Source organism: Methylotenera mobilis 13, assembly GCF_000384255.1.
Taxonomy (GTDB): domain Bacteria; phylum Pseudomonadota; class Gammaproteobacteria; order Burkholderiales; family Methylophilaceae; genus Methylotenera; species Methylotenera mobilis_B.
Genome location: NZ_KB913035.1, coordinates 1,858,332 through 1,973,674 on the forward strand (window position 1 = coordinate 1,858,332; position 115,343 = coordinate 1,973,674).

General features: G+C 42.4%; 110 protein-coding genes, 1 other RNA gene and 2 pseudogenes (2 of these 113 cut by a window edge). 47 read left to right on the forward strand and 66 right to left on the reverse strand.

Translation table 11 applies throughout. The features are described 5' to 3' along the window. A protein-coding gene (locus tag A391_RS0108840; RefSeq protein ID WP_019898811.1) for a DUF4124 domain-containing protein crosses the window boundary here: on the reverse strand, positions 1-68 show its 5' end (the start). 475 nt of this gene lie to the left of the window's left edge; 68 of the gene's 543 nt are visible here — the first part of the coding sequence; its start codon is at positions 66-68; the stop codon falls past the left edge of the window. Positions 69-206: 138 nt separating this feature from the next. Here A391_RS0108840 and guaB point away from each other — a divergent pair, with 138 nt between their 5' ends. The 6 genes from guaB (at position 207) to A391_RS14450 (ending at position 6,391) form a co-directional block, all read left to right on the forward strand. Beyond that, positions 207-1,667, forward strand: coding sequence for an IMP dehydrogenase (gene guaB, locus A391_RS0108845; protein ID WP_019898812.1), 1,461 nt, complete (start codon positions 207-209; stop codon positions 1,665-1,667). Between the two features lie 90 nt (positions 1,668-1,757). Continuing rightward, the gene (guaA, locus tag A391_RS0108850; RefSeq protein ID WP_019898813.1) at positions 1,758-3,365 is read left to right on the forward strand and encodes a glutamine-hydrolyzing GMP synthase; all 1,608 of its coding nucleotides are present in this window, start codon (positions 1,758-1,760) and stop codon (positions 3,363-3,365) included. Positions 3,366-3,380: 15 nt separating this feature from the next. Then, positions 3,381-3,887 (forward strand): GreA/GreB family elongation factor, encoded by a 507-nt coding sequence (locus A391_RS0108855; protein WP_019898814.1) that lies wholly within the window; start codon positions 3,381-3,383, stop codon positions 3,885-3,887. After that, positions 3,884-4,486, forward strand: a complete 603-nt coding sequence (locus tag A391_RS0108860) for a nitroreductase family protein (RefSeq protein WP_019898815.1) — start codon at positions 3,884-3,886, stop codon at positions 4,484-4,486. Before A391_RS0108855 ends, A391_RS0108860 begins: the two co-directional genes overlap by 4 nt. Positions 4,487-4,591: 105 nt before the next feature. Further along, on the forward strand, positions 4,592-6,187 hold the full coding sequence (locus A391_RS0108865) for an ABC-F family ATPase (RefSeq protein WP_019898816.1): 1,596 nt from the start codon (positions 4,592-4,594) through the stop codon (positions 6,185-6,187). A 45-nt stretch (positions 6,188-6,232) separates the two neighbouring features. Then, on the forward strand, positions 6,233-6,391 hold the full coding sequence (locus A391_RS14450) for a hypothetical protein (RefSeq protein ID WP_157261342.1): 159 nt from the start codon (positions 6,233-6,235) through the stop codon (positions 6,389-6,391). Between the two features lie 200 nt (positions 6,392-6,591). Here the strand turns inward: A391_RS14450 and A391_RS0108870 are convergent, their stop codons facing one another. The 3 genes from A391_RS0108870 to A391_RS0108880 form a co-directional block, all read right to left on the reverse strand. Continuing rightward, positions 6,592-7,257: an HNH endonuclease gene (locus A391_RS0108870; protein WP_019898817.1), complete on the reverse strand. Its 666-nt coding sequence runs from the start codon at positions 7,255-7,257 to the stop codon at positions 6,592-6,594. A gap of 5 nt (positions 7,258-7,262) precedes the next feature. Then, positions 7,263-8,510: an AAA family ATPase gene (locus tag A391_RS0108875; protein WP_019898818.1), complete on the reverse strand. Its 1,248-nt coding sequence runs from the start codon at positions 8,508-8,510 to the stop codon at positions 7,263-7,265. Between the two features lie 252 nt (positions 8,511-8,762). Beyond that, on the reverse strand, positions 8,763-9,047 hold the full coding sequence (locus tag A391_RS0108880; protein WP_019898820.1) for a helix-turn-helix domain-containing protein: 285 nt from the start codon (positions 9,045-9,047) through the stop codon (positions 8,763-8,765). A gap of 96 nt (positions 9,048-9,143) precedes the next feature. Between A391_RS0108880 and A391_RS0108885 the strand changes: the two genes are divergently transcribed. From A391_RS0108885 to A391_RS13875, 7 genes are all read left to right on the forward strand, one after another. Further along, a complete protein-coding gene (locus A391_RS0108885) occupies positions 9,144-9,566 on the forward strand; it encodes a hypothetical protein (protein ID WP_019898822.1) in 423 nt (140 codons plus the stop codon). A 193-nt stretch (positions 9,567-9,759) separates the two neighbouring features. Further along, positions 9,760-10,080: a type I restriction-modification system subunit M N-terminal domain-containing protein gene (locus A391_RS14510; RefSeq protein ID WP_198291933.1), complete on the forward strand. Its 321-nt coding sequence runs from the start codon at positions 9,760-9,762 to the stop codon at positions 10,078-10,080. Further along, entirely contained in the window at positions 9,995-10,762 is a 768-nt protein-coding gene (locus tag A391_RS13865; RefSeq protein WP_198291934.1) for an N-6 DNA methylase, read from the forward strand. Before A391_RS14510 ends, A391_RS13865 begins: the two co-directional genes overlap by 86 nt. Before the next feature lie 50 nt (positions 10,763-10,812). Beyond that, positions 10,813-11,079, forward strand: coding sequence for a hypothetical protein (locus A391_RS0108895; RefSeq protein WP_019898824.1), 267 nt, complete (start codon positions 10,813-10,815; stop codon positions 11,077-11,079). A 331-nt stretch (positions 11,080-11,410) separates the two neighbouring features. Next, on the forward strand, positions 11,411-12,076 hold the full coding sequence (locus A391_RS13870) for a LexA family protein (RefSeq protein ID WP_019898826.1): 666 nt from the start codon (positions 11,411-11,413) through the stop codon (positions 12,074-12,076). A gap of 41 nt (positions 12,077-12,117) precedes the next feature. Beyond that, positions 12,118-12,276, forward strand: coding sequence for a hypothetical protein (locus A391_RS14740; RefSeq protein ID WP_336884729.1), 159 nt, complete (start codon positions 12,118-12,120; stop codon positions 12,274-12,276). Next, positions 12,254-13,273, forward strand: a complete 1,020-nt coding sequence (locus A391_RS13875; protein ID WP_232416167.1) for a Y-family DNA polymerase — start codon at positions 12,254-12,256, stop codon at positions 13,271-13,273. The genes A391_RS14740 and A391_RS13875 overlap by 23 nt, the downstream gene beginning before the upstream one ends. A gap of 550 nt (positions 13,274-13,823) precedes the next feature. On the opposite strand, the gene merA is transcribed toward A391_RS13875, so the two are convergent. The 3 genes from merA to merT are packed head-to-tail and all read right to left on the reverse strand — an operon-like array spanning position 13,824 to position 16,153. Beyond that, positions 13,824-15,476 (reverse strand): mercury(II) reductase, encoded by a 1,653-nt coding sequence (gene merA, locus A391_RS0108910; protein ID WP_036316742.1) that lies wholly within the window; start codon positions 15,474-15,476, stop codon positions 13,824-13,826. A 1-nt stretch (position 15,477) separates the two neighbouring features. Next, a complete protein-coding gene (merP, locus tag A391_RS0108915) occupies positions 15,478-15,786 on the reverse strand; it encodes a mercury resistance system periplasmic binding protein MerP (protein WP_019898828.1) in 309 nt (102 codons plus the stop codon). A gap of 10 nt (positions 15,787-15,796) precedes the next feature. After that, positions 15,797-16,153: a mercuric ion transporter MerT gene (gene merT / locus A391_RS0108920; protein ID WP_019898829.1), complete on the reverse strand. Its 357-nt coding sequence runs from the start codon at positions 16,151-16,153 to the stop codon at positions 15,797-15,799. A gap of 91 nt (positions 16,154-16,244) precedes the next feature. On the opposite strand from merT, the gene A391_RS0108925 reads away from it, so the two are divergent. Beyond that, positions 16,245-16,643, forward strand: a complete 399-nt coding sequence (locus A391_RS0108925) for a MerR family transcriptional regulator (protein ID WP_019898830.1) — start codon at positions 16,245-16,247, stop codon at positions 16,641-16,643. Positions 16,644-16,752: 109 nt separating this feature from the next. Here A391_RS0108925 and A391_RS0108930 read toward each other — a convergent pair whose 3' ends face one another. Continuing rightward, complete coding sequence (locus A391_RS0108930; protein WP_019898831.1) at positions 16,753-17,568, reverse strand: hypothetical protein; 816 nt, start codon at positions 17,566-17,568, stop codon at positions 16,753-16,755. Between the two features lie 92 nt (positions 17,569-17,660). Between A391_RS0108930 and A391_RS0108935 the strand changes: the two genes are divergently transcribed. The 4 genes from A391_RS0108935 to A391_RS13880 all read left to right on the forward strand — a co-directional run bounded on the left by A391_RS0108935 (position 17,661) and on the right by A391_RS13880 (position 21,416). Further along, positions 17,661-17,900 carry a hypothetical protein gene (locus A391_RS0108935; protein ID WP_029144095.1) on the forward strand — a complete coding sequence of 80 codons (240 nt, stop codon included), beginning with the start codon at positions 17,661-17,663 and terminating at the stop codon, positions 17,898-17,900. Positions 17,901-18,172: 272 nt separating this feature from the next. Beyond that, a complete protein-coding gene (gene istA, locus A391_RS0108940; RefSeq protein WP_019898833.1) occupies positions 18,173-19,729 on the forward strand; it encodes an IS21 family transposase in 1,557 nt (518 codons plus the stop codon). Continuing rightward, positions 19,726-20,469, forward strand: a complete 744-nt coding sequence (gene istB / locus A391_RS0108945) for an IS21-like element helper ATPase IstB (RefSeq protein WP_019898834.1) — start codon at positions 19,726-19,728, stop codon at positions 20,467-20,469. Before istA ends, istB begins: the two co-directional genes overlap by 4 nt. 533 nt (positions 20,470-21,002) lie before the next feature. Beyond that, the gene (locus tag A391_RS13880; RefSeq protein WP_019898838.1) at positions 21,003-21,416 is read left to right on the forward strand and encodes a DUF2703 domain-containing protein; all 414 of its coding nucleotides are present in this window, start codon (positions 21,003-21,005) and stop codon (positions 21,414-21,416) included. A 3-nt stretch (positions 21,417-21,419) separates the two neighbouring features. On the opposite strand, the gene A391_RS0108960 is transcribed toward A391_RS13880, so the two are convergent. The 3 genes from A391_RS0108960 to A391_RS0108970 all read right to left on the reverse strand — a co-directional run bounded on the left by A391_RS0108960 (position 21,420) and on the right by A391_RS0108970 (position 24,585). Next, the gene (locus A391_RS0108960; RefSeq protein ID WP_019898840.1) at positions 21,420-21,803 is read right to left on the reverse strand and encodes a DUF302 domain-containing protein; all 384 of its coding nucleotides are present in this window, start codon (positions 21,801-21,803) and stop codon (positions 21,420-21,422) included. Between the two features lie 118 nt (positions 21,804-21,921). Continuing rightward, entirely contained in the window at positions 21,922-22,404 is a 483-nt protein-coding gene (locus tag A391_RS0108965; RefSeq protein ID WP_019898842.1) for a hypothetical protein, read from the reverse strand. 45 nt (positions 22,405-22,449) lie between these two features. Next, positions 22,450-24,585 (reverse strand): heavy metal translocating P-type ATPase, encoded by a 2,136-nt coding sequence (locus A391_RS0108970; protein WP_232416168.1) that lies wholly within the window; start codon positions 24,583-24,585, stop codon positions 22,450-22,452. Between the two features lie 402 nt (positions 24,586-24,987). Between A391_RS0108970 and A391_RS14175 the strand changes: the two genes are divergently transcribed. The 9 genes from A391_RS14175 to A391_RS0109015 all read left to right on the forward strand — a co-directional run bounded on the left by A391_RS14175 (position 24,988) and on the right by A391_RS0109015 (position 36,031). Continuing rightward, a complete protein-coding gene (locus A391_RS14175) occupies positions 24,988-25,317 on the forward strand; it encodes a hypothetical protein (protein ID WP_019898845.1) in 330 nt (109 codons plus the stop codon). Between the two features lie 92 nt (positions 25,318-25,409). Continuing rightward, positions 25,410-26,675: a TolC family protein gene (locus A391_RS0108980; RefSeq protein ID WP_019898846.1), complete on the forward strand. Its 1,266-nt coding sequence runs from the start codon at positions 25,410-25,412 to the stop codon at positions 26,673-26,675. A gap of 12 nt (positions 26,676-26,687) precedes the next feature. Next, the gene (locus A391_RS0108985; RefSeq protein ID WP_019898847.1) at positions 26,688-28,286 is read left to right on the forward strand and encodes an efflux RND transporter periplasmic adaptor subunit; all 1,599 of its coding nucleotides are present in this window, start codon (positions 26,688-26,690) and stop codon (positions 28,284-28,286) included. 44 nt (positions 28,287-28,330) lie between these two features. Continuing rightward, positions 28,331-31,486: an efflux RND transporter permease subunit gene (locus tag A391_RS0108990; RefSeq protein WP_019898848.1), complete on the forward strand. Its 3,156-nt coding sequence runs from the start codon at positions 28,331-28,333 to the stop codon at positions 31,484-31,486. Beyond that, entirely contained in the window at positions 31,483-32,421 is a 939-nt protein-coding gene (locus A391_RS0108995) for a cation diffusion facilitator family transporter (RefSeq protein WP_019898849.1), read from the forward strand. The genes A391_RS0108990 and A391_RS0108995 overlap by 4 nt, the downstream gene beginning before the upstream one ends. A 31-nt stretch (positions 32,422-32,452) precedes the next feature. Then, complete coding sequence (locus tag A391_RS0109000) at positions 32,453-32,905, forward strand: MgtC/SapB family protein (RefSeq protein ID WP_019898850.1); 453 nt, start codon at positions 32,453-32,455, stop codon at positions 32,903-32,905. Next, positions 32,898-33,482 carry an SIS domain-containing protein gene (locus tag A391_RS0109005; protein ID WP_019898851.1) on the forward strand — a complete coding sequence of 195 codons (585 nt, stop codon included), beginning with the start codon at positions 32,898-32,900 and terminating at the stop codon, positions 33,480-33,482. The genes A391_RS0109000 and A391_RS0109005 overlap by 8 nt, the downstream gene beginning before the upstream one ends. A gap of 20 nt (positions 33,483-33,502) precedes the next feature. Continuing rightward, positions 33,503-35,113 carry a phosphoethanolamine transferase gene (locus A391_RS0109010; RefSeq protein WP_019898852.1) on the forward strand — a complete coding sequence of 537 codons (1,611 nt, stop codon included), beginning with the start codon at positions 33,503-33,505 and terminating at the stop codon, positions 35,111-35,113. A gap of 3 nt (positions 35,114-35,116) precedes the next feature. After that, entirely contained in the window at positions 35,117-36,031 is a 915-nt protein-coding gene (locus A391_RS0109015) for a hypothetical protein (RefSeq protein WP_019898853.1), read from the forward strand. Here the strand turns inward: A391_RS0109015 and A391_RS0109020 are convergent. Further along, positions 35,975-37,135 (reverse strand): IS30 family transposase, encoded by a 1,161-nt coding sequence (locus tag A391_RS0109020; protein WP_019898858.1) that lies wholly within the window; start codon positions 37,133-37,135, stop codon positions 35,975-35,977. The two genes, A391_RS0109015 and A391_RS0109020, sit on opposite strands and share 57 nt — an antisense overlap. 321 nt (positions 37,136-37,456) lie before the next feature. Next, positions 37,457-37,789: pseudogene (locus A391_RS13890) on the reverse strand (YnfA family protein). Between the two features lie 186 nt (positions 37,790-37,975). Between A391_RS13890 and A391_RS0109030 the strand changes: the two are divergent. Next, positions 37,976-39,406 (forward strand): IS1182 family transposase, encoded by a 1,431-nt coding sequence (locus A391_RS0109030; protein ID WP_019898860.1) that lies wholly within the window; start codon positions 37,976-37,978, stop codon positions 39,404-39,406. A gap of 320 nt (positions 39,407-39,726) precedes the next feature. After that, complete coding sequence (locus A391_RS0109035) at positions 39,727-39,990, forward strand: abortive infection family protein (RefSeq protein WP_232416201.1); 264 nt, start codon at positions 39,727-39,729, stop codon at positions 39,988-39,990. 137 nt (positions 39,991-40,127) lie between these two features. Here the strand turns inward: A391_RS0109035 and A391_RS0109040 are convergent, their stop codons facing one another. Genes A391_RS0109040 through A391_RS0109055 form a run of 4 tightly spaced genes read right to left on the reverse strand, consistent with a single transcriptional unit; the run spans position 40,128 to position 46,734 of the window. Continuing rightward, complete coding sequence (locus A391_RS0109040; protein WP_019898863.1) at positions 40,128-41,468, reverse strand: site-specific integrase; 1,341 nt, start codon at positions 41,466-41,468, stop codon at positions 40,128-40,130. Further along, on the reverse strand, positions 41,461-42,474 hold the full coding sequence (locus A391_RS0109045) for an AAA family ATPase (RefSeq protein WP_019898864.1): 1,014 nt from the start codon (positions 42,472-42,474) through the stop codon (positions 41,461-41,463). The genes A391_RS0109040 and A391_RS0109045 overlap by 8 nt, the downstream gene beginning before the upstream one ends. Continuing rightward, positions 42,458-44,533 carry a tyrosine-type recombinase/integrase gene (locus A391_RS0109050; protein ID WP_019898865.1) on the reverse strand — a complete coding sequence of 692 codons (2,076 nt, stop codon included), beginning with the start codon at positions 44,531-44,533 and terminating at the stop codon, positions 42,458-42,460. Before A391_RS0109050 ends, A391_RS0109045 begins: the two co-directional genes overlap by 17 nt. A 2-nt stretch (positions 44,534-44,535) precedes the next feature. Further along, the gene (locus A391_RS0109055; protein ID WP_019898866.1) at positions 44,536-46,734 is read right to left on the reverse strand and encodes a hypothetical protein; all 2,199 of its coding nucleotides are present in this window, start codon (positions 46,732-46,734) and stop codon (positions 44,536-44,538) included. A 98-nt stretch (positions 46,735-46,832) separates the two neighbouring features. Here A391_RS0109055 and recQ point away from each other — a divergent pair. Then, positions 46,833-48,557, forward strand: a pseudogene (recQ, locus tag A391_RS13895) (DNA helicase RecQ); the annotation flags it as partial. A gap of 129 nt (positions 48,558-48,686) precedes the next feature. Here recQ and A391_RS0109065 read toward each other — a convergent pair. The 3 genes from A391_RS0109065 to flgA all read right to left on the reverse strand — a co-directional run bounded on the left by A391_RS0109065 (position 48,687) and on the right by flgA (position 50,400). Beyond that, positions 48,687-49,160 (reverse strand): flagella synthesis protein FlgN, encoded by a 474-nt coding sequence (locus tag A391_RS0109065; protein WP_019898868.1) that lies wholly within the window; start codon positions 49,158-49,160, stop codon positions 48,687-48,689. Between the two features lie 9 nt (positions 49,161-49,169). Continuing rightward, positions 49,170-49,508: a flagellar biosynthesis anti-sigma factor FlgM gene (flgM, locus tag A391_RS0109070; protein ID WP_019898869.1), complete on the reverse strand. Its 339-nt coding sequence runs from the start codon at positions 49,506-49,508 to the stop codon at positions 49,170-49,172. Positions 49,509-49,665: 157 nt separating this feature from the next. Further along, complete coding sequence (flgA, locus tag A391_RS0109075; protein ID WP_019898870.1) at positions 49,666-50,400, reverse strand: flagellar basal body P-ring formation chaperone FlgA; 735 nt, start codon at positions 50,398-50,400, stop codon at positions 49,666-49,668. Between the two features lie 311 nt (positions 50,401-50,711). On the opposite strand from flgA, the gene flgB reads away from it, so the two are divergent. The 11 genes from flgB (at position 50,712) to flgL (ending at position 61,363) form a co-directional block, all read left to right on the forward strand. Beyond that, a complete protein-coding gene (flgB, locus tag A391_RS0109080; RefSeq protein ID WP_019898871.1) occupies positions 50,712-51,119 on the forward strand; it encodes a flagellar basal body rod protein FlgB in 408 nt (135 codons plus the stop codon). 63 nt (positions 51,120-51,182) lie between these two features. Then, positions 51,183-51,590, forward strand: coding sequence for a flagellar basal body rod protein FlgC (flgC, locus tag A391_RS0109085; protein WP_019898872.1), 408 nt, complete (start codon positions 51,183-51,185; stop codon positions 51,588-51,590). Between the two features lie 62 nt (positions 51,591-51,652). After that, positions 51,653-52,324 carry a flagellar hook assembly protein FlgD gene (locus A391_RS0109090; protein ID WP_019898873.1) on the forward strand — a complete coding sequence of 224 codons (672 nt, stop codon included), beginning with the start codon at positions 51,653-51,655 and terminating at the stop codon, positions 52,322-52,324. A 59-nt stretch (positions 52,325-52,383) separates the two neighbouring features. Beyond that, complete coding sequence (gene flgE / locus A391_RS0109095; RefSeq protein WP_019898875.1) at positions 52,384-53,646, forward strand: flagellar hook protein FlgE; 1,263 nt, start codon at positions 52,384-52,386, stop codon at positions 53,644-53,646. Positions 53,647-53,673: 27 nt separating this feature from the next. Beyond that, a complete protein-coding gene (gene flgF / locus A391_RS0109100) occupies positions 53,674-54,414 on the forward strand; it encodes a flagellar basal-body rod protein FlgF (RefSeq protein ID WP_019898877.1) in 741 nt (246 codons plus the stop codon). A gap of 93 nt (positions 54,415-54,507) precedes the next feature. Then, positions 54,508-55,290, forward strand: coding sequence for a flagellar basal-body rod protein FlgG (gene flgG, locus A391_RS0109105; protein WP_019898879.1), 783 nt, complete (start codon positions 54,508-54,510; stop codon positions 55,288-55,290). A gap of 117 nt (positions 55,291-55,407) precedes the next feature. Continuing rightward, on the forward strand, positions 55,408-56,190 hold the full coding sequence (locus tag A391_RS0109110; RefSeq protein ID WP_019898883.1) for a flagellar basal body L-ring protein FlgH: 783 nt from the start codon (positions 55,408-55,410) through the stop codon (positions 56,188-56,190). Then, on the forward strand, positions 56,184-57,371 hold the full coding sequence (locus tag A391_RS0109115; protein ID WP_019898884.1) for a flagellar basal body P-ring protein FlgI: 1,188 nt from the start codon (positions 56,184-56,186) through the stop codon (positions 57,369-57,371). Before A391_RS0109110 ends, A391_RS0109115 begins: the two co-directional genes overlap by 7 nt. 12 nt (positions 57,372-57,383) lie before the next feature. After that, positions 57,384-58,367, forward strand: a complete 984-nt coding sequence (flgJ, locus tag A391_RS0109120; protein WP_019898885.1) for a flagellar assembly peptidoglycan hydrolase FlgJ — start codon at positions 57,384-57,386, stop codon at positions 58,365-58,367. A gap of 85 nt (positions 58,368-58,452) precedes the next feature. After that, the gene (flgK, locus tag A391_RS0109125) at positions 58,453-60,429 is read left to right on the forward strand and encodes a flagellar hook-associated protein FlgK (protein WP_019898886.1); all 1,977 of its coding nucleotides are present in this window, start codon (positions 58,453-58,455) and stop codon (positions 60,427-60,429) included. A 22-nt stretch (positions 60,430-60,451) separates the two neighbouring features. Continuing rightward, positions 60,452-61,363, forward strand: coding sequence for a flagellar hook-associated protein FlgL (flgL, locus tag A391_RS0109130; protein WP_019898890.1), 912 nt, complete (start codon positions 60,452-60,454; stop codon positions 61,361-61,363). 130 nt (positions 61,364-61,493) lie between these two features. Here the strand turns inward: flgL and fliR are convergent, their stop codons facing one another. From fliR to fliF, 13 genes are all read right to left on the reverse strand, one after another. Next, positions 61,494-62,285, reverse strand: a complete 792-nt coding sequence (fliR, locus tag A391_RS0109135; protein ID WP_019898892.1) for a flagellar biosynthetic protein FliR — start codon at positions 62,283-62,285, stop codon at positions 61,494-61,496. Between the two features lie 29 nt (positions 62,286-62,314). Continuing rightward, the gene (fliQ, locus tag A391_RS0109140; RefSeq protein ID WP_019898894.1) at positions 62,315-62,584 is read right to left on the reverse strand and encodes a flagellar biosynthesis protein FliQ; all 270 of its coding nucleotides are present in this window, start codon (positions 62,582-62,584) and stop codon (positions 62,315-62,317) included. Between the two features lie 39 nt (positions 62,585-62,623). Further along, positions 62,624-63,379: a flagellar type III secretion system pore protein FliP gene (gene fliP, locus A391_RS0109145; protein WP_019898895.1), complete on the reverse strand. Its 756-nt coding sequence runs from the start codon at positions 63,377-63,379 to the stop codon at positions 62,624-62,626. Next, on the reverse strand, positions 63,372-63,836 hold the full coding sequence (gene fliO / locus A391_RS0109150) for a flagellar biosynthetic protein FliO (protein ID WP_019898896.1): 465 nt from the start codon (positions 63,834-63,836) through the stop codon (positions 63,372-63,374). The genes fliP and fliO overlap by 8 nt, the downstream gene beginning before the upstream one ends. A gap of 42 nt (positions 63,837-63,878) precedes the next feature. Beyond that, positions 63,879-64,352, reverse strand: a complete 474-nt coding sequence (gene fliN, locus A391_RS0109155; RefSeq protein ID WP_019898897.1) for a flagellar motor switch protein FliN — start codon at positions 64,350-64,352, stop codon at positions 63,879-63,881. After that, positions 64,342-65,346, reverse strand: coding sequence for a flagellar motor switch protein FliM (gene fliM, locus A391_RS0109160; protein WP_019898899.1), 1,005 nt, complete (start codon positions 65,344-65,346; stop codon positions 64,342-64,344). The genes fliN and fliM overlap by 11 nt, the downstream gene beginning before the upstream one ends. A gap of 18 nt (positions 65,347-65,364) precedes the next feature. Continuing rightward, positions 65,365-65,856 carry a flagellar basal body-associated protein FliL gene (gene fliL, locus A391_RS0109165; protein ID WP_019898901.1) on the reverse strand — a complete coding sequence of 164 codons (492 nt, stop codon included), beginning with the start codon at positions 65,854-65,856 and terminating at the stop codon, positions 65,365-65,367. A gap of 162 nt (positions 65,857-66,018) precedes the next feature. After that, the gene (locus A391_RS0109170; protein WP_019898902.1) at positions 66,019-67,323 is read right to left on the reverse strand and encodes a flagellar hook-length control protein FliK; all 1,305 of its coding nucleotides are present in this window, start codon (positions 67,321-67,323) and stop codon (positions 66,019-66,021) included. A 96-nt stretch (positions 67,324-67,419) separates the two neighbouring features. Further along, positions 67,420-67,866 (reverse strand): flagellar export protein FliJ, encoded by a 447-nt coding sequence (gene fliJ / locus A391_RS0109175; protein WP_019898903.1) that lies wholly within the window; start codon positions 67,864-67,866, stop codon positions 67,420-67,422. A gap of 42 nt (positions 67,867-67,908) precedes the next feature. Beyond that, on the reverse strand, positions 67,909-69,357 hold the full coding sequence (fliI, locus tag A391_RS0109180; protein WP_019898904.1) for a flagellar protein export ATPase FliI: 1,449 nt from the start codon (positions 69,355-69,357) through the stop codon (positions 67,909-67,911). After that, the gene (locus A391_RS0109185; protein WP_019898907.1) at positions 69,354-70,028 is read right to left on the reverse strand and encodes a FliH/SctL family protein; all 675 of its coding nucleotides are present in this window, start codon (positions 70,026-70,028) and stop codon (positions 69,354-69,356) included. Before A391_RS0109185 ends, fliI begins: the two co-directional genes overlap by 4 nt. Before the next feature lie 11 nt (positions 70,029-70,039). Next, positions 70,040-71,038: a flagellar motor switch protein FliG gene (gene fliG, locus A391_RS0109190; RefSeq protein WP_019898909.1), complete on the reverse strand. Its 999-nt coding sequence runs from the start codon at positions 71,036-71,038 to the stop codon at positions 70,040-70,042. Positions 71,039-71,043: 5 nt separating this feature from the next. Next, positions 71,044-72,684, reverse strand: coding sequence for a flagellar basal-body MS-ring/collar protein FliF (gene fliF / locus A391_RS0109195; protein ID WP_019898911.1), 1,641 nt, complete (start codon positions 72,682-72,684; stop codon positions 71,044-71,046). A 203-nt stretch (positions 72,685-72,887) separates the two neighbouring features. On the opposite strand from fliF, the gene fliE reads away from it, so the two are divergent. Continuing rightward, the gene (gene fliE, locus A391_RS0109200) at positions 72,888-73,244 is read left to right on the forward strand and encodes a flagellar hook-basal body complex protein FliE (RefSeq protein WP_019898913.1); all 357 of its coding nucleotides are present in this window, start codon (positions 72,888-72,890) and stop codon (positions 73,242-73,244) included. Here fliE and A391_RS0109205 read toward each other — a convergent pair. The 21 genes from A391_RS0109205 to A391_RS0109305 form a co-directional block, all read right to left on the reverse strand. Then, entirely contained in the window at positions 73,241-73,600 is a 360-nt protein-coding gene (locus tag A391_RS0109205; RefSeq protein ID WP_019898915.1) for an EscU/YscU/HrcU family type III secretion system export apparatus switch protein, read from the reverse strand. The two genes, fliE and A391_RS0109205, sit on opposite strands and share 4 nt — an antisense overlap. Then, positions 73,593-74,558 carry a flagellar hook-length control protein FliK gene (locus A391_RS0109210; RefSeq protein WP_019898916.1) on the reverse strand — a complete coding sequence of 322 codons (966 nt, stop codon included), beginning with the start codon at positions 74,556-74,558 and terminating at the stop codon, positions 73,593-73,595. The genes A391_RS0109205 and A391_RS0109210 overlap by 8 nt, the downstream gene beginning before the upstream one ends. Before the next feature lie 12 nt (positions 74,559-74,570). Continuing rightward, entirely contained in the window at positions 74,571-74,894 is a 324-nt protein-coding gene (locus A391_RS0109215; protein ID WP_019898918.1) for a flagellar protein FliT, read from the reverse strand. Positions 74,895-74,909: 15 nt separating this feature from the next. Then, positions 74,910-75,386, reverse strand: a complete 477-nt coding sequence (fliS, locus tag A391_RS0109220; RefSeq protein ID WP_019898919.1) for a flagellar export chaperone FliS — start codon at positions 75,384-75,386, stop codon at positions 74,910-74,912. A gap of 21 nt (positions 75,387-75,407) precedes the next feature. Continuing rightward, positions 75,408-77,093, reverse strand: a complete 1,686-nt coding sequence (gene fliD / locus A391_RS0109225; protein ID WP_019898920.1) for a flagellar filament capping protein FliD — start codon at positions 77,091-77,093, stop codon at positions 75,408-75,410. 148 nt (positions 77,094-77,241) lie between these two features. Then, positions 77,242-77,625, reverse strand: a complete 384-nt coding sequence (locus A391_RS0109230; protein ID WP_019898921.1) for a flagellar protein FlaG — start codon at positions 77,623-77,625, stop codon at positions 77,242-77,244. Between the two features lie 71 nt (positions 77,626-77,696). After that, a complete protein-coding gene (locus tag A391_RS0109235) occupies positions 77,697-78,494 on the reverse strand; it encodes a flagellin (protein ID WP_019898923.1) in 798 nt (265 codons plus the stop codon). Between the two features lie 346 nt (positions 78,495-78,840). Beyond that, a complete protein-coding gene (locus A391_RS0109240) occupies positions 78,841-80,931 on the reverse strand; it encodes a tetratricopeptide repeat protein (RefSeq protein WP_019898925.1) in 2,091 nt (696 codons plus the stop codon). Positions 80,932-80,971: 40 nt separating this feature from the next. After that, positions 80,972-82,000, reverse strand: a complete 1,029-nt coding sequence (locus tag A391_RS0109245; RefSeq protein WP_019898927.1) for a class I SAM-dependent methyltransferase — start codon at positions 81,998-82,000, stop codon at positions 80,972-80,974. A 69-nt stretch (positions 82,001-82,069) separates the two neighbouring features. Next, complete coding sequence (locus tag A391_RS0109250) at positions 82,070-83,167, reverse strand: DegT/DnrJ/EryC1/StrS family aminotransferase (protein WP_036317195.1); 1,098 nt, start codon at positions 83,165-83,167, stop codon at positions 82,070-82,072. 9 nt (positions 83,168-83,176) lie between these two features. Further along, positions 83,177-83,587: a sugar 3,4-ketoisomerase gene (locus A391_RS0109255; RefSeq protein ID WP_019898929.1), complete on the reverse strand. Its 411-nt coding sequence runs from the start codon at positions 83,585-83,587 to the stop codon at positions 83,177-83,179. A gap of 227 nt (positions 83,588-83,814) precedes the next feature. Then, the gene (locus A391_RS0109260) at positions 83,815-84,537 is read right to left on the reverse strand and encodes a phosphocholine cytidylyltransferase family protein (RefSeq protein WP_019898930.1); all 723 of its coding nucleotides are present in this window, start codon (positions 84,535-84,537) and stop codon (positions 83,815-83,817) included. Continuing rightward, the gene (locus A391_RS0109265) at positions 84,534-85,136 is read right to left on the reverse strand and encodes a gamma-glutamyl-gamma-aminobutyrate hydrolase family protein (RefSeq protein ID WP_019898931.1); all 603 of its coding nucleotides are present in this window, start codon (positions 85,134-85,136) and stop codon (positions 84,534-84,536) included. The genes A391_RS0109260 and A391_RS0109265 overlap by 4 nt, the downstream gene beginning before the upstream one ends. Then, positions 85,126-87,522, reverse strand: a complete 2,397-nt coding sequence (locus A391_RS0109270; protein WP_019898933.1) for a PEP/pyruvate-binding domain-containing protein — start codon at positions 87,520-87,522, stop codon at positions 85,126-85,128. The genes A391_RS0109265 and A391_RS0109270 overlap by 11 nt, the downstream gene beginning before the upstream one ends. Beyond that, positions 87,519-88,859, reverse strand: a complete 1,341-nt coding sequence (locus A391_RS14180) for a formyltransferase family protein (RefSeq protein ID WP_019898934.1) — start codon at positions 88,857-88,859, stop codon at positions 87,519-87,521. The genes A391_RS0109270 and A391_RS14180 overlap by 4 nt, the downstream gene beginning before the upstream one ends. Next, positions 88,856-89,374 (reverse strand): adenylyl-sulfate kinase, encoded by a 519-nt coding sequence (locus A391_RS0109280; protein WP_019898936.1) that lies wholly within the window; start codon positions 89,372-89,374, stop codon positions 88,856-88,858. The genes A391_RS14180 and A391_RS0109280 overlap by 4 nt, the downstream gene beginning before the upstream one ends. Then, the gene (locus tag A391_RS14185; RefSeq protein ID WP_019898938.1) at positions 89,374-92,010 is read right to left on the reverse strand and encodes a glycosyltransferase 61 family protein; all 2,637 of its coding nucleotides are present in this window, start codon (positions 92,008-92,010) and stop codon (positions 89,374-89,376) included. Before A391_RS14185 ends, A391_RS0109280 begins: the two co-directional genes overlap by 1 nt. A 6-nt stretch (positions 92,011-92,016) precedes the next feature. Continuing rightward, on the reverse strand, positions 92,017-92,475 hold the full coding sequence (locus tag A391_RS0109290; protein ID WP_019898939.1) for an N-acetyltransferase: 459 nt from the start codon (positions 92,473-92,475) through the stop codon (positions 92,017-92,019). A gap of 58 nt (positions 92,476-92,533) precedes the next feature. Further along, a complete protein-coding gene (locus tag A391_RS0109295; RefSeq protein WP_019898940.1) occupies positions 92,534-97,573 on the reverse strand; it encodes a tetratricopeptide repeat protein in 5,040 nt (1,679 codons plus the stop codon). Positions 97,574-97,772: 199 nt separating this feature from the next. Then, a complete protein-coding gene (locus tag A391_RS0109300) occupies positions 97,773-98,420 on the reverse strand; it encodes a response regulator (protein WP_029144104.1) in 648 nt (215 codons plus the stop codon). Between the two features lie 90 nt (positions 98,421-98,510). Next, positions 98,511-100,010 (reverse strand): sensor histidine kinase, encoded by a 1,500-nt coding sequence (locus A391_RS0109305; protein ID WP_019898943.1) that lies wholly within the window; start codon positions 100,008-100,010, stop codon positions 98,511-98,513. Positions 100,011-100,296: 286 nt separating this feature from the next. Here A391_RS0109305 and A391_RS0109310 point away from each other — a divergent pair, with 286 nt between their 5' ends. The 5 genes from A391_RS0109310 (at position 100,297) to recR (ending at position 104,313) form a co-directional block, all read left to right on the forward strand. Then, positions 100,297-101,361, forward strand: a complete 1,065-nt coding sequence (locus tag A391_RS0109310; RefSeq protein WP_019898944.1) for an HD domain-containing phosphohydrolase — start codon at positions 100,297-100,299, stop codon at positions 101,359-101,361. 110 nt (positions 101,362-101,471) lie between these two features. Then, an RNA gene (gene ffs / locus A391_RS14345) (signal recognition particle sRNA small type) lies at positions 101,472-101,568 on the forward strand. A gap of 90 nt (positions 101,569-101,658) precedes the next feature. Beyond that, a complete protein-coding gene (gene dnaX, locus A391_RS0109315; protein WP_019898945.1) occupies positions 101,659-103,359 on the forward strand; it encodes a DNA polymerase III subunit gamma/tau in 1,701 nt (566 codons plus the stop codon). Between the two features lie 19 nt (positions 103,360-103,378). Further along, positions 103,379-103,687 carry a YbaB/EbfC family nucleoid-associated protein gene (locus A391_RS0109320; RefSeq protein WP_019898946.1) on the forward strand — a complete coding sequence of 103 codons (309 nt, stop codon included), beginning with the start codon at positions 103,379-103,381 and terminating at the stop codon, positions 103,685-103,687. A 23-nt stretch (positions 103,688-103,710) separates the two neighbouring features. Beyond that, on the forward strand, positions 103,711-104,313 hold the full coding sequence (gene recR, locus A391_RS0109325; protein WP_019898947.1) for a recombination mediator RecR: 603 nt from the start codon (positions 103,711-103,713) through the stop codon (positions 104,311-104,313). A 31-nt stretch (positions 104,314-104,344) separates the two neighbouring features. On the opposite strand, the gene A391_RS0109330 is transcribed toward recR, so the two are convergent. From A391_RS0109330 to hflC, 12 genes are all read right to left on the reverse strand, one after another. Beyond that, positions 104,345-104,989 carry an HAD family hydrolase gene (locus tag A391_RS0109330; protein ID WP_019898948.1) on the reverse strand — a complete coding sequence of 215 codons (645 nt, stop codon included), beginning with the start codon at positions 104,987-104,989 and terminating at the stop codon, positions 104,345-104,347. Continuing rightward, a complete protein-coding gene (gene ubiG / locus A391_RS0109335) occupies positions 104,986-105,720 on the reverse strand; it encodes a bifunctional 2-polyprenyl-6-hydroxyphenol methylase/3-demethylubiquinol 3-O-methyltransferase UbiG (protein ID WP_019898949.1) in 735 nt (244 codons plus the stop codon). The genes A391_RS0109330 and ubiG overlap by 4 nt, the downstream gene beginning before the upstream one ends. Further along, the gene (locus A391_RS0109340; protein ID WP_019898950.1) at positions 105,687-107,039 is read right to left on the reverse strand and encodes a TRZ/ATZ family hydrolase; all 1,353 of its coding nucleotides are present in this window, start codon (positions 107,037-107,039) and stop codon (positions 105,687-105,689) included. Before A391_RS0109340 ends, ubiG begins: the two co-directional genes overlap by 34 nt. A gap of 60 nt (positions 107,040-107,099) precedes the next feature. After that, positions 107,100-108,191, reverse strand: coding sequence for an outer membrane beta-barrel protein (locus A391_RS0109345; RefSeq protein WP_019898951.1), 1,092 nt, complete (start codon positions 108,189-108,191; stop codon positions 107,100-107,102). 126 nt (positions 108,192-108,317) lie between these two features. Next, positions 108,318-109,004, reverse strand: a complete 687-nt coding sequence (locus A391_RS0109350; RefSeq protein WP_019898952.1) for a (5-formylfuran-3-yl)methyl phosphate synthase — start codon at positions 109,002-109,004, stop codon at positions 108,318-108,320. A gap of 65 nt (positions 109,005-109,069) precedes the next feature. Continuing rightward, positions 109,070-109,645, reverse strand: a complete 576-nt coding sequence (locus A391_RS0109355) for a DUF447 domain-containing protein (protein WP_019898954.1) — start codon at positions 109,643-109,645, stop codon at positions 109,070-109,072. 71 nt (positions 109,646-109,716) lie between these two features. Further along, entirely contained in the window at positions 109,717-111,129 is a 1,413-nt protein-coding gene (locus A391_RS0109360) for a DUF6513 domain-containing protein (protein ID WP_019898956.1), read from the reverse strand. A 1-nt stretch (position 111,130) separates the two neighbouring features. Beyond that, a complete protein-coding gene (locus A391_RS0109365; RefSeq protein WP_019898957.1) occupies positions 111,131-111,688 on the reverse strand; it encodes a flavoprotein in 558 nt (185 codons plus the stop codon). A gap of 177 nt (positions 111,689-111,865) precedes the next feature. Continuing rightward, the gene (locus A391_RS0109370) at positions 111,866-113,197 is read right to left on the reverse strand and encodes an adenylosuccinate synthase (RefSeq protein ID WP_019898958.1); all 1,332 of its coding nucleotides are present in this window, start codon (positions 113,195-113,197) and stop codon (positions 111,866-111,868) included. Between the two features lie 71 nt (positions 113,198-113,268). Beyond that, positions 113,269-114,432, reverse strand: coding sequence for an ATP phosphoribosyltransferase regulatory subunit (locus tag A391_RS0109375; protein WP_019898959.1), 1,164 nt, complete (start codon positions 114,430-114,432; stop codon positions 113,269-113,271). 9 nt (positions 114,433-114,441) lie between these two features. Further along, the gene (locus A391_RS0109380) at positions 114,442-114,627 is read right to left on the reverse strand and encodes a DUF2065 domain-containing protein (RefSeq protein ID WP_019898960.1); all 186 of its coding nucleotides are present in this window, start codon (positions 114,625-114,627) and stop codon (positions 114,442-114,444) included. 9 nt (positions 114,628-114,636) lie between these two features. Beyond that, positions 114,637-115,343, reverse strand: the 3' portion of a protein-coding gene (gene hflC, locus A391_RS0109385) for a protease modulator HflC (protein ID WP_019898961.1). The gene runs 166 nt beyond the window's last position; 707 of the gene's 873 nt are visible here — the last part of the coding sequence; its start codon lies off the right edge, out of view; its stop codon occupies positions 114,637-114,639.

Consider the following 115,343-nt stretch of genomic DNA (forward strand, 5'->3'; position numbering starts at 1 on the left):
ATCGCCAAACACAGCAACAACAAGCGAACTAACATACACACCCCTTTGTTTAATAGGTTTTTAGCCATATTATTGCTAATCTTGGTTACTAGCAAGTATCGAATTTAACGTTTGTTATCATTTTAAGTTTACAAATAAATGATTGACACTCTCGCTAAGTCGATTATAAATCTGTATAATTTCGTTTTGGGTACAAGGATTTACGCATGCGTTTATTGCAACAAGCTCTCACTTTTGATGATGTTTTACTAGTGCCGGCCTACTCTAATGTGCTGCCACGCGAAGTTTCACTCACCACACAATTATCTCGAAACATTCGATTAAACATCCCTCTTCTTTCTGCTGCGATGGATACTGTCACCGAAGCGCCGCTTGCAATTGCATTGGCTCAAGAAGGTGGCTTAGGCTTCATCCATAAGAATATGACTGCCATGAAACAGGCAGCGCACGTGGCACGTGTTAAACGCTTTGAATCAGGTGTCGTAAACGACCCGATTACCATTCAAAGCCACATGACTGTTCGTGACGTTTTAGAACTTACTCACACCCACAAGATTTCAGGCATTCCTGTCGTTGACAATGGCAAAATAGTTGGAATTGTTACTAACCGCGACCTTCGATTTGAAACTAATTTAGATCAGCCAATTAAAAACATCATGACTCCTAGAGATAGATTGGTCACGGTTAAAGAAGGGGCTGCCAAAGAGGATGTTATTCGTTTACTGCACCAATATCGCCTTGAGCGTGTTTTAGTGGTGGATGATTCAGATACGTTAAAAGGTTTGATCACAGTTAAAGATATACAAAAATCAACGGACCATCCACTAGCTTGCAAAGATGCTCACGGTAGATTGCGTGTCGGTGCAGCTGTTGGTGTAGGCGACGGCACTGAAGAACGCGTAGCGGCACTTGCCGAGGCTGGCGTTGACGTGATTGTTGTTGATACCGCGCACGGTCACTCACAAGGTGTATTAGACCGTGTTAAATGGGTTAAAAAACATTTCCCACAAATAGATGTAATCGGTGGCAACATTGCAACAGCTAGCGCAGCATTAGCTCTAGTTGATGCTGGCGCAGATGGCGTAAAAGTAGGTATTGGCCCTGGCTCAATTTGTACCACACGTATTGTTGCTGGTGTTGGCGTTCCACAAATCAGCGCAATCGCCAATGTTGAAGAAGCACTGCGTGGTACTGGTGTACCTTTCATCGCTGACGGTGGCATCAGATACTCTGGCGACATCTCAAAAGCGATTGCTGCTGGTGCTTACAGTGTAATGCTAGGCGGTATGTTTGCTGGTACTGAAGAGGCCCCTGGCGACATTGAATTGTTCCAAGGTCGTTCATACAAATCATATCGTGGCATGGGCTCTATTGGTGCGATGCAAAAAGGCTCTAGTGACCGCTACTTCCAAGACAATAATGGCAATGCTGACAAATTAGTACCTGAAGGCATTGAAGGTCGTGTGCCATACAAAGGTAGCGTACTTGCCGTGATTCATCAATTAATGGGTGGCTTACGTGCTTCAATGGGTTATGCCGGCTGCGCAACGATTGAAGAAATGCGTTCACGTGCTGAATTTGTGCAAATTACAAGTGCAGGTATGCGTGAATCGCACGTGCATGATGTACAAATTACAAAAGAAGCGCCTAACTACCGCGTTGACTAATTCAATTTAATATTAACTTTAACAACAGAGAACACAATGCCAGAGAGATTTCTTTGGCATTGTGTTCTCTGTGCATTTTGTGACTAAAAAATGACTCATTCCAAAATTCTAATCCTCGACTTTGGCTCTCAAGTTACTCAACTGATTGCTCGCCGCGTACGTGAAGCCCATGTATATTGTGAAATTCATCCATGTGACGTAACAGACGACTTCGTGCGTAGCTTTGGCGCAGATGGCATCATCCTTTCTGGTAGCCATGCGAGTGTGTACGAAGAAGAAACAGATAAAGCACCACAGGCTGTATTTGAACTTGGCGTGCCAGTCTTAGGCATTTGCTATGGTATGCAAACCATGGCACAACAACTTGGTGGAAAAGTTGAAGCTGGCCATAAACGAGAGTTCGGTTACGCTCAAGTACGTGCTCGTGGCCACTCTGCCCTATTCCGTGACATTCAAGACAACACGAATACTGAAGGACACGGCCTGATTGACGTATGGATGAGTCATGGCGATAAAGTAACAGCGCTACCGTCTGGCTTTAAAGTAATTGCAAGCAACGACACTACACCTATTGCCGCGATGGCCGATGAAGACCGCAAGTTTTATGCGGTGCAATTTCACCCAGAAGTGACGCACACTAAACAAGGCCAAGCCATGCTCAATCGCTTTGTGCTTGAGATATGCGGCGCAAAACCTGACTGGATAATGGGTGACTACATTGCAGAGGCCGTAGCTAAAATCAAAGCACAAGTAGGTGATGAAGAGGTCATTTTAGGTTTATCTGGTGGCGTGGACTCTAGTGTTGCTGCTGCATTGATTCATCGTGCAATTGGCGATCAACTTACTTGTGTATTCGTTGACCATGGTTTGCTTCGGCTAAATGAAGGCGACCTCGTCATGGATATGTTTGCAGGGCGCTTACATGTGAACGTAATACGCGTAGATGCAACAGACCAATTTATGGGACATTTAGCGGGTGTGAGCGATCCAGAAGCTAAGCGCAAAATTATTGGCCGTGAGTTTGTGGAGGTGTTTAAAGCCGAAGCTGCCAAACTAAAAGCGGGCACAGGCGGCCATAAAGGCGCAACCTTCCTAGCACAAGGCACGATTTACCCAGATGTAATTGAATCAGGCGGTGCTAAATCTAAAAAAGCCGTGACCATTAAAAGCCATCACAACGTAGGTGGACTACCTGAACAATTGGGTCTAAAACTACTTGAGCCGTTACGCGACCTATTTAAAGATGAAGTACGTGAACTTGGCGTTGCGCTTGGTTTACCTGCTGACATGGTATATCGCCATCCTTTCCCTGGACCAGGCTTAGGTGTGCGTATCTTAGGTGAGATCAAAAAAGACTTTGCAGATCTACTACGCCGTGCCGATGCTATTTTTATTGAAGAGCTACGTAATACTAAAGATGAAGCAACGGGAAAAACTTGGTATGAACTAACAAGTCAGGCATTTACTGTGTTTTTACCTGTCAAATCAGTAGGTGTAATGGGTGATGGCCGCACCTACGATTATGTAGTCGCTTTACGCGCAGTAGTGACTAGCGACTTTATGACAGCGCATTGGGCAGAGCTACCATATGCGTTGTTAGGCCGTGTATCTAACCGAATTATCAATGAGGTTCGTGGTATAAACCGTGTTGTATATGATGTTTCTGGTAAACCACCAGCAACGATTGAATGGGAATAACAGGAGGCAGTCATTATGAGCCGCGCATTCGTTAATGAAGAAAGATTTGAACAAGCTAATGGTAAAGAGCTTGTTGAGCGTCCAATTAGCGAACATCCTAATTACGTGACGCCTACTGGCGCACTTGAGCTGCAAACTTTAGAAGAATCTTTAATCGCGGAACTAAATCACTTAAAGCTAACAGCAGAGGATACTTTTGCAAAAGATAAAATAGCAGAAATCGAACGTGACTTACGTTATGTACGCGCACGTTTAGACTCTGCAATCTTAGTGGATCCTAGCAAACAAACCCATGAAACAGTATTGTTCGGTGCAACGATTCAAGTACAAGATGACAGTGGCGCTCAACATACATTTCATATCGTAGGCGAAGATGAAGCAGACGCAAGTATTAACAAAGTTAGCTGGGTCTCTCCTCTAGCAAAATCATTAATCGGCCAAAAAATCGGAGATACGGTCATTTGGCAACGCCCTGCGGGCAATATCAATTTAGAAATTTTGGACATTCACTACCAATCATGAAAGTAAGCCAAGCCATTATCGAACGACGCTCAATTAAAGCGTACGATCCACAACATAAAATGACTGAGGAAGAGATATCTCAACTCCTGTCTCTAGCAATGCTATCACCTACCGCATTCAATATTCAAAATTGGCGCTTTGTGGTTGTAACAGACCCTAACTTGCGCCACCAAATCCGCAGTGTTAGTTGGAATCAAGCACAGGTTGAAGAAGCCTCACTGCTAATTGTACTGACTGCAGATTTAAAAGCATGGGCTAAACAGCCTGAACGTTATTGGGCAAATGCAGCCAAGCCCGTGCAGGACATCTTAGTGCCTGCAATTGGTCAATATTACGATGGCAACGCTCAAATACAACGCGATGAAGCCATGCGCTCATGTGGCATGGCAGCCACCACCATCATGCTAGCTGCAAAAGAAATGGGCTACGATACCTGTCCAATGGACGGATTTGATTTTGATGCTGTAGCTCAATTGTTAAAGCTACCTGAAGACCATATCCCTGCGATGTTTGTTGTCGTTGGTAAAGCATTAAAAGAAGCAATGCCACGAGGTGGACAACTACCAATGGATGAAGTCGTTATTTATAATCAATTTTAAGCATTCGTTTATAGAAATATAGCCATCAGTAATAATGTCGGCTAACTTCACCATTTAAACTAGACAACACTTTTTGTATTTAATTTATTTTTAAGGTCTTAAATTTTGTTAATTTCTAACAATATCACGATGCAGTTTGGCGCAAAGCCACTATTTGAAAACATCTCAGTTAAATTTGGCGATGGTAATCGCTATGGCTTAATTGGTGCCAATGGTTGCGGCAAATCAACCTACATGAAAATTCTGGCAAAGGTCTTAGAACCGACATCTGGAAATATTTCGTTAGATAACAATGAACGCATGGCTTTCTTGCGTCAAGATCAGTTTGCTTACGAAGATCAGCGTGTGCTGGACGTAGTCATGATGGGTCATGACCAGATGTGGAAAGCAAATGTCGAGAAAAATGCCATCTACGCCAACTTAGAGGCCACTGAAGATGACTACATGCGTGCAGCCGAATTAGAGGCTGTGTTTGCTGAATACGATGGCTATACCGCAGAGGCACGCGCAGGTGAGCTACTGCTAGGTGTTGGAATCCCGATTGAACAACACAACGGCCCAATGAGCGCTGTTGCACCTGGCTGGAAATTACGTGTATTGCTCGTTCAAGCGTTGTTTGCCAACCCAGACATCCTACTTCTTGATGAACCAACCAACAACTTGGATATTAATACCATTCGGTGGTTAGAAGATGTGCTGAATAACCGTAGCTGTACCATGATTATTATTTCCCATGATCGACACTTTTTAAATCAAGTATGTACACATACTTGCGACATGGATTACGGGAAAATTGCTGTGTATCCAGGTAACTACGATGACTACATGGAAGCAAGCACTGCTGCACGTGCGCAACAAGCTAAAGACAACGCAAAAGCTAAACAACAAATTGCCGATTTACAAGATTTCGTGCGTCGGTTCTCTGCAAACGCCTCTAAAGCTAAACAAGCAACCAGTCGTGCCAAACAAATTGATAAAATCAAGATTGAAGAATTTAAACCATCTTCACGCCAATATCCATTTATCCGCTTTGAATATGACGAGCGCGAAAAACTACATCGCAATGCCGTTGAGTTGAAAAAACTCAGTCATGGCTTCGACCGCCCGCTGTTTAATGATGTCGATATGATGTTTGAAGCTGGTGAAAAAGTTGCCATTATTGGTGAAAACGGTATCGGTAAAACAACATTCTTACGTTGCTTAGCTGGAGATTTAGAACCAAAACATGGCGAAGTTAAATGGGCAGAGAAAGCAAAAATTGGCTATTTTGCACAAGACCATGAATACGAGTTTGAAGATGGTGATGAACTGTTCGAATGGATGAGCAAGTTTACCCAGCAAGGCGATGATGACCAAACCGTGCGTAGCATGCTTGGTCGCCTACTGTTCTCTGGTGACGACATCAAGAAATCAGTCAAAGTACTTTCAGGTGGTGAAAAAGGCCGCATGTTGTACGGCAAACTAATGCTCGGAAAAACCAATGTATTACTAATGGACGAGCCAACCAACCACATGGACATGGAATCTATTGAAGCGCTAAATACCGCACTTGATAAATACAAAGGCACCCTATTCTTTGTAAGCCATGACCGTGAGTTTGTGAGTTCAATTGCTACACGTATCATCGAAATTAAAGCAGATGGTATTGTAGACTTTACTGGTAACTATGAAGACTACCTATTAAGTCAGGGTGTTGAATAAGCAAGTAGCAAAAGCAAGCATCGCTCAATGACTGGCTCAGTTTAATTGTTAAACTCATCAGTTCGTCACATTACCGCACACGCCTGCCTACAGGATGTGTTCGGTTACACTACTTTTCGTGGTGAGCAACAAGAAATTGTTGAACATATGGTCGAGGGTGGAGATGCCCTTGTTCTGATGCCGACTGGTACTGGCTTTTATTAAGTTTAATATTCGGTTGATTATTTAATCCGAAGTTTTAATGAGATTGGATCAAGTTTTTTGTCAACCGAAATATTTAGACCAAAAAATCTATTTTAGTTGACATCAATTTTAATAAGCAATTCAGCAAACATCAATTTCTCACTGTAAATCGGTTACATGCTAACCACCTTATCAAATGCATCACTAATCTCAAATTAGCTTCAAGAAAAATCTTCTCCAAGTTGACTTTGCAATTGTAAAATTGCCGCCCTATTCATTGCTGCATACTCAGAAGTATTTGCTCCTTCATTTTCAAGAAGATCTTCATATATGGCTTTTCGAGTTGGTAATGGCAGAGTTTCATTCAGAATATTTTCAAAAATACTTAAAGTTTTTTCTAGCTTCTCCATGCGCCTTTCGCATAATTGGGCTCTATTTAATTTAAGTATTGATTTAGTATTTTGTCCATAATCTGCTGTAACTGCATGCATAATTGTCCCTACAAAATTTAGGTGTACTGCTGGCTCGATATTGTAAGGGTCAATAATGTACTGCATATTTGGATCATGATTAGATTTCAATTGATTACACACTTCACATGCTAGTGTTAAGTTATCCCAATCATATGTTTTTGTTGGGTCTAACGATTTAGGGTAAATATGTTCAACATCACCATGATGGATATGCAAGAGCTTGCTTTCGCAGTATGCACACTTTCCATTTGTTTCTTTGATTAAAGTATTTTTTATATCAGGATGTCTATATTTTGTTTTTTCAGAATCAGTTGGTTTGTCACCTGAATTGATTTTATCCACCAATGTCTTTGTCCAAGAACCAGCATTTGCGGTTAAAATTTCTGGTTTTTCAAGTTTCAATAATTTAATCATCTCGTCTACTCAATTATAGCTTTCAAGGCCTCAGGATAGTATTCGCCCAACCCCGCACCATTTAACTGTTCTCTTAATTCTTTTAACGTTTCTTTATTGATATCCTTATTATTAAAACTTTGAGTTATTCTATCCAACTCCTCCTCAGCCCACTCTGGGAGAGTCACTGGCACACCCAAAACTTCCCTTAATATTTCATTGGCCGTTGCCGCTTTATCATTGGTGTTAAGACATATAGAGGATATTCTACGATTTATTAGAACTTCAGTATCCTCTTCAGACTGTTCATACTGAAGTACATAAACAAGTGAATCCTTTACAGATGACACTACAAATGGACTATGGGTTGCCACGATAAATTGAGCTTTGGGGAACGCATTAGATAACCGTCTCAAAATACTCCTTTGCATTGATGGATGCAGGTGATTTTCAGGCTCATCTATTGTTACTATAAATTCTTCTTTATCATGCGAGTAGAGAAAGATTTGCCAAGCAACATCTATCAGTGACATAACTCCACCTGATGCTGCATCAATCATGAACTCCCCTGTCTCAGTAACTATAACGACATCAGGAATTCTGATGCTTATATCAAGAAATCCTACTGACGGGGGTAAAACTTTTGATAAGATTTCTTTAAAATCTAGGAAAAGTTTTTCTAACTTTGTATTCTTCTGTACATATTGATTGCCTGCACCAAACGTTGCCATTGATATTATGGCTTCTTTCATTCTATATAATGCAGAGAACTGAGAGTGATGTCCTTGGTATCTATTCATACTCTCACTAAAGTAAATGTTGTAAGCTTGTTCTGCCGTCATCGGATTCACCGGTATATTTTCAACTGCCCGATAATTTTGAACCTGCCTATGTGACTGAATGTGAACCCCCAGCAATTGCTGCTGATTTGATATTTGTACGTTATATACTGCACCATGACTTTCTGGAATAACCAAATTAGCTATCACCGAATTATCGTATTCTAGAGTTCCAGCAATATTTGTATTTTGTTCCTTTTGGGTTCTTCTTAAAAAATTAAGCATCCCAGTAAAAAACTTCTTTTCCCCAGTTGAAGATAGTCTTGGTGTTGATAACAAAGAATATGACCATCCAAAATGCTGAGATAGTATTTTTAAAATCGTGCTTTTCCCCGCACCATTTGCACCAGTAATAATTGTAATGCGCGGATGAAATTCCATTTCAATCTTATTAAATTGCCTCCAATCACTAAGCATTAATTTTTTAAATTTCATTACATATCCAAACTTTAGTGGTTTTATTAATCGTTATATTCCGAGACATAAATACTACACATCAGATATATTAACAAGCATGAAGTAGCTATGATTCATTTACGGCAAAGTTAATATAGTAAAAGCCACTCATTAAGAATAGTTTGTTTATTTGTGGGTACCTAGTGATTTAAACACTAGATCCTTTCACCAACGTTAACAAAAATATTTCGCACCTAAAAATGACATAGACAATATTTAGTGCGTAGCACGCTATAAACTCACAAGTTGATCCAATTCTTTGGCCACCAAACTTAGAAGAGCAACTGAATCTAGCTCATTTCTTTCAATCAAATACGCAAGCGTAATCAACGTAAGTGGATGTAATCGCATCACACTAGCCAAATCTTCAATTTTATCCAAAGTTGGATTCTTTAGGCCACGCTCCAGGGTGCTCACATAAGTACGGCTAGAAACATTTGAAAAATCCTCCTGCGTGAGGCGTTTTGAGGTCCTGGCTTGTTTTAACGCTGCTGCAAAAGCATCTTTAATATCCATATAAGGTCCTTAAAAATAGACCTCTATCTAGCCAAAACTAACACTATAGGACTACAATCTATAGTGTTCATTTTGTTAATACTTCAGGATAAAAATATGTTTCAGACCTACGAAAGCGCCAAATACCCCATTTTCTGGAAAGATGTTGATGAAAGTGTTTATAGCTACGCTGAATTAATGGTGAATTCCAGTTGGTTTTACGCTGATTGCAAACTGACTGATGGTGTTGATACAGTCACATCAACCTACCTATTATCAATGTCATCCCAGATAAAGGATTTAATTAATAACCCGGATATTAGTATTAGATCAATTTATCTTGTATCTCCTCCCTATCTTAACCGGACGGACTCTTGGAACATGAGTCCGCTTGCCAAAGTTAGCGTTGGGAAGGTAACGAATGAAGATTACGAAAGTAATATTGAAATTTATGAACTGGAAAGTGGTGAAATACTTTACTCATCCAGTGACATTGATAGCCATGAACAGATTGAAGATATCAATGTTGTTTATAGTTAAATTTAAAACATAAAACTTTTAATGCGCACAGAATGTAAAAAGCTGGGGATGAGTCTAAAATAAATTGCAAAAATCCCCAGCTCTTTTCCAAGCGTTACGCGCATTGGTTTAAATTTCCGCGTGGCGCCTTGATATTATTTGCAAAAATCCGCTTTACCTTATAATAGCTTCATAATCATTAGAAGAATAAGCTATGTCAGAAGAACAACGTCGTCAGCTCCAGCAGCAGCTCTGGAATATCGCCAATACCCTACGCGGCAAGATGAATGCCGATGAGTTCAGGGATTACATTCTAGGTTTCATCTTTTACAAATACCTCTCTGAGAAAATCCAGCGCTTCGGCGACTCAGTACTGGAAGCGGATGGATTAATGTTTGCTGTACTCAATGAAAACACACCTGAGGGTGCGGCACTGGTAGATGCAGTGCATGGCAGCAATCAGCGAAGTGGGATACTTTTTAAAGCCCTCCGAGTTATTCCATGCCGTTGCCATGAAAGGCAGCAATCAGCTTGATACTGGCAATGCTGGTGACAGCCATAACTTTATTCTGGGTGACCTGACCCGTATCCTTAAAAACATTGAACAAAGCACACTGGGTACTGACAGTGCGGATGATTTCAGCAACCTGTTTGAAGACCTGGATCTCACCTCATCCAAACTGGGTGCCACAGAAAAGGCTAAAAATGACCTCGTGGCGAAAGTGCTGGTATATCTGGACAAGATTGACTTCAATCTATCAGACTCAAACGCGGATGTGCTGGGCGATGCCTATGAATACCTGATTGGAGAGTTTGCCTCTGGTGCCGGTAAAAAAGCCGATGAGTTCTATACGCCGCAACCAGTTTCTAGCTTATTAGCCAAGTTGGTCACCAGTACCAACAAAAACCTCAAAAGCGTTTACGACCCCACATGCGGCAGCGGATCACTCTTGTTAAGGGTAAAGCGTGAAGCCAATCAGGTGGATAAGATCTACGGACAGGAACTCAATCGTACCACTTACAACCTGGCACGCATGAACATGATTTTGCATGACGTGCATTACGCAGACTTCGATATACGCCAGGAAGATACCCTGGAACATCCGCAGCATCGTGATTTACGCTTTGATGCAATTGTGGCGAATCCACCGTTCTCAGCACAGTGGAGCGCCAGCCAGCTGCACATGAGTGATGACCGCTTTAGCGTCTACCGTTAGACGAAGGAAAGACTGTAGGATTATGCAATAAAAATCCGGATCTTGGGTTAATGTATTTACCTGGAAAGGACGGCCAGCTTCCACCAAAAGTAACTAAAGTCGTTCCTTACGATAAACCTGAAACCACTGGTCTAGTAAGAGCCTTCGAGTTATATGGCGATGAAGCAGCAGATCTTTTGGATTATTTGCTTGAATACGGTGCTGTAGACTTTGCAGTCCGATCTGATTGTCCTGAAAGTTCTGATTATCGCCCAGGTTGGAGCACCTTTAATTTCCAAGCTCGCGGACTTGAACGAGCATTGAAGCGACTTAAATAAAAAAATATAAACATAACAATTCACTACGTACTTAAGAAAACATCAAATGAAATTGTTAATAGCCTCACTCCTAGCCATCAGCCCAACCATCGTATTTGCAGATCCGATCATGAACCATTTCCATAAGCCTGCCGATGAAAAACGGTCAGTTGATGTCCTCACATAACATCAGTATTTGCCTTGGTTAGAAGCCAAAAGCTCAGAAGCACCTTCATTCCTGAACCTTGCACCAGAAGGTTATTTATCTAGTGAACCTGCTCCTAAAATATTAATTAAATCTTTTATTTAAATATTCTTTATCTATCCATACAATTATTGTTACAATAAATGCATGGATGAAGACACCAAATTATTTCCCAAGCCTAAACGTAATATCAAAAAGGTATTGGGACGCCGAATCGGTACAGGTAAATTCAAAGAATCTACCTCTGTTCTTCGTGTACCAGATAGCCAAAAGCCCATCATTCTCAGCTTCTTGGATGCTTATGAAAAGAAGCTCAAATCCAATACTTATTTGGACGAAAGCTTTTACACCAAGCTAGAAGATTTCCATATTGTTTTTAATGATGAGCCACTCACGCTTCCAATAGGTGGTGCCAAGCTTGATGCGGGCTTCGGCAATATGATTGAAGACTGGATGGAAGGCGAGCTAGAGATTAAGGATTACTTAATGGATGACAAAGAAATGTCATTCTTTAAAATCATCGGTGGTTTATCTATGATACTTGCTGGGTTAGCACCCGGCACTGTCGCCGTAGTTGATCGATCTAAAAAAGCTCAACCTGGCGATATTGTGATGGCTGAATTAAACGGAAAGGAAACTGTTAAGTATTTGGGTAAAACAAAAGACGGTCACTACCAATTAATCCCACATTCAACAGAGGACTTCCCTACGGTCACCATTACTGAATTTGATGACTTCCGAGTGGTAGGGGTAATAAATACATGGTTCAATCGACGCAACAAAAAGAACAACCCGTTCGCCAAATTGCGTTAGTCGATCCCAAAAATTTACTGTGAATCCGACGCGTACATAACATTTTCTTAAGAGGAAAGCCGCTTGTAGTCCTTAGTAATAACGATGGCTGCCCAGTCTCACGTAGCGATGAAGCAAAAGCATTAGGTGTGGCCATGGCAGGCGCTTGGTTTAAGTACAAAGACCTTGCCAAGAAACATGGCAGTATTACGAAGATTTAGTCCTGATCAGGAAATCTACTCTATTGATGAATGTTTTTTGGATCTAACAGCGTTTAAACGCATCAACCTAACTGACTATGGCCATGACATCTGCAGAACAGTTTTAAAAGGACTAGGGCTTCCTGTACGCGTTGGAATAGGCTCTACAAAGACACTTGCAAAGCTTGCCAACCATTGCGCTAAGAAACGTCCTGAGTTTAATGGTGTTTGTAACTTCAACGCTATGTCTCCTGAAGAAGTTAATCTAGTTATGTCTGAAACGGAAATTGGCGATTTATGGGGTGTTGGTCGTCGTCTTGCACCTCAATTAATTGAATTAGGCATTTGTAACGTATTGGACTTGAAAAATGCTGATCCCAATCGGCTGAGGGAACAGTTTAGTGTTGTGATGGAAAAAGCCATACGTGAACTGAATGGCGTGATGTGCATTGAGATGGAAGAAGTTCCGCCACCCAAACAACAAATTATGAGCTCCAAAAGCTTTGGCCGGCCTATTACTGAATTGGTACAAATCTCAGAGGCAGTTACGGCTTATATGTGCCGTGCAGCTGAAAAACTACGTTCACAAAAATCCGCAGCTGGTAGCGTACATGTGTTCTTGCGAACTAGTGAATTTAAGCCAGACCAGCCGTATTACTCCAATGCCGTTACCATACCACTGCCAACTGCTACTGATGATTCAAGGCGCCTGGTGAATGTAGCTTTATGGGCATTAAAGAAGATTTATCGACCTGGTTTTAACTATTCCAAAGCTGGAGTTATGTTGGGAGAGATTGTACCGTTAGAAGGCGTGCAAACCGACCTATTCAGCCAAGCGCAGTCAAACCCAAAATCTGACAAATTGATGGCCGCTATGGATGCAATCAATAAAAAATGGGGAAGATCAGCAATCAAGGTGGCCAGTGAAGGTTTTGCGAAACCTTGGGCTATGCGGCAATCAAATAAGAGCCCCTGCTGGACTACTAAGTGGAAAGATTTGCCGGTGATTGAAGATTAAAGTATATATTTTTATAAATGGTAAGTAAGAGAATGAACAATATGAAAAGTGCAAAATATCTCTTCAAATGCACCTTATAATTTTTTATATCATATAAATAATGTTAAGACTGCGTATTCTTACCCAAAAGAGCCACTTATTACAGTCGCAAAAAAGCCACCTAAAATAGTCTGAAAAGACCATCGATAATTACATAAAGCAGGCGTCGACCAGTTTCATTAAATTGATCACCTAATTTCTAAATGAAGTGCTCGCCAAAGTCGACTTGGTTGCTCACACTGTTTTTTTAATGATGAATATTGTTAACTATTGCCAAATGCTCATACAACTCCTGCCTAAAGTATAAGTTCATTGAATTGTATGAATCATAAAATTGCATTTATATTGCATAGATGCGGCACAATTAGAAAAGGCCACAAACTTTACACGGCATTAACCAACTCTGAGGACCAGGTGTGGTAAGTAAGATTTATGGCCTATCTAAATTATAAAGTAAAGATTACATTGATTTTCCAATGTTACTTTCAGTATTAAATAACAAATATTTCAATTACCCTGCACAGCAAGACAACTGTTTAACATCCTTAAAGAAGGTCAAAGCACATAGCTTCAGTCCTTCCACCATCGTTAGGTATGGGAATAATTCTTGGCTTATGCCTTGTACAGTCATGCGATGACGGATTGCAAGCACCGCTGTTTGAATCATTTCACTTGCTTCTGCCGCTAATATCTGCACACCAACAATGCGGCCAGTTTCTTGTTCAGCGACGATTTTAATAAATCCCGTGGTTTCAAAGTTAGCCAGTGCACGTGGCACATTTTCTAGGCCTAATTTGCGGCTTTCAACCTGTAAACCCTGTGCTTGCGCCTGTTGTTCTGTCAGGCCTACAGTCGCCACCTGTGGGTCGGTAAAAATCACCGCAGGCATAGCCGCAAGATCTAATGTGGCTTCATTCCCTGTCATATTGCGCGCCGCTGTTTTCCCAGAGGCCGCGGCTACATAGACGTATTGCGGTAATGCGGTGCAGTCACCTGCGGCAAAGATATTCGGTAATGAAGAGCGCATCTGTGCATCGACAATGATTTCACCCTGTGAGGTCATATTCAATTCAATATTTTCTAAGCCAAGATCTCTCGTATTGGGTGTGCGCCCAGCTGCAACAAGCAGCTGATGGCCTCTTATCGTCTCGTCACCCACAGTCAAATGAAACAAATTGTCTTCATGCTTAACATGATTAACAATCGCGTGTGACATGACGACCATCCCTTCAGCAACTAGTGCTTGTTGCAAGCCGTCTGCAATGTCTGGGTCTTCTTTAGAGAGCAGAGTTGAACGGGCAAGCATGGTTACTTTAGCGCCTAGTCGTAAAAATGCCTGTGCAATCTCAACCGCCACTACGGATGCCCCCAACACAATCAGATGTTGAGGTATTTCTGTGGCGATAAGTGCCGTGGTAGACGTCCAGTAAGGCTTATCCGCTAAGCCAGCAATTGGAGGTAACGCTGGGCTACGCCCTGTGGCGATTAGAAAGCGATCTGCTGTCATTATTTGCTTAGCGCCGTCTTCTTTTGTAACAATGACAGTATTGGCGTCTTTGAAACGTGCACGTCCTTTGACCAGATTAATCTCGGGATTACTCTCAAGAATAGATTCATACTTCTCATGACGCAGTGCATCAACCCTTGCCTGTTGCTGTGTGACCAGTTTTTCACGGTCAATGCCAGGTGTGTGTGTTTCAATGCCAGAGAACGGATGATGTGCTTGTTGGTGCGCCATTTGTGCAGCACGAATCATGATTTTGGAGGGTACACAGCCTACATTGACGCAAGTACCCCCAATCGTGCCAGCTTCAATCATGGTGACTTGAGCGCCCAGATCTTTTGCTTCCAGTGCTGCTGCAAATGCGGCGGATCCACTACCGATGATGACGATATTGAGTGGCTTATTATGTGATTTTACTGTTACTGGTAAAGCTGGTGATTGCGTGTCATCCAATTGAGCACTATAGCCAGTAGCTTGGACGGTTTTGATCAATGTTTCAATATTAAGATCCGTTTCAGGTTTTACTGTTATTTGTGCTAATTTTTCAGCATAAGATACTGAGACTTTATCCACCCCTGCTACTTTTGTTAAAGCGGCTTCAAGGGTACCTGCACAGTGATCACAGGTCATTCCACTAATGTTGAGATTGATTGTATTCATATTAAGGCGTCTTTTTTAATGATGTGTTTTTTATTTTAGAGGGGTAACCAGCATTCGCTGTGGCATCGGTAAGCTTTTGCAAGGTAGTTTGGGTATCATCGAAGCGAACAACTGCTTGCTTATGTTTAAAGTCGGTTGTGACCTGTTGCACACCCTTCACTTTACTAAGCGCTTTCTTGACAGTGATAGGGCAGGAAGAACATGTCATGCCAGCAACCTCAAGCGTCACGTTCTGAATTGCCGCATATGCAAAGATTGAAGTGCTCAACGCGGTCACAAATGAGGTAGTTAAAATAATGGATTTCAACATGGACAATTTCCTATTCAAGTAAAGTAACAAAGTAAGGGTAAAGTAAAGCAATCAACACCAGCGCTGACACTACCAAGAACATTACTCGATAGTTTCTATTGGTCTGTGGTTTAGCACACAATGTATTCGGTACACATGCATTTGCAGGTTTAGCTGAGTAGATTTTGCGATAGGCCAAAGCCATGCAGATCAAAGCAATGCCGATGAAAATGGGTCTATAGGGTTCAAGCATCGTCAGATTCGATATCCAAGCGCCGCCAACACCTAAGCTGATTAAAATCAGCGGTCCTAAACAACAAGCGGAAGCTGCAATCGCGGCTATTGCACCGCCAATGAGCGTGGTATTCGCTAGTTTATCTTGTGCCATAAAATCTCCATCTATAGAGTTAAAAGCGTACTATAAAGGCTGTACTATAGTACGATGTCAATCTGTTTTAAAATTTATTCAAGGTGATGTGATGCAATCAAAACTAACCATCGGCAAAGTGGCCAAAGCGGCTTCTGTCAATATTGAAACGATCAGGTTTTATCAACGTAAAGGTTTGATAGCCGAGCCTGCTAAAGCCTTAGGTGGCTTTCGTTATTACTCAGAAAAGTGCATTGAGGAGATACACTTTATTAAACGCGCCCAGGCGATAGGGTTCACGCTTGAGGATATTAAAGAGTTATTAGCCATGGAAGCTTGTGATGCTTGCCAGCAAACGCATGATGCTTCATTGATAAAATTAAATATGGTGAATGCCAGAATCGCTGAACTTGAACGTATCCGCGAAACGCTTCGAGAACTGATTGGAAAATGCGAAAAAGAGAATTACGAAACAGCATGTCCAATCATTGATTCTCTGCACAAGCACTAAATAGTTAGCTACATTAATTGGCTGATCGTATATCAATATAACCATATACTTCAAGCGATGCACATTGAATATCGTAGACCCTTAGAGCAACAACAATATTGATCTTAGTTTATAGGAGATCAAGCGAGAACAACTGCTCTCCGGAAATGGAATTTATCAACTCGTTAGGAAGGATTGGCCAAGTCCCGATAGTTTCAATGTATCCGAAGCCATAAGGTGGTCGTTCCAACATGTCAAGCCTAAGGTGTTGAAGCGTATGAATTGCATCTGTGTAGTATGTTAGATGCAATTCCAGCGAGAAATAGTGGCTAAAAAAATGATCTAATTGCTTGTCAGCTATCGATTCGAGTATTTCTCGAAACCGCCAATTATGGGAGGGCTCAGTCTGCAAGTACAACAGCCAGACCAAAGCCATGGCCGACAGATTGTCCATTCTCCTCAATGACAGCATCAAACAGCGATCAAAGATTTGTTCCCGACCATATTTTTCGATCAACTTGGTAATTTCTACAACAGAGTCAGGATTAATTCTAACTAGGCCATAAGCTTGTAGAAGTTGATCTACACGCCTTTGAACAAGACTAGGTGTGGATGTTTGCTCCTGTAGAATAGCCCAAAATTCAGCTTGGTATAGTGCCTGTGTACCATGAAATAAAGGGAACTGATCAACGGCTGTAACCAGCGAATTCATATCGCGCCAGCGCGGATCTTGCCCTGCAGGTTTTCGGGCGACTTTGCGTATCCATTCAAACATTCTTGGCCTGTGGTCAATCGAACGAGAAGGCATGCCATTATCCGTCCAAGCAAACTCATAATCTAAAACATAATCTGACCAATTGCAGCGCCGTTTAATTTCTCGATACCAAGCCCACACTCTGGCTTTTTCTGCCCAATGTGTCCTTTGTCCTCCGCGCTTCTTTTTCATGGTGTCACTTGAATAGGGGTTCAGCACATCCTAGAACATTTATGTAAATGCAGTCAAGATTAGCCCTAATTAACTTAATTCAAGGTTCAGCTATGACCCACAACCCTCTGGCCGATTTGTCGAAGCAGCTAATATTAAGGTTTGGCCCGACTATGGGTGGTCAAGATCTCTATGCGGCACTAGGGTTCAAAACTTACGCTGCTTTTCACCGCAGTCAGCAGAGACAAGCATTAGGTGTACACGTTTTTAAATTGCCAGGACGAAGAGGTTGGTTTGCGTTAACCGTTGATATTGCAACATGGCTCATGAAGCAATCGAACATTCAAAGCTAAACAATGGGATTCGATGAAATGATGAAAGGAAAACACATGGGACCTTAGTTGCAATCGATTGCGAGATTCCACAAAGCGCAAAAGGCTTGGGTTATGTATGACCCAAGCCTTCTGACAAAACATCAAGATCGCACCCTTGAGATTTGAATTGTCTACTCTCCTGTATCGGCTGTCAAGGTCGACGTCTCGCTTTGTCCATTACCAGAATTTAACCATTCAATTATTTAGCCTGCCTTACTATGCTTGCAGGCGGTTTTTACAGGAGTTTATTCATGGCAATACCTATATTCAAACGTAGAGAAATCGTGCGTTTATTATGCGCGGGTGGAGATTTGTCTAACCGCCAGATCGCTAATTTGGTTGGCGTTGCATCGGGCTCTATCAATAAGATCGCATCACAGTTACCAACACTGGGTGTAACTTGGGAGCAACTTAAAGCATTTGGAGATGATGCATTTCTTGCAGCTTTTATCAAAAAGCCAGAACTTGCAGCATCCAATCGTTCGCATCCAGATTGCCTGCTTTGGCATAGAGAAATGGAGCGTGACAAAGATGTGACTCTACGTTTACTCTGGGAGGAGTGGCATATAGAGCATATAGATGGCGTTTCATACACACAAGCAACACGCATATATAAAAATTGGTTAAAGAAGCAGCGTGTAAGTATGCGCAAGATTCATCATCCTGGCGAAACCATATTTGTTGATTTTGCTGGGCGCAGGCTGCCAATCTATAACCGTGACGATAATAGTGTACGGTATGCCCAGGTATTCGTGGCGACATTGGGCGCATCAAGTTATTCATTTTGCATTGCTGTTTGGTCGCAGGCGATACCGGACTGGATATTCTGTAATGTCAAGATGCTAGAATATTTCGGTGGTGTTCCACGTATCATTACTCCAGACAATCTCAAGTCTGCAGTGTCGAAAGTCACTCGAAATGGTCCGCATATTAATCCAACTTATGCAGAGTTTGCAGAGTATTACGACACTGCCATCGTGCCAGCACGGGTACGCAAGCCAAATGACAAAGGTTTAGTTGAAGTAGCTGTGCTCATAATCCAACGCTGGATTCTTGCAGCATTGCGTCACCGCCAGTTCTATTCTCTGGAAGAAGCGAATGCGGAAATTCTGCATCTATTGGATATTTTTAATAGCAAAGAAATGAAAGCCTACAAGGCGTCACGCCGCCAACGTTATGAGATGCTGGATCAATTAGCTTTAAAACCCCTACCAGATCAGGCCTACGAATATGCCGCTTGGCGGCTCAAGGTGCGTGTTGGAGACAATTACCATGTACAGCATGAAGGGCACTATTACTCGCTGCCCTATGCTATAGCGCATGCATTCGTCGATATCCGTACAGGGCCTAAAACTATCGAGATAATACACAATGGTATGCGGGTAGCTACGCACATTTTATCCAATATTATAGGTGGATATACAACTAACCCAGCGCATCTGTCACCAAACCACTTGCAGTATGCCGAGGGCAGCCCCGATCAATTGTTGCAATGGGCAATGGCTGTCGGTGCGGCCACAGAAAAAGTATTCCAGCATCATTTGCTGGAGAATCGTCATTTAGCAAATGGGATCCGGGCTGCGTGTGCAATCCAGAAGCTGGGACGGCAATATGGAGCGCACCGGCTGGAAGAAGTCTGTGAGTACGCGGTGAGTATCCATTCTATGACTCATACCAGCATTCTTTCAATATTTCGTAGTAAGGCAGATAAACGACCTAGACCGGATGCAGAAGCCGAACCTTTGGTAAGTCACGCCAATGTGCGTGGCAGTAAATACTACAAACAAATAACTGGAGAAGAAGAATGATGATGCAACAAACCATCTCTAAACTGAGAGAGCTAAAACTCCTTGGCATGGCCGATGCTCTGCAGGCTAATGTTGGACAACCAGCATTTCGTGGCCTGTCATTTGAAGAGCAGTTTGGTATTCTGGTTGACAGTGAAGTGTCATCGCGTGATAGTCGCCGTCTCAACCGTCTGCTCAAAATGGCCAGACTACGCTACCCCTCAGCTTGTCTGGAGGATGTGGATTTCAGGCAGTCTCGTGGCCTGGAAAAACCGTTATTTGCTTTACTGGCGGTTTGCGACTGGGTGCGTCAACCAAAGCATATCGTTTTTACTGGGGCGACTGGAACAGGTAAGAGCTGGGTGGCCTGTGCACTTGGAGTTCAAGCATGTCGCCTTGGATTGTCTGTTATTTATAGATCTTCCAGCCAGATCGCTGAAGAAATCTCAACTGCAGCTGCAGATGGTTCGTTACCGCAATTAAAAGGTAGGCTGATCAAAGCTGCAGTACTAATTATTGATGATTTGGGACTGATGCCATTTGATTCTTTGGTGGCTAGAACCTTGCTGGATGTTGTCGATGAGCGTGATCGATTGCGTGTTGGTGCACTGGTTCTTACTAGCCAGTATCCCATTGATCACTGGCATGCATTTCTGGGGGATCCTACGATTGCCGATGCCATTCTGGATCGCATGGTGCATGCTGCTTATTATATCGATTTGAAGGGAGGCTCCTTACGTAAAGGTAGGTCAAAAGAATAATTAGGGTATGGTAGTGGTACCAAATCCATCTTGTTGCCACTACCAAAAAATTGTAATTAGGGGATTGCTCATGCAACTAGTGCGCATTTCATTGCAAACGCTGGACACTGCTATGCAATTCCCGAATATAGGCTTTGCAATTGCTGGTCAGAACGTCATGCAACTTCTGAGTAGTGTGGGATGCATTTAGGTGAGCAATGAAGATGAAATTTTGCGGGCGTTAGTAATTTAGAAATTTTAGGTCTTTTTATCTGATCAGGTTCGATACAGAGCATGCGTCGCTTAATTGACACATGACTGCTAAATCCGCAAAGCTGACTGTCAGCATCAACACGCACAGACAGCCATCAACCGCTTTGTCCGACAAATCGCACTGCTACTAGTCCTTGTCTTTACTGCAAACGTACAGTGCCAGCCCAAAGAGGAACTTGCGAAGTTGATGGTAAAGAAATGAAAATTACTATCGGGCAAGCAGGCAACTAAGCTTCATTTCACTTAATGTATATTTATCCTGATTTGAAAGGATCATTGCTATGAAATCATTACCGATAATTTGGCAGAGACTAGTGAGCTCGAAAGGAAGGACGTGCGATCGCTGCAACGCCACCAATCTGGAAATGCAGCAAGCCATCAGTAAACTCCAGGAGGCACTTCGCCCCTTGGGTATTGAGCCAACCCTTGAGACCAGAGAGATAGACGAAGAATCATTCAAAGCCAACCCCTCTGAATCCAACCGCATTTGGATCGCGGGCAGGCCCATGGAAGAATGGCTTGGTGCAAGGGTCGGCAGCAGTCGTTGTTGTTCTGTTTGTGGTGAATCAGAGTGTCGAACGATAGAGGTAGAGGGAACTGCGTTCGAGGCCATTCCCGAGAAGCTCTTTCTCAAAGCTGCCTTGGTCGCTTCTGCTGAGTTGTTAGATCCCACCCCTGATGCGCCGGCGCGTTAATGTTCATTTTGCCTCGTCAACCATTTGAATGGTGGTCGCTTCAACTTCCTTGGCGACTTGAACCAGCCCTGCATCTTGCGATAGCGCCGAAATCATATCCGCCGGTCTAATCAGACCGATCTTGGTCTTGCCTTTCTCGGTAAATACCGAGATACGGCAGGGCAGTGCCATATTCAGGCGCATGTCGGTAGATAACACTTTTGATGCCTGTACCGGGTTGCAAACCTCGAACACTTTGCATTCCTCCCCAAAGGCAATCCCCTTGCTACGCAGAGTGTTACCCAAGTCGTGAACATGCAGCACGCCGAAAGCGTGACGCTTCACTGCAGATTCAAGGTCTGTAGCCGCTTGTTCGAAGGTTTTATCTGTTTCAACGATGTAGTACATGAAAACTCCTATTGTCCAAGACTGTTTGGTTAAATGGTTTCAGCAGGCACACTAAATATCCGCAATTGCAAATCGATCGGGCATGTTTAGTGTGCCTCCCTGTGTGGCGCAGCCTTAATTATCTTGAGGGTTGTCCCCACATTTCATGCTGATGCTGCATCATATGATCCATCATCATCTGCTGCATGGGCATGTAATGATCCATCATGTACTGGCGCTGCTTCATTTGCTCGGGGGTGAGGTTGGAATAATAGTCGTCCATGTCGTCCCATCCCATCATCATGTCGTGTCCCATTCCCATACAGCCATCAGGTCCCCACATGCCTTCCATCATATGCATGTTGTTCTGCATGGTCGACCAGTGCTCCTTGAGCAGTTTCTGCCGCTTCTGCGGATCCTGGGTCTGATGAATTTTGTCCATCTCTTGCTGCATCTTCTTCATGTTTTCCTGAATCTGCTTCATTTGCTTGTCGAACTCAGCCACATTAGGTGCATTTTGCTGAATTTGCGCACCGTTTTGGGGTGTCGTTTTTTCAGCCATTGCCGGGGTAGCCGAAAAAATGGCTGTAACCAATAGTGCTATCAAAGCAGTCCGTTTCATTCTGAATCTCCTTTAATCGGTATAAAACAAAGGGGAATGACTTCCCTATCTCCGTAACAACCGGAGTCCGTTTGCTACAACCAACAAACTGGCACCCATGTCGGCGAATACAGCCATCCACATAGTCGTCATTCCTACGAAAGTAAGCATAAAAAATACCAGCTTGATGCCGAGTGCGAGTGCGATGTTCTGTTTCAGTATCGCAGCTGTATCCCGAGACAAGCGCACGAAAGCTGGAATCTTGCGCAGGTCGTCATCCATCAACGCCACATCGGCGGTCTCAATGGCGGTATCGGTACCAGCTGCCCCCATGGCAAAGCCTATGTCGGCGCGTGCCAAGGCAGGCGCATCGTTGATGCCGTCGCCTACCATGCCGATCTTCCCGCCGTTTCCGTCTTTCAGGAGTTGCTCAATGGTTGTGAGCTTGTTCTCCGGCAGCTGGTTCCCTCTCGCTTCATCAATGCCGACCTCGCTTGCAATGGCTTCGGCAGTGTGCGCGTTGTCGCCAGTCAGCATCAGGGTTTTTACCCCGAGAGAATGCAGTTCTGCAATGGCTTGACGACTGGTATCCCGCACCGTATCGGCAACCGCGAAAATACCGAGCACCCCAGTCTGATTCGCCAATAGCACAGCCGTTTTACCCTGGCGCTCCAACGGCATGAGCTTGGCCTCGATGTCTGCGGAACACAAGCCCAGATCTTCAATCAGTTGATGGTTGCCGAGTTGGTAAGTATGACCATCAATACTGCCCTTCACCCCACGTCCTAGAATGGCGGCAAAGTCATCAACATCAAGCAACACAATCCCAGACTCATTAGCTGCACGAGCAATGGCTAATGAAACCGGATGATCGGAGCGTCCCGCCAGACTTGCCGCCAGGGTGTGAATCTGAGTGACGTCATCACCAGTTAGTGCGATAAAGTCGGTCTGGGCAGGCTTCCCGTGGGTAATGGTGCCGGTCTTGTCGAGTGCGAGAGTCGTTAATTGATGACCTTCCTCAAGATAGACACCGCCTTTGATCAATATGCCTTTGCGCGCAGCCGCAGCCAGCCCGCTGACAATGGTGACCGGCGTTGAAATCACCAATGCACACGGGCAGGCGATGACGAGCAGCACCAAGGCCTTGTAGATCCAGTCGAGCCATGATCCCCCATTGAGCAAAGGCGGCAGGATAGCGACCAGCAGTGCGATGGCAAATATGGATGGCGTGTAGATTTTGGCAAACTGGTCGACAAAACGTTGAGTGGGGGCACGGCTACCCTGAGCCGATTCTACGGCATGGATGATGCGGGACAGTGTGGAATGGCTCGCTTCTGCTGTTACACGGTATTCGAATGAGCCGGTTTCGTTGATAGTGCCTGCGAAGACAGTATCCCCTTCAGCTTTGTCCACGGGTAGGCTTTCGCCGGTGATCGGTGCCTGATTTACCGCTGACCGACCACTGGTGACAACGCCATCCAACGCGATCCGCTCTCCAGGACGCAGGCGTACTACCGCCCCAAGTGGCACTTCCTTAGCGTGCATGTCTACCCAGCTGCCATCTTGCTGACGAACTGTCGCGGTTTCCGGGGCAAGTTCCATCAACCCGCGTATAGCGTTACGCGCACGGTCGAGGGACTTGGCTTCAATCAGTTCCGCCAGCGCAAAGAGAAACGTCACCATGGCCGCCTCTGGCCAGTGTCCGATAGCAACCGCGCCGGTTACCGCAATCGACATCAGGGCGTTTATGTTCAGATTGCCGTTTTTGAGCGCGACCCAGCCTTTCTTGTAGGTCGGCAGACCACCGGACAAAATCGCCAACAAAGCGAGCGCAATGATCGCCCACTCTTGCACGCCGGCAATCCAGCCCACGACTTCAGATAACGTAGCCGCGACCCCTGAAAATGCCAATGGCCACCAGTTGGTCTTGGAAACTGGTTCAATCTGTGGGGTTACAGCGGTTGCATTGCCCGATTCAATCTTCGCTTCGAAACCGATGGCTTGTAACGCCGTAACGATGTTATCCAAAACTTCCGGTGAGTGTGTAACGGTGAGGCGCCGCTGTATCAGATTGAAATCCAGCGCGGCTACACCGATCATCCCCGTCAGCTTGGCTCTGATGAGATTTTCTTCGGTCGGGCAATCCATGTCGTCAATACGAAAAACAGTCTTGCCTGCCCCATGATCAGGTCCGACCATCATTGAAGATGAGTCAGTCGCACAATCACACGTATTGGAATCGCAAACTTTCATATCAGTCTTATCATTTGTAGAGAAATATTTAAGCTACCCTGCAGCGGCTATAGAGTCAAGTGATTGTTATGATGGAGACCCAGACTTTCTGACAATGACATGAAAGTTGGGTAGTGAGCAAAACTAACGCGCGCAAAAATCGAGACAATTCGCAGCAGTAATTAATCGATGGTTACACAAAATTCAGAACCCCCTTGATATTGAACTGGAGCACCGAGCTTCTGCTGTTGGTATGGATAACTTTGTAACAGGTATTATCTACTTATACCACCCATTTTCCTTGAGTATTGATTATTGATATGTTAAATTTAACTTGTGAAGATATTATCTAAAATCCTTTTAATCTTATTCGTGTTGCAGTCTACATGGGCTGTTGCTGCTCAATATTGCCAGCACGAAGAAAGTCCGAAGGTTGAGCATATTGGTCACCATACGCATAAGCATACTTCTCAAAGTGCTGACAGTAATCATGTGACCGATCAAAAATCAAGCGACAGCTCTAAGTCAGGAGTTGATACTGATTGCCCTTTCTGTCACTTAAGCAGTATCAAATCAATGATTAGTAACTTGCCTGTGATTGATGCAGAAATCGAGTCTGTTGTAATAGTCGGTATTTATCGCAGCTATCCTGAAATTATTCCACTGAAGCCTGAACGACCCAACTGGAATCTTGCTGTTTAATTCAGCGAGATTTTGTCATCTTTAAATACTAGTTATTCTGTAGCAATTAACATTATCTCGCTGAATTCTGACCTTATTTTTAGGAGAATTCTATGCGTTTATGTTATTTGTTTTTATCATTTATTTTATTATCAATCCCGGTACTGGCGGCAAATGACGCTGCCCTACAACATGCCGAAAACCAAAATTTAACAGATCTTTCTCTTTCAGACTCACTTGATCTGGCATTGAAGGCAAATCCTGATATTGCCGTTGCCATACGCGAGCGAGAGGCTATAGATGGAGTAAAAGTACAAGCTGCCACTAGGCCCAATCCCTTTGTATCAACCTCTATTCAAGACACCCGAAGTGCTACACGGCAGATTTATCTTCAATTTAACCAAGAGATTGAGCTAGGAGATAAGCGTACAGCCAGGATGGAAGCTGCCGATGCTTTCTATAGCAAAGCAGATGCCGAGCTAGCCACTAAAAAAGCTGAAATTCACGCTAATGTGGTGTTGGCTTTTTATGAGTTACTGGTGGCACAAGAACGAGTGACACTTGCCAAGTCCTCAGTGGTAGTTGCCGAATCGGCACTTGATGCTGCTTCTAAGCGTGTCAAAGCTGGCAAAAGTTCACCCGTTGAGCAAACCAAATCAACTGTTGCTGCTGCATCCGCAAAAATTGAGCTGGTTCAAGCCATGACGCAATTAAACAATAGTCGCAAACGTTTAAGTGCTCTGTGGGGTGATAACGCACCTAGCTTCGAGCGTGCAACTGGTGAAGTTGCAACCATTCCTGAAATAAGCTCACTGAGTAACCTTCAATCATTAATAGATAGCGCTCCATCCGTCAAATTAGCCAAACTGGAAATTGATGCGCGAAAGGCAATGACTAGGATTGAGCGTAGCAGAGCCATCCCTAATATCACAATCAGTGCAGGGGTAGTGAATAACCAAGAGATTGGGCTTAATCAGGCCTTGTTTGGATTGTCCATTCCAATCCCAGTCTTTGATCGTAACCAAGGTAATGTTCAAGAGGCTGCCAGCCGCACATTTAAAGCTGAAGACGAACTGATTGCTGTAAAAAACAGAATTCAAACAAATCTGGCTACACAATATGAAAGACTAAATGCGGCCAGACAGGCAACTCTGTCGCTGCAAAGTGACATTCTACCCAATGCTCAAAGCGCGTTTGATGCTGCCAACAGAGGCTTTAGTTTGGGTAAGTTTAACTTTCTGGATGTGTTGGATGCTCAACGCACGCTATATCAAGCCAAATCTCAATATATCAACGCACTCTTGGAAGCACATCAATCGATTGCTGAAATAGAACGTACTCTTGGTGAAGTTGTAGAGCACCAAGCAACAAAGCCTTAAGGATAATTAATCATGAATTTTAATTTCGATAAAAGTAGCAAAAAAAACGGACAAGTGATCGCAATTATCTTGGTCATCATTATCAGTATTGTATTAGGTGCGTTGATACTAAAGACCGAAAAGCCCAAGGCTATGACCGAAGAACATGAAGAGCACTCTGAAGGCGAGGCGCAGGCAGAGCATGATGAAGGCATGCCTGAGGAGTCATCAGGCTTAGATAAGAAGGCCATGGAAGCGCACGAAAAGCAGCATACAGCACAAGTACCGGAAGTTTTAAAAGGGCCACATGGCGGAAAGCTTTTCGTAAAGGATGACTATGGCGTAGAGATTGCAATCTTTGAAGAAGATACACCGCCGGAATTCAGGATATATACCTACTTAAATGAAAAGCCTTTGGAACCAACTTTATCAAAAGTCAGTGTGGAACTGACGCGTCTAGGCAGAAACCCAGAAAAATTCAATTTTGTTAAAGAAAACGATTATTTAAAAAGTAATGCGACGGTGATGGAGCCACATTCGTTTGATGTACACCTCAATGCCGTTTACAACAACAAAAGTTATACGTTTGCTTACAAACAGGTTGAAGGCAGAATTTCAATGTCCGATAAGCAGCTAACATTAAACGCCGTTGAAGTGCTGACCGCAGGTCCTGCAAAAATAAAAAGTACATTGAAACTACAAGGTGAGATCAAGCTGAATGCTGACAAGAGTGTGCAGATTGTGTCTAGAGTCGGAGGCATAGTAGAAAAGGTCAGCGTGAATGCTGGCGATAACGTACGTAAAGGTCAAGTTTTAGCGACAGTATCCAGTCAAGCGATTGCAGACGTACGTAGTGATTTATTGGCTGCTCAAAAAAGAGTTGGCCTTGCGCGCACCACTTACGAACGTGAAAAACAACTTTGGGAAGAGAAAATCTCAGCGCAGCAAGATTACTTGCAGGCGCAGCATGATTTACAAGAAGCGGAAATTAACTTAAATCGTATTCAACAAAAGCTGGGCGCCTTAGGTGCTGGTGCTAGTGGATCTGGGCAAGCTCGCTATGACATCCGCTCGCCAATTGACGGCATGGTGACATTAAAAAAAGTCAGTCAAGGTCAAGTGATAAGCGAAATCGACAGTTTGTTTGAAGTATCTGACTTATCAACAGTTTGGGCGGAGATGACCATTTACGCCAAAGATATTAATACAGTGAAATCAGGTCAGCAAGTCACTGTTAAAGCGAGCGCTTTTGATGCGCATGCATTGGGCAGTATAGCTTACGTGAGTTCACTGGTTGGTGAGCAATCGCGGACTGCGATGGCGAGAGTGGTGCTCAATAATCCTGATAAAACTTGGTTGCCTGGTTTGCCCGTCAATATTGAACTCACTTCAAGTGAAGCGGATGTGCCATTGGCGGTATCAGTAGAAGGTATTCAATCGTTAAATGAAGAAACGGTTGTATTCGGTCGCTATGGCAACTATTTTGAGGCTAGACCTGTCACGCTGGGACGCAGAGATGAAAAATATGTGGAAGTGTTAGAGGGGCTAAATGCAGGGGAAAAATATGCAGCTGGGAACAGCTATTTGATTAAGGCTGACATTGGCAAAGCAGGAGCAAGTCATGAGCATTAATGCATTGATTTTGAAATCTGCTGATAAACCAAAGGAGCTATCAAATGTTTGAGAAGATTATTCGATTTGCAATTGAGCAACGATGGTTAACATTAACCATGGTGCTAGCTATTGCCTTATTAGGCATGTTCAGCTATCAAAAACTCCCAATTGATGCTGTGCCAGATATTACTAATATTCAGGTTCAAATCAACACCTCAGCGCCAGGCTATGCACCACTGGAGACTGAGCAACGGATCACATATCCGATTGAAACAGTCATGGCGGGCATCCCCAAGCTGGAGCAAACCAGATCCATTTCTCGCTATGGACTATCTCAGGTAACGGTTATTTTTGAGGAAGGGACGGATATTTTCTTTGCAAGGCAGTTGGTGAACGAGCGTATTCAGCAAGCTAAGGAAAAACTACCTGCAGGCATTCTTCCTGAGATGGGCCCTACCTCAACTGGTCTTGGTGAAATCTTCATGTGGACGGTTGAAGCGAAAGAAGGCGCACTTAAGCCCGACAAAACACCCTACACCCCAATGGATTTAAGAGAGGTGCAAGATTGGATTGTTAAGCCTCAGTTGCGAAATGTCTCAGGTGTGAATGAAATTAACACGATTGGTGGCAATGTTAAGCAATATCAGGTCGCACCATCCGCAGAAAAACTGACGGCGAGAGGGTTGTCTATTGATGATTTAGTCACTGCGCTAGAAAACAATAATGCCAATATGGGGGCTGGCTTTATCGAAAAATCAGGTGAGCAGTATTTGATTCGTGTGCCCGGCCAAGTGAAAGATATGGTCGACATCAGTAATATTGTGGTCAGTGCTAAAAATGGCGTACCTATCCGCGTTTCAGATGTAGCAGAAGTCATGATTGGGAGTGAGGCACGTAGCGGAGCTGCAACTGAAAACAGCCAAGAAGTCGTGCTGGGCACAGTTTTTATGCTGATGGGTGAAAATAGCCGTACCGTATCTGCTGCGGTTGAAAAGAAACTGGCAGAAATTAATAAATCATTGCCTCCTGGAATTGTTGCCAAAACGGTTTACGACAGAACTATCCTTATTGATAAGGCAATAAACACTGTTAAGAAAAACCTGCTTGAAGGCGCACTTTTAGTGATTGCCATCCTGTTTATTTTTCTAGGCAATATTCGCGCGGCCATTATCACGATGTTAGTCATTCCGCTATCCATGCTATTTACTTTCACTGGCATGGCCGCTGCAAAAGTAAGTGCGAACCTAATGAGTTTAGGCGCATTGGATTTCGGCATTATTATTGATGGTGCAGTTGTCATTGTAGAAAACTGCATGCGCAGGCTTGCCCATGCACAATCTGTGATAGGCCGACCACTGACACGTTCAGAACGCTTTTCAGAAGTATTTGAGGCGGCTAAAGAAGCAAGAAAGCCGCTAATCTACGGTCAACTTATTATCATGGTCGTTTATCTCCCCATTTTTGCTTTAACTGGGGTAGAGGGAAAAATGTTTCACCCAATGGCTTTAACCGTAGTGATAGCCTTGATAGGTGCCATGTTATTTTCTGTCACTTTTATTCCTGCTGCGGTTGCACTTTTTATCAATGGAAAAGTTGATGAAAAAGAGCAGTATTTAATTCGCTTAGCTAAGCGTGGATACCAGCCAATTTATAACAAAGTAATGGACAACGGTGCATTGGTGTTAACGCTTGCAATTGCTTCGGTGGTGCTTAGCGGCTTATTGACTACGCGCATGGGTAGCGAGTTTGTACCAAGTTTAAATGAGGGTGATATTGCCCTCCATGCTTTACGTATACCTGGAACCAGTCTGTCTCAAGCGATTGAGATGCAAAAAGAGCTTGAGCATACGGTTAAATCATTTCCACAAGTTGATAGGATTTTTGCCAAAATCGGTACAGCGGAAATTGCTTCTGACCCTATGCCACCCAATGTAGCCGATAACTACATTATGCTGAAACCAAAATCAGAATGGCCAGACCCCAACTTAAGCAAAAATGAGTTAACGGCGCAAATTCAAAAAGCCGTGAGTACAGTGCCCGGCAATAACTATGAGTTTACGCAACCTATTCAGATGCGTTTTAATGAGCTGATTTCAGGCGTGCGCAGTGATGTGGCGGTGAAAATCTTTGGCGATGACATGGAGATAATGAACAACAAAGCCAAAGAAATTTCTGAGGTATTATCAAAAATTCAAGGTGGTGAAGACATCAAAGTTGAGCAAACCACAGGGTTGCCAATTCTCACAGTCAATATCGATCGCCAAAAAATAGCAAGACTTGGCGTTAATGTGTCTCAAGTGCAAGACGCTATTTCCACCGCGATGAATGGTAAAGAAACAGGGACAGTTTTTCAGGGGGATCGCAGATTTGATATTGTTGTAAGACTGCCAGACACGTTGAGAACGGATATGGATAGCTTTAAGCGCTTACCCATCAAAATAGCCAACGATAGCGGTATGCCTGTTTACTTGCAGCTCGGTGAAGTTGCTTCCATTGATATTGCTCCCGGCCCCAATCAGTTTAGTCGTGAAAATGGCAAGCGTAACGTAGTTGTTACTGCTAACGTAAGAGACCGAGATATTGGCTCGTACGTTGCAGAGGCACAGCAACGTATCCAAGAAGAAATAAAAATACCCGCTGGCTATTGGATTAATTGGGGTGGCACTTTTGAGCAACTGCAATCAGCCAGTCAACGCTTAAAGATAGTGGTGCCCATCTCTCTTCTGCTTGTTTTCATATTGCTTTACATGATGTTCAACAATTTGAAAGATGGATTGATTGTTTTTACTGGGATTCCATTTGCCTTAACTGGCGGTATTCTCGCTTTATATTTACGTGACATACCGCTTTCAATATCGGCTGGGGTCGGATTTATTGCCCTATCTGGCGTTGCTGTTTTGAACGGCTTGGTTATGATTACTTTTATCAGAGGCTTAATTGCCGAAGGCAAACCACTGGATGTAGCAATTCAAGAGGGAAGTATGAATCGGTTACGCCCGATTTTAATCACTGCACTCGTCGCCTCTCTTGGCTTTTTGCCCATGGCTATTGCAACTGGAACAGGAGCAGAGGTTCAACGACCGCTCGCTACAGTGGTTATTGGCGGTATCCTGTCATCTACAATTCTGACATTACTGGTACTACCGTTGTTATATCGAATAGTTAATCAGTCTAAATCCAAATCCAGCACAACTAAAATAATCGGAGAAGGTTCATGAGTGCTGAACATAACCACGCATTACCGAGTACTCAAAATGAGAAAGTGTTATGGGCAGCCTTTGCATTAACCACAACATTTCTCATTGCCGAGGCTATGGCAGGGGTTTTATTGAACAGCCTTGCACTGTTATCAGATGCAGCGCATATGTTTACAGATTCGGCGGCGCTAGGCATTGCCCTGGCTGCCGTCAGAATTGCAAAAAACCCTGCAGATCAATACAGGACGTACGGCTATCACCGCTTTGAAATATTAGCGGCTACCTTTAATGCGTTGCTGCTTTTTGGTGTTGCAATTTACATTCTGCATGAGGCATGGCAACGTTTTCAAAGCCCTGTTGCAGTGCAATCAGTCGGCATGATGGCGGTTGCAAGCTTGGGTCTCGTTATCAACTTGATCAGTATCAGATTGCTCAGTGCTGGTAAGGACAGCAGCTTGAATCTTAAAGGAGCCTATCTAGAGGTGTGGAGTGATTTGGTAGGGTCTATCGGCGTTATTGTCGGTGGCATAGTCATCTATTTTACTGGTTGGGCTTGGGTGGACACCTTAGTTGCTGTTGGCATTGGCTTATGGGTCTTGCCGAGAACATGGATATTACTTAAAGAAAGTTTGAATCTACTTTTGGAAGGCGTTCCACTTGGTATTGATATAGAGGAAGTGGAAAAAGAAATATTAAGTCAAAAAGGTGTTGTGAGCTTACATGACTTGCATTTATGGGCAATTACAAGCGGTAAAAATAGCCTCACAGCGCATATTCTGATGGATGGAACAGTCGAATCGACTACGCTTATAAACGCTATTCAATCTAGCCTTTCTGATAAGTTTGCTATTACACACACCACATTGCAATGCGAAACTAAATTATGCGATCAGGCTGAAAAATGCGTATTCATTGATGGGTCAAATACACTTCAGCAGCATTCCCACAATCACTAACCTAACTAATGATTAATTTAAAGGATATGAGATGGACTGGAACGCAGAGTTTATTTTATCGGTTCGCATTATTTACGCCGCAATATTAGGCGGACTAATCGGATGGGAGCGAGAAAATCATAATCGCGATGCAGGTGTTCGCACCTATATGGCTGTAGCGGTTGGCGCATGTGCGTTTAGCATTATCTCTAATCATGTACCCGGAGAGACAACGCGCATAGCTTCACAAGTTGTCACAGGTATGGGCTTTATTGGTGCAGGTGTAATTTTACAGGTAAAAGGAAGAGTTCAAGGCTTAACTACTGCGGCAACATTATGGGCTACTGCTGCAGTTGGGATGGCAAGTGCATATGGCATGTATTTACTTTCTGGACTTACAGCCTTATTAATCCTTGGTACGCTAGGTTTACATCACATACCAGGCTGGGCTCGGCTTGTCAAAAAACATCATGTTCGTTCCGAGGAAAGGGAGTCCAATGAGTAATTTTATAGTGGATCATTTCAAAGATGTCGCCAAACTCATCACAGAGTCAGCAATTAGTTTACAGGTTCCTATTTCTGAGGCGATAGCACTTTTCACCCTTTCGTTAAAGCATGGAAATAAAATACTCGCCTGTGGTAATGGTGGTTCTGCTGCTGATGCTCAGCATTTCACATCAGAACTCATGGGAAGGTTTGAGAAAGAGCGCGGACCTTTACCTGCAGTGGCACTAAATACTGACACCTCACTATTGACTGCAGTAGCCAACGACTATCACTTTAAGCAGGTGTTTGCACGACAAGTTTATGGCCTCGGCCGTGCAGGTGATGTATTACTTGCTATTTCGACATCTGGCAATTCAAGCAATATTATTGCTGCCGTAGAAGCTGCCCATAAATTGGAAATTTCTGTTGTCATGCTTACTGGACGCGATGGTGGAATACTATCAAAAACCTTAAATCCGAATGATATTTTGATTAATGTTGCTCATTCACGTACTGCGTTTATTCAAGAAGTACATGCGATTGTCATTCATTGCTTGTGTGAGGGTGTTGACAATCATCTGATACAGCTCGATTAGTCTGAGTATTGATTGTCACTATGTTCTCCACTCCAAATATACGTCTAGTATTAATCGTCTCCGTATTCATCTTGGTTACTGGAAACTTCGCCCTATTTCATCGACTAACTGAAATATACCCATTTGTTGAAAAATGGCCTTTCGTAATAGCACTCATGGGATTTTTTTCTTTTTCGACCATGCTATTTTTAATCTGGACTTGTTTTGGCAAATTCAGTAAATGGGTTCTCACAACTTTTCTAGTCACTTCTGCATTTGCTGCCTATTATATGGATCAGTTTGGTGTAGTGATTGATCGAGACATGATCGCTAACATGATGGAAACCAATCCACAAGAATTTGCAGGGCTTGTTAGTATTAAGCTGGTTGTTCACGTACTATTAATCGGTATTATTCCATCAATGCTTGTTTTTAAATTTGCTCCAATGTCCACTAGTTTTGGCAGTGGGTTAAAAGTTAGACTACGTTTAACGGCACTTTTAATAGTGCTATGTATTCTCAGTATATCGCTCTTTACAGCAGACTTTGCCAGTTTTGTTCGAGAGCATAAAATCACTCGTATGTATGCTAACCCCTTAGGGTTTACCTACTCGCTAATCTCCTATGGTAAAACGCAATTTAAACGCCAACCTGTTTATGTTTTAAAGCATACGGCGGCGGATGCGAAGAAATTATTTCATATAGGTAATAAAAAATTAATCATTTTAGTTGTTGGAGAAACTGCAAGATCAGATCGATTCTCGCTTAATGGCTACAATAAGGAAACAACCCCAGAACTTAAGAAGCTGAATGTGGTAAGTTTTAAAAACGTCACATCCTGTGGTACTGCAACGAAGATTTCACTGCCATGTATGTTTTCTAATTTAGGGCGTTCCAATTACGATGAGAATCAAGCCTTTCAACAAGAAAATGCATTGGATGTACTTTCTGAATATGGGGTAAAAGTGCTATGGAGAGAGAACAACTCAGACTCTAAAGGAGTTGCTACAAGGATTCCTTACCAGTATTTTAAAAGTCCGACCTTGAATCCTGTTTGCGATGAGGAATGTAGAGATATTGGAATGTTAAGTGGACTAGATCAATATATTAAATCGCACGAAGGCAAAGACATTTTAATTGTGTTGCATCAGATGGGTAACCATGGCCCAGAATATTACAGACGTTACCCTGAAAATTTCAGGCGGTTTCAACCAATGTGTATGACAGGTGAGTTAGGCGATTGCACGAAACAGGAAGTCGATAATGCCTATGACAATGCTATTTTATATACAGATTATTTTTTGGCAAATGTCATCAAATTCCTTAAGCGGTATGATGAAACATATTCTACTGCCATGCTTTATGTTGCAGATCATGGGGAGTCGCTGGGGGAACGTGGCATTTACCTCCATGCAGCCCCTTATGTGATTGCGCCAAAAGTACAAACGCACATTCCTGTCATTATCTGGACTGGAAAATATTTTGATTATCAAATTGAAGACATTCAACCCTGGCAAGATTTTCCATTTAGTCATGATGATTTATTTTGCACGCTGCTTATCGCAAATGATATATATAGTAATAAAACGTGTGGTAGCAAAGAAACATGGTTTCTTAAGAATAAAAACTTGAAATTTAAAGATACGAAGTAATTTATGAAAAAATTCCACATCATTATTTTACTTTTAATGCTGACTGAGTATGTAAAAGCCAGTGAAGACAATACATTTTATGATCAGTTAAATGTTGGTGGGTTTTCTAGCGCTGCGATTACATTACATCGCGATGCAAAAGCCGAGGCTGCAATAAATGAACTAAATCTTTTATTATCATGGAATAATCATAGTAGGCTAAGTTTTTTTAGTGAATTGGAAATCGAGAGGCCTTTAGCGTGGAACGATAATGAGCGCTATAGTCGCAAGGAAAGTAAACTTGATTTAGAGCGGCTCTATTTTGATTACAACTTATCAGAGGTAGTAAATTTTAGATTTGGTCGTTTCCTTACCCCGAATAGCCGTTGGAATTTATTCCGAGCACCTCCATTAATGTGGACAAATTCAAGACCGTTAGCAACTAGTCGATTATTTCCTATCGCCACTAATGGAATTACGCTACATGGTGCCTTGCCATTTAAAAATGTTGAACTTGAATATAAGTTATTTACAGAGTTGTTAGAGGATCAACAGCAGGATAATAATGAATTACAATTTGAACATGTAAGAGGTGCTAGATTCAGTGTTAAAAGTGATTCAGATATTGGCATTTCTATACTGTCTTTTAGCGAACGAGATGCCTTTAATGGTCTTTCTGGCGCGAGTTATCGAATGTTAGGTTTAGATTTCGTTACCAATTTATATGAAACAGAAATAAGTGGAGAGGTTTTTCAGCGTTTTACTTCAAAAGGAAAAGAGGGAGGAAGCGGTGCTTATATCCAAACAGCTGTTCCTATTAAGGGTAATTGGTATTGGATTACAAGGCTAGAGTCGCTCAATCGTCCAAATGAAGGTGTGAGTTCAACCGGTCGATGCAACACACGTTTTGAATCTTTCTGCTGGGGTCTCGTAATTTAATGTTTTACGAGGTCTCTCATTTAGCTGTCTAGCCACTGCACTTAGTTTAGCTTGTGAGTGTACCGATAAGTCAGTGCCTTTTGGAAAGTACTGCCTTAACAAGCGGTTTGTATTTTCATTACTGCCACGCTGCCATGGGCTGTTTGGATCGCAAAAGTACACGTCAATATTCGTCTCCACTTTAAACCGACGATGATCTGCAAACTCCGTACCTCTATCCAGAGTTAATGATTTATATAACTCATTTGGGAGTTTCTTTGCTTGCTTGATTAAAGCAGATACAACGCTTTCCGATTTTCGGTCTTTGATTTTAGCTAACATTACAAATCGTGAGTGACGCTCAACCAATGTCACGATGTAGCTATTTTTAGACCCTGCTATCAAGTCGCCTTCCCAATGCCCTGGTATAGCTCGATCTTCAATGGTGGCTGGACGTTCACTAATCGAAACTGTATCTGTAATTTGTCCGAGTCCACTTCCTTTCAAACTCGAATGCTTGGATCGACGCATAATACGTCTTGTCCTAAGATATTGAATTAACTCCTTCTTCAATACGCCACGAGTCTGAACATACAAGCTACGATAGATGGTTTCATGTGACACTTGATTATGCTCTTCTGTAGGAAACTCTCTTTTCAACCAACCAGCAATTTGTTGCGGTGACCAGTTTGATTGTAGCTTACATGTGATGGTTTTTATTAAATCTTGATTGCCTGATAGTTTGCAAAGCTTTGGACGTTTAGCACGATCCCAGGCAGCTTGATCAGCTTGTGTTGCGCGATATTGCTGATAACCATCATTTCGCTTTATTTCACGGCTGATGGTAGATGGAGAGCGTCCAAGCCGATGGGCAATCGATCGAAACGATTCTTGACTTGCAACACCTCTGGAAATTTCTTCACGCTCTGATAGCGATAATGCTAGATGTGAACGTAATCTTTGTGGTGGTCTAATCCCACCTGTCACAGATAATATACCCGATATTGAAGAATGATTCCTGTCAAATAAACGTGCTATATCTTGTAATGAGTCACCCTTTTTCCACCGATCCCACATGATGGCCTTTTGCTCATCACTATAATAAATTCTTGGTCTCTGTTTCATTTTTCAACACCTCATTCTTTTGTATAAGAATAACGTGTTGCATCGACCGGTTGAACTCACAGGTTCATTTGGACGTTGGCTTATTGGTGCGACATGGCGAATAAAACCAACTCAGTTGTTAAAATTTGAATTCTCTGGTGGAAGTGGAGATCAGCCAGAAGCTCCCCGGGGGTTTAGTGCTTCTTATGCTTTGTTTTTTTGATGGTAGCAGAAATTCGATAGCGCAGTTATTTCACATGATTTATTTACGCAGTAGCTAGCCATGCCTTACAGATTTAAGTTGAATTAGACAGGACAAATGTTCATGATGAGTTGTTTTGGTTAAGTGCTTCGAGGGGCGAACATGATAATGCCCATCCCAAGTAAAGCCACACCAACTCCCAGAAAATCCCAGTTACTCGGTTTTATTCCATCTACCGCCCACAACCAGAATATTGCTACACAGATATAAACTCCACCGTATGCGGCATAGACTCTACCTGCCGCAGAAGGATGAAGGGTTAGTAACTAAGCAAATAGCGCTAATGAAATTGCTGCAGGAATTAATAAGAGTGGGCTTTTATTTTGAACAAGCCACAGATAAGGCAAATAGCAACCAACAATTTCTGCAATAGCGGTAATTATAAACAACGCAATAGTCTTTATCTCAAACATTCCAAGCCCCATGACCTTAACTTAGTAAAATTATAAACGACCTACTTGGTAATGAATAGGCTGAAAGTTCTATGTCTGCTTTGGGCCGAGGCTGTGTCAAAACGCCCATAAATTCAATCTGAAATAAACACATCGATGTAGATGTTGTATAATTTAACCATCTGATTACATTGTGTTTATTTAAACATGAAACGATTTATACAAGGTCAAGATAGAACACAAAGCACGCTTTTGCCAGAGCTACTGGATGAATACATAACCGAAGATAACCCAGTACGCGTCATTGATGTCTTTGTCGATCAATTAGCGTTATCAGAGTTAGGGTTTGAAGGCGTGCACCCTGCACAGACTGGACGACCGTCTTATCATCCTGCTGCTATGCTCAAACTCTATATCTACGGATACCTCAACCGCATTCAATCAAGTAGGCGCTTGGAAGCAGAAGCCAATCGCAATGTTGAACTCATGTGGTTGATTGCAAGACTCAATCCTGACTTCAAAACCATTGCCAGATTCAGAAATGAGAATGGCTCTGCTATACGCAAGGTTTGCAGCCAGTTTGTAGAATTGTGCCGTCGTTTGAATTTATTTGCTGATTCCATGGTGGCTATCGATGGCAGCAAGTTCAAAGCCGTCAACAGCTCTGATCACAACTACACACAAGCCAAGATTAAAAGTCGCATGCAAGCAGTGGAGAAGAACATTCAACAATACCTGGATGATTTAGAAGCCGCTGATATTATCTCCCCTAAGCAATCAACACCCCATCAAATAAGATTAGCTGAGCGTATTGCCATGTTCCAAGCGCAAATGAAAGTACTGGAAACAATCGAAGCTGAAGTGCAGTCAACGCCAGATAAGCAACTCTCACAAACCGACCCAGATGCACGCTCTATGCAACATCGTGGTGGTGGCATAGTGGGTTATAACGTACAAACCGCTGTTGATACGCAACATCATCTCATCGTTGCACACGAGGTCACGACAGTTGGGCATGATAGAACGCAGTTATCGAACATGGGTAAGCAGGCAAAGGATGTCTTGCAAAAAGAGACGCTGACGGTGGTCGCAGATAAAGGTTACTACAAGGGTGAGGAAGTGGTGGCTTGCGTAACCGAAGGCATCACCCCGATCATGCCCAAGTGTTTAACCTCAGGAAACAAAGCCAATGGCTTATTTGATAAGCGCCACTTTGTGTACGACCCTAAGAGTAATACCTATCAATGTCCAGCAGGTGAATTGCTGATAGAACGTTTCCGCTCACTTGAAAAAGGTAGGCCGCACATCACCTATTGGAGTTCAAGCTGTAAGAATTGCACATTGAAATCTAGTTGCACGACCAGCGATCAAAGACGGATTAAGCGTTGGGAGAATGAGGCAATCTTGGATCAAATGCAATCGAATCTAGAAAGCATGCCTGAGGCTATGAAGATTAGGCGATGCACCATAGAACATACCTTTGGTACCTTAAAACACTGGATGGGTGCTTCGCACTTCTTGATGAAAACCAAGGCGCATGTCAGTACAGAAATGAGCTTACATATTCTGGCATACAATATGAAGCGAGTAATAAGCATCATGGGAAGTGTGGCATTGATGAAGGCGATGGCTGCGTAAGGCCTGCGGACTTTCTTTGTGCCAAAGTTGTAGAACAAACTTCGATCTAAACTATTTCGACTGGTTCAGCGAGACATAATTACAAATATCTGATTCTAGCGTTTTGACACAGCCTCGGCCGATAGCTGAAATCTAAAAAACCTAAACTTAACGACCGCTTTGTCCGGCTAATGCGACATAGACAGTATTTTCGGATCACTGAATAATTGGCTTAGTAAGATAATTATTAGTGGCTCTTTTGAAACAATTAGAGATGGCTCCTTTGACTGGAATACTCACGTAATATCACATTCTCCAAGAACGCTGATTTGCCTGAGCTTGTGAAGCTGACGAGCAAAGAACTTGAACTTACTCCAGGCGACATTCCTGATAAATCTAGAGCAGCAGAAACAATCAAGAGTCTATTGAGCAATCTCGCAACAATCACACAGGGCGTCGCCGAATTGCGGAACCACTATGGCACAGGCCATGGAAAGGTAGCAGGTGCCAAGGGGCTCCAATCACGCCACGCGAAACTTGCGGTTGGCGCCGCTTCAACGTTGGCTGTATTTCTTGCCGAAACACACAAAGAGCGCCCGAAATAACCATGCGCTGATCAACCCACCATTCCACCAAAATTTGGGCGAAAAGCTGGGCAGGCCGATGAGTTCAAATTTCATAGTCTGAAATTGGTCAAAAAATCCTTCTGGCGAAATGATTTAAGTAGCTGCTTTGTCACGCTTTATGCTGAATCCTGACTCTCAAGGTGCTCACTTCGATATTCAAAGAAGCGAGCCATTTGATCAGAGACATCTACTCTGATTTTTCCTGCCAGGCGATCATCGATGGCTTTTTTGTCATCTGGAATGCAGAAGGGCATCGTCCTGCGGCCTTTGAATGCAATAATTGTGCGAATGTACATGCGTGTAGTTTCAATGTCTGCATGTCCCATCTGTTCCTGTAGGATTTGCTGGAATGTTGATGCCAGCCGGACATCTGGCTCGATTCCATGTATTCGACAGTAATTCCATAGTGTATGAGTAGGACCGGTGTGACGCAACATATGTGGATGAATGTCCATACCAGTCGCACGGAAAGCTTCCTCTATCATATATGGCTTAACAGGAGCCCCGGTCTTTGTCAGCCAAAGGATATCCTCTGGACAGCTTCGACGACCTTTGTCTCTAATGTTTCCAAAGTACAGCGTTGCGTTGCTTCTCTTCATGTAGAATGAGTCAAACAAATCCTTCCTGTCCTGATAGCATGACTGTATATAGTCTTCATAGATTGCCTTCAGCGTCATCGGATAAATATCAATCGTTACCGGCTTCATTCGCTTGGTCAGGCATTTGTATCGAAGGAGTTCTTTACCGACACGTTCAAATTCAGGCCAAAGTGGCAGATATTGATTATACTTATTACTGTGTAGTGGCATCTCGCAAATGTCGGCAATACGCAGAAAAGTCTGCATCATCACTTGCGCAATCACGGCATAAACAACGTCAATTTGTTTGAGTGCCTGATACAACTTTCCGTATGTCTTAATATCGATTACATCATCCTTGTAATCTTCCTTCAGTGTCGTCCGCTTGTGACCATCGTCCTTTTCATAGGTCTTGGAATACCTGTAGTTTGTATGACTCAGAAAATTGTCGTTCTGACTCTGGTATCGCTTTTGAACTATTCTCGCTGGAAACCGCGCCTTAACGCGAATGCCCTCCTTGCAAAGATAGTCATAGAAGTCCCTTATACGGGACAAACGTGTGTTGTAGCTTGAGGGACTGGAATTTCCGAGTTGTGCTTCGACGATTTTCTCAATGTGATTTGTGTAATCGGCGTCCAAGTAGCTAACACCGTTGTGCGCTAATCCCTCAAGGAACACTTTAAGGTCGTAAGCGATCTGTCGTAAAGAACCTCCTGTGACAGTTGGCATACTGTCCCTGATGATCTTGGGATAATAATAGCGCGTCACCAAGAAAGCGGACAGATGACTATGTAGATGCAAGCCTCCAATAAGGGGAACTGGTACAACTCGGTCCTTAGGCCATACCAGCTGAATTTCAGATTTTAATCTCTCATTCATGGTTACTCCTCACTACGATCAATTCATCAATCCATACCTCTTCATATGGGTCTGGCCGCTGCAGCTTGTTTCTCATCACAGTCAGATCATCGTCGCTGACTCTTTTGTCTGGCATGCGCAGCGTACGATTTCGCTCACGGATGATTTCCATATCGGTATCAAAAAACACGCAGGTTTTGGGAAGATCATTGAACCGAGAAAGAGAAATCACGAGCCTGAACCTGTCCATGGACGACAAGTTGGTGGCATCCCAAATGACAGGATGACGGTCTACTGCCACCTCACCCTCCACGGCCCAGGTTGTTTTACCTGAACAAGGTAAGCCGACAAGTAGATACAGTCGCATCTTAAGTTTACGAGACAGCAACTCTTCGAGTTTCATGTAAGCATTGCCCCAAGCATCTTCTTCCTGCTTCTTGGAACCGATACGGTACTTGCCACCAACTACTCGAAACATATCTGGTGAAACAACGTGCTTTTGCACGCGTGCAGCGAAGCTACCGCCTAAATTTGTTGACTTAGGAGAGTTGGCTAACCTGACTTCTAGATCTGCTATTCGAGCAAGCAGGTCAGTCATTCTCTCACGGTTGCCATCCAACTTATTCCGATCATTATAGGATGCAGATTTGTAATATGCCAATTCACGCTGAAGTGGCTCTACATCGGCTAGCAACGCATCGTACTTATTTTTCAGATCATCTGCCCGTAGCCGATCTTCCGACCTCTCGATTCCGACTCCAATGTTTTTCTGGAATTTAAGAATTTCTTCTTTAAGGGCGAGATACTCCCCTCTCACTGGGTCTTCTTCTTTGAGTCTGTGACCAAACAGGTAGACCTTGTCGACCTTTGCGTCAGCACAGATCTTGGCAATCGAGACATCATGCTTCTTACCACTATTACGCGCAATCTCTTGTCTTCTTCCGAATACCTCACGTAGCATTGTAAGGCGCTCTTTGTGGGTACGTTTCTCTCCGGACATTAATGTTCCCCTATAATTTTTTTCCATGCCTGACGCTACCATCAGGCAGGACTTCGATCTGAAATACTTTATTAATTAGAGGTCCGTACTGGCGGATGAAACTAATCGCATGCAAACGGAAATGCTCGTCAGTAAATTTGTCGCCATATTTGTGGTGTAGCAAGTCTGCATGCCAAAGTAATGTTTCCAAGATACTCTTGCTCCAAGGTCCCAGAAGGGCTTGATCACAGGACGTACCGATGCAGTTTTGGGGGGCAATATCGCTTATATGCAATAGGACATCCTCTGCAATCTCGCGTGTTTTGTCTCGATGGGAACGTCGTGCACATGGCGGCTGGGAACTGTCTGAGGGATTACGCATACAGCGTACGCCAAATGGCGTTAAAAACCCACAAACCGATTCATTTAATATCCTTTGCTCGATTAACTGAGTGAAGCTTAGAAAAAGTTCAGCATCTGTGAGCGAATGTGATTTCTTTGGATCCGACTGCAGTCGACTTACATGTGTTTGATAACCACGAATGAGTTGTTCACCCTTGATACCTGCCAGCCTACCTTGGGATGCTGCCATAGCCATTTGACGTGCAGTTTCCGCTGCCGCCCTTTCCTTCTGTTCCTTGCGCTCTTGAATGAAGGATGGATTGTTACGCAAATATGTAGTCGGCATCACATCATTGCTATGACCAAAGAGTCTTCTAACCATTAAAACACTCAAGTTTGAATGCGCATCCAGCCAACCTGCTACAGTTGTACGGTAGTTGTGTGCTGAGTAGGGCTTATCTGTATTTTGAGCAATAAATGGAATATTAAAGTGATCTGCAAAATCCCTTATCATCTTATTCAAAGTATCACCCACTGAAACTCTTACTTCCTCTTCATTTAGAGAAAGGTCGTAGGTTTTATTTGTAAACAGTGTTGCATCGATCAAGTAATCAGATTCTGAGAATTTAAGTTTCTCAAGAAGTCTAACCGCGTTTTCGGTCTGAGTGGGTACTGGGATTAGCAGAATGTTCTTTGTTTTCTTGATATTAGCACGTAGGTAGAAAAGCATATCAATACGGCCACTTGGTGTGCAAGCTCCAACTTTCAATCCGCGAATGTCGCTGTTTCTAAGGCCAGAAGTGAGTAAGATGATATTTACACATGCAGCACGCGCAAGGTATAACAGTCGACGAAACCATATAAATACCGCACTGATTTTTTGAATAGTGGAAGATAATCCAGCTATGTCAGGCGGTTCTTCCACATCTCCTAGAATTGCCGCGTATTTGTTCAACAATTCTTTAATCGGTGGCCCACTATAAACTTGATTCCACTTGTAGCCGCGGAGCATTAGAGCAAGTTCCGCAAAGTGATTCCCATGTTCGAGAACAAGGTACAGTGACTTTTGGATAAGGGGCATTGCACATTCAGGCACAAGCGGTGCATAGCCATCCCCTGTTCGGAAGGTTTCTCCTAGATCTGCGGCCCGAATTTTGACCCAAGTTTTAATACCAAGCCCCGCCTTTATCCAAGGCAATTTGGCACAAATTTCTAAGAACGGTGCAGACTCTGCAAAGTGATTTGTAAATGAAATGAATTGGGCTATCTCACTGCATTGTTGAGCGAACTTAGACTCAGATGACGTTGAGACAAGAAGCGAGTCCAACATAGCAAGGAGATCGTCATCAGTGATGTGGTTTAGTCCAAGACTATAATCCCCGTTACTCACGGCCAGAAGGTGCTTTTTCAGTATAAGTTCAATGATGCTGTTCTTTAGAGCATAAAGTTTAAACACTACAGTACTCGACTCCAAGCGATGAGTAACTATCAAATCAAAGAAAACGACCTTTACAAGAATTAAAAGTGCTTTGTTGCTCTCCCCGACAAAAGTGTTCCAATAGATCCGCTTTTGATCGGTTAATCCTCTTTCATCGAACCAAACTTTGTCCTCAAATTTCCCCTTTGTGCCATACACTGTTTTCCCGTAATATTCGAGCTCCAACGCATTGAGCAACGCCCATTGATCTTTGGCCTGAGCTTCAAAGTGAAGTTTGTGCTCAAATGAATGCAAAATACTTTCGTCAAATTGTTCAGAAGAGTCCATGTTCACATCCGGTTGGTATTGATTATTGGAGGCAGAGAGATGCTACCTTCCTTGGCGGAAATCCATGCTTCATCAACATATCGCTGACCATTCTGCTTATCCATCGTGACATATTGTTCTAAAGCGTCATGCGCTACACTCCAAAGATCCTCGAAAGTTGCAGTCCAGATATGTGGGTCTGCTAGACGCTCTTCTTCATATTGAAGAATTCTTGAGCAAATGTAAGGCAAATGAAATTTAGTAATAATGCTTCGTTCACATCCCAAACATAGGTCGTAATGCTTGCACTCGTCCGCAATTGCGACATCATGACTTGGATTGGTTGGATCCTCGCAATCACAAAGGAAGACTTTTTTCTTAAACGACACATCTTTGGCTAATATGATCCTACCCTTGAAATGAAGTGCTTCGGCCAACTTTTCTGAAGTGATGGTGGCAATGGCAGTGTCTATGACGCTTCTACCAACATTTGTCTTCAGCAGATAGTGCGTGAGAGTCATGTCGAGGGTGCCATGGTGCAAGTCAGTGCGGAGTTTTTCAGCTAAATCGTTGCCATTCTTGACGCCTTGAATTAGATCAAGAAGTTGTCCAGATGCAAAAACTTTTCTGAACTTCGACGTATCAATTGATGTAAGCTGTTTGCCATTATCATCGATGATTGGGTAAACCATAGTGAATTCAAACAACCCCCCAGCCCGGTTCCAATTGTGATCGAACTCTTTGCTCACTTCAAAGAACGGCCCAGTAGAATCAACTTTTACATAGCATTCATAATCTACAAGCATTTCATAAAGCGGAGAGTCTTTAGCAATAGAGATAGGAATAATTTTACGCCGCTTCTGCCCCCCTCTCTCCTTGTAGCCATATATCTCGATTTCGGTGCCACTTGAATCACCACTAACAAACAAACTATCTTCACGCATTAATATAGATCTGCCATCCTCTGCTTTGGAGGGAATGCTCATGGCGACCTCCTTATTTATACCTGTCTGCATCATCAATAGATTTGCCAAGCACCATGCAATCTGGTTTATCACTTTGTTTATTTCATTTCCAGTCTTCTTTTTTAAATAATATTGCCATATGATTCGAGATGGCATTGGGTAATTGAAGCCATGCCAAAGTGCGGTCGTTTTCCTAAATCTATCAAGTAGCGGCCGCAGTTCCTTGTGGCGATTCAATCCATCTAAGATTCCAATAATTCCCCCAGTTAACTTGTATTTATTTCTTTTTATTATTCCAGCTTTGTGGTGCAAGATGAAATGATCGATAAGAATCTGATAACCTGCTTCCTCATCAAGCAGCCACTTCCTTAAAAGATTGCGAGACTCTGTATCGTATTTTGCCCCTTTTATCGGCCCCAAATGTCTATATCCTTCAGCTGGCTTTCTGTTATCCCTACCTGGGTAAAGCCAATCAGATGGCATATCCGCTTCAGTCAACGACTCATAACGTATTAGATAACTTATTCGACGCTGAAAACCCTCCAAGCAAAGTGCCAGAATTTGGTACATGATTGCATCTGAATAACTGGCATCTACAAGCTCACTCGTATGTTCTGTATTTGGCTTAAGTTTTCTAGATGCAACTGAAACTTGACCTAACCACCCAGAAAGAGTAGTTGGTTCATAAGCATAAAAAAACGCCCTGACATCGTTGAATACTTGATCTGCTTTTACACAGCTAGTCTCCACGTGCTTTAGGTAGTCCAACCATATATTTCTTCCAATATCATTGATAGTGAACTGCAAAGGGATTTTGGTCTGAGAAAAGATAAAATCAACAAACATCCGCAGCGATCGAATCTTGTCACCTAAAGTGTCGGCAGCAAAATGCTTTCCTTGAAAATAGTTAATTACAAGACGCACTAAACTTACACTAAAATCTTTAGAAAATCCCTTTTCTAGGCAATACTCATATAAGCACGGACTGACTCTAACGCCGTCATTCATATAAGGCATTCTTGCTCCAAGAACAGTTATGCTGTCTTTGTCAATCTGATTCCGGAAAATAACTGTGTCATCAATATCCTCCTGCATAGGGATTGAAAGGAATAATCGAGAGAGACTCTGCCTATGTTTTCTCTCAAATGGCACATCAATGTAATTAGCGAAAGCAGGAAGCCCATCGTTAGGAATAACCTCCGTGCGCACTTCTGATGAGATTTTGAATGTTATTGGTGGCTTGGACTTTCTTCCCATCAGAACACCATAAAATAAACTGAAATTAATATATTTGTCATTTAATTATCTTACACATTTATAGTAATTAGTAAACCGTTATCAAATACATAAGAAAAGGTGGAAAATCGTTATGCTATCAACTACCGGCCCTATTACGCAAAGGCTTAGGTGTTGTGGTATCACCACTCATTGCATTGATGCAAGATCAAGTCGATGCACTGAAGCAACTGGGTGTAAAGGCTGCATTTCTAAACTCCAGTCTCAATGCTGAGCAATTTAGTGACATCACTGCGGCATTGCTACGTGGTGAACTGCAAGTGTTGTACGTTGCGCCTGAACGTTTACTCATGCCTAACTTTCTAACTTTGCTAGAGCAAATTGAGGACAGCATTGGTATTGCATTATTTGCCATTGATGAAGCACATTGCGTTTCTCAATGGGGTCACGATTTCAGGCCAGAATATCGCAAACTTACCGTGCTGCATGAGCGTTTCCCACGCATACCTAGAATCGCACTCACAGCGACGGCTGACGCACCTACTAGAGCTGAAATTATAGAGCGATTGACGCTTGAAAATGCTCGTCAATTTATTTCAAGTTTTGATCGCCCTAATATCAAATACCGTGTTTTACCTAAAGCAAACGCACGCCAGCAACTAGAAGCATTTATTGAGTCTGAACACCCGAATGATGCTGGTATTATTTACTGCTTATCACGGCGCAAAGTTGAAGATACCGCCGAATGGCTAAAGTCAAAAGGATGGGATGCCTTGCCTTATCATGCTGGGCTTGATGCAAACATACGTCACAACAATCAAAGACGCTTTTTACGCGAAGAAGGCGTAATAATGGTGGCTACAGTCGCTTTTGGTATGGGCATTGATAAACCTAATGTGCGCTTTGTCGCACATCTGGATTTACCAAAAAGCATGGAAGGCTACTATCAAGAAACTGGTCGTGCGGGCAGAGATGGTCTAGCAGCCAACGCTTGGATGACTTATGGCCTAGGTGATGTGGTCAACATGAAACAAATGCTTGAAAACAGTGACGCATCACCGGAACGCCAGCATGTAGAACGTCAAAAATTGGACGCACTACTCGGCTTCTGCGAATCTACCGCATGCAGACACCAAACCATATTGCACTATTTTGGAGAACAGCACCCAGGTAACTGTGGTCAATGTGATAACTGTCTAACGCCTACAGATAACTGGGATGGAACTCAAGCTTCACAGATGGCATTATCATGCGTATATCGCACAGGACAAAGATTTGGCGTGGTACATCTAATTGATGTACTACTTGGGAAACTAACACCTAAAGTTGAACAGTTTAAGCATCAAGAGTTGAGTACATTCGGTATTGGAAAGACTTTGTCACAAGCACAATGGAGTAGCGTATTTAGGCAACTGGTTGCAAATGGACACCTAGAAACTGACATGGATGCGTTTGGTGGACTACGCCTCAGTGAAACCGCTCGTCCTATTTTACGTGGTGAAGTAAGCGTATGGCTACGACAAGATCAGGAAGTTACCAAACGTGTGAGCAAGATTGAACGAGGTGCAAGAGTCAAAGAAGCCTATGCAGGTGTTGCAGATGATCCATTATGGCAAGCACTGAAGGCCAAACGCACTGAACTTGCAAAAGAACAAGGCGTGCCACCCTACCTCATTTTTCATGACAGTACACTGCTTGAAATTCTGAATCATCGTCCAGAGAGCCTCACTGAAATGGGTAAGATTAGCGGTGTAGGTCAAGCAAAGCTGACACGATATGGTGATGCATTTTTGCAAGTGTTGGAAGAACAAGCAAGCGGTGTTGACTACTCATCGTACCTGTAAAGCTGAAAATTAAAAGCGATAGATAGTTAATACAAAATACTTATAGAAAGAAGCCACGAGGTTAAAGAGTTACTTATTTTAGGAACTGTAAGCAGCAAGAACTGCTTGAATTGAAAAGATCGGAAGTAACTAAACTATCAAACCAGAACGAGAAGGTCCTTTTGACTTTGCTTGCCCATCTGGACCATATACGGAGTTAGCATCATTATTACCTTGCAAATGATTCAACAGCTCTTGATTGCGATTAAAGTGCTTACTAATTAAAGTACCGTTTAATCTGTTTAGCTCTTTTGCTTGTGCGAGAGACTTTTGGAAAACAACCCAAGCCGCCGTGATATCTTTTTTTGCCTGTTTTTCAACCCAATCACTCATGCCAGACTCATTGGATGAAAAGCCATTTGCCTGTAATAACTGATAGCGTGCTTTCGCAGCAAGATTCAAGCGTTGCAATAATAATGACTTTTCTTCTAGGATTGCTTCTATCGCATCAACATCAGCTTTTACCAAGTGTGCCTGCTCACGCTCTAGCAAGGCAATCAACTCTGCTACTAACAGAGTGTCTTGTGTAAAGCTGACAGGTTGATTGGAAGATGTGTTAGCCATAATTAAAGATTAAGCAAAACGACTTGTTAATAAATCTTTCACTGTTTCAATTAAGCCATCAGCCACTTTTTCTGAATTCACAGAAAACTGCCCACCAGCAATTGCTGATTTAATCGCATCAACCTTCTCTGCATCATAAACGTTACTAGCTTTAACTTTAGTTTCTAGGGTTTGTAATTTAGCTGACAGCGGTGACAACGTCACATTACCAGAAGATTTATCACCTGTTATAGATTTCTCAGCCTTTTGCTTAGCATCAGCCTCAACCTTAGCCGCATTTGCTTTTTCGACATTTGATTTATCAAGGCCTAAGCCAGCGGTGTTTTTAATTGTCTCATTGATTTTCATGGCATTTCATCCTTTTTGCTTAACCTGCTCATACGTATACACGCATCCTTAATGCAGATATCGGCATAGTTTAAGCGAACTTTAGCCTTTTTTCTAAAAATAAACAATATTTATCAACAATATAAATAACCACGTCGCCACCACTGAACAATGCCAGTTAAAAAACAACTTCTACTTGACCACCCTGGCGTGCAATGCCGCTCACCACTTGACCATTAGCCACTTTAACCTGCACAACCTGCCCTTCATTTGCCTTGGTCATCGCCTTACCTTCTGCTGATACACGGAAGCCTTTACCTGCTGAGGTAATCATGACAGTCTGCCCTTGTTGTACAACAGGCGAAACTTTTAGCATTTCTTGCCTAAGCACAGTGCCAGCATTCATCGAGATATTAACAATGCGCCCCAACGCCTGCGTCATATCAGTAAAAATTCCTGCGGGCAACTGCGTGAGATCGCCCGTTTGAAACAACACATCTTCATGAGTGACAACTCTACCTTGCGCCAATGGTGCTGCAGCAACTAAATACTGAGCAACTACATTAACAGTAGCCTGCACATAGATTGTCCAGGCACTCGGTGTATTACATCGCACACCAACACTAGTTTTACCCCATGCACGGCTTCCAGCAGGTAAAAAAACCTGAACATCTTGGCATTGAGCTAACTTCAAGTTCGGATCAATAGCGCCGGCTTGCACTGTTACCTTACCAGGGTACCCCACTGTTTGCGTTTGTAAAAACTCAACTACCTTATTTTTGATTGAAGAGAGATCTTGCTTAGGATATTGCTTGTTTACACCGACCTGATTAGTTGCAGCATTTAATGCAGAATTGCCTCCAACCATTAAAACAGTCATCAGCAACATAAAGCCGAAGCGCCCGCGCTCCATATATACTTTCCATTTTATATTTGCAAACAATTTCAACGATAAATGATAAGTAAAACAAGGCATATTGAATTCCGATGCAGTATACAAAGATTCGATATGCATTCTACGGACACAAATGTCTAGTCAAACTAAGAAAAGGGCAAGAAATACCCCTCTTCTTACTCAATCAAACACCACCTTAAGTAATTAGAATTGTTTACAAGTGTGTTATCGGCAATAAAAGTATTTACTTGACGATTTAAGCTTAAATTACTTGATGTAAATTTTATAAAAATCATTGGTAATTAAGCAGTTAGCAAAAGGAAATAAACATGATTAATAAATTAGATGCAGCGTTAAGCTTTCACCAAAACGCACTAAGAGTACGTGGTCAACGTCAAGAACTTATTGCAGCAAATATTGCCAATGCAGATACACCGCACTACAAAGCACGTGATCTAGACTTTAATGCTGCAATGAAAAATGCAATGGCTGGCGCATCAAATAAAGAAGCATTTAACACTAGTAAAACTTCACCCAACCACATAGATGGCAAGCCTTCTAGCATTGGTGGCGATGCACTTTTCAGACCAGTCATTCAAGGCAGTGTAGATGGCAATACAGTAGACATGGATGTAGAGCGTAATCAGTTTGCAGACAACGCGATTCGCTATGAAGCCAGCATTATCATGATTAATGGACAACTCAAAAAGATGCTATCAGCAATTCAGGGACAATAAATAAATGTCTCAGCGAGTAGTGCTATAGTTGTGTAATCAGCAGGGAAATTTAAGGAGAAGTCGATGTCATTATTTAACGTGTTTAATATTTCTGGTTCAGCAATGAGCGCACAAGCTCAGCGCCTAAATACTGTTGCCAGCAATTTAGCAAACGCAGATAGTGCAACTAGTGCGAACGGCACTCCTTATAAATCAAAACAAGTAGTTTTTAGTGCAATTCCATCAAAATCAGCTGATGCAAGCGGTGTAAAAGTAACTAAAGTAGTTGAAGATAACTCACCACCAAGAATGCTGTACGACCCAAAACACCCTCTGGCTAATGACAAGGGTTATGTCAGCATGCCAAACGTAAACGTGACAGAGGAAATGGTGAACATGATATCTGCTTCTCGTGCTTACCAAAATAATGTAGAAACCATGAATGCAGCAAAAACAATGTTGATGAAAACACTCTCGATAGGCCAGTCTTAGTCGCTTAAACACCAACTAAACTGGCATTAAACATCAAGCGTAAAAAGACTAGGAGCCTCTAAATGACTACTGTAAATACAAACACACCATCACAAGCATTGTTAGACGCTGTGAATAATAAAAAAAATAGCACTGGGACGTCAGTTGACGAGGCTCAAAACAGATTCATGACATTGCTCGTGACGCAAATGAGAAATCAAGATCCGCTCAATCCTATGGACAACGCGCAAGTCACCAGCCAAATGGCACAACTTTCAACGGTGACTGGTATTGATAAGTTAAACAGCACATTGGAGACATTAATTAACAATGTACAAATGGGGCAATCCTATCAAGCATCAAACCTGATAGGTCGTAGCGTCCTAACCCCTGGCGATACCATTCAAACTGCTGGCGAAGGCGGTTATTTTGGTATTGAACTACCTATTGGCGCGGATAAAGTCACGGTGAATATTAAAGATGGCTCTGGTGTCACCATTAGAACAATTGAGCTTGGCAAGCAAGATGCAGGCACCATCCCACTTACTTGGGATGGTTTTAAAGATGATGGCGTTGCTGCAGCAACTGGTAACTATAAATTTGAGGTAAACGCAACAATTGGTGGCAAAGTAGCCGAGTCTACAAACCTAAGTTTTGCAAAAGTATTGAGCATTTCCAACTACCCAACAGGCGTTAAACTGAATTTAAGTAACTTAATGACCGTTGATACGACCGCAGTAAAAGAAATATTTTAACAACGCGTCACAAATTTAGACGTTAGCAAATTAATTAATATAGCTCCAAGGAGAATAGCATGAGTTTTCAACAAGGTTTAAGCGGTCTTAACGCAGCTTCTAAACAATTAGAAGTGATTGGTAACAACGTATCAAATGCTAATACTGTTGGCTTTAAGCAATCTCGTGCAGAATTTGCTGACGTTTTTGCAAACTCAATCACAGGTGGTGGTGGTAGCCAAATTGGGATTGGTACAAACTTAGCAACGGTCGCGCAGCAATTCACGCAAGGTAACATCACCTCCACCAACAACTCTTTAGATATTGCGATTAATGGCAACGGATTTTTCCGTATGTCATCAAACGGTGCAGTGACATACACACGTAATGGCCAGTTTCAACTAGATAAATTTGGTTACATCGTAGACTCCGCTAGCAAACGTTTAACTGGCTATGCTGCAGATACAAACGGCAACATTTTAAGTGGCGCAGCGGTTGACTTACAAATCAACACGGCAGACATTCAACCAGTCGCTACAACAGAGATTGAAGGCACAATTAACCTTGACTCTAGAAATAACCCATTACCTGCTCTACCAGCATTTGACGCTACTGACCCGACGACATACAACAACTCAACAGCAGTAACCGTTTACGACAGTTTGGGCAACTCACATACTCTACAGAATTTCTTCCGCAAAACAGCAGCAAACACATGGGACATTTTTACGACTGTAGATGGCGTGAGAACTCCGGCAGCGGGAACAACCGCTGTTATGACATTCACTGGCACTGGGGTAGCGCCAACCATTACACCTACAACGCCTCTAAATGGATTGCCTAGCGTCACTTTTACCCCCCTAAACACTGCCACACCAGCAGTTGCGAATGGTGCAGCTAACGTTACGACTACAATTGACTACTCTAAGAGCACTCAGTTTGGTTCAGCGTTTAGTATCAACAGCTTGTCGCAAGATGGATTTACATCAGGCCGCCTATCTGGCTTTAATACTTCATCAGACGGCACAATTGTTGGGCGTTACAGTAATGGTCAATCAAAAAACCTAGGTCGAGTAGTACTTTCTAGCTTTACTAACCCTAATGGGTTGCAGTCATTAGGAGGCAACGCTTGGGCAGTGAGTGCAAGCTCAGGACCTGACTTAACTGGAACGCCAGGCACAGGCCAATTAGGTGTATTACAATCATCAGCAGTAGAAGACTCAAACGTTGACTTAACGGCTGAACTGGTCAATATGATTACCGCTCAACGTGTTTATCAAGCCAATGCACAAACCATTAAAACACAAGATCAAGTGTTGCAAACGCTAGTTAACCTTCGTTAATAGTTTGTAACTAAAGGGAGAATCACGATGGATCGCATGATTTACACCGCAATGACGGGTGCGAAACACATCCTTGAGAAGCAGGCAACAACCAGCCATAACTTGGCTAATGCAACCTCTACCGGATTTAAATCACAGATTGATGCTTTTAGAGCTGTGCCTGTGATTGGTGAAGGCTTGCCAACTCGTGCGTTTGTCGTGGATTCTACAAGCGGTAGCGATTTTAATTCAGGTGCGATTCAATCGACCAACCGAGATTTGGATGTAGCAGTAAAAGGTGATGGATGGATAGCCATTCAGCGTGCTGATGGCTCAGAAGCCTATACTAGAAATGGTTCACTGAAAACAAGTCCCAACGGTTTACTTCAAACCGCCAATGGCCTCACCATCATGGGTGACGGTGGACCGATTACGATTCCACCTGATGTAGCTGTCAGCATCGGTAAGGACGGCACAATTTCAACTGTGAATAACCTAACTTTACCAGGCCCTTCAAACATCATTGGTCGAATCAAGTTAGTTAACCCCTCCCCAGCAAACTTGGTACGTGCTGACGACGGTTTGTTTACCACCAAAGATGGTAATCCAGCCACAGCAGACGCAAGCGTTAGCTTAGTTCAAGGCGCTCTTGAGAGCAGTAATGTGAATGTCGTTGACGCGATGGTCACCATGATTAGCCTTGCCCGTCAGTTTGAAATGCAAATGAAATTAATTCAAACTGCTGAGAATAACGCTAATAAAGCCAGTCAACTCCTGCAATTGACTTAACTACAAATCAGTTATTATGAAATCATTGTAATCAACTATTCAGCAATTTAAGCATAAAGCAATTAATGCAGGCTGTGATTGAAGGGAAATAAAATGATACGCTCACTATGGATATCGAAAACTGGTCTAGATGCGCAACAGACGCAAATGGACGTGATTTCAAATAACTTAGCCAACGTCAGCACCAGTGGCTTTAAAAGATCACGTGCAGTGTTTGAAGATCTGCTATACCAAACGATTAGACAACCTGGCGCACAGACCTCCCAACAAACACAGTTACCTTCAGGCCTACAATTAGGTACAGGCGTTAGGCCAGTTGCAACAGAGCGAATTTTCACTCAAGGTAATTTACAGCAAACTGGTAATGATAAAGATGTTGCGATCCAAGGCGCTGGTTTCTTTCAAATTTTACTGCCTGATGGCACAACGGCTTACACTCGTGACGGTGCATTTCAAGTGGACTTTCAAGGCCAACTGGTAACTTCAAGCGGCTTTTCTGTTCAACCGCCAATTACAATACCAACGAATGCTCAAAGCCTTACTGTAGGTCGCGATGGAACTGTCTCTGTCACATTAGCAGGCTCAACCGCTGTGACACAAATTGGCCAGTTACAATTGTCTACTTTTATCAATCCGGCCGGCCTACAAGCTAATGGTGAAAATTTGTATGTTGAAACTGCTGCTTCTGGTACAGCCAATGCAAACACCCCTGGTACAAATGGCGCGGGTTTATTGACGCAAGGTTACGTGGAAACGTCAAACGTTAATGTTGTAGAAGAGTTAGTGAATATGATTCAAACGCAACGTGCTTACGAAATTAATAGTAAAGCAATTACAACATCAGACCAAATGTTGCAAAAATTGACACAGATGTAAACTAGGATTAGTTATAAAATCAAAGCATTATTTAAAAAACCTTAAAAATAATATCGGCAGCAAACTCTGCAATTATACGTTTTTAAGGTTTTATTGTCAGAACACCAAGAGGCAACCATGTTGAACACCACTCAAGGTACATTGCTTAACGCTACTAGCAAGCAACTAGCAAAGATGAAAACATACCTAGTGACTCTAAACAAATTGATGAGCCGCAGTATTTTGGGGATATTTGCAACCACCCTGCTATACGGCTGCGCAATTACGCCTACCTCTATTGTTAATCAGCCAACATCAGCAAGAGCTCAACAACCAAACAACGCTCAAAGTAATAATGGCGGTATTTATAGCGCTTCTTCATATCGCCCAATGTTTGAAGACCGTCGCCCTCGTTTTATTGGTGATATTGTCACCATTAATATTACAGAAAATACAACCGCCACAAAAGCGAATGGAAGCTCTGCAAGTAAAGAAGGCGAAGTTGGTTTCCAGACTGATGCAAAACTAGGTGATAACATACCCGTTATCGGCGGTTTAGTCTCCAGACTGCCATTCGCAAAACTAGGCTCAGCTTCAGCTAGTTCAGACATCTCTTACACCGATGATGCAGCTGCTAATGCAAGAAATGTGTTTAACGGTTCTTTAACCGCTACAGTCGTGGACGTATTGCCTAATGGCAACTTAGTGGTCAGTGGTGAAAAACAAGTTGGTTTAGACAAAGGTACAGAGTTCATCAGATTCTCAGGCGTCATTAACCCAGATACTATTTCTCTCGGCAATACAGTACCATCTACTAAAGTAGCTGATGCTAGGATAGAATATAGAACTAATAGCAAAATTGATGGGGCTGCGATTGCATCAATATTCGCCCGCTTCTTCTTAAGCATGAGCCCATGGTAGAAAATCATATGGCAAAATTACTCAACATCAATGCTCTAATAACACATGCTGAAACCTTGCAGCAAAAAATTAGACGCTTATCTGTACCCTGCGCACTTATCGCCTTTTCTGTGCTGTCTGTCACCACTACCAGCATCGCTCATGCGGAGCGTTTAAAAGATCTTGCTTCGATTCAGGGCGTCCGTGCCAACCAACTAATCGGCTATGGCCTAGTTGTTGGTTTGGATGGCACTGGTGACCAAACAGTACAAACTCCCTTCACCGTACAAAGCATTATCAGCATGATGCAACAAATGGGTGTTACTTTACCTACAGGCACATCATTACAACTAAAAAACGTTGCTGCAGTCATTGTCACTAGCAGCCTACCTGCATTTGCACAACCTGGGCAAAATTTGGACATTACAGTCTCATCAATGGGTAATGCAAAAAGCCTCAGAGGCGGTACATTGCTCATGACCCCATTAAAAGGTGCAGACGGGCAGGTATATGCCATGGCACAGGGTAGCTTAGTCGTCGGTGGTGTTGGTGCATCAGCTAACGGTGCACAAACACAGGTTAACCACTTAAGTGTTGGCAGAATCACTGCGGGCGCTACTGTTGAGCGAGCTGTTCCTTCAAACATCAGTGAGAACAGTATTTTCAATTTAGAATTAAAAGACTCCGACTTTTCTACAGCGTCATTAGTTGTAGATGCTGTCAATCGTAAGTTTGGTCAGAATACTGCACTAGCTCAAAATGGCCGTGTGATCCAAATCAATCCACCAAACAACTACAGTCGTGTTGCATTTCTAGCGGCATTAGAAAGTTTGAATGTAGTGCCTGCAGCAAGTTATGCAAAAGTGATTGTGAATGCCCGCACAGGCTCTGTTGTCATGAACCAAACGGTAACCCTCGAGAGCTGCGCAGTTTCACATGGCAACTTAACTGTCACCATCAACACAGACCCAGTGATAAGCCAGCCAGGTGCGTTAGCAAGTGGACAAACTGTAGCAACTGCGCGGTCAGAAATCGACATTGATAAAGAGCCCGGCCAAGTGGTTAAACTAGATGGTGGTGCCAATCTATCTGACGTAGTCAAAGCGCTCAATGCCATTGGTGCAACCCCACAAGATTTATTAGCGATCTTACAAGCAATGAAAGCTGCTGGTTCACTGCGTGCTGAACTTGAAGTCATTTAATGACAATAGACAATGACAAATAATATCAATACAAATAGCAACAGCATTGCCACCAAGGCAGATCTATCTGGCAATCTTGCGATTGATGCAAATAGCCTAAATAATCTTAAACAAGCAGCAAAAGAAAACTCACCAGAAGCAATCAAAGGTGTTGCAAAGCAGTTTGAAGCCATTTTCATGAATATGATGCTTAAAAGCATGCGTGAAGCAACCCCACAAGACAGCTTGCTAGATAACGATCAAAGCCGTACTTTTATCAGCATGCTTGATCAGCAATTGACGAACAACCTTGCTTCAAAAGGACTAGGATTAGCAGATGTATTGGCACGCCAGCTGAGCAAAACCGGCTATGGTGCTAACCAGTCACTTGAAGACGCAGTGAGCGACACTTCAAACTTAATAGATAAACAATCGTTAAATGAAAATTTAATTGGTAATCCATTTTTAAACCAAGCTCGAGTAGCATTGCAACAAAACTCTACTAACTTTAATCAAGCAATAAAAAATCTCTCTGATTTTAAACCACTCAATGAAAGTAGCAGTGCAGAAAGCTTTCAAAAAAAAATGGCGCATCATGCTGAAGCAGCAAGTCGCGCTACTGGAATCCCTGCTCACTTGATGCTTGGTCAGGCCGCTTTAGAAAGCGGATGGGGCAAGCGAGAACTAAAAGGTGCTGATGGTACACCAAGTAATAATCTCTTTGGTATTAAAGCGACAGGTAACTGGAGCGGCAAGGTTGTAGAAGCAGTCACCACAGAATATGTGAACGGTATCAAACAAAAGCGTATTGAAAAGTTTCGTGCATACGATAGTTATGCAGACTCATTTAAAGATTTTGCTAATTTAATGCGCAATAACACACGGTATGAAAATGTAATGGCTAATCTGGACAATGTACAAGGCTATGCAAAGGCTATGCAAAAAGCTGGATATGCCACAGATCCAAACTATGCAGAAAAACTCACTAGCGTCATTAAAAAAGTGTCATCATCTTAAATAAGCAATCGTCAAATAAGGCCTAAAGTTTTCATAATTTATGCCGTCATACAATATATGAAATTAGTTAAAGTGAGTCAGTACCATGGCCTCTAACATCTTAAACATCGGAAAAAGTGCTCTCGCTGCTGCGCAAGTTGGCATTAGTACGACTGGTCATAATATTGCTAACGCATCAACACCTGGTTATTCAAGACAAGTCGTTGTTCAGGCGGCAGCACAATCACAAAATTTTGGATATGGTTACGTTGGTCAAGGCACTGAAGTTGCGTCAGTAACCAGAATATTCAATGATATTTTGGCTGCTCAAGCCGTTCGTAGCCAAGCTAACAGCTCTAGCGTTGACACCTATCGTGCGCAAATGACCACGATTGATGACATGCTATCAAACGCTACGGCTGGACTTAATCCAGCAATGAGTGAGTTCTTTGGTGCAATTCAAGATTTGAGTGCAAATCCAAGTGACCTAGCAACTAGACAATCCATGCTGTCATACGCACAGTCTTTGGCAAGTCGTTTCCAAACAACAAACAATAGACTAAATGAAGTTCGCGAAAGCGTGAACTCACAAATCACATCTAGTGTTAGTCTAGTCAACACATACGCCAAGCAAATTGCTGGGCTTAATGATGTCATCGAAAAAGCAGTCAGTGCTAATGGAAACATTCCTAACGACTTGATGGACCAACGAGATCAGTTGGTACTAGAGTTAAGTAAACAAATTAAAACCACTGTCGTTTCTCAAGGCCAAGGTGGATATAATGTCTATGTAGGTAACGGTTTACCTGTAGTCGTTGGTAAAGAAACATTCAACCTGCTTACTACCCCATCACCAACCGACCCAAGCCGATTAGAAGTCGCTTACCAATCTAATGACAAAGTAACTGTACTCGGCGTTAATAGCCTTCCAGGTGGTGTAGTTGGTGGCTTATTACAGTTCCGTTCAGAGTCTCTAGACAGCATACAAAACCAAATTGGCCAAATAGCTGCCGTGCTGGGAGAAACTTTCAATTCTCAACATGCCCAAGGTTTTGACTTAGATGGAAATCTAGGTACCGCTTTATTTAGTGTTCCAGAACCATTAGTTAACGCTAATGCCTTTAATTCTGGCCCAAGCACAACACCTGCTAATGCAAATCCAGCTGAGGTTGCTGCAAAAATTGTAAACGCTAAAGCGCTAACAACAAGCGATTACAAGCTGCAGTATGATGGCACAAACTATAATATTACACGTCTGAGTGACAACACTACACAGTCTTTCAGTAGCTTGCCTGCAAGTGTAGACGGCTTAACAATAAGCCAAACATCGGGAACAATGCTAGCTGGTGATAACTTCTTAATTAAACCAACACAAAATGCAGCGACTAAATTCCAAGTTGCGATTACTGATGCAAGAAAATTAGCAGTTGGTGGAAGCGTACTGACTGGAAGTGCTAATGTAGCCAACACAGGTGCAGCGAGCATCAGTAGTCCAATCGCTAGCAGCACTTACTCATCAAGCCCAATCGCTGCACCTTTTAACATTACCTATAACGCAGGTGCGCCAAACACATTAACAGGCTTTATTGCCACAGAGCCCGTGACCGTCACTTCAACCAATGGTACTACTACAACATATGCAGCTGGTGCGCCGGTTACTTTTGTTAACGGTGCAACCATATCCACGGCAGGAATCAGTTTTGTAATCTCTGGAGCACCAAATAACGGTGACCAATTTACTATTGCTCCAGGTAGCGTGACGGGCCCCAGTGATAATACAAACGGATTATTACTTGGCGGCCTGCAAAATGCAGACACCATCACTGGGAATAAAAGTTACTCAGATGCTTTTGGTCAAATGGTTAACGGTGTTGGTAACAAAACACGTGAACTCAATATATTGAGCATTTCAGAAGCACAAGTATTAGAACAAATTACAGCGGCAGTTCAAGCAGAATCAGGTGTTAACTTAGATGAAGAAGCCACTAACTTAATACGTTACCAGCAAGCTTATCAGGCAGCTGGAAAGATGATGCAAATTGCGAGTCAACTATTTGATGTGCTATTGCAACTAGGCACCTAGTCAATAGCTTAAGGAATTTATCATGCGTATCAGTACCAATACCATCTACCAGTCTGGTATCTCTAAGATATCAAATCTGCAATCAGAACAGTTTAAATTAATGCAGCAAATATCGACTGGTCAACGTATTGCTTCGCCTTCAGACGACCCTGTTGCGTCTGCAAGAGCGTTAGAAGTTTCCCATGCTAAAAGTATCAACTCAAAATTTGCGGATACACGCCAAACGGCTCAGTTAAAACTAAACACATTAGAGTCAAACTTAACTAGCGTGACTAACATGATGATATCTGTGAAGTCTGCAATGGTGTCTGCTGGTAATCCTACTTACTCAGATCTAGAAAGAGGCTTTATTGCTTCAGAGCTAAAAACTACACTAGACGGCTTAATTGGTCTAGCCAACACAAGAGACGCTGCGGGTAACTATTTATACGCAGGATTTGAAACAGACACAGCACCGTTTGTCGCGAATGCATCAGGTGCATCATACGTAGGTGACTCCAACAAACAAATGTTACAAGTAGACAGTCAACGTCAAATGGCCGTTAATGCGACTGGAGATGAGGTGTTTCAAGCAGGTGGTAATGATATTTTTGCCACATTACAGAATTTGGTAACACTATTGAATACACCATTAACGCCAGCAAACCAAGCAGCTTTTACTGCAGGCGTTGCGACAGGCCTAACTAGCATACAACAAGGGTTAGATAACGTGCTAACAGTACGCGCCTCAATCGGTTCTAGGCTAAATGAAATAGACCAGTTAGACGTATCTGGTGATGACCTAGAATTGCAATACAGTAAATCGTTGTCTGAGATTCAAGACCTAGACTACGCGGCAGCATTATCTGATTTATCCAAGAATCAAACGATTATGGAAGCTGCTCAAAAATCATTTGTTGCAACGACTAGTCTATCTTTATTCAATTTTATTTAGCTTATCTCAATATAGTTGAATGCAAAATCTCGCCTAAGTTACCTAGGCGAATTAACTTGTTTTTTAATTAAATAACTATTGAAATTACCAAGCCCATAAATCAATACCAGCCCTAGTTCTATTGAATCTATTACTTATTCTCGATATTTTTGGGAATAGCAACCTGCATCATATTGTCAGTACCCTGCTCAATAAATTTTATAATCGGCTGTAACATACTAGTGAGTGACAATGCCACCACCAAAAACCCCATACTCAAAGTAATTGGGAATCCAATACCAAACAGATTAAGTTGTGGCGCTGTTCTCGTTAAAATCCCTAATGCCATGTTCGTAATCAACAATGCACAAACAGCAGGTAGTGCTAGCATTAAACCAGCACTGAATATAGTGCTACCCCATTGTGCAATTTGCATAGGGTCCACACCTGGGCCATGTAACGATATTGGCATAGTAATAAAACTATTAGCCATCGCTGTCACAATAATTAAATGACCATCTAAACTCAAAAAAATCAACATAGCGAGCAACACTAAGAGTTGGTTTAATGCAGTCGATTGCCCATTAGTTTGTGGATCAAAAAACTGTGCAAAGCCTAGGCCCATCGTCATACCAATCATTTGACCTGCTAGATCAACTGCTGAAAATACCATCCTCATACTAAAACCAATAGCAAATCCAATGATCATTTGTTGGATTAAGATAAGTAGACCATCGAAGGAGAAAACTTCAAACTGAGGTATTGGGGGAATGGTAGGAACGATAATAATCGTTAGCATGATACCTAAGCCCAATCGCACTCGGTTAGGGATTGTGGTGTGGCTAAAAATAGGAACAATCGCGATCACTGCTAAAATGCGTGTTAGTGGCCACAACATGCTAATTACCCATGTTTGAAGGAACTCACTACTAAACGTAATCATTTCTTATGTTGCTTTTGATGCCAAATGCATTAGTTGGCCATCGCTGGTATGCTGGTAAAAACTAGATGCATGTAGTCCACCATAGTGCTTAACATCCACGGACCAGCAAACATCAACGCGACAAACACACCAACGAGTTTTGGAATAAAAGATAATGTTTGCTCATTAATTTGAGTTGCTGCCTGAAAAATACTCACTAACAAGCCTATCGCTAAAACTGTAAGCAGAATAGGTGCTGCAATCATTAAAGTGATTCCCATTGCATCCCTACCTAATGTCATTACACTTTCCGGCGTCATTCGAAACTCCCTACTTTTCTTTAATGGAAATCAGCAACCCTAGTAAAAACTTTCCACAAGTGAACCAAGTATTAATTGCCATCCATCAACTAGTACGAACAACATTAACTTAAATGGTAGCGCGACAATTGCCGGAGATACCATCATCATACCCATCGACATTAATACGCTAGCAACCACCATATCAATAATCAGAAATGGAATAAATATTGCAAAACCAATTTGGAATGCCGTTTTTAACTCACTTGTGACAAACGCTGGCACTAGCACCTTAAGCGGCACTTGGTCAGGCGTTTCTATCTTATCTACCTCTGCCATTTTAGCAAACAGGGCAAGATCACTTTCACGCGTTTGCTTGAGCATAAACTCTTTGAGTGGAGCTACGCCTTTATCCATCGCTTCTTGCATCGTGATTTGATTTTCAGATAATGGCTTATAAGCATCTAGATAAATTTTGTCAATCACAGGGGACATCACAAAAAAAGTCAGAAACAACGCTAATCCAATCATCACTTGATTGGGCGGAACTGACTGAGTACCTAGTGCCTGTCGCAGTAGTGATAGAACAATAATAATGCGGGTAAATCCAGTCATCATCAACACCACTGCTGGCAAGAATGTTAATGAAGTGAGTAATATGAGGGTTTGTAGGCTTAAGGTGTAATCTTGACCACCTCCAGCACTAGGCGTTGCATTAACCAATGGCAGACCATTCTCGGCAAATACTGAAAATGGTAACAAAGCCAACCCTAAGAAAAACAAAGCTCTAAAACAGACAACCCAACTTTTAACCATTTGTTTTCTCAGTAAATTTACTTGCCGAACTCTTTAATATCTTTCCAAATGATGTCGCCAGTGACTCAGCATTCTGAGCAGGTGTGACTGACTCATTAGTCAAAACAATAGCATCTTTATCAGTAGCACCCATTTCTAAATTAGCAATAGCACTAACTTGTCCAGGTGCCACACCTACCACTAACCAACGCCCTGCTACCTCTAGTACAACAACACGTTCACGTGTACCTACATTTGCACTTCCCACAACTTGAATTGTAGACTGTTTATTCCCAACCCCTGGCAACATACGTTTGGCTAGCCATGCAACGCCAGCCATCACACCTAGCACTAGCATTAAACCTAATGCCATTTTCAGCAAACCACCTGTTGGTGAAGTTTGCACTACCGCATCAGCTGACCATGCTGAACTTGATATCCAATAAAAAATGGAAATGAATAGCAATTTAAATTTCATTAGAATCGGCAGTCTCGTTATTAGCTGTTTGATAGCAATTAATTAACGATTAATTTTTCGTATACGTTCAGCAGGCGTAATGATATCTGTTAGACGGATACCAAATTTGTCATTAACAACCACAACCTCACCTTGAGCGATTAAGCAGCCATTCACCAGCACATCCATGGGCTCACCAGCCATACCATCAAGCTCAACAACCGAGCCTTGAGCCAGTTGAAGCAAGTTTTTAATCGCAATTTTAGTACGTCCCAGCTCAACGGTAAGCTGTACTGGAATATCTAAAATGAAATCAATATCATTTTGTGTTTCGTGCAATTTATTTTTTGCAGTAAATTCGGTAAATACTTGAGCCTTTTCCGCTTTATCTCCTTGCAAGGCTGAGGCTTGCTCATTCATGGCGTCACCCCAGTCGTCTGCTGCCGTTTCAGACGATGCTTGCTCCGCCATTGCAGCGCCCCAATCATCTTCAGCGATGGTTTCTACACCACTCTCATCAACTGGATCAGTCGCCATAAGGTTCTCCTTTAATATATTCCGTAGAGTTCGATCTCAAAAGTTTTTCAACGCGCAATGCATATTGCCCATTAAACAATCCGTATTTACAAAGCATCACGGGGACACCATCTACTTTAGCTTCAATGGCGTCTTCCATGCTTATTGGTATCACATCGCCAACTTTCATATTAAGCACTTCACCCAGCCGCATGCTAGTGGTAGCCAAGTCAGCAACAATTTCAATTTCCGCAGCCTGTACTTGTTGCGTCATCAGTTTGACCCAGCGCTTATCTGCACCAAGCACCTCGCCTTGTAACGGTGACGTCAACAAATCTCGAATAGGCTCAACCATCGAATATGGCATGCAAAAATGAATCTCACCACTCGCAGGTCCAAGCTCGACATTAAAAGTGGTGACCACTACCACCTCATTAGGTGTAGCGATATTGGCAAACTGCGTATTCATTTCAGAACGTAGATATTCGAATTCTATTGGATAAACAGGCTCCCATGACTTAGCATATGTCTCAAAAACAATATGCAAAATACGCTGAATAATACGTTGCTCAGTCTGAGTGAAGTCCCTACCTTCTACTCTAGTATGAAACCGACCATCTCCGCCAAACATATTGTCTACAACCAAAAAAACTAAGGTTGGATCAAACACCATCAACGCAGTGCCACGTAGCGGCTTCATTTGAACAAGATTTAAATTAGTTGGCACCACTAAATTACGAATGAAATCGCTGTACTTGGTGATGCGGACAGGGCCGACTGAAACCTCAACGGTACGTCTCAAAAAATTAAACAACTCAATACGAACCAAACGGGCAAAGCGCTCATTGATAATTTCTAGCGTAGGCATACGCCCACGCACAATACGTTCTTGCGTGGCTAGATTATAGTCACGCACACCCTCGGTCTCAGAGGCGGACTTATCATCATCCTGATCCCCTCCAACCCCTTTTAAGAGGGCATCAACTTCGTCTTGTGATAAAAACTTATCTGCCATAATTTAAATTGACTTAACTTACTGAACCACAAATGAAGTAAAAAAAACGTCCAAAATCTCTTGTGGCTTTGTGTCAGGTGGAAAAGGTTTTTTAACCTCTTCAATGATTTGATTACTCAAGTCTTGCTTACCTTCAACCGTTGATATCTCAGCGGCACTTTTACTTGTTAACAATAACAATAAACGGTTCTTCACTGACGGCATATGTAATTTAATCTTTTCGGCCTCTTCAGGACTAGCCACCTGTAATGAAATATCTACCTGCAAGAACTTTTCGTCTGGGTCTGGTTGCAAGTTCACAGTAAAAGTATCTAAAGTTAAGAAGACTGGTGCTTTTGCTGGCTCTTCTTTTTTAACTTCCTCTTTTTTGTCATGTGATTTTTGTTGCATGAAGAACCATGCACCACCACCGCCACCTAAAGCTAACACAACGGCAGCAATAATGATAATGAGTTTTTTCTTTGAGGCTGGAGCCGCTTCTTGTGATTCTTGTTTTGGATCTTGAGCCATGTACTTTTCCTTTAATTTAACTTTGGTCGCATATTATGCAATCATAGCCATATTATGGCTACATTATGCAAAAAAATTAAATTAGAAGATACAGGAATAAGAGAGGGAAAAGCACTTTAGATTAATATTTAGCCAAATACAGCGCTAAAGTAACTAATTAAGCTAGGCAAAGGTATCAACCAACCCATCAGATACGCGCACGGTCACTTTAGCCTGACTGCCACTTTCCATTACCTCTGCGCTGGCTTGGCCCTTTACGCCTTGAAACAGTCTATTTTGAGCAGCTTGCTGAAACTCTTGTTGCGATTGTTGACTTGTACTAACATTCGCTTGACCTAGCTGAATACCTGACTCACTCATTTTATCTCGCAAGTTCGACATGCCACTCTCAAGAGCTTTTCTCACTTCGTCATTATCCGAAATAAAAGTAGTATCAGCCTGATCATTATGCACGTTAATCACTACTTTCAACGGGCCTAAATCTGGTGGGTTTAAGGTTAGTGATGCTGACTGCTGACCAGCACCCACCATCCAGACCACTTTTTGGCTAATTGCCTGATCCCAGCCAGACTTACCTGGATAAACAGCAATCATATTACTACTAGCCAACTGCTGAGATACAATATTAGTACCATTCTGAACGGCACTTACTGTGGTAGCTTGCGGCTGAATGAGATTAGGCGTAGCTTCCTTAATGGGCGCTTCTTTGCTAGCTATATTTACCGTAGCTTTATTGGATGCCAACTCGTCTGTAGCTGATTTTGATTCTGCTTTTGTCGCCAAAACATCCGCTAGAGCAACATCTTTAGGTTTGCCTGTATTTTCCGCAGTAGCGAGAGCTGCATCAGTCGGCTTTGGCTCAATCTGAACAGTAGTAGTTGAACTATTAAATGCAGCCATCAAGTTTTTTTGTTGGGCCGCTAAATCTGTTGTCTCCAAAGTATTGCTAGCTTCCAACTCTGAGCTTAGTTGCATAGTATTAGCATTACTTTGCAAAGCCTGTGTCGTACCTAATGTTGGAACCAACTCAGCGACAGCAACCGCATTGCTAGTGTCAGTTGTAGCTGCAATCGCTTGAGACGCATCCTTGCCCTCATCTAACGTACCTTTGCTAGATAATTCACGCGCAGCTTCTAGTTGCTTATTTAAGTCACTCAAAAAAGAATCATCTGTTTGACTAACGTTGACATTCTGATTAGTTGAGGACGCTTTTTTATCTACTTCGGCACTATCTTTTGCGGATGCTTTTTGTTGTGTTTGATTTTTTAGAGACTCGGCACTTTTATCTTGCCTTGATTGCGCTTGACTTTGCTTAACTCGAACTTGCCTATTTAACTCCGCCTGAAAGGAGGCTTTTGCGTTTTCTGTTGAAGATTTATTAACGTTAACATGCGAACCATTTTGGTTTGCAACATCAGCCAAATTTAGCACTTTTGTTTGCGATACTGGTGTTGGTAATGTTTGCATGTTAATTCACCTATTTGATAATAACTTCATTCTAAATGAGGGATGTCATATTCAATTCATTAAAATAAGGACTAAATCATCGTCAGTTCTAAAACTTTAACGCTTTACACGCGTCATTCGTGTTGCAAACTCATCCATCATTTTTTGATCTCTTTTTTGCTCAACCTTAGCCGCACGCTTATCTGAACGAGTAATCAGTACATCATAAGAAAGCTTCTTGCGCTGACTTTCTTGCCACAATGTTCGGTGCACTTTAACCTGTTGCTCAGCAAAAGTTACCACATCCCTCTGACCTGTAATGGCATGATCAAGCTTCTTAAAGAAGTTTTGGAAGTTCTGATAAGCCTCAGCAGTCATGCCTTTAGCAAGATTAGCGTTTAAATTATCCTGATAGCCCTTACGATACTCCAACAACATATCGTATTTACCTTGCGCCTCATTTACCACTTTCATTGCTTTCGCTAGCGCCTCTGTTGCCAACTCTACTTCTTTGCTAGCTATCTCCTCTAACATTCTTAATACATCGTTAGATTTTGTCGTCATAAGATACTCCCACTGATACTCGTTTAGTCAGATTCCAAGTAACTAACTTAATGGAACACCATGAAGTACAGCTTCTAGAAAATGCAAGCTCTCATCCCAATCTGAGCGCTCAGACACATCTTGTTGCAAAAATCGTTCTATTAACTCATGCTTAGAAATTGCCATATCTAACACGGCATCACTACCTGCTTCATACGCACCTACGTTAATCAAATCAACACTTCGTGTGTAGCGTGAATTCAATTGTTTTAACTTACGCGCCAATTTTTGATGTTCAGGGCTCGTGATATTATGCATCGCTCGGCTTATCGACTGCTCAACATCAATGGCAGGGTAATGGCCGCTTTCGGCCAAACCTCGACTTAACACAATGTGCCCATCTAAAATGGCACGTGCTGCATCAGCGATAGGGTCTTGCTGGTCATCCCCCTCTGTAAGAACTGTGTAGAACGCAGTAATAGAGCCCTCACCCCTACGACCATTACCAGCTCGCTCAACCAGCGCAGGCAACTTGGCAAATACTGAAGGTGGGTAACCTTTGGTAGCTGGTGGCTCACCAATCGCTAATGCAATTTCACGTTGCGCCATCGCATAACGAGTCAATGAATCCATGATTAACAGTACGTTTTTACCTTCATTGCGAAAGCTTTCAGCTATCGTAGTAGCATAACTAGCGCCTTGCAAGCGCATTAATGCTGGAGCATCAGCTGGCGCAGCGACAACAACAGAACGAGCTAGACCCTCTGGGCCTAAAATCTGTTCAATAAACTCCTGAACTTCTCGACCACGTTCTCCAATCAAACCTACGACAATCACATCAGCAGTAGTGTAACGCGCCATCATTCCTAGCAGAACACTTTTACCTACACCAGAACCTGCAAACAAGCCCATACGCTGACCACGGCCCACAGTCAGCATACTATTGATTGCTCGAACACCAACGTCTAGCACGTCTTCTATTGGCGCCCTCATTAAAGGATTCATCGGCCTAGCATTTAATGCAGAACTTTGAGTAGGATTAATCTCGCCTAAATCATCCAATGGATTACCAGCGCCATCCACGACCCTACCGAGTAACTCCACTCCTACCGGTAAATGTCTTGCACGATCTGTTGCACGGCGACGAGGTGGTTGCCCATGATGTGGTTTAGGTAAACTTTCAGCAATCTCCAATGCAAATACTTTTGCACCTGGCGTAATACCATCCACACTACTTTGTGGCATCAATAGCATACGCTCACCATCAAAACCTACCACTTCTGCTTCAACGCGGCGACCTTCTGCAAGAGGAACATAACATGCGCTGCCGATTGGTAATTTAATACCGACAGCCTCCATGACCAGCCCAGTAAGCTTGACAATACGCCCTGCTATCTCTAAAGGCTCTACGATGCGCAGAATCTCTTTACAATCCCTAATATGGTCCCGCCAACGTTGCTGATGCACACTCAAGTGCACACTATCAGCAACATCCAGCGCTTCATTAATCATGGAAGTAACCAATCATTATTTTGTGCCAATGCCTCAGAAATTCTCTTCCAGCGTGTAGCGTTAGTAGCATCTACTTGGTTAGCACCAGTTTCAACCAAGCATCCACCCCGCTCAACATTGCTATCCTCATGTATCTGCCAATGATCATTGGCAATTTCATCCGCCATATGCTCGCGTAATAGATGCATATCTTCATGATGCACTAGAATCCTAGCTGGCCTTTGAATATGCGGTAAATAATGAATCGCGTCCAACACTACAGGGAGCAAGACTTTTTTATCAACATCAAGCTTAGTTTTCAGCATAGCTTTGGCTATATCTAGCGCTAAAGATAGTACATCTTCAGCAATCTGCTCATCCGCACTCTCAAGCGCACTGCTAAATGCTTTCATGAGTTGAAGGAATTGAGTTTTTTCTACTTCTGCCAGCTCTCTAGCCTGCGCCATACCTGCAGAAAACCCTTCCTGCATTCCTTTGTTATAGGCGTCTTTACGAGTTGCTTCGAAGATTTGAGCAATCTCTACAGGATTAACAGATGGCGTATCCTTTTTTTTAGGCTGATTTGATGACGCAAACCCTCTGCTACGCTCATGATTAATATCTGAAAATGATGCCATTTCCCAACGCTCATAAGCACTCTGTTGTTCTTTAGGAATATTTGCATTAGCCATGCAGATTTGCCTTATACATATTGATCATCGCCGCCTTTACCAGCCAACTGAATCTGTCCCTCATCAGCAAGTCTACGCACAATTTGCAATATTTGTTTCTGCTGTGCCTCAACCTCTGAAAGTTTAACAGGCCCTTTAGACTCTAAATCTTCACGCATCATCTCCGCAGCGCGGGATGACATATTTTTAAATATTTTCTCCCGCATTTCGTCGGTTGTACCTTTAAGCGCAATAATGAGAGTTTCAGACTGAACTTCCCTCAGCATGACCTGAATACCTTTATCATCAATATCCATGATGTTATCAAACACAAACATCTCATCCATAATACGTTGAGCCATGTCATCGTCGTAATTCTTAAGCCCCTCCATCACAACAGCCTCGGTTTCACCGTTCATGAAGTTCATAATATTAGCCGCGACTTTGACGCCACCCATGGTTTGTTTTTTCAGATTCTCATTACCAGTCAACAATTTAGTCATTACTTCATTAAGTTCACGCAATGCAACAGGTTTAACACCATCCAGCGTTGCAATACGCAGCATCACATCCTGACGTAAACGATCGGTGAAGTGCCCAAAAATTTCCGCCACTTGATCAGGCTCCAAATGCACCAAGATAGTAGCGATAATCTGTGGATGTTCATTTTTAATAAACTCAGCTACCGTATGTGCATCCATCCATTTCAAGCTTTCAATACCGCTTGCATCTCTCGTTTGCAGAATACGATTAAGTAAACTAGACGCTTTATCGTCGCCAAGTGCTTTAGTAAGTACTGAACGAATATACTCATCTGAATCAAGCCCCAGATTACTGCTCATTTCCGCTTCAACCAAGAACTCACTAACAACAGTTTCTACCTGTTCGCGCCCTACAGACTTTAATGTAGCCATGGCAGCACCAAGTTTCTGCACCTCTTTTGGACTAAGAAACTTCATCACCTCCGCAGCTTCATCCTCACCCAACGCGAGCATTAAAACTGCGCTTCTCATCACACCTGCATCACTCATTTATATTACTCGTTTCCGTTTGTCCAGTTTGCCACCACACTAGCCACCATTCTTGGATTATCTTTTGCAATCTGCTTTGCGGTCTCTATCTTTTGCTCATAGGCTGGTTTACTCAGTGACACTGTACCATCTTCACTAATATTCACTACAGTATCTGGTGCTTCACTTTGATTAGTCGCAACCACTTTAGGCGCAGTTAATTTATTCAACAATGGTTTTAAGACTTTGCGGTAAATAATAAACAATGCGATTACACCAACTAAGAAACGTAACACATCTTTCACATTTTCAATAACACGAGGATTTTCCCAAAGCGGAATAGCGGGCAACACCTCTTCAGGCTCTCCTGCAAATGGGGTATTAACAATCGTGAGTGAATCTCCACGTTCACGATTAAAACCCATGGCTTGCATTGCGAGATCATTAATCTGAGTTTTTTCCGCGGCAGTTAAAGCTCGGTAGGAAACTTTACCTGTCTTCTTATCAATGACCGGCATATTATTGACAACCACAGCAACATTTAAACGTTTAATTCCGCCCATCGGCTGCTGCCTATAACTAACAGTCTTATCTACCTCATAATTTGTTGTAAGATTTTTTTCGCTATTGATTGGTGCCGCATTAGCAACAGGCTGGCCGTTAGCATCAGTAGCACCTTCGGTAGTAATGGGAGCAGTTGCAGCTGGCGGTGGCTGATTAGAAAGCGCACCTGGTATACCTGCGGTATCACCATTCACTGATTGAGTTTCGTTGCTTTGCATACTGCGTACCGCTGCAGCATCTGGCTGTTGATTAGGCTTGTAAGTTTCAGCGGCCTGCTCTTGAACTGAGAAGTCTATTTCAGCGCTTGCTTCTGCACGAACATTTTTAAGTCCAACTATTGGACTAATGATAGACTCAACACGCTTGACGATGCTTTGCTGAATCTCATCTACATACTTTAACTGCTCTGGATCTAGATTTTTAGCACCTAATTTTTTAGTAGTATCTGAAAGCAGATTACCATTTTGATCAACCACGGTAACATTGGCAGTCGGGAGATTCGGAACACTACTCGCCACCAAGTGTACAACCGCACTCACCTGCTGAGCATCTAGTGTTCTACCAGGACGAAGATTTAACAATACAGATGCTGTAGGCTTTTGTTGATCTCTTACAAACACTGATGGTTTTGGTATTGCCAAATGAATTCTCGCCACGTCTACCGCAGCGATGGATTGAATACTCCGTTCCAACTCACCTTCCAAGCCTCGCTGAAAGTTAACTTGCTCAACAAATTGCGACACACCAAATTTCTGATTCTCTAACAACTCGAAACCAATGTTACCACCTTTAGGCAAGCCATCCGCTGCTAGCTTCAACCTTACTTGGTGCACCTGCGCTGCCGGCACCATAATCGCCGTGCCACTATCGGAAAATTTGTAAGGTACATTTAATTTTTCTAGTGCTGCGACAATCGCACCACCGTCTTTATCTGAGTAATTAGAGAACAGAACGCGATAGTCTGGCTGTTGACTCCACAACCAGAACACAACCATTACAGCCACAACAGCAGCGATACCCGCCACCAAAAGTAGCTTACTACCCATCTGAGCGAATACGCCAGAACTACCCTCATTCACCAAGGTGGCGTCAGCTGCTGCCATCACATTTCTCCATTAAACTCTAAACACATTACTACAAACCAAGTCGGTATGACCACTAGTTAATCGACATTATCGCAATTTCATCTCATATCGAATCTGAGAATAGAATGATTTTACTCTTCTTATTTACAAGCTTGATATTTCTATTAGATGTTACATTAGCAATGAGAAATTTTAGGTTAGATATTAATAGGAGGTCAATCATGAAAGCAGGTGGTATTGATTCAAGCAGAATAGAATCTATGCTTGCGCAAATGAGGGCAGCAGCACAACGTCCGCAAACAGAGGGTATAGCGAACTTAGCATCACCGATTAACTCAGACAAAAGTACTGGGAGAATTGATTTCGCAGATGCCCTTAAAGCATCACTGAACCAAGTAAATCAAGTACAAAAAAGTGCTGAAACACTGGGCAAGAATTTTGCATTAGGTGATGATAGCGTCAGTCTATCAGATGTGATGATTGCAGGACAAAAAGCAAATATTTCTTTTCAAGCAACAATTCAAGTTCGCAACAAACTAGTATCTGCTTACCAAGACATTATGAGTATGCAGATTTAATTTTTAAATAGCTCTTCGCCTACTGCATCAGCTTTAGCCTCCTCCAAGCGATAGAGCCAAGATAGAATTTCAGCAATCGCCTGATAAAGTGCAGGTGGAATATGATCATCCAGATCCACCTGCATTAACAACGCAACCAGATCTTTTGATTCATGCACAAAAATATCATGTTGCTTTGCTCTCGCGATAATTTGTTCAGCAATTAAACCGCGCCCTTTAGCGACAACTCTCGGGGCATAATCACCTGTTGCGTACGTCAGCGCAATCGCCTGCTGATTAGGGTTGTGAGACACATGCGGGTTTGGCGCAAGACCAAGAACCGGACTTAACAATTTATTTTCGCCTGCTTTACTCATAGCCTGAAATAACCAAACCTTCAAGTTGCAAACCAGTATCACTAATAGCCTGAGTTAACCCACGGCTTTTACTTTTTAACACATCCAATGTTTCATCTTGCTCGGCACGCAAACTAATGGACACATAACCATCTATAATGGTTAATTTAGCTGCAACGGCTCCTAAATGGGGAAAGTTCAACTTAATCTCACTAATGACAGGCCTTATAATATCGTCACGTTCGGCATTTTGTTCAGCCTCTTCGCCGTCTTTCTGGTCTAGGTAAACATCCCATTCCATTTTTTGCCCTGGCCATACTTCTCCATGCCAATTTAAGCGATTCTGCTCCAACATTGTCAATTGTTGTGACGTTAATGTGGCAATCTGTGTTTGGGTTTGATTTTGGTTCTGAGGTTCTTGCATGATTGCTGCAAGAGTGCGCCCACCTTGCAACATTTCACTTAGATGTGACTCATAAAACAGACCACTATTGACGAAAGCCTGCTTTAGGCCTTGAGCAACCATTTGTGGATCTTTGGGGGTATGAGTAACGATATTAGCCGCTTCAAATTTACTTGAGACCCCGTTTTTCTCGGCCTCTTGCAAATATTGGCCAATTAGGCGAGCTGCTGGACTTAAATCTGCCGAACCATCAGCAGGCTTAGCAGTTTGTGGTGCAAGAAAAAAAGTAGGGACCGGGCTATCCTGAACATAACGCAGACTAATGGACTGACCGACATGCCCTGAATTGCCCAACTCCATTTTCAACACAGCATTGTCGACCTTAACCAAAAATGCTTTATCATCGACTTTTGAAACAACCTGAGCAGAATATTCACGCCCCAGAATGAACTGCGTTGCTCTTGCATTAAGTTCCTGTAACGTAGCGCCAATATTATCAACCGCTAAAACAGGTAACACCCTACCTACTGGTACTGGACCAGGACTGATACTTAAATTGTCCGGCAGTTTAAGCATACAAGATTAAAGTTACTGACTATATGCTTGCGTCAGCCTTCTTTCCGTCTGATTAGTATTCATTAGAGCGTTTAATTTAGCCATCCAAGGTGAAATTAAGTTCCTAATCTCACGATCATCAGCAAGAATGCTTTTTATACTTGCCACTTTACGATTTAACGCTTCGGTTGGTAATGGTTGTGCATCTTCGATTGTTTTTAAAGTGGCAACATGTTGAGCACAAAAGGCTTCCAACTCTGTTAACTTATCCCAATCTTCCATTTTGGCTGCATGTAGCATTTGTTGCATTATCTTAGCAACCGTCTCATAAAGCTGAATAGTATTTTGATATTCCATTACTTTAATCCCTTATTAAACTTTAGCCTGATACGCATAATTTTGCGCAACACCTACCTGCTGATTATTTTTCGCTTGATTCAGCACTTGTGCTGTTGCTTTATTAGTATCAATAGCCTCCCATGCACCTTTCAAATCCAGTAGTAACTTAATGACTTCCTGAACCTGCTCTGGTTGATTACGCACGTTAGCAGACGCTAATTTACTACTCATGTATACGTAAAGTGCATCTAAGCTTTCTGCAATTTCACCACCAGCTTTTCTATCAAGACTAAGCCTGAGTCCGCTCTCAATAATCATGATTGCTTTCGACAACATCGCGCCTTTTTGCTCAATCTCCTTACGTTGCATACAAGCAATCGCACTATGACAAGCGGCAATAGCCCCATCATAAAGCATTACTATCAATTTAACCGGGCTCGCTGCCAACACACCAGTTTCCACACCCACTTTGGCATATCCGTTAACACCTTTTTGGTTTAGTCCAAACATGACGAGACCCTTTACTATTGATTAGCCTGCATTAAGTGCAGCAATTTGTTGTGTAAGGAAATTACTAGTAGATGACATGCTCGTTAACAACACATCAAGCTTAGAGTACTGTGCTCTATAACGGCTTTCAATCACTGTTAAGCGAGCATTCAACCGTTCTGTCTGTGTATCTAAGCGTTCTATTGAGCTATTTATACCATCGGTTCTAGCCGCTAAAATACCATCTTCACTAAGCAGGTTATCTAACAATGTACTCAATTTAGCTGCATAACCGAGACTAAAATTTACAGTGCCACGTGCACCTAATGCGCCACCCGACACATTAACTGTCAGCCCCTCGCTTGCATCACCTATTAAGCCTCTTAATGTAGTACCACTGCCAGTAGCAGCCGCTCCATTAATTGTTCCTTGTGCATTTAGCAATGTTGTACCAAGCTGTGTTACCTCAATTGCATAGGTACCCTCTTGTGTTTTGGAAGTACTACTCACGAAACTTACTTGAGGGTCAGTTGCTCTGGCGGTAGCAGCAAACAAACTTGCTATATCATTAAAGTTACTACTAACAGCATTGGTAAACTTAGTATTATCTAAATTTAGTTTACCGTCACGTTGAAAAGTCACTCCAATCTGTGAGAGTGTATTCAGTGAACTACCGTTAGCAACCGCTGTGTTCATCACAGATCGAATCTGGTTGATGATAGAACGTGCTGTAGAGTCACCTAATAAAGCACCATTAGCTTGACCAGTTTCATCAAATTTTGTCAGGTTGCGTAAAGTCGTATCTAACTTATTAAAAGCATCGACAAACGCTGTCACTGATGTCTTAATTGCATCCTGGTTTGTTGCTACTGACAAACTCAATGCGCTTCCAGAGGTTACACCAACCAGATTGAGCGTAACACCTTCAATAGCATCACTAATTGAGTTGCTAGACTTTACAATGTCAATGCCGTCAATTTCTAGAATTGCATTTTTAGCATCTTGTAATGAGGTTAAGTTTTTACCGTTGCCTGCTGTAGCTTGGGGATCGTATGCTAATTTAGATAATCCAGATGCATCCACACTGTTACCATCATCATCTGTGACTGCAATCTTTAAGCTATTTACTTCACCTGTATCTTTTGACGTAATCACTAGCCTGTTTGTCGTACCATCATTGACAATAGTTGCACTAACACTGCCGTCAGCCGCATTAATGGCGTCACGCACGCCAGCTAATGTGTTGTTAGAGCTGTCAATGGTAATGTTAAGATCAGATTTAGCTGAGTTTGGAGTAAACGAACTTGGCGTAAATGGACTAGCCACTTCGGGTGTGAATGTGCCAAATGAAATCGTTAAACTTCCGGTTCCAACAACATCAGAGACATTAGAAAATCCACCTACACTCAATTTCTGCGATTTTGCTAACTGACTAACATTGATATCGTAACTACCAACAGTTGCGCTTCCCGTTGAAGTTGCGGTTAGCACACTAGTATTGCTTGAAGTAACGCTTTGTGCATTAAATTTAGATAAGCTTGAAAGCGCACTAACAGAAGACTGAAAGGTAGACAGTGCACTTTTTAGTGTACCGTAAGCTGAAATTTGTGATTGATATGCTGTTTTTTGTGTTGCGACCTTAGTTAAAGGTGCTCTTTCAACACTCATCAAGTTACTCACAATGGTATTAACATCAAGGACAGAGCCTATTCCTGAAGTTGTAGCCATAATGATTCTCCTCGTTAAAATTACTAGTTAAATGCTTGCCAATCTTTTACATACAAAACAATACAAATACATTTAATTCAACAAGCATAATTTATAAACAAAATTTCATTTACTCGATAAAGCATAAAAACAAGCTTCTTATTGCAGATTAGGCTTGCTCTCTTACTACTAGACCTTGCAATCTTCCTAAAGTTTTGGAGAACGCCAAGACCTCTTCGTTTGGTATTTGCCTTAATACTTTATCGGTCGCAGTATCAACAACTTGAACAATTACACGGTCAGCCTCTTCATCCATTGTAAATTGAACGGTTTGTAATGCCGGCGCAACCAACTCATTAAGTTTGCTCACCGCTTTTGCCAAAGCCACTTTATCAACCTCAGCAGACTGCCTAACTTCCGGCTTCACACCATCCACTTTATCAATTGCTTTAGCGCCTACAGGGCTTGAAATAGCAATTTGGCCCCCGGCAATATTTTGCACGGCGGCCGCATTTTTGATTGCACCATAACCATCTAATGATGAGTTAAACATGATTTTATCCTCCTAAAAATCCCACAGGATGATCAGTCCTGTGGGTGATAAGGGCCTTACATTTCTGAAACTTAACCTCTTAACAGTGACAACACGTTGTTAGGTAGTGAGTTCGCTTGCGCTAACATCGCAGTACCTGCTTGTTGCAAGATTTGACCACGTGTCAAGTTAGCTGTTTCTGCCGCGAAGTCAGCATCCATGATGCGTGATTTAGCTGCTGATTGGTTCTCAACTGACACCTGCAAGTTGCTCACTACAGATTCAAAACGGTTTTGAATCGCACCCAATGTTGCTCGGCTAGTATTTGCAGCAGTTAATGCAGCGTCAATCGCAGTAATTGCACTTGATGCTGTAGCAACAGATGAAACGTTGCCAGTAATTGTTGCCGCAGCTACAGATGCAGTAGTAATGGTGTCACCAGCATCAGCACCCACTTGGAATGTTTGAGCTGCACCGAATACTGCAGCGCCGTTGAATTTAGTTGCTGTTGAAAGACGAGAAACCTCAGCAGATAACTGTGAGAACTCAGCCTCTAAGTTTGCACGGTCTGTACTTGTATTAGTACCGTTGATTGATTGAACTGCTAATTCACGCATACGTTGTAATGCGTCTGTTTGTTTAGACAAACCACCTTCAGCAACTTGTGCGAAAGAGATAGCGTCGTTAGCGTTACGAATCGCCACTTGTTGACCACGTACTTGTGAGTCCATACGTGTAGCAATTGCCAAGCCAGCAGCATCATCTTTAGAGCTGTTGATACGTAAGCCTGATGACAAACGTTGTAATGATGTGTTTAATGCACTTTGTGATGATGATAAGTTACGTTGTGTGTTTAGTGACGCAAGGTTTGTATTGATAACTGAAGCCATGATAATTCTCCTAATATTTAGTTAATTACAACTACATCTTATTGCCTTTAGCTTTGCATATTCAATTCAATTTGCGCTGCTGTTATTTCTGTTATCGGTAAGTTTTTTAGAAAGTTTAGGTCCAGATTTAAATATTTTTTAAATTCTGACTTTTTCCTACGAAATACTTTCTTGTTCACCTATCAATTAAGCAATCCTGATGTTTAGGATATCGGTTAGATCAGACAAATCTTTAGGAGATTTTTTTAAGAACTACGTTATTTAATGAAAAGTTGACACTCAATAAAATTTAACCATTTGATTAAATTAGATTAAGTCAAAATTTAATGTAGAGAATCACTGCAGTCTATGAACCAATTGTGCTGGTTTTGAATGAAGTTGCTGGTTGATTTTTGCACCAACGTTCCCACATTTGACGAAATGCGAGCACTAAATGTTGACTTATTATGCTAGCTTGATTGAGCGCAGAGATCTTAAATTGTTTGCGTAAATTGGATCTAACTTCAGATAAATACTGCAAATGCTCCGACCAGTATACGCCCTGACTCACAAAACCCTCATGAGATTGCACTACAAAGTCTGATAAATTCAAATGCAACATAATAGCCATTGCACTACGGCTCATCAGGCTATTACCCTCCACACACAAAGTTGGCACCCCCATCCATGCTGCGTGACATGTGGTCGTCACCCCATTAGATGGAAATGTATCTAAACAAATATCAACTTGATGATGTAACCTTAAATAATCTGCCATTGTATTGCGATGGTAAATAATCAGCCGATCCACACTAATTGTATGTTCAGCAAAGGCTTTTATGATTGCATCATAACTACCATCTTGCGGCATTGATCCTAATAGTAGTTTTGAGTTAGGAATTTTATTAAGCAGTTTTGACCACAGACTAATAACGCTAGGTGTGATTTTTTCTACTCGATTAAAACATCCAAACGTAATAAACCCATTGTTAAGTGCTGGCAACTCATTCACTTCTGGCGATAAATCTGATGGTATAAATGGTGCATTGGCGGGTAACTGCACAATTTTTTCCATAAACTGTCCATCAAACTGATTTGGCGGTAAAAGATGTGCATCCGCTAGATAATAATCCATTGCACTTAAGCCAGTAGTAGCCAGATACCCTAGCCAGCTCAATTGTATTGGTGCAGGCTTCATTGCAAAGCTGATTAACCGATTACCCGCAGTGTGCCCATCTAAATCAACGAGGATATCAATCTTATCTTCTCTAATCTTTTCAGCCAAAGCGACATCCGTTAATTCATCCACTTTATGCCAATGCTTAAATTTAGGTTTAAGGCGCTGCGTGACATGATCTTCAATTGCGCTAGTTGAATAAGCATGCAGTGAAACGTCAGCGACAAGTGATAGATGCTCAAGTACTGGCTCAAAAAAGTTGACTAAAGAGTGCTCTCTAAAATCAGCAGAAACAAAGCCAACATTTAAATTCTTAGCTGAATTACTTTTGTGTGAATGTTTTGGCCATGCTGATTTATATACAGCCTCATACTGGTAGCCAAACCTGCGATGTTCCGCAAACAAATCTTCTGTACTGACAACATCAGCATGTGAAAGACAGAACAATAAATTGCTGTAACAGCTTGCGTAACCAGGATTGATATCAAGTGCTTGTCGGTAATAGCCTACCGCAGCGGCAATGTCACCCATATCTTTAGAGACAATCCCTAAATTATTATAGGCAGCAGCGTAGTCTGGCTGAAGCTTGATGGCATCTCTAAAAGCATCGGCAGCGTTTGCTAAATCACCCTGCCCCTTTAAGACTAAGCCGTAATAGCAGTGCTCTTTGGCATCGTCTGCATTTAAAGCTAACGCTTTGCGCGCAGCGACTCGAGCGTCTTTCTTTTGCACAAGCAATGTATCGCTCATGATTTTCCAACCGTCAAGCCAGCTCGGATATTGCTCAAGTAATTTGTGTAACGCAATTTCAGCAGCTTGGTACCGCTTTTTTAGAAATAGCTGAATCAGTTTTTCTTGTATGTGCGCTTCTGGTACATGCGCATTTGTAGAACTTAGCATTAACAGTTCAGATTGCCGCTTCACTAGTAGCTGCTCTAAATGCTCAACGGGCTCCCCACTGAGGCCAGCATCTCGTCCATATGAAAGTACAAGCTTAGCATCTTCATAGTGAGCAGCATCTATCAATGCGCCTATATAACTCAGCCAATATTCCGCTTGTTGAGGATCGGACTCTAGCGCTGTATTAAAATAAGGCAAGCTATCTAAAGTACGTAGACTTTCTAACAATAACGACCCTAAATAGTAATTTGCCTGAGGCTGATGCACATCTACCGCTAATATAGATCGCAACTTATATTCAGCCGTTAGCAAATCACCTGATTGATATAAACTCACCGCTTGTTCAAGTGTCCGAGCAATGTCCTGATTATCTTGAATCATATCAATGTGCTATATCGATCAGGCACTACATACATAACAATTACTTGGATTTCAACAATTCAGCAAGCTCACCAGCTAATGCCTGTGCGGTTTCTGGTTTTAGCCCATGCTGCTGACCCAGCGCCAATACATCAGCGATTGAGTGCGTAATACCAGACATCATCAACGCATCTACATAGGTTACCCAATATTGTTCAACTGCAGGGTTAGCCTCAACGGCGGCTTCTAGTCGAGGCAGTGCATCCGCCGCACTTTTTTGGCTAGCTTCAATTAGGCCTAAACCATAATTTGCTTCAGCATGCCGCGGCTCGATATTTAATATTTCAAGGAATAAGGTTTGAGCTTCATCTAAATTACCATCTCGTTGACTAGTCTGAGCAAGCACCAATACATCTTGGATAGCCTGCTGCATATCCTGTGCTGCAGGGTTAGTTTGGGTTAAATCAAAAGGCTGTTCTGGCAAATGTTGCCTTGCTAAGTTTAACAACTGCTCATTACCCACATTAGATACGCAAGCTAACGCCCATAAATCAAAATAATTTGGCCTGCAGTTTCCTACTACTTTTGAAAAACCAGCTGACTCTAAAGTACCTAACAATACGTTTAATGTAAAACCACAACGATGCGACATGTAAAGATTGCCTTGGCTCATCGGAGGGCGGTGACCGTACAAAATGTCTAATGGCGCAATCGGCCCAGCGGGAGAAATGTATGCTGGCTCGGTTAATTTACCCTGTGCAACTAATGCGCAAACTGATTGTAAATCTGGGCAAGTAATCACAACAAAACCATCGCTACGGAGTACACGCTTAAACTCTGCCAGTGCAATTGGCACTTCATGCGGGTAAAGGTGTTCAATATTGTGAGATGAAAAGATTGCATCTACGCTACCTGAAGGAACCGCAGACATATCGGTCATGGTTCCAACCACGTCAGGATTGACAGCGGGGTTAATGTCTAATCGCAACTCGTTCCAGCTACTAAGATCAAATCCCTGCGGGCGGCTTGGTTGCTTAGTCACTGGGTCAATATAAAGAGGACCACAGCCCACATGTAAAAAAGTTTTCATTCCAAGAACCTCTTTTTAAAATTACATCTATATAAATTTAGCTTGTTAATATGATGATTGGATGATTACCTAAGCAACCGCTGTTAATACGGAAACCACGTAATCAACATCACCCGCACTTAAATGTGGACCTATCGGTAAACTCAAGACTTCTTTTGCTAAGCGCTCTGCAACTGGCAGAGTCCCAGCTTTAAGCGCTAGTGCCTGATATGCCTTTTGCAAATGTGGAGGTACTGGATAATGAATCAATGTCTGTATGCCAGCGGATGCCAAACGTGACTGTAATGCATCACGCTCAGGTGTAGCAACCACATATAAATGCCAGACTGGTTCTGCCCACGTTGGTACATTTGGCAAACTCAACCCTAAACCGCGCAATGCCTGACTATAAATTGTTGCAATATGCTGACGACGTTTATTCCAACCATCAAGATACTTAAGCTTCACTGAGAGTGCTGCCGCTTGAATTGGGTCTAAGCGGCTATTAACGCCGCGCTCTTCATTGAAGTATTTAACAGACGACCCATAATTACCTAATTCGCGCACCCTAGAGGCGATTGCCTCATTATTGGTTGTAATTGCTCCGCCGTCACCCAATGCACCGAGGTTCTTACCTGGGTAGAAACTCCAAGCGACCACATCACCATGGCTGCCAATTTTTTTGCCTCCAACCATCGCACCATGTGCTTGTGCTGCATCTTCAATCACAGCCAAGCCATGTCTTTTTGCTAAAGTACAAATTGCCTCAATGTCTACAGGCATGCCGTATAAATGTACGGGCATAATCGCTTTAGTCTTTGATGTAATGCAACGTTCGATACTAGCAACATCAATGTTATAACTACCTGATGCAGGCTCTACTGGAACAGGCTTTGCACCAACTGCACTGACCGCAAGCCAAGTAGCAATAAAGGTATGTGAAGGCACAATGACCTCATCCCCTGCACCGATGTCTAAAGCACGCAATGCAAGCGTTAATGCGTCTAGCCCATTACCAACACCTACACAATACTTAGCTTCTGTATAAGCAGCAAAATCCGCTTCAAAGCTTTCTACTTCTGGGCCACCTATGTACCACCCAGAATGGCTAGCCCTAAGTACAGCTTCATCTAACTCACGGCTTAATTCACTATAAGCAGCTTTAAGGTCTAAAAATGGTACGCGCATATCACTCAATTACTTTACCCATCTGGCTTTCATAAAGTCATCATAATTTCGGTAATAGTCATCTTCACTATATTTATTAGAAGCTAACACCATCAACACCGAGCCTGATGAAAAGTTATCCATCTCGCGCCAGATCATTGGGCATACATACAAGCCGTAGTAGGACCGTGCCAAATGAAAAGTTTTCTTATCTTTACCATCATCCAAGGTAATATCAAAGCTGCCAGACATTGCAATAATCAACTGATGCAAACCTTTATGCGCATGCCCCCCACGATCAGAGCCGCCTGGTACGTCATATACATAGTACACACGCTCTATTGCAAATGGGATATGGTTATTGCTTTCCACAAACGACAAATTACCGCGAGGCTCGTGGATTTTCGGGAGTTCAATGATTCTGCAGTCTTCTAATGGCATAATAATCTCATACTACAATATAGTTTTTTAAACACCTTGATTAATCGCATCTTAAATTGATATTCACTTACATCCTACATTTTGCTGACCAAACACTACCTGACGAATAAACATTAAACAAAGCCATACCAGTGCCTATCAACAAATGAAAAAACATGCTATGGGATATTAGGTCGATAGAATCATACGACTTAATATCTGTTTACACCTATTGAATATTTATAACATTAAGTCTGAACTTGATATATTTCTAGATCATCTGCTGAATCAATCTCGCCCCATGGGAGCTCATAAGAAACAGCATGAACAGCAACACGCCCAGCCTTAATGACCATTTGCAAAGTACCTGTCATATGCATACGGTCGCGTTCTGTCTGCGTTAAACCATCGCGAATTCTAATCACCTCAGCCCATCCCTCGGGGGTGAAACGTAAAAGCCCCATATACTGCCCTTGCACCTCTTCAACAGACTTTGGTTTTTCGCCAATTTCAGCCAACGTATTATCTGAATTCAGCTTAAAGGTTTCAGCATCCACTAAAGGATCATCAAAGCGCTTCTGCCAAAGCTTTAACCAGCTAGGGTCATAAGTCACTGCCAAACGATGATGCACATCCATCAGAGACTTGACGGCAGAGGCCTCATAAAAAATATCAGAATAACTGACAATACAGGGTTCATTCTTTAGCCACTCATCGGCACTTGTTAAGGACGAAACCATATTAGTTTCAGCCCAGCGTGGGTTGTGAAATTCTACTAGCCCATAAGATGCCAATAACTCGCGCTTGTACCCAGTCACGATGGCGATTTCACTAACTCCTGCTTTTTGCAATGCTTGTAATTGCCATTCCAATAATGTCTTGCCACGCAACTCAACTAAACACTTTGGCTTCTGATCGGTTAGGTCTTTCATACGGCTACCACGACCAGCCGCTAAAATAATGGCTTTCATTTAAACAATGCTTTCAATCGGTCAATATCAATCGGGTTAAATGGTGTTTCCCGTTCTGGGTGCCACATCCAGCCCTCCCATTGTAGTGCGCTATGCTTAATTGATTCAATTTCACCATCTTCCGCCTGTGCGGTCACCACAAAATCTTGGGGACACTCAGTCAAACTATACCGATGATAGCTATTCACTTCATGTGTAAGGCTCCCTTGCAGGGTATGTCGCTTACGTACATGCCCATCAACAAGCTTCAAACTAACCCCCTTATGTGCAGCCATCATTTGCATGCCTCTACATACACCAAGTACAGGTATCTTGTGTTCTGCCGCCCACACCAAAAGCTGATGCTCTGTTTCATCTCGCATCGGTGACACGCCAAAATCCTCACCGCCAGAAAGAATTAATCGGTTAATACCCCATTGCTCGCAGTATGCCTTGATTGAATCTCTCCCGATATTTGGCAAAGGCATCCAAATTGCTTCTGGCAATGCTGTATTAAGAAAACTCGCCCAGACACTAGCTAAAGCGTCTCGAGGTTCATCATACCCCTCAGCCTGAAGTATGCGCATTGTGACGCCAATGCGAAGCTTACTAATTAACATACAACGGCCTTAATATTTTATCTGCACAGTTCAACTCTACACTTTCTGCTTGAAGTACTCGCTGAAAGATTTGATCACCGCAACCAATCGCTGCTGGTAGCCCTAGTTCAGCACAGCGCACCGCCATATGAGAGTTTGCACCGCCAAAACGCGTGATTAATGCCATCGGCTCTTTGGTAAATATCCAGTCGAAACCAGGGTCTGCATTTTCAATACAAATAATACAGTTCTTAATATTAACGGTTGTGGGTGTATTCGCCTCAAGTTGAAAAACTCGTCCAGATGCTGCGCCAAGCCCGATAAAGTTCGGAACACTTCGATTAAGTGTCGCCACATAGATATCCTGCACGCCAAAGACGATATGTCCTAGTCTGAAAGCATGTGCCGCAGACATGGTGCCACGTGCAGATTCTGCAATATCAAGATAATATCTATCGACATCATCCATCACTGGCTGAGTAAGACTTCTCACGATTTGAGGCCATTCTAAATAGGAAATATCATCTCGCGATAAACCATATGACTCACCCCAACGCACGATTTCAGATAAGGCATCAGACAAACTTCGCGTAAATACAAATTTGACATACTCACGTGCAGCAATCGCTTTTTCTGCGTAACTCAATAACATCTCGGCATTGAGTGAGCCAAAACCAGCCTCATGCAGTAACGAATCTATACTCGCATGTTCTGTATCAGACAACATAAATTTTGGACGCGATATGCTCACAGGCATGGCCATTGCATCGACAAACAAATCATCACGCTCATCATATCTTAGCGAAGTTACCTCATAGGTTCCTGGGCGTAAATGACCGTATTTATTAAAGAATGAAAGCCGAGAGAACTGACCATTACAAACCTGCGCATATTCATCTAGCATGCTACCTGTAATGGTCTGGATACTGCGCTTAAACTCGGTTAATCGTTGATCACTGAGCGCACCTCGTCTCACTGCTGAGCGTAATAACGCCTCTGCAATAAAAGCATGACGAGCGACTACTGCAAAAGAAGATGTACCAAACTCCTTACACTTTGTTAGCAGAAACTCAGCTCTAGCAAGATGAACATAACCTTCATCATTTACTTGCTCCATTTCCAGCTGCTCTAAATGCGCTGTATACCTCAATGCCAAATCTAAAGTATTGTCAGGGTGGCTATTTAAACACTGATGAGTAAGCTCGGTTAACGCTTTACGGTACTCTTCAAACTCATCATCATTGAGCAATGCTGGATAACGTGCCTTAAAGTCCTCAACAAAACAGAAATCAAGGCAAGTGGGCACAATTTCGAACTCAACCTTGTCATGAAACTCGGGAAAAGTTTCTAATCTATCAAGCCATGCATTCACAAGCTTCTCCCCTACCGCTTCAGAAACACTTGCAGGTAAAAAAGAATTAAAACTGTTACGCACATCGATATAGGGGTGGCTGTTGATAAGCAACATTAATTCAGCAGAATCTAGTGCCCTGTATCCCATACTAGCTCGTGCTTCACGCCAAACCGACTTAGTAATCAACTCTCGATATAGCGATGCTGCCAACGGCTTGGGGGTCGTGCCGATAATCTCCGCAGGGTTCCAGTCTGGCATCACCGCAAGAATAGTACGTTCGCCCAAAATGCCATCACGCCGTTTTGAGCAATTTCTTACATAATCCTCAACATGTGCTAATTGCCTTTTCACACGGCGCTCGGTTACTGGGTGCCAATGTCGTGCAAGCGCAATTCGCCTCACTTGAAAAAGAAATAGTTGCCCAGCCTTATTCATCCCAAACTCAATGTCTAACGCGGCACATTTACAGATAGCTTCTAACTCTTTGGCCAAGCCTAGAAACAGCGCGATTCTAGGTGATCTGATTAAGCTACTATCGGCATCACGATAAACAAACAGGCTTTTATGAATACCATTTCCACTGGTAACAACATCAGTTCGGCCGCTTTCATCATCAAAATCAATACAGATGTAAGGCGCACCGTTCACCATATCATATGTCATGATGACGCCACTTACTTCAATATCGCTAATCATCGGCTGTACCAGCACCTGATCACGAGCGTTACCAGTCATCGACTGTAGTACTTCTTCAATAGCAAGTATGAGTGCATCACTATTTTCAGCATGTACATTCAGATTACTTAAAAATGCACCCGCCATTGAACTATAAGCGCCATCTTCATTTAAGCCGCTAGACCTCACAGCCAATATCTCATTACCAAATCGTTGATGAATCGCTTCTAAGATAGCTGATTTTTCTATTACCCATTGGTCCCGTGTGAAGAAGTATATTTCTGGAACCATTGCTTCAGTGACCAAATCTTTCAGATTCCAAAGTGTTTCTGCTTTGGTACCAAATTTAAACGCCTGAGATACTGCTAGTGTGCTCATGATGCATGATCTTTCTTCAACGACAATATCGCTAGGTGCTTAAGGATGGGATGAATAACATAATATGTCTCACCTTCTTCTGGGTGCTGCTCAAAAAGTGTAGGGAAATCACTGGCGCTGATATAAGCACGTAAAACTTCTACCAATAAATCTGCACGTATCGCGGAATCATAGACGCGATCAACATCCATATCAAAAGGCGGGATAGGATAATGTTTCTGCGCCACTACAGGCCCTGTATCAATCATACGATCAAGGAATAAAGCGGTAACACCTGGCATCTCTTGTTTTAGCAACGCATAATAAAGGGTGGTACTGCCACGATACTGCGGCAACCAGCCAGAGTGCATATGCAGGAACTTTGGCGCCAATGCTAACGTACGCTCAGACACTATTTGACCACCAACACCTGAATAAATAATCACAGAAGGCTCTGCATCCGAGATGCAGCTTACACATTCTTCTGAGTTTACATCAACTGAACCACATCGGCTTACCTCTATATTTGCCCGATCACAGGTTTGCATAATTGACTCTGCAAGGTTCGGTAACAAAATACCATGCCAACTATTATTTGGCGTGCTTTGTTGCTCAAGTGAAGGCGTCTCACCTAGTAAAATAACCTTTTCAGGATACAAGCCATTGGCAACCAACGCTTGAATATATGCCTGAGAACGTGCCGTCTGCGCAGCTAACAACACAACACCTTTGAGCTTCATGGGCATATGTTCAGCTAAGGTTAGAGCATCCTGTCCAATAGTGGCATTTCCCTCGACAGGCTGTCTCTCTAACTTTAAACAAAGCGCATCAACATGCCTTCGCTCTGATAGCGCTAAGCTTTGCACGCGACTACTCAACGATTCACTTAACTGCTGATACGCAGCAGTTAATGTATCCATAATCTTAAGCAAAGCATTTAAATAGGGTAACGACAAAGTAATGGCGTAGGCCAAGTTCAAGACTTCTGCAAACCGAACGTAACGGGTCCAATTTTTATAGTCCGTAGCGTCAACAGGCCGCCAATTAAAATTGTAACGACTATGAAGCCGCTTACTCACCTCAAAGCGTTGTACTAGCCTATTTAATGTTTGAATGGTTTGAAGACCAGTATGATGTTCTGACAGTTTTTGGTGTAGCACCTCAATCATGTGCATGGTAGGAGAGCTATCTAAATCACTCGCAGAAGTATCAATCGTTTGTTTTTCGGCAAGCGCCTGCTCGCGTTGCCTATGCCATGCTGTTAAAAATGCCTTGCCATGAAACTTTGTATAAAAATAGGTGTTTCTATTTTCCAATAGATCGCCTGAGGCATAGTCATAAGAAACTGTGTGGTTCAAATCAACCCCGCTTGCTTAAGAATATTTGAGGCTAACGCTTTAATATTGGCATCGTTTTTTGTGGTGTCGATCGTGATATCGGAGCCAACAGGACGTTCAAAGGGAATATCGATACCCACAACATTGTTCACTTCGCCTCTTCTTGCTGCGGCATACATACCTTTTACGTCGCGCGCCATTAGGACATCTAAGGGTGCATCCATAAAGACCTCAAAGTAATGACTAAAACGCTTTCTATTTTCTAAGCGCATATCAGGAAAAATTGACAAGATACAACACACCACATGAATACCCTGACTATCTAGCATTTCACATAACGCTACAATTCTTTCAGCATTGATACGGCGCCCTTGAACCGTATATGGCTCATTACCTTGATCATGTGCAAAAACCTTACGAAGCTCATCTCCATCAAGCAACACTGTATTGGGTTTAATCTCACGTAACTGTCTTGCTACCTCATGCCCTAATGTGCTTTTACCAGAGCCTGAAAGACCAATCAACCAAATCACCATCAGTGGCTTCCGCCTTTCCCGACCATATATTTCAAATTAAGTAATGCATTTGCCGCCACGTTGGAAGAAAAGCCATAGTAAGGTGCAAAATAGCGTTTTCTTAATACATGGCGCACAGACCGTTGCTGCTCCCATAATGATGTGTCTGCTAACAGTTCCGCAATAGTTAGGTCTGTGGGATTAACATTAATCAGATGTTTTCTGATTGTAATATCAGGTGAATCTTTGCCAGTTAAATCATCATCTATTGCGCCCGCTACATTAAGCAATATAAAGTTTTTATCAGCATAGACTCCTGCGAGAGGCGGCCCACCGTAATCAAACAACATAAAATCAGCAAGCTGGTACAGCGGCAAGTTATCACTGCTATCTGTAATTAAATGCGTAAAATTATGCTGCTGCAAAGCGACCAACCGCTCAGGCTCACTCTCTGGCATTAATGGATGTAATTTTACAATAACATTATATTGATCAGTCAATGCACTGATTTCCGCATCAAAATGAGTGACAGAAGACAATGTTTTCCATGTCGGTAACCAAACCACTGTCTTTTTCAGTGGATCACAACCGTATCTTGCATGCAAATCTGCCTTTTCTAATTGCTGTGTAAAATATCGATCAAACCTTGGGTAGCCCATCTGTACCACTACAGCGTCAGTACTCTCTGAAAATATGTCCGCATGATATGGCCCAAAACATAAAATCACATCATAAAGGCTGTTCCATTCTGATAAATTCCAGCCAGACTTTCCTGCTGCATACATAAATCGAACGTTAATATTCCCCAACTGCTTTATTAAAGGTTGTCCAGATAAATTAATGGGATGATTGGAAACTAAATACTGATATCTGGAGTTTGCATGAATAACATCGTTAGCAGTGACTACATGGCATTTCCATGGAGCAAAGAAAGCTAAGTCTGTCGCCTCTGCATCACCGTATAGCACCACATCAAAACTTCCTTCTGGCAATAAATCCCATACACAAGCATAGTGATTAACCAGCTCAAGTGTATGCACTAAAAACCCAATACGATTGATATCAAAACTACTTGTAAATTCTGCCGCTAGCTTTTTGGCCATGCCAGCGCTAAGACCATACTTCATGCCCAACTCCAAAGCGTCTGCTGCACTGTTGAGGGCGCCTGACTGCATGAGTGCTGTGATATAACTTACCCAATACACCTCTTGCTCAGGCTTTGCCATCACAGCACGCTCAAACCTAGGCAAAGCAATAGAAACATTTTCAGTGTGCGCTTCAATAACACCCAAACCGTAATTAGCTTCGGCATGTTCTGGTTCTATTTCTAGCACCTCTTGATACAAACCTACCGCCTGCTCTATACGCCCAGCTTGGTAGTGCTCTTTTGCAGTGACCAGTGCATCTTCAAGCACAGGGTTGATAATAGGCTGATGCTCTAGATACAACCCAAAGCTCTCAAGTGCTGATACAAGCGCCTGAAGGCTAATCTCGAAGTCCGCATGGTTTATATCGTTCCAGTTACCAGTATCAACGACCTTACCTAAGACATAAGCTAGCTGATGGCCAACGGCAAAAGCAATATTGCTGAAATACCAATAATTGACGACTTTAGCGTCATTCATCAACACGATAATTTTTGCACCCTCTGGTGCCCACATCATATTTAATAAGGCAGCACCTGATGCCGCCACAATATATTTTGCTTTACTAAAAGTTCTAATTTGTTCGGTAAAACTTAAAGTGCTGGGGTCAATACTGACAAAGCCCTCTGACTCTAACTTTTGCTGTATTGCAGCTTCATTCACAACAGAGCGTGCGTGATATTGCCTACCTGAGAATCTCTTAATGAAGATTCTTTCTGGTGCCGTTTCACATTTTTCTTGCGCAACTAACTCAAGAAAAATGTTTCTAGTTGCTTTCAAAGCCTCTGGATGAAAAATCGCATGCTGCGGTTCAGCCAGTTTTTTCAAAACATTCGAAGAAATAGCATTAGGTCGCTGAAATACGACATTTGCAACAGGACTAACCCATAATGCTTCAGGAAAGTCATTTAACGACATAGCGTCAATTCTAATCAACTGATCATCGGCAACCCCGAGTAAAGACAGCGCTTCCAGCATACTGGGGAATGACCGAGAATCAACCAGAACTTTATAAGCAGATAAATCGACACCGCTTTCCCTGAGCAATACCAATTGAGGGAGAAACTCAGTCATCCAGTGAGCATAGTTATATGACCCATTCCCAACTAGATTGATTACTTTACAAGTGTAATGATATCGCCCTTTTATGTTGCAATAGCCGATCATATTTTGATCCTGCCTGATATCACAACTTAATGTAGCCTGCTCTGACGTTTCCCAATACGCGGTAGAAAAATATTGATGATAAATACTTTTATTTTGAATAATAGGAAAAGCCGCGCCACCTATCAGTTTAAAGTCAGTTACTTCAGCATAATAAATTGCAGGGTGAGTTAATGCATGACCATTAATCACATCAGGATTGAGACACGCTTCCCCAAACATAGGAATCGGGGGCGTCACGTATGTAATTTCTTCTTTTAACTTTATACCGCCAAATTTAGCGACGGTGTTATCAACAGTTCCAAGCTCAAAAATCTCAAATTTTGCATTATCTACCCTATCACTCATTTAATGCTAGCCTCTCTTTGGCCTTGCTGGATTACCAATCACCACTTCATGATCAGCAACATCTTTCGTCACCACTGAACCAGCGCCTACAACTGCACCGACACCAACTCTAATGCCTGGCAATAGCACGGCCCCTCCTCCGATAGATGCACCTTTGCAAACAATTGTCTTTTCTAATTTAAATGCGGTGTTTTTAGATTTTGGGTATCGATCATTAGTGAAGGTTACATTCGGGCCAATGAACGCATCATCTTCTATCGTGATGCCATCCCATAGATAGTTGCCACATTTAATCGTGACATTATCACCAATGACTACATCGTTCTCAATGAAACAATGTGCATTAATGTTGCAGTGCTTGCCTATCTTGGCGTTAGCTAATATGACTGTGAATTGCCATACTTGTGAACCCTCTCCGATATGTTCAGATTGGCAGTCGGCGAGCGGATGAATATTTTTAGACATTTAAAACCCTAATCACTACAACAGATTGTTACTGGCATCAATCAACTTAGTCTGATACTTAAAGCGCATCACAAAGCTGTGTTAGTTTCTGTTTAAAAGCATCACTTGAACAGTTTGATAAATAGAACTGTCTAGATTGCCGAGAAAACTCCTCATGATTTGCCATCATGGTCTTTAAACCAGATGTAAGCTCAGCAATATTTGTCCAATTTAAGCCAATCTGCGCCTCTGCGCCAACATATAAATATCGTGGCGCATCTGCTGGCACATAAGCCAACAAGGGATAGGCTGCACCTGATGCCTCTAAGTTAGACTTTCCACCAGGGGTTGGTGCAGAGCCCAAGAAAATATGCGCATCAATACTACATAAGCCATCCCACAGAGATGGCACATTACCCAAATACACAAATAGCTCAGAATCTATCGCCGCTTGTTTTAAGTCATTTTGAATCGTTTGGATCTGCTCTACTGAGAGCTCACCAAAATGGTAATGCTTCCCACCACAAACTTTCAAAGACTCAATGATAATTCGACTTAAACTCACTTCACCCGTCATGCAAAACTTGCCAGCGGAACCTGCAGTTACCGTAGAAAACTGTTGAATAGGATAAACAAACTTTTTTGCACCTAAATCATTTGATGACGTAGGTAGAAAAATAACTGGTTTATTGAGGTCTTGAGCACACAGTTTTGCAATTGACTCAAACAGATCCACATGATTAAAGTGAGCCACAGTACACCCCAGTGCTGGATTATGGTCCGCATGGTGCACAAAATAATACTGGGTATGTAATGTTTTTTGACACGCAGCTATTGCGACGGCATCTTCATGGTGCGATAAAACAAATACGTTTTTTGCACAACTATTGATAAAGGCTGCCAATCTTTTAGCTTTATCTAAATAAGCTTCGTTAGGCAATATCAATACAGGACATTTAATGAATGACGATGAAACCTGTTCAAACAATCGATTCTTTGCAAACCTGTCATAAACATCGGTAATGATTAAAATTGGATTTTCAACCGACTCTAAAATCTCTTGAATGACCTTAGTGTGGCCGCCGTAATTGTAAATTTCTGACGCAATCACGACATTTGCTAACTTACGATCCCGAGAAATAATATCAGTAATGTCCAAATCGATATTTTCTAATACTTGATCAAAATATGGCGTAAATACTTTAGTGCCAACAAATTCTTTTTGAAGTTTGATTGCACTGATTGACTTATAAATCAGCGCTAAAATCTCATTTTGTTGATGAGCATTGCTCAACGCATTAATCGTTGTTTCAAATGCTGATAAATCCAAGTGCGGAGAAATCGTACTTTTCAACTGTGCATGCTGTTCATTTAAATAAATCTCATTGAGATTAGTACTTAACATTTCTGTCAGACATTGTGTGATTACATCGTTTGAACACAATGGATTGATTACTACTGGCTGTTCTTTAAATTCGACTTTCGGAGATTCAACCTTTTGAAATTCAATTTTTTCTAAAAAATCTGCTGCAATGATTTGTGCAGTTTCTGTTGTTAATCCAAACTTCTGACCCAACTCCAGAGCTTCTAATACGGTTGCAACATCTGCGGACTGCATGAGTGCGTCAATGTATGTTACCCAATATTGCTCGTCTTCTGGTTTACATTGCACCGCTTTTTCAAGATGCGGCAATGCTGTATGAACACCATTCAGATTAAACTCAACAATCCCTAAATGATAATTAGCTTCTGCATTGTCAGGTTGGATATTCAAAACCTCTTGATATAAAAGCGCGGCTTGCTCTAGTTCGCCTGCTGCTTCATGGCGCCCTGCCATCTGCATCACTTCAAGCATGGCATGTTGTAACGCAATTTGTTGTGAACTTCCACTTTCCCACTTGTTAAAATATAGTTGGCATTTCTGCGCCCAATGTGGCGAGCCAAATGCACCTTTACTTTGATGGGTTAATTTTATTGGCCAGGTACCTAAGCTTAAACCCGCTTCCCTAGCACTTCTGCAAAAGTCTACGTCGTAAAGATGGAAGTCAAACTGATGGTCAAATCTAACATGGGCTCCATTGAGTGCTGACTTTGTAGTGGCAATAAATACACCGTCTAGCAATTCACAAGGAGCTGGTACATCACCGTAAAACTTATCTTCGCCAAAAGCATGTGGGCCATGCCATACGGTTCCACTTAAGTATTCAGGCTCATCCCAATTAAGCGCTGTATCTACAAAGAGCCAAGCGGGCTGGTTAGGCAATCTACGCTTATTGCCTGCAACGCCAATCACATCAAAGCGCTCAAGCCCTGCAATCATCGTGTCGACAAAGTTAGCTTCATCAATCCATACGTCATCATGAACAAATACAAGAATAGCGCTATCATCAGCGCGTTCAATCGCCTGATTAAACACGTCAGAAAGCCCTAATGTGTTATTAAAAGCAATACTTGCTGATATACCGTTATCTTGTTTCAAATGGCGGTGTAATGAAAGACCGAGTGCGGATTTATTCCAAAATTCTGATTCTGAATATCGCGTCGCACTCACAATCTGTACATGACGGCTTTGGTTACTTTTCATTCGTTGCTGATGGGCATCTTTTGCTTGCGCAACTTTATCAACACCAGCCACAGGATAATGCTCATGCCACATTTCCCATAATGCAATTTCCATGTTTTTTGCAAATCGCTCTGCATCAAACAGAGGTGAAGCAAGCACTTGCGCACGGAGTTTTGCTCTTAAATTAGCAAGCTGACTCAAGTCACTGCAAAGTGACAAAGCAGCATTCAAATAGTCAACTTTAGTTTCAGCCACCCAATCTGCAAGGCATGCAGCACTGAGCATGCTGGCACCTTGCCTTGCAATTAAGCTATCTCCCGCAAGCGTTAAGGTAGGAACACCCATCCATAAAGCTTCGCAAGTTGTCGTGCCGCCAGGGTAAGGGAATGTATCTAATATGACATCCACTTCATGGTGCGCTACAAAATAAGCCTCGCGGGATACAGAACATAAAAGTGTTAATCTATCTGCGCTAATCCCTAACTTAGCAAATCGGGCGACCATATCCGCCGTCACATCAGCATCACCAAAAGATTTACATTGCCAACGCAGCTTAGCATCAGGCAAAGCAAGCATCACTTCTGCCCAAAGTGCCAATACATCGTCACCTGCTTTTGCCAAGGTTTGGAAACTTGCAAAAGTAATATAGCCATTTGTGAGGGCAGGCAAAGCAGACACATCAACCGCTACATGAGGGGCTGTGAAACACAATCTGGTATCTGGTAAGTATTTAATCTTTTCTACAAAGTGAGCATAATGCGCCGCTGGCACACCGACTTCATCAGCAATAAAGTAATCTACACACTTCATACCAGTAGTTGCAAAATAGCCTAACCAGCTCACTTGTATCGGGGCTGGCTTCCAAGCTAGAATCTGTAATCGATTGCCAGATGTATGTCCTGAAAGATCCAATAAAATATCAATACCATCATCATGAATCAACTCAGCTGCAGCTTGATCTGTTAAGCCAACCAAAGACTTCCAGTAAGCAAAGTTTGGTTTAAGTCTGCCAGTAAAAGCATCTTCACGAATATCCGTTAAGTATGCGGTTAGCTCAAACTGGGAGAAATCAACATTTCGTACCCAATTCTCAAGAAAGTAAGCCACTGGATGCTGGCGTAAATCACCAGACATCAAGCCAATACGTAATCGCCTACTATTTGGATGAGATTGCCAAGCGGTGTACGCTTGCACTACCTTGCTGGTCACTACATTATTAAACTCAAGCGCCTGTTGTAAACGATATTCGGCACTGTGATGACCAGAATAATTCATGGCAAATAATAAATTACTTCTTGCCTTGTTTGACGCTGGATCAAACTTGAGTGCTTCGAAGCACTCGTATTCAGCCTCTTCCAAACGGCCTTGGGCAATATAATTCGTGCACAAATTAATATGCGCATTAACATACTCAGGGAAAATCTCAACGGCTTTCTTAAGCGACGCCTCAGCTTTCTTAATCTGCCCAAGGGCAGCTAAAGTCAGCCCTAAGTTACTGTAGAGTAAAGCTTCACTCGGATGTAGTGCTATTGCCTTATCAAAAGCGAGTTCAGCCTCCTGATAACGCTCCATTCTGTGCAAAGCAAGACCTAAGTTGTTATAGGCCAGCCAATAATCTGGATCTAGCTCCAAAGCACGTCGGTAACATACCTCGGCCTCTGAAAACAAGCCTTGATCAGCTTTTGCCAAACCAAGGTCTACATGTACATCTTTACGTGACTGATCAATCGATAGTGCTTGAATAAAATACGGAATAGACTCTGGCACCCTGCCCAACGTCCTTAAATAGACTGCCATTTTGACAGTTGCATCCACTGAATCAGGATGTGCTGAAATGGCAGCGCGTAGACATACCTCCGCCTCCGCCAATCTATCAGATGCATGCAACAGATCGGCAAGATTACTATAAGCCTCAAATTCTGCACCAAACTCAATCGCTCTCTTAAAGCTGTCTTCTGCATCCTGCAATTGACCCAAGGCTTTTGAAACGGCACCTAACCCAATATGTGCAGCAACAAAATCCGGTTGTATTTTCAACACTCTTTCATAGCAATCTTTTGCCTCTGAAAAATGACCCTGATCGTAAAGTACGTGCGCTAAATTATCCAACACCCAAACATTATCAACATCAAAACGTAATGCATTTTTATAGCTTTGTTCGGCCTCTTTTAATAAATCTTGTTTTTTTAAGACATTACCTAAGTTGTAATGTGCTTGCGCAAAGCTAGGATTAAGTTGAATAGCATTTTGATAACAAACAACAGCCGAATCTAGCTGTTGCTGGTCATAGAAACAGTTACCCAAGTTATATTGAGCCTCATAATCATTGGGTAAAAATAGTGCGGCATTTTTTAATGCATCAAGTGCATGCTGCATAGCCCCCTGGTTTTGATAGATAGCGCCAAGCACTTTCCAAGCAAATCCATGTTTAGGGTACTGCTGAACCATAGATGAGGCGATAGCCAATGCTTCGGGGAGTTTTCTTTGATTAAATAACGCCAATAAAGCGTTCATTTCATCTAAAGCAGGATTTGTATTATTTTTAGTTTTAACCATTACCCTATTTCAATCAGCGATAGTTTTAACAAGCAAATAGCAATATAACATGTGATTGCTGCTAGTTTTCGATAATCACATTATTCAGAAACTACAACACAATTGATATTTAAAATAAATACGCAAAAGTAGCTCTCTTTGATATATGCACCATATGCCAACTAGAGCGAGGTTAAAACAAATTCACAATTCAATACTTTTAACTGACTAAATTATGTTTAAAAGCATAATGTGTCAGTTCAGCATTATGTTTAAGCTGCATTTTCTCAAGCAATCGCGTGCGATACATACTCACAGTTTTCACGGAAAGTGAAAGCTTATTTGCCACATCTGTCACAGACAAGCCTGAAGCAATCATAATAAATGTTTGATACTCCCGGTCTGAAAGTAACTCATGTGGCGCTTTTTGATCGTCTCTACCTATCTGATTTGCTAATATCTCGGCCACCTCTGGTGTAATATACTTTTTACCTCGAGCAACTGTTTTAATCGCATTCACTAGCTCTGAGGATGCGCTCTGCTTACACAAGTACCCTGCTGCGCCTGACTTTAAAGCACGAATTGCATACTCATCCTCTCTATGCATAGAAAGCATGAGGACAGCGATATGATTATTTTCTCGCTTAATATATTTAAGTGCCTCTATACCACTTCTGTCAGGTAACGAAATATCTAACAGCAATACATCAGCATCTGGCTGCGAACATAACTTGATTGCCTCATTCGCATTTTGTGCCTCAGCAATCACTAAGATATCATCAGTTTCAGATAGAATTTGCTTAAGGCCAGCTCTTAAAATTGCATGATCATCAGCGATAATGACTTTTATTTTAGGTTTTTTACTCATCACTCACACCATCGTTTCATTTTTGAACAGCCATTCACGCGAATTTTTTTGAATAGCTACTAAAGATTATTAGCAAAAAAGCGACAACCACTACTCTATGGGTAAAGTCACAGTAATAGCAGTGCCGTGTTCAGCGAGTTTATCAATATCAAAACTACCGTATAGCGCGGCAACACGCTCTTGCATACCCCTTAAACCAAAAGAATTAGGTTTGTAGGTATCTGCAAAATCAATACCTACACCATTATCACTAATTTTCATGATTATTTCACCATAATGTAGATTCAACTCTACATGAACAGATGTCGCATTGGCATGCTTTGCAATGTTAGACATCGACTCCTGACAAATCCTAAACAAAGTAATCGCCTGATCGGGGGTGACTACAATTTCAGATTGATTCGTTGTAAAAGTGCACGATACACCCACTTGTTTTTCAAATTCTTTAGCCTGCCACTCCAGTGCGGCAACAATACCCAAATCCAGAATATTAGGCCTCAAATCGCTCGATATCTTATGTATAGACTCAAATGTACTGTCTACAATAGATTCCAACGCCTTTGCGTGCTCAATAGAAACTGATTGACCTGTGGCTATTCGATTAATAATCGACGCCAAACTAATTTTAATTGCTGTTAAATTCCCACCTAGATCATCATGAATTTCCCGTGCAATTCTAGTTCGCTCTAGCTCTTTAATTTGATTCATGTGCACAGTTAATTGCGCCAACTCATGACGAGACTCCTGTAACTCATGTTTTTCATTTTTACTTTGCGTGATGTTAATCATGATTCCAACCCACTGAATAACCCCATCATTCAACACTTTGGGAATTGCGCGCAAATTAATCCATTTGTTATCTTGCCAATCATTAATCCAAACCCTGCCCTCCCAATCGACCTGAATTAGCTCATCAGCAGAGAGTTTCAAACGCTTCCTTAATGAAGCCCTGTCTCTTGGATTCATCATTGCAAAAAATAGCTTTGATTGCTGCATCAAATCAGATGCACTAAAACCTAGCAATGCTTTACACCCATCACTAAGGTAGTTAAAAACCACGTCACCTTTAGGATCAAGCTGTAGCTGAAAAACTAAACCTGGTGTGTTCGAGATAATCGCTTCAACCCTCGACTCACTATCCAATAAAACTTGGTTAAATGTGCTTTTACATTCACGACAATCACTTACTGATATCGGTAAGAAGTCATTTTTAATGATTAACAAAAAAGTTTTCTGAGCTGCTGTAATCAATTTAACGCGTAACTGATCATGCCCTTTATGTCCAATCAATGGTGTCTGATCCTGCATCAGCCGCAAAAAATCTTGATCGTTTTTATGGGTGTACAGATGCGCCTGTAAAGTTGTTTTACTCACACCAAGTAGATCTAAAAGCTTGTGAGATTGCAGCTCAGTCAAGCTGCAATGAGTGTTGTTTAATACACTGCTGTTAACATATATAAGCTTCATATCTGAAGCATCAATCAGATAAATTTCATCTGCAACTGCGTTTAATAGCTCACTCAAAAACTGTGGGTTCTCATTAAAAAATACAGGCAGAGACGCTTGAGGCACTTTAATCGAAACTGTCATTTGATTAAACCTTATATTTTCAATAAGTGATAGAAATACTCAATAGCAGAAAGTATCCAAAAAACAACTTAGCAAAATCACTTTGGATAGATAAACTTATTATACATTTAAGTATCTCTTCAAAAGGACTAGGTATCATCTAAAGTGCTACTATTGAAACTGAACGTTAACTTTTAAAGTTAACGTGGCTTGTTGCTCAATTTAAAAAAGGCATCAGCACACTTTTTTTTCAACCCTATTTTAAGACATAATGATGGGGTGCTTTAATAATAACCAATGAGAAAACATGCGCATATTGTTAATTGACAACACCGAACTCAACATCACATTACTGAAACATCTGATTAAAAAGATTCCAGAATATGAGTCGATTGCATTTACCAATCCGGTTAAAGCACTCCTTTGGTGTAGAGACAACGAACCTGACTTAGTCGTGGTCAATTACGCAATGCCTGAGATGGATGGTATTCAATTCACGCAGCAGTTCAGAGGTTTCGTGAACAACGAAGACATTCCAGTCTTGATGGTAACCGCCAATAGTGACACATCAATACGTCAAAAGGCTCTTGCAAGCGGAGTCACTGATTTTTTAAATAAACCTTTAGACAATATTGAATTTATCACCCGTGCAAGAAACATGCTTGCATTACGCCAAAGCCAAAAAGCCTTAATAGATCGCGCAGCATGGTTAGATGATGAAGTACGTAAAGCCACTGCAAAAATTAAAGATCAAGAACGTGAAACTATATTTTGTTTGGCAAAAGCCGCTGAATATCGAGATCCTGAAACTGGCGCTCACATTCAGCGCATGGCCCATTACTCTAAGCATATTGCACATGTGCTCGGCTTATCGCTGCAAAAACAAGAGCTACTGCTTGAAGCCGCCCCAATGCATGATATTGGCAAAGTTGGTATTCCAGATGCTATTTTGCTCAAACCTGGACGTCTGACTCCAGAAGAGTTTGTCATTATGAAACAGCATGCAGCGATTGGTTACGAACTGCTCAATGCCAATAGTGCTCCTTTACTCAAAATTGCTGCTGAAATAGCACTCACACATCATGAAAAATATGATGGAAGCGGTTACCCTAATAGTCTATCTGGTGAAAATATTCCTTTGTTTGGAAGGATTGTGGCTGTAGCCGACGTATTTGATGCACTCACTTCAGAGCGCCCATATAAAAAAGCTTGGTCAGTAGAAGAAGCCTGCCAACTGCTTCGAGACGGTAGTGGCAAACATTTTGACCCATCATGTGTTGATGCATTTTTTAGTGACTTTGATGAAATCATCAAGATCAAAAACACTTTCCTAGATGATATTCATGAGGATGGAAGCCATGTTCTATTTTGAGTCAAAACAACAAGCAAAATAAATGCGAGTAATTTCGAGCTAAGCAAGACAGACACAAAAATCAACAAAGCACTAACGTAAATCCAGCAAAGTATTGTAAAATTGCATCTGGCGGGCCTCCCCGCATTGTGAAGTAGCCAATCTGGTCAGGTGCGGAAGCAAGCAGCCACAACTATTAAGCAAGTGCCGGGGTCAAGGCTCGCCTCTTCTTCTCTTTAGCAAAAGCACAATTTAAAAGTTAAAGAATCTCCTAATAATTTAAAGACGAAAATACAATTTTCAGCTAAAGTTTAGGCTATGTCATATCAAGTGCTCGCGCGTAAATGGCGCCCAAAATCGTTTGAAACACTGGTCGGTCAAGACCACGTAGTCCGTGCGCTCACCAATGCTCTTGAACAAAACCGATTGCACCACGCCTACTTATTCACAGGCACACGAGGTGTCGGTAAAACTACACTCGCGCGTATTCTAGCAAAATCTCTTAACTGTGAAACAGGCATCACCGCAAAGCCATGTGGTGTTTGCAATGCCTGTACAGAAATAGATAAAGGCCGATTTGTTGATTTAATCGAAGTCGATGCAGCAAGCAACACGCAGGTAGATGCCATGCGCGACTTATTAGATAACGCACAATACGCACCAACCGCTGGTCGCTTCAAGGTCTACATTATTGATGAAGTACATATGCTCTCGAAAAGCGCGTTTAATGCCATGCTAAAAACGCTGGAAGAGCCACCAGCCCACGTCAAATTTATTCTAGCAACCACAGACCCTCAAAAAGTACCGGTAACAGTGCTCTCACGTTGCTTACAGTTTAATTTACGCCAAATGGCCGGCACTTCAATTACAGGTCATTTGCAAAACATTCTCACACAGGAAAATATCTCATTTGAGCCAACAGCTCTGCACTTAATCTCTCGTGCCGCTGCAGGCAGCATGCGCGATGCATTATCTCTTACAGATCAAGCAATTGCGTACGGCGGTCAAACAGTCAATGAGTCAGAAGTACGCGCCATGTTAGGGGCGATTGACCAAAGTTATTTATACCAACTCCTTGACGCCCTACTTGCCAATGACGGCAACAGTCTGATTAGTCAAGCAAAGGCGATGGAAGAGCGTAGTATATCTTTTGATGCTGCACTTAACGATCTTGCACAATTACTGCATCAAGTCGCTGTCGCACAAACGGTACCAGAAAGTGTCGCAAATGACCTCCCAGAGCGCGAAGCACTATTAAATCTAGCTCAAAAAATTCAGCCCGAGACTTTGCAACTTTACTATCAAATAGCGTTATTGGGACGCCGCGATATTGGCTTAGCGCCAGATGAGTTTGCTGGCTTCACCATGAGTTTGTTACGCATGCTTGCATTTACGCCAAACGAAAGCACCAGTGCCGCCAGCAAAAGCAAAATATCGAGCGTTACTAACAACAACATACCGATTAGTAGCGCGCGCGCGATGGCGCCAATCTATCAAGGTGAAAACACAAGCAAGCAAGAAGCCGCTACTGAAGTTGATTACGCACCAACGACTAACGAATATGAATTAATAAAAGATGACGCTAACCAACCTGCATCAACGCTTGCTGAAAACTCAGCTGCACCCCTACACGCTAGCAACAACAATTTTAATGGTAATTGGCGTGCATTAGTAGACGCATTAAAGCTCGGCCTTGCCAGAGAGCTAGCCAAACACTGTGAGTTGATTGCCTACGATGAGCAGAGCATCTCGCTAAGCGTACCTGAAAGCCAGAAGCACTTAGTTTCACCGAATTACCAAGAAAAATTAACAACGGCAATTAGTCAGCATTTTGACCGTAAAATCAAACTGCAATTTAGTATTGGCGGTTCAGGCAACACACCTGCCAAACAAATTTATCAAGAAAAAGCTCAAGCACAGGCTAATGCTGAGAATGCAATAGAAGAAGACAGTTTTGTACAGGCGCTTATTGATGACTTCGGCGCAACAATTATCCCAAACAGTATCAAACCAATTTAATCAAATTTAGGAGAATAATATGATGAAAGGTGGCATGGGAAATCTCATGAAACAAGCCCAGCAAATGCAAGCCAACATGCAAAAGGCGCAAGAAGAGCTTGCCAACATTGAGGTTGAAGGTGTTGCAGCTAACGGCTTAGTAAAAGTGCAAATGACCTGCAAAAATGAAGTAAAGCGCGTCACATTAGACGACAGCGTCATGGATGACAAAGAGACTCTAGAAGATTTATTAGTGATTGCATTAAAAGATGCCACAGCAAAAGCTGAAGCAACCTCATCTTCACGCCTATCAAGCTTTATGCCAGCTGGCATGAAACTTCCATTCTAATATTAGCCTTAATTAAGACTTTGATGAAAAACCCGCCTGCGCTTGAACAACTCATTGAGAGCTTACGTTGTTTACCAGGTGTAGGGCCAAAGTCGGCACAGCGAATGGCCTACTACCTTTTACAACGTGATAGACAAGGTGCAAATGGCTTAGCATTGGCGCTAGACAACGCTTTGCAAGTGGTTGATCACTGCAAACTGTGCAACACCTTTAGTGAGCAACCCATTTGCCCACTGTGTGAGTCAGCGCAGCGGGACAAAACAGTGCTATGTGTTGTAGAAATGCCAACTGACCTCATCATGCTAGAGAACACGCGCGCATACACAGGTATGTATTTTGTACTGATGGGCAGACTGTCGCCACTGGATGGTATTGGTCCTAAAGAAATTCATTTAGACAAACTGATTAAACGTGCGAACGATGGCATTGTAGAAGAAGTCGTTCTCGCTACCAATTACACAGTAGAAGGTGACGCAACAGCCCACTACATTAGTGAGTTATTGCGTGTTCGCGGCATAAAAGTTAGTCGTATTGCACGGGGCATGCCGATGGGTGGCGAGATTGAATACGTTGACTCAGGAACATTGGCACAAGCTATGTTAGAACGTAGAAGCGTATTTAAATAGAAACAGACTAGACGTCAGAAACTAATAAAATCTAAGCATTAACCAATGCGAGCAAATCTAATGGCTCATTAATCGACTGATCTGCACCCCAACTTGCTGGTTTGTCAGTATCGGCAATATATCCATATAGCGCTACAACAGTGCGCATTCCTGCGGCCTTCCCTGCCTGAATATCTCGCTCAGCGTCACCTACATACCAACATTGCTCCGCCTTAATATCTGCTTGTTTACATGCCATCAACAAAGTGTCAGGAGCAGGCTTAGGTTGTGGCGCATCATCACCACTAATGACACAGGCTGCTCGCGTCAACAAACCGATACTATGCATTAATGGTTGCGTAAAACGGCGCGGCTTATTGGTCACCACACCCCAGGGTATATCTTTAGCCTCTAGCGTAGTCAACAACTCAGAGATACCGTCAAAAAGAATTGGCTTGCGTGTTAACACTTGGTCATAGATGGCGAGATACTCATCCCGCATCTTATCAAATAGCGCGTCATCGGCTGTCAAATCGAATCCAACTGCTAACAAACCCTTAGAACCATGTGAAGCATAAGGCCTAATAATGTCAAGTGGTAACTCAGCCAAACCATGGCGCGCTCGTTGCAAATTAAGCGCATAAGCAAGATCATGCGCGGTGTCTACTAAGGTGCCGTCTAAATCAAATAAAATCATGACTGATAATCACTAAGCTCTGTGTGTAGTAAATAATTAACAGATACATCATTACTCAGCGAATAATGCTGCGTAAAAGGTTGGTAACTCATACCACGCATACCAGCAACAGTTAAACCAGATTGCCTCACCCAATTGGATAATTCTGATGGCTTAATAAATTTTGCGTAATCATGCGTACCTTTTGGCAACATGTTCAATATATACTCAGCACCCAGCACTGCAAATAAATAAGCTTTAGGATTACGGTTAATCGTTGAAAAGAAGACAGCGCCACCAGGCTTCACTAGTTTTGCACACGCAGCGACGATAGAGGCTGGGTCAGGCACATGCTCTAACATTTCCATACACGTGACAATATCAAAACTTGCAGGTTGCTCAAGCGCTAATTGCTCTACTGAAGTAAGGATATAACTTACTTTTGCACCGCTTTCTAACTGATGCAATTTAGCCACATTGAGTGCTTTTTCACCCAAATCTATCCCGGTCACATCAGCACCTTTAAAATACATAGATTCGGACAAAATTCCACCGCCACAACCTACATCAAGTACACGCTTACCACTCAAGCTAGCTAAACTATCGATGTAATTCAAGCGTAGTGGGTTAATTTCATGTAAAGGTTTAAATTCGCTATTTTTATCCCACCACTTATGGGCAAGCTCGCCAAATTTCTGCAACTCTAGTACATCGGCGTTTAATGTTTGTATTGTCTTAGCTTCGGTTGCCATGTTTGGATAATTTCCTTTAACTCTACTGGTTCTATATTTGCGTATGTCCCATGGCTGTAACGCAACTCACCTGCCACCCAAGTATGGGTCACATGCTCTCGCCCACAGCTGTAAACCAAATGCGAAACAGGATCATAACAAGGTGAGATTGAAAAGTCGCTTAATTTAACAGCGACTAAATCGGCCTGCTTACCTATTTCAATACTACCAACCTTATTCTCTAATCCGATTGCTCTTGCTGCGTTAATGGTCACCATTTTAAGCGCTTGGTGAGCAGGCAGTACTGAGGCGTCCTCAGTAACACCTTTTGATAATAAAGCAGCAAGACGCATCTCACTGAACATATCAAGGCGATTATTACTTGCAGCACCATCTGTACCGATGCATACGTTGACATTATTTTTTAATAAAGCACTAATTGGCGCAATACCACTTCCTAACTTCAAGTTAGAAGCCGGGCAATGAGCAACATGGCATCCATACTCAGCTAACATATCAATCTCATGTGGCATCAAATGTACGCCATGTGCAGCAATAAAACCTGGCCCAAGCAAACCGATATCTGCAACTCGTTGAATAGGTCTCACACCATAGCTAGCCTCACTCTGGCTTATCTCATCACGTGTTTCGTGTAAATGCGTATGTATCCCTAAGCCCAACTGCTCTGCATAGGTCAATACCTTCTCAAAAGTCTGGTTTGATATCGTATAAGGTGCATGAGGCGCTAATGATGAACTTATTAATGGATTACTGCGCCAACTATCATGCGCCTCAAATCCTTTTTGCAAATAATCATCGGCATCAGCCGCATAGTTTGTAGGAAACTCAAGCACAGTTAAGCCCAAATGTGCTCGAATACCAGCTTTACTAGCTGCGGCTGCAGTTGCCTGCGGATAAAAATACATATCATTAAAGCAAGTTGTACCACCACTCAGCATTTCAGCACTCGCAAGCAAAGATGCATCTTCAACATAACGCTCTGTTACGATAGCGCGCTCTGCAGGCCAAATATGATTATTCAACCAAATCATTAAAGGCTGATCATCTGCAATCCCTCTCATTAATGTCATCGCAGCATGCGTATGCGCATTAATCAAGCCTGGAATTAAAACATGATCATCTAAAACGACTGACTCAGTTGCTGTATATCTAATTCTAGCTTGAGCTGTTGGCAGTACATCAACAATCACCTGATGATGAATGACAACAGTGTAAAACTCATGCAAATTATTGCTTGAATCCACAGGGACAACCCAACGTGCTTCAATCATCAGTTCAACATGAGTTACCAGTGTTGGTAATTGTTCTTGTTTTGTCATAGAACCTCATTCTACCAATAAAAAAGCCCCGCAGAGCGGGGCTTTTTAAAACTAGAAAAATTATTTACAACCTTTTTCCATTGAGCGTGTTGCTTCAATCTCAACACGACGGTTTGGCGCTAAACATTCAATTAATGCTTTACGACCTTTTACGCCATCGCAATCAACCACAGGCACTAATTCACCTTTACCAACAGCAACTAAACGATCAGCTTCAATACCTTGAGCAATCAAATAATCACGCACTTGGTTAGCACGTTTTTCAGATAGTTTTTGGTTGTAAGCTTCACTACCAAGTTTATCTGTGTGGCCAACCACTTTAACGCTTGCAAATATTTTATTTTCTTTCATTTTAGGCACAACTTCGTTGTCTAAAACGCTAGTATCTTTTAATTTAGCTTCGTCAAAAGCAAATAATTTAGAAGCTTCAATTGTGATTGTTTCATACTCAGGTACACATACTGGTGCTGGCGCAGGTTCAGCAGCAGCGACAACTGGTGATGGTGCAACTGGTGCTGGCTCAGGCTCAACTGCCGCTACTGGCATTAAAGCTGGCGCGCCAAAGCGAATAATACCGCCTAAGCTTAATAGCGTATTACCGATTGTGTTTGTGTCTCTGTCAAAAGCACCGCTATCTGTCGTAGTTTTTGCACGGCTCCATTGATGGCGAACATCAGCTTGTAAGCCAAATGTATCGTTAAACAGATATTGTGCACCTAAACCAACATTTGCTAACCATGAAGTTTTTTTAGCATCAACGTCTGCTGTCGCGTGGCTGTAGTCAACATCATTACGTGCTACACCTAAACCTGCTAACAAGAATGGACGGAATTTATCACGACTAAACATGTATAAAGCATCAACGCCTAATGTCGTTTGTTTATAACGGCCACCAACACCAGCAATGCCTGTGTCTTCACTTGCACGGTTATAACCTAAACCACCTTGGATGTCCCAATGCTCAGACAATTCTTTACCAAGTTTGATGAATGCGCCACCACCGTTATCAGCTTCTAGGTCGCTGTCTGTATCCATGTAGCTAACACCTGGTACTGCATACCAAGCGCCACGATACATATCTTCTGCAGACACAGCAAATGCCGCTAAACCTAATGTCGCTGCAACAGCGATATTCAAGATATTCTTTTTCATTCTTATTACTCCTTGTTAATGAATCTTTTACTGAAGTGATAATACCCATATAGTGAAGATAACGCAACCTCCTATGTATTGTAGATATTAGCTTTCAGCTACTTTTGTTGCTTAAATACAACAAATCTACAACAATTCACGAATTACTTTTATTTTGTCTCCATCTAAACTTAGCTTACGTTGATTACCAACACTCACTCCACCTCTAAAACCAATATAGGTTGGGGTATATGCAACCACTTTTTCTAGATGTTGTATGCCGAGCGATCCCGCCAACCCAAAAACCATCGCATGATCTTTGACTCGCCTTGAAAATGACATCATTTGCTTTTCAGTATAATAATCCATGAAAGTAGCACCATTTTTCTGTGCGGTATCTAACATAACACCATAAAAACCTGCATGTTTAATAAGATCAAGTAAATATTCTGGATACTGAATCTCTGCGAATAGAACTGCAATTAACTTGATACCTTTTTTTGCACTTTCACTTAAAGCCACTAAGCATGACTGATAGTCTTCTGATTCAAAAAAACCAACTTTTACAAAATCAACGTTTGTACTGGCCACAGCCAATACCTGCCGAGAGATTAATTCCGCTTCCATCGGTAAGTCACCAACTGTTGCACTAGTGTATTGCTGGTAGTGGGCTCTGTGCGCTTTTACAAAACTAACGACCTCTTGGATGGTAGTAATAGGTAACGCACCTAATGCACCTTGACGGGGGTCTTTTAGATCAATCAAATCAGCACCGTGTGTCAACGCCAACCGTGCTTCTTTGATATCTGTCACGCTAATCAATAATTGTGTCATGCAAATGCAATTCTTAAACCGATGTTGTTTATAAATTAAGCCTAATTTTCTTAACCTAAATTCTCTTAAGCTAAGTTTTCAAAGTTAAGTGCTGCTTTATGATTTTTCACCATCTCAATTAACCATCCCCATGCTTCCAGCTCTCGTGGCCCTGCTGTTTTTTCAATGGCAATGGTTAAATAATCCATTTCTTGGCAAATTTTCTCTAATGGTAATCTTTTTAATCGGCTGACTAAAACCGCAAGCTCAATCACTGCGGCTTGCGCTCGGTTAAAGCCTTGAAAAGGCTGATGATATTCTTCATGCACTACTTCTAGAAAAAGTTGTGGGCGTACATCATCATCCTCAAATTTCACTAACTTAAGTTCCTTATGAGACAATACTTCAGAGAGCCTAACGCCATGAATTTGAGTAGCTGCAACTAGACTGCCAACAGACCTTGAAGTTAACGCCGCAGCAAACACACGAACATCATCTGTTAAATTAACCACTGCGTACCCAGTAGCTAATATATTCGATAAAGTTGTTGATGGTTTAAATGGAGAAATCACAACTAATCCATCTTGCATTCGTATACCAAACGGCGTGACATGAGCAACGCCTTGCATATCTATAGAGCTAATGATGGTTTCATAAATCATACTTTTAAACTTTCATTTTTGATTGCGAGTGTAGTTACATTTGCTGTCACTACTATTTCCACGCAAATTCTCTAAACATCTTTTTTGGCACGCTTTTCTTTAATTGAAGCCTCACGATGCGCTACCTTACCGTCAACATCGGTACGCTTAGCATTAATACCCCAGTCTAACTCCTGATCTTGCACGTAGCGTTTACCCAACTGCCATGCGATTTGTGCGCGAGCCAACTCAACGCCTAGATAAAAAGCATGCGAAGCATCGTCATCTACTTTTAAATCCGGATACAGCACAAAGGGATCCAGCGCATCGTAGATACCATCTCTGTTGTAAACATGTAGCCCCTGCTCACTCACCTGAATACGAAAGCTAGGGTCTTTGATTTGTGATGCAATCTCTTTGATCTCGTCTGCACTGTAGGTAAACGGACGTCTATCATGTAGTCCTAGCAAACGATTACTGTAGCCGCGCGGCAACCTATCGTCACGTTTGGCAGCATACATAGTACGTCTGGCAATATCAGCTTCTGCAATTGCATTGATTGCGTGAGGGCTTACTGAGGTTGCAAGCACGGCACTCACATTAAGCTCGCTAATCATCCCGAACAGCAGTGCATTGATTCCTGTCGTGTCTGCATCGGTTAGTTCAGTGAGATTACCAATGCCCATCATGATCTCTATATCAGGATACTTCTTACGGAGCTGATGGTATCGAACAATCGAATCAGTTAATCCAAAGTGTATAGGGTCAAGAATTGCATCAGCAATAAAAGGTTTACCTAGTTTAATACATGCATCTATCGCACGATACAACGAAGGTAAGCTATGCGGCTTTGCTGGAATCAAGATTGGCGTAGAAGCCACCTCTTGCGCGATCCAAAGTGTTTTTTCAGTGAGACTTAACAGATAATCAGCACCAGCATGCCCTGCTGTGAGTAAGTCATCTGTATTTAGCGAATCAACACTTACATTCAACCCTTGCTGCTTTAATGTCCGAATGGTTTCTGCCAAGTGTGGAAAAGGTACTGCTGGCAAACAGCCAAGATCAATGACATTTGCACCCTGTGCCTGATATTGCAGCGCTTTTTGTAGGACACCTTCAACACTTAAATACGGTGCGTCTACAATCTCAGCGAATATTTTTACTTGATATTGGCTTAAATCTGGCACTACGCCTTGATGCCCAAAGTATTGCGGTAGGTCTTTTAAATCTGCAGGACCTCGCTCTACAGGAACGCCGTATTTAGCCTCAAGCATCGTCAAGTCACCTTGACACAAGCCTGGCACAATCACTTTATCAGCATCGCCAGTTTCTTTGACTCTACGTGCAATTAAATCTGGAGTCATTAACGCAGCAACGGACACCCCGATCTGCTCTACACGATACTTAAAAGGCGGCGTTTTTGGATTACTTTGCACTTCACTTAGTACTTTGTTCAGACTTTTTTCGGCAAGCTTACCCGTTAAAAAAAGTAGATTCTTTGTCATGCTAGTCAGTGCACAACGTCTGCTGCAAATGTTGTTGAATACACTTGCTTAAGCTGTCCATGCTTTCAACAACACTAGTCATTTCAAACGATTTAAGTTTTGTAATATTGTCTAAATCAATCTTACGTGGATAAACTTTCACAACGTTGTCTCGTGGTGCTTCTGACTCAAGCTCTGGCGCAGTATCACATGCAAAGACAATACTAGGCACACGCGTTTTTCCTGCTTGCGCAAATAAGTTAGTGACTAAACTATCAGAAAAACCATAAGCCATTTTAGCAATGGTGTTTGAAGTTGCTGGTGCTATCACTAAGCCATGATATTTACCCTGATAAAACAATTCAACAGGCACGCTACTCGCTGTCTTATCCTGATAAATACGATGTCCTGCAGCATTTAATTCCTGATGAAATCCATATTGCTGAATAATTTCAGCCCCTGCCCTACTTAGAAAAACATCAACGTTTTCTAATGTGTTTAAAATTGCAATTGACTCACGCAAATAGTGGCCAGAGCCTGTAATTGCCCATGCCAAACGTTGACTTTTCTTATCTATCATTTTTAACCAAACATATACTTTGAAAAACACATGACAATCACTACACAAGAAAAAACACCAGACTAATTCTTTGCAAAAGCAATTACAAAGATCATCTGGCGTACTGATTAATTTCAGCTTTTATTGTGTAAATATGATGCTAATTACTTTAAATGCATTCACATCAACAATCACTTATTAAGCAAAAGGATGCTCAATAACAATTGTTTCGTCACGTTCAGGGCCTGTAGAAACGATGGCAATCGGCACGCCACATAATGCTTCTAAGCGTTTCAGGTAGTTTTGTGCATTCTTAGGTAAACCATCCCATGTTTTTACACCAAAAGTGGTTTCCGTCCAGCCTGGAACAGTTTCATAAATCGGTTTACATCCAGCAACATCGTCCGCACCAATTGGTAACAAATCGATTTTTTTACCGTCTAGTTCATAACCTGTGCAGATATTAAGCTCTTTGATACCATCTAACACATCTAATTTTGTGATACACAAACCGGTTAAGCCGTTAATCATCGCAGAGCGACGCAACGCCGCGGCATCAAACCAACCACAACGACGTTTACGTTTAGTCACAGTGCCAATCTCTTGACCTTTATTCGACATTTGGTAGCCAGGTAGTCCCTGTGTTTCGATATCTAGCTCACTAGGGAAAGGGCCACCACCTACACGTGTTGTGTAAGCCTTAGTAATGCCCAATACATAATGCAACATATTCGCGCCAACGCCTGTGCCTGCAGATGCCTGCCCTGCAATACAATTACTTGACGTTACATACGGGTAAGTACCGTGGTCGATATCTAACAAGGTGCCTTGTGCACCCTCAAATAATAGATTTTCACCCTTTGCATTAGCCGTATAAATTTCTGCTGACACATCAGCAATCATCGGTTTTAGTGCAATCGCATGCTGCATACTTGCATCATATTGTTGATTAAAATCAACGGGTTTAGCATCAAGATAATTTGTTAGCACAAAGTTATGGTAATCCATGACTTCGCGTAATTTTTCTGAAAAACGCTCGGGATAAAACAAGTCATATACACGTAAAGCGCGACGTGCCACTTTATCTTCGTATGTTGGGCCAATTCCCTTGCCTGTGGTGCCAATCTTTTTATCTGCACTACGTTTAGCTTCTCGCGCAACATCTACAGCCACGTGGTGGCTCATAATCAATGGACAGCCAGGGCTCACCTTTAGGCGATTACTCACTTCTAGACCATCTTTTTCTAACGCAGCAATTTCCTTGAGTAAATGTCCGGCATCTAAAACTACGCCGTTACCAATATAGCAATTAACACCTGCACGTACGATGCCAGAAGGCACAAGGTTAAGCTTATAGATACGTTGAGCATCACCTTGCCCAACCACTAGAGTATGTCCTGCGTTATGACCACCTTGAAAACGCACAACACCTTGCGCATGATCCGTTAACCAATCAACAATCTTCCCCTTACCCTCGTCGCCCCACTGAGTGCCAATGACGACTACATTTTTTGCTGCTTTATTTGCCATAACGTTTACTTTGATTAAATATTAATTTTTTAGAATAATAGTACTGCACAAGAATATCCCTTGTGCAATTTCTAGCTTTTCACCACATCAACAACATGCCAACCTGAGTTGTAATGCTCAAGCTTACGATTACAATTCAGTTCAGCCAAGTCAACATCTGACCCAGCTAACGCTTCAATCACAACATGCCCTTCGCTTCTCAGACTTTCAATTTTATTTGCAAGTGCACCATCATCTGAGGCTGGTGCATAAATTGCCATGTCAGATTTAGCTGGCGGTAAAGCACTCACCACACCACGTAAATCAAGGCTGAATCCTGTCGCTGGACGAGCGCGCCCGAAAGATTGTCCAACCTCATCATAACGACCACCCAATGCCAACGGGCCTTTATAACCTTGTGCATATGCAGCAAATACAATACCGCTATGATAGTGGTAGCCACGCAACTCGCTCAAATCGAAACTAACACTAGCACCTAGTTGATCAATCGCATGACTGACTTGCTGCAAACTATCTAACGCCTTTTTAATGGCTGGTGTTGCAGGCAACACATTAAATGCTTTAGCTAAAATCGCCTTATCACCATTAAGCTCTGTTAAGTTTAATAGTGCTTCTCTGGTCGTGTGATCTAAGGTTTTAGTCAAGGATGCTACTGCAGGCTGGTCTTTACTTTGTAACGCAGCGTATAAATCCTGCTCTAACTGCGGATCTACCTGACTCGTCTCAATTAAGCTACCAAATACATTAACATGGCTAAAATCAAGATGAATCTCATCAATACCTATCGCCTGTAAAGCTTTAATCAACAAACGTTGAATCTGGATATCGCTTTCGATGCCAGCATGACCATACAACTCCGCACCAATTTGTAATGGTTCACGGGTCAACGCTAACCCATCAGGTTTAGTGCGCAATACGCTTCCTGCATAACACAAGCGCGTTACACCTTGATGATTCAAAAGGTGTGCATCAATTCTGGCAGCCTGTGGCGTCATGTCTGCACGTACACCCATGAGTCGACCTGTTAACTGATCAACGACTTTAAAGGTAGCTAAATCTAAATCATGACCCACACCCGTAATTAAAGACTCCATATACTCTAACATTGGCGGAATCACATACTGGTAACCATGCACTTTAAACAAGTCTAGCAACTTACGGCGTAAGACTTCAATTCGCATAGCCTCTGCAGGCAACACATCTTCAATATATTCAGGTAACAACCAATTACGCATATTTATCAATCATTTACTTAAAAAAATTAAGAGCAAACCACCAACGATGGATATCAAACCAACGAAGCGGAGTTGCCCATCTTTTAATGTCACCATTTTTATAAAGGTTTCTCGCCAGACTTGAGGCATCAGCATCGGAAGCAATCCCTCAAGTACCAGCATCAACCCTAAAGCAGCTAAAAAATAGTCGCCCACAGCAACCTACTATTTTCTGTTTGGACTACGCATGTATTTAAAGAAATCTGAATTAGGATCCAGCACCATTACATCACTCTTACTCTTGAAGCTGTTTTTGTAAGCTTCTTGGCTGCGATAAAACGCGTAGAACTCTGGATTACGGCTATAAGACTGATTATAAATTTCACCAGCTTTAGCGTCACCCTCACCCTTCGTCTTTTGTGCTTCTCGATAAGCCTCAGCGATAATTACCTCGCGCTGTTTGTCAGCATCTGCACGAATTTTTTCAGAGGCAGCAGCACCTTCCGAACGCAGTTGATTTGCTAAACGCTTACGTTCCGCAATCATACGGTCAAATACAGACTTACTGATTTCTTCCGCATAATCAACACGCTTTAATCGTACATCAACCACTGCAATACCCATTTGACGCGCTTCAGCATCTGCAGTCTTACGAAGGTTATCCATTACTGCACCGCGTTCGCCAGCAATCACGTCACGTACTGTACGTTTACCAAACTCTGTACGCAATACAGCATTCACGACTTTAGAAAGCCTATCTTCTGCAGCGGCTTCGCCACCCTCTTTAATGGATACATAATATTTGACAGGATCAACAATGCGCCATTTTACAAACGAATCCACCATCATGTATTTGTTTTCGCTAGTAATAAACTTTGCCGGCTGCTCCCAATCCAACGTCAAAATACGGTTATCAAAGTATTTAAGGTTAT

What these genes read in the sequence shown, in the direction of transcription:
- guaB (WP_019898812.1), top strand. Translation starts at nt 207, where the DNA reads ATGCGTTTATTGCAACAAGCTCTCACTTTTGATGATGTTTTACTAGTG.
- guaA (WP_019898813.1), top strand. Translation starts at nt 1,758, where the DNA reads ATGACTCATTCCAAAATTCTAATCCTCGACTTTGGCTCTCAAGTTACT.
- A391_RS0108855 (WP_019898814.1), top strand. Translation starts at nt 3,381, where the DNA reads ATGAGCCGCGCATTCGTTAATGAAGAAAGATTTGAACAAGCTAATGGT.
- A391_RS0108860 (WP_019898815.1), top strand. Translation starts at nt 3,884, where the DNA reads ATGAAAGTAAGCCAAGCCATTATCGAACGACGCTCAATTAAAGCGTAC.
- A391_RS0108870 (WP_019898817.1), bottom strand. Translation starts at nt 7,257, where the DNA reads ATGATTAAATTATTGAAACTTGAAAAACCAGAAATTTTAACCGCAAAT.
- A391_RS0108875 (WP_019898818.1), bottom strand. Translation starts at nt 8,510, where the DNA reads ATGAAATTTAAAAAATTAATGCTTAGTGATTGGAGGCAATTTAATAAG.
- A391_RS0108880 (WP_019898820.1), bottom strand. Translation starts at nt 9,047, where the DNA reads ATGGATATTAAAGATGCTTTTGCAGCAGCGTTAAAACAAGCCAGGACC.
- A391_RS0108885 (WP_019898822.1), top strand. Translation starts at nt 9,144, where the DNA reads ATGTTTCAGACCTACGAAAGCGCCAAATACCCCATTTTCTGGAAAGAT.
- A391_RS14510 (WP_198291933.1), top strand. Translation starts at nt 9,760, where the DNA reads ATGTCAGAAGAACAACGTCGTCAGCTCCAGCAGCAGCTCTGGAATATC.
- A391_RS13865 (WP_198291934.1), top strand. Translation starts at nt 9,995, where the DNA reads ATGGCAGCAATCAGCGAAGTGGGATACTTTTTAAAGCCCTCCGAGTTA.
- A391_RS0108895 (WP_019898824.1), top strand. Translation starts at nt 10,813, where the DNA reads ATGTATTTACCTGGAAAGGACGGCCAGCTTCCACCAAAAGTAACTAAA.
- A391_RS13870 (WP_019898826.1), top strand. Translation starts at nt 11,411, where the DNA reads ATGGATGAAGACACCAAATTATTTCCCAAGCCTAAACGTAATATCAAA.
- A391_RS13875 (WP_232416167.1), top strand. Translation starts at nt 12,254, where the DNA reads ATGGCAGTATTACGAAGATTTAGTCCTGATCAGGAAATCTACTCTATT.
- merA (WP_036316742.1), bottom strand. Translation starts at nt 15,476, where the DNA reads ATGAATACAATCAATCTCAACATTAGTGGAATGACCTGTGATCACTGT.
- merP (WP_019898828.1), bottom strand. Translation starts at nt 15,786, where the DNA reads ATGTTGAAATCCATTATTTTAACTACCTCATTTGTGACCGCGTTGAGC.
- merT (WP_019898829.1), bottom strand. Translation starts at nt 16,153, where the DNA reads ATGGCACAAGATAAACTAGCGAATACCACGCTCATTGGCGGTGCAATA.
- A391_RS0108925 (WP_019898830.1), top strand. Translation starts at nt 16,245, where the DNA reads ATGCAATCAAAACTAACCATCGGCAAAGTGGCCAAAGCGGCTTCTGTC.
- A391_RS0108930 (WP_019898831.1), bottom strand. Translation starts at nt 17,568, where the DNA reads ATGAAAAAGAAGCGCGGAGGACAAAGGACACATTGGGCAGAAAAAGCC.
- A391_RS0108935 (WP_029144095.1), top strand. Translation starts at nt 17,661, where the DNA reads ATGACCCACAACCCTCTGGCCGATTTGTCGAAGCAGCTAATATTAAGG.
- istA (WP_019898833.1), top strand. Translation starts at nt 18,173, where the DNA reads ATGGCAATACCTATATTCAAACGTAGAGAAATCGTGCGTTTATTATGC.
- istB (WP_019898834.1), top strand. Translation starts at nt 19,726, where the DNA reads ATGATGATGCAACAAACCATCTCTAAACTGAGAGAGCTAAAACTCCTT.
- A391_RS13880 (WP_019898838.1), top strand. Translation starts at nt 21,003, where the DNA reads ATGAAATCATTACCGATAATTTGGCAGAGACTAGTGAGCTCGAAAGGA.
- A391_RS0108960 (WP_019898840.1), bottom strand. Translation starts at nt 21,803, where the DNA reads ATGTACTACATCGTTGAAACAGATAAAACCTTCGAACAAGCGGCTACA.
- A391_RS0108965 (WP_019898842.1), bottom strand. Translation starts at nt 22,404, where the DNA reads ATGAAACGGACTGCTTTGATAGCACTATTGGTTACAGCCATTTTTTCG.
- A391_RS0108970 (WP_232416168.1), bottom strand. Translation starts at nt 24,585, where the DNA reads ATGATGGTCGGACCTGATCATGGGGCAGGCAAGACTGTTTTTCGTATT.
- A391_RS0108980 (WP_019898846.1), top strand. Translation starts at nt 25,410, where the DNA reads ATGCGTTTATGTTATTTGTTTTTATCATTTATTTTATTATCAATCCCG.
- A391_RS0108985 (WP_019898847.1), top strand. Translation starts at nt 26,688, where the DNA reads ATGAATTTTAATTTCGATAAAAGTAGCAAAAAAAACGGACAAGTGATC.
- A391_RS0108990 (WP_019898848.1), top strand. Translation starts at nt 28,331, where the DNA reads ATGTTTGAGAAGATTATTCGATTTGCAATTGAGCAACGATGGTTAACA.
- A391_RS0108995 (WP_019898849.1), top strand. Translation starts at nt 31,483, where the DNA reads ATGAGTGCTGAACATAACCACGCATTACCGAGTACTCAAAATGAGAAA.
- A391_RS0109000 (WP_019898850.1), top strand. Translation starts at nt 32,453, where the DNA reads ATGGACTGGAACGCAGAGTTTATTTTATCGGTTCGCATTATTTACGCC.
- A391_RS0109005 (WP_019898851.1), top strand. Translation starts at nt 32,898, where the DNA reads ATGAGTAATTTTATAGTGGATCATTTCAAAGATGTCGCCAAACTCATC.
- A391_RS0109010 (WP_019898852.1), top strand. Translation starts at nt 33,503, where the DNA reads ATGTTCTCCACTCCAAATATACGTCTAGTATTAATCGTCTCCGTATTC.
- A391_RS0109015 (WP_019898853.1), top strand. Translation starts at nt 35,117, where the DNA reads ATGAAAAAATTCCACATCATTATTTTACTTTTAATGCTGACTGAGTAT.
- A391_RS0109020 (WP_019898858.1), bottom strand. Translation starts at nt 37,135, where the DNA reads ATGAAACAGAGACCAAGAATTTATTATAGTGATGAGCAAAAGGCCATC.
- A391_RS0109030 (WP_019898860.1), top strand. Translation starts at nt 37,976, where the DNA reads ATGAAACGATTTATACAAGGTCAAGATAGAACACAAAGCACGCTTTTG.
- A391_RS0109040 (WP_019898863.1), bottom strand. Translation starts at nt 41,468, where the DNA reads ATGAATGAGAGATTAAAATCTGAAATTCAGCTGGTATGGCCTAAGGAC.
- A391_RS0109045 (WP_019898864.1), bottom strand. Translation starts at nt 42,474, where the DNA reads ATGGAAAAAAATTATAGGGGAACATTAATGTCCGGAGAGAAACGTACC.
- A391_RS0109050 (WP_019898865.1), bottom strand. Translation starts at nt 44,533, where the DNA reads ATGGACTCTTCTGAACAATTTGACGAAAGTATTTTGCATTCATTTGAG.
- A391_RS0109055 (WP_019898866.1), bottom strand. Translation starts at nt 46,734, where the DNA reads ATGGGAAGAAAGTCCAAGCCACCAATAACATTCAAAATCTCATCAGAA.
- A391_RS0109065 (WP_019898868.1), bottom strand. Translation starts at nt 49,160, where the DNA reads ATGGCTAACACATCTTCCAATCAACCTGTCAGCTTTACACAAGACACT.
- flgM (WP_019898869.1), bottom strand. Translation starts at nt 49,508, where the DNA reads ATGAAAATCAATGAGACAATTAAAAACACCGCTGGCTTAGGCCTTGAT.
- flgA (WP_019898870.1), bottom strand. Translation starts at nt 50,400, where the DNA reads ATGGAGCGCGGGCGCTTCGGCTTTATGTTGCTGATGACTGTTTTAATG.
- flgB (WP_019898871.1), top strand. Translation starts at nt 50,712, where the DNA reads ATGATTAATAAATTAGATGCAGCGTTAAGCTTTCACCAAAACGCACTA.
- flgC (WP_019898872.1), top strand. Translation starts at nt 51,183, where the DNA reads ATGTCATTATTTAACGTGTTTAATATTTCTGGTTCAGCAATGAGCGCA.
- A391_RS0109090 (WP_019898873.1), top strand. Translation starts at nt 51,653, where the DNA reads ATGACTACTGTAAATACAAACACACCATCACAAGCATTGTTAGACGCT.
- flgE (WP_019898875.1), top strand. Translation starts at nt 52,384, where the DNA reads ATGAGTTTTCAACAAGGTTTAAGCGGTCTTAACGCAGCTTCTAAACAA.
- flgF (WP_019898877.1), top strand. Translation starts at nt 53,674, where the DNA reads ATGGATCGCATGATTTACACCGCAATGACGGGTGCGAAACACATCCTT.
- flgG (WP_019898879.1), top strand. Translation starts at nt 54,508, where the DNA reads ATGATACGCTCACTATGGATATCGAAAACTGGTCTAGATGCGCAACAG.
- A391_RS0109110 (WP_019898883.1), top strand. Translation starts at nt 55,408, where the DNA reads ATGTTGAACACCACTCAAGGTACATTGCTTAACGCTACTAGCAAGCAA.
- A391_RS0109115 (WP_019898884.1), top strand. Translation starts at nt 56,184, where the DNA reads ATGGTAGAAAATCATATGGCAAAATTACTCAACATCAATGCTCTAATA.
- flgJ (WP_019898885.1), top strand. Translation starts at nt 57,384, where the DNA reads ATGACAAATAATATCAATACAAATAGCAACAGCATTGCCACCAAGGCA.
- flgK (WP_019898886.1), top strand. Translation starts at nt 58,453, where the DNA reads ATGGCCTCTAACATCTTAAACATCGGAAAAAGTGCTCTCGCTGCTGCG.
- flgL (WP_019898890.1), top strand. Translation starts at nt 60,452, where the DNA reads ATGCGTATCAGTACCAATACCATCTACCAGTCTGGTATCTCTAAGATA.
- fliR (WP_019898892.1), bottom strand. Translation starts at nt 62,285, where the DNA reads ATGATTACGTTTAGTAGTGAGTTCCTTCAAACATGGGTAATTAGCATG.
- fliQ (WP_019898894.1), bottom strand. Translation starts at nt 62,584, where the DNA reads ATGACGCCGGAAAGTGTAATGACATTAGGTAGGGATGCAATGGGAATC.
- fliP (WP_019898895.1), bottom strand. Translation starts at nt 63,379, where the DNA reads ATGGTTAAAAGTTGGGTTGTCTGTTTTAGAGCTTTGTTTTTCTTAGGG.
- fliO (WP_019898896.1), bottom strand. Translation starts at nt 63,836, where the DNA reads ATGAAATTTAAATTGCTATTCATTTCCATTTTTTATTGGATATCAAGT.
- fliN (WP_019898897.1), bottom strand. Translation starts at nt 64,352, where the DNA reads ATGGCGACTGATCCAGTTGATGAGAGTGGTGTAGAAACCATCGCTGAA.
- fliM (WP_019898899.1), bottom strand. Translation starts at nt 65,346, where the DNA reads ATGGCAGATAAGTTTTTATCACAAGACGAAGTTGATGCCCTCTTAAAA.
- fliL (WP_019898901.1), bottom strand. Translation starts at nt 65,856, where the DNA reads ATGGCTCAAGATCCAAAACAAGAATCACAAGAAGCGGCTCCAGCCTCA.
- A391_RS0109170 (WP_019898902.1), bottom strand. Translation starts at nt 67,323, where the DNA reads ATGCAAACATTACCAACACCAGTATCGCAAACAAAAGTGCTAAATTTG.
- fliJ (WP_019898903.1), bottom strand. Translation starts at nt 67,866, where the DNA reads ATGACGACAAAATCTAACGATGTATTAAGAATGTTAGAGGAGATAGCT.
- fliI (WP_019898904.1), bottom strand. Translation starts at nt 69,357, where the DNA reads ATGATTAATGAAGCGCTGGATGTTGCTGATAGTGTGCACTTGAGTGTG.
- A391_RS0109185 (WP_019898907.1), bottom strand. Translation starts at nt 70,028, where the DNA reads ATGGCTAATGCAAATATTCCTAAAGAACAACAGAGTGCTTATGAGCGT.
- fliG (WP_019898909.1), bottom strand. Translation starts at nt 71,038, where the DNA reads ATGAGTGATGCAGGTGTGATGAGAAGCGCAGTTTTAATGCTCGCGTTG.
- fliF (WP_019898911.1), bottom strand. Translation starts at nt 72,684, where the DNA reads ATGGCAGCAGCTGACGCCACCTTGGTGAATGAGGGTAGTTCTGGCGTA.
- fliE (WP_019898913.1), top strand. Translation starts at nt 72,888, where the DNA reads ATGAAAGCAGGTGGTATTGATTCAAGCAGAATAGAATCTATGCTTGCG.
- A391_RS0109205 (WP_019898915.1), bottom strand. Translation starts at nt 73,600, where the DNA reads ATGAGTAAAGCAGGCGAAAATAAATTGTTAAGTCCGGTTCTTGGTCTT.
- A391_RS0109210 (WP_019898916.1), bottom strand. Translation starts at nt 74,558, where the DNA reads ATGCTTAAACTGCCGGACAATTTAAGTATCAGTCCTGGTCCAGTACCA.
- A391_RS0109215 (WP_019898918.1), bottom strand. Translation starts at nt 74,894, where the DNA reads ATGGAATATCAAAATACTATTCAGCTTTATGAGACGGTTGCTAAGATA.
- fliS (WP_019898919.1), bottom strand. Translation starts at nt 75,386, where the DNA reads ATGTTTGGACTAAACCAAAAAGGTGTTAACGGATATGCCAAAGTGGGT.
- fliD (WP_019898920.1), bottom strand. Translation starts at nt 77,093, where the DNA reads ATGGCTACAACTTCAGGAATAGGCTCTGTCCTTGATGTTAATACCATT.
- A391_RS0109230 (WP_019898921.1), bottom strand. Translation starts at nt 77,625, where the DNA reads ATGTTTAACTCATCATTAGATGGTTATGGTGCAATCAAAAATGCGGCC.
- A391_RS0109235 (WP_019898923.1), bottom strand. Translation starts at nt 78,494, where the DNA reads ATGGCTTCAGTTATCAATACAAACCTTGCGTCACTAAACACACAACGT.
- A391_RS0109240 (WP_019898925.1), bottom strand. Translation starts at nt 80,931, where the DNA reads ATGATTCAAGATAATCAGGACATTGCTCGGACACTTGAACAAGCGGTG.
- A391_RS0109245 (WP_019898927.1), bottom strand. Translation starts at nt 82,000, where the DNA reads ATGAAAACTTTTTTACATGTGGGCTGTGGTCCTCTTTATATTGACCCA.
- A391_RS0109250 (WP_036317195.1), bottom strand. Translation starts at nt 83,167, where the DNA reads ATGCGCGTACCATTTTTAGACCTTAAAGCTGCTTATAGTGAATTAAGC.
- A391_RS0109255 (WP_019898929.1), bottom strand. Translation starts at nt 83,587, where the DNA reads ATGCCATTAGAAGACTGCAGAATCATTGAACTCCCGAAAATCCACGAG.
- A391_RS0109260 (WP_019898930.1), bottom strand. Translation starts at nt 84,537, where the DNA reads ATGAAAGCCATTATTTTAGCGGCTGGTCGTGGTAGCCGTATGAAAGAC.
- A391_RS0109265 (WP_019898931.1), bottom strand. Translation starts at nt 85,136, where the DNA reads ATGTTAATTAGTAAGCTTCGCATTGGCGTCACAATGCGCATACTTCAG.
- A391_RS0109270 (WP_019898933.1), bottom strand. Translation starts at nt 87,522, where the DNA reads ATGAGCACACTAGCAGTATCTCAGGCGTTTAAATTTGGTACCAAAGCA.
- A391_RS0109280 (WP_019898936.1), bottom strand. Translation starts at nt 89,374, where the DNA reads ATGGTGATTTGGTTGATTGGTCTTTCAGGCTCTGGTAAAAGCACATTA.
- A391_RS14185 (WP_019898938.1), bottom strand. Translation starts at nt 92,010, where the DNA reads ATGAGTGATAGGGTAGATAATGCAAAATTTGAGATTTTTGAGCTTGGA.
- A391_RS0109290 (WP_019898939.1), bottom strand. Translation starts at nt 92,475, where the DNA reads ATGTCTAAAAATATTCATCCGCTCGCCGACTGCCAATCTGAACATATC.
- A391_RS0109295 (WP_019898940.1), bottom strand. Translation starts at nt 97,573, where the DNA reads ATGGTTAAAACTAAAAATAATACAAATCCTGCTTTAGATGAAATGAAC.
- A391_RS0109300 (WP_029144104.1), bottom strand. Translation starts at nt 98,420, where the DNA reads ATGAGTAAAAAACCTAAAATAAAAGTCATTATCGCTGATGATCATGCA.
- A391_RS0109305 (WP_019898943.1), bottom strand. Translation starts at nt 100,010, where the DNA reads ATGACAGTTTCGATTAAAGTGCCTCAAGCGTCTCTGCCTGTATTTTTT.
- A391_RS0109310 (WP_019898944.1), top strand. Translation starts at nt 100,297, where the DNA reads ATGCGCATATTGTTAATTGACAACACCGAACTCAACATCACATTACTG.
- dnaX (WP_019898945.1), top strand. Translation starts at nt 101,659, where the DNA reads ATGTCATATCAAGTGCTCGCGCGTAAATGGCGCCCAAAATCGTTTGAA.
- A391_RS0109320 (WP_019898946.1), top strand. Translation starts at nt 103,379, where the DNA reads ATGATGAAAGGTGGCATGGGAAATCTCATGAAACAAGCCCAGCAAATG.
- recR (WP_019898947.1), top strand. Translation starts at nt 103,711, where the DNA reads ATGAAAAACCCGCCTGCGCTTGAACAACTCATTGAGAGCTTACGTTGT.
- A391_RS0109330 (WP_019898948.1), bottom strand. Translation starts at nt 104,989, where the DNA reads ATGATTTTATTTGATTTAGACGGCACCTTAGTAGACACCGCGCATGAT.
- ubiG (WP_019898949.1), bottom strand. Translation starts at nt 105,720, where the DNA reads ATGGCAACCGAAGCTAAGACAATACAAACATTAAACGCCGATGTACTA.
- A391_RS0109340 (WP_019898950.1), bottom strand. Translation starts at nt 107,039, where the DNA reads ATGACAAAACAAGAACAATTACCAACACTGGTAACTCATGTTGAACTG.
- A391_RS0109345 (WP_019898951.1), bottom strand. Translation starts at nt 108,191, where the DNA reads ATGAAAAAGAATATCTTGAATATCGCTGTTGCAGCGACATTAGGTTTA.
- A391_RS0109350 (WP_019898952.1), bottom strand. Translation starts at nt 109,004, where the DNA reads ATGACACAATTATTGATTAGCGTGACAGATATCAAAGAAGCACGGTTG.
- A391_RS0109355 (WP_019898954.1), bottom strand. Translation starts at nt 109,645, where the DNA reads ATGATTTATGAAACCATCATTAGCTCTATAGATATGCAAGGCGTTGCT.
- A391_RS0109360 (WP_019898956.1), bottom strand. Translation starts at nt 111,129, where the DNA reads ATGACAAAGAATCTACTTTTTTTAACGGGTAAGCTTGCCGAAAAAAGT.
- A391_RS0109365 (WP_019898957.1), bottom strand. Translation starts at nt 111,688, where the DNA reads ATGATAGATAAGAAAAGTCAACGTTTGGCATGGGCAATTACAGGCTCT.
- A391_RS0109370 (WP_019898958.1), bottom strand. Translation starts at nt 113,197, where the DNA reads ATGGCAAATAAAGCAGCAAAAAATGTAGTCGTCATTGGCACTCAGTGG.
- A391_RS0109375 (WP_019898959.1), bottom strand. Translation starts at nt 114,432, where the DNA reads ATGCGTAATTGGTTGTTACCTGAATATATTGAAGATGTGTTGCCTGCA.